Below are 113017 nucleotides of genomic sequence, written 5' to 3' on the forward strand. Positions count from 1 at the left end.
CTCCCAAAAAGTTTGCTGGCGCATTGCGATCTGCTGATCGTCAACGAAGGCGAACTCACTGCGCTTACTGGTATCGAGGGCGATATCGCCGCCGCGCTCGATGCGCTCGATGTCCCCCGTGTGGTGGTGACGCTTGGCGCGCGCGGCTGTTGCGCCCGTATGGATGGCCAGCAGCTGTTGCAACCCGCCTTCACTATCGCGGCGCTGGATACCACCGGTGCCGGCGATACCTTCTGCGGCACCCTGGTGGCTGCGCTGAGTCGCGGCCTGCCGTTCGCCGCAGCCTTGCGCCGCGCCAGCGCCGCATCTGCGCTAGCCTGCACCCAGCTGGGTGCGCAGACCGGCGTGCCCACGTATGACGAGGTGGAGCGTTTGCTCGCCGAGCAGGCGGACGCTTCCATCTTTGAGCTCGCCGCATATAGCGGCTTCGCCTGATTTCGATGTTCCAAGAGTCCAACGCATGACCCAGCGCAACGATCCGCCCGATGACGAGCAGGCCAGCGACCTCCGGCCGCCGGTGAAGACCGAATACAAGTTCTCCCACGTCACCACCGGCCGCTACCTGCCCACGCCGGGCAAGGCGCCAGGCTGGCCGTTCGCCGAGATCGGTCACTGGAAGATGGACGTCGACGGCACTCTCGACGACTGGATCGCCGAGCTGACCGACTGGCGTCGCGAACACCTCACCCGCATCGGCTACAACGACGCCAACTATCGGCGGCCCGAGCTGCAATGGGCGCAGCGCAACTTCGTGCATGCACAGATGATGGTGGAGGACCGCTACTTCTACGATCCGCAGGCGGGCCGCTACACGGTGGACCGCTATCTGGACGATCTGGAACAGCGCTTTGGCGGTATCGACAGCGTGCTTCTGTGGTACGTGTACCCGAACATCGGCATCGATGACCGCAATCAATTCGATCTCGCCCGCGACCTGCCCGGCGGCATTGAGGGCCTGCGCGGCGCAGTGGCAGATTTTCATCGCCGCGGCGTGCGTGTATTCCTGCCCACCATGCCGTGGGACAACGGCACGCGCGAGCAGGGCCAGAGCGATTGGCAGGCCATCGCCGAGCTGGTCAAGGCGGTGGGTGCGGACGGTATCAATGGCGATACCTACAACGGCGTGCCGCGTGCCTTCTTCGATGCCTGCGACGCGCTGGGGCACCCCGTGGTGCTGCAACCCGAATCCACCATCAGCGCGGAGGAAGCGCTGATCTGGAACGTGCAGAGCTGGGGCAAGAAGGCACCGAACGAGCCGGTGCCGCCGGTGGCGAAGTTCAAGTGGCTGGAACCGCGCCACATGATCAACTACGAGAACCGCTGGGGCCGCGACCGCAACCACGACCTGCAATACATCTTCTTCAACGGCATCGGTTACAACGCCTGGGAAAACGTGTGGGGCATCTGGAACCAGCTCACCCCGCGCGATGCCGAAAGCCTGCGCCGCATCGCGGCGATCGAGCGCATGTTTGCACCGTGCATGGTCAGTCGCGATTGGCGCCCCTACCTGCACACCTTGCAGGCCGGCGTGTTCGCCAGCCATTTCCCGCACGAGGGTATCGCCCTGGTGACGATGGTGAACCGCAACGAGCACGAGGTGAGCGGTGAGCAGATCGCCTTGCCGCATGTTGAGGGCGCGCGCTATTTCGATGTGTGGAACGGCACGGTGATCGAGCCGCGTCTGGCGCAGGGGAAGGCGTGCTTTGAGTTGACACTGGAAGGCAGCGGCTTCGGCGCCTTGCTCGCGCTGGACTCCGGCGCTTCGTGCGACGGGCTGGACGCGTTTCTCACCCGCATGCGCGCTCTGGCGGCCACGCCGCTGCACAGCCTGTCGCGGCAGTGGAAGGCGATTCCACAGCAACTGGTGGAGATTGAAGCAACCAAGCCAGCCGTTGCGGCGCCGGAAGGCATGGTGACGATCCCCGCCGGCGATTTCGATTTCGTGGTCGGCGGTGTCGCGATCGAGGGCCAGACCTGGGAAGGCGTGGACGTGCAGTATCCATGGGAGAACAGCGCGCGGCGCAACCATCGCCATCGCATGCACATGGCAGCCTTCCATATCGACCGCACGCCGGTGACCAACGCGCAGTATCGGCAATTCGTCGAGGCCAGCGGTTATCGCCCGCACGATACGCACAACTATCTGCGCCACTGGCAGAACGGCGCGCCACCACAGGGATGGGACAACAAGCCGGTGACCTGGGTCTCGCTGGAGGACGCACGTGCCTACGCGCAATGGGCCGGCAAGCGCCTGCCGCGCGAGTGGGAATGGCAGTACGTCGCGCAGGGCGCCGATGGCCGGCGCTATCCCTGGGGCAATGCGTGGCGCGATGACGCGGTGCCTGTGCCAAACCGTGGCCGCCGTCTGCGCGCGCCGGACGATGTGGATGCGCATCCTGCAGGCGCCAGCCCGTTCGGTGTGCTCGATCTGGTCGGCAATGTGTGGCAATGGACCGATGAGTATCTCGACGAACACACGCGCGCAGCCATTCTTCGTGGCGGCAGCGCGTATCAGCCGCAGACATCGCACTGGTATTTCCCGCAGGCCTATCGCCTGGATCAGCACGGCAAGCTGTTGCTGATGGCGCCGTGCAAGGACCGCTCCGGCAGCGTCGGCTTCCGTTGCGTGGTCGATGCGGGTTGATTGCATGAGCATCGCAAACGACACATGGACCTCGCTCAAGGTGCGACTCGGCGGCCTGCTGGGCGAAGCGCTGGACGCGAACGCGCGCGGCCGTCTCTCGCACTTCATCGTTGATGAGCACAGCCCTGCCATTGAGATCTTCGCTCCGGAACGCCGCGCCAAAAATGTGGAAGGCGACTGGTACGGCGAGCACGGGGGCAAATGGCTGTACGCCGCCGCCAAGGCCACCGCGCGCACGGGAGATGCCGATCTGCTTGGGTGCTTGCGTCGTGTTGCCGATTTCCTGGTCGGCGTGCAGGAGGCCGACGGCTATCTCGGCACTTATGCGCCCGAGCGCCGCTTCATGCGCAGGCAGCCGCCGAAGCCGTTGAGCTGGAATGGCGAGCCAAGCGTGCGCACCTGGGATATCTGGACGCATGCCTATCTGGTGCTCGGCTTGCTCGAGGTGCATCGACACTTTCCCGAGCCGCGCTATCTCGACACGGCTCGTCGCATCGGCGATCTGTGCTGGCACACGTTGATCGATGACGGCATCGACATCACCGAACTCGGCAATCATCACGGCATGTCCGCCACGGTGTTGATGGACCCGATGACGGAGCTGTATCTCGCCACCGGCGAGCAGCGCTATCTGGATCTCGCCCTGCATGTGCTCGGACAGGCTGATCGCAATCCAGCGCTTGCGCTGCTGCAACGTGCGGAAGCCGGTGCCGACGCATCGGAGATCGCGACTGGCAAGGCGTATCAGCTCGCCTGGAATCTGGTCGGCCTCGCCAAGCTGTATCGCGTAACCGGCGACGCCACCTACCGGCGCGTGCTGGACCGGATGTGGCACAGCATCCGCGATCATCATCTGACGCTGGGTGGTGGCCCGTGGGGCGGCGTGGCGCATCGCTCACGCGAAGTATTCAACCCGGCCGGCGTGTTCAGTCCCCACGGTTATGTGGAAACCTGCTCCAGCCTTGCATGGATACAGCTCAACCGCGAATTGCTGGCGATCAGTGGCGAAGCAAAGTACGCCGAAGAAATCGAACGCACCGCCTACAACGATCTGCTCGGCGCGCAGGCGCCGAACGGCGAGGACTGGTGCTACTACGTGTTTCCCAACGGGCGCCGTGTGTACACGACGTACTGGCGTTGCTGCAAGTCGAGTGGCGCGATGGCGCTTGAGGAGTTGCCCGGCGTCGCCTACTCACGCACCGAGGACGGCATTGCGGTGCATCTGTACGGCGCGGGCGCGGCGGAGTTCGTGTTGCCGGTGGCGGGCAAGGTGGTGCTTGAGCAGCGCACGGCGTATCCGTTCGAGGGTGAGGTGCGCCTGAAGCTCACCGTCGAACACGAGGCACGCTTTGCTTTGCGATTGCGCGTGCCCTCATGGGCCGTCGATGCTTCCATCGAGGTGGATGGCGAAGGTGTCGAGGCGACGCCCGGGGCTTACGCGGTAATCGAGCGGGTATGGCGCGATGGCGACGAGATCGTGCTGCGCTTTCCGATGGTAGCCCGCACGCATCGCGCGATGAATCGCAATGTGCAGGAGTCGCGGGCGCCCGATGGCGAGCCGGTACGGCAGCAAGTGTTGCGCTTTGACTATCTGGCGGTGACGCGGGGGCCGTTGGTGTATGCCACCGGGTTGATCGATGGGTTCAAGGTGGAGGAGACCTTGTTGGTACCGGATGGGCCGGAGTCGGGATGGCTGGAGGTTCTGTCGGGGGATGTGCCTCGGATTGTGTTGAAGCTGGGGTATCGGCAGCCGTTGGTGTTTGAGCCTTACTACTGTGCTGGTGGGCGAAAGGATGGGGTTTGGCGGTTGACGTGGATGTCGTTGGCGCCTGATGACGCCGTTGCTTCCTCTCCCTTTGGCGACCCCTAGGTAGTCCCTGTGGGATGGAGGGCTGGGGTAAGGGCCCGGGTGCTTCGATGACGCAAGGGTTTGTGTCGGGTGAATATATGAAGTCCGGCTGTTTCTTTACGGGGCCTCGGCGCAAAGTTGTGCAGGCTTTGGGTTTTGGAGTTCTGCGGAAGCACGGCGTATGGAAAGCATTCCACCTGATGCGGCGGTGACGCCGGTTTCGCGGGGGCCGCTGGATGGCATCCGCGTGCTTGATCTGAGTGCCTATATCGCAGGGCCTTATGGGTGCACGTTGCTGGCGGATCAGGGCGCGGATGTGGTCAAGATCGAGCCGCCGGGCGGGGATAATCTGCGGCAGTATCCGTCGACGCTGCCTAGCGAGAGTCGTGCGTTTCTCGGGGTGAATCGCAGCAAGCGCGGGATGGTGCTGGATCTGAAGAACGCCAGCGATCACGCGACGCTGCTCAGGCTGGTACGTGAGGCGGATGTGCTGGTGCATAACTTCCGGCCAAGCGTGCCCAAGCGGCTGGGAATCGATTTCGATTCGCTGAGTGTGATCAATCCGCGTCTGATCTATTGCGCGGTGACGGGTTATGGCGAGACCGGACCGATGAAGGACAAGGCCGGCTATGACCAGGTGCTGCAGACCATGACCGGCATGTGCGCGCTGCAAGGCAAGCGCGGTGGTCCGCCGGAAATCATCTATGGCTCGGTCGTGGATTACTACACCGCGGCTTTGCTCGCGGCCGGCGTGTCGTCCGCGCTGTTCGAGCGCGAGCGCAGCGGGCTGGGGCAGTTCGTAGGCGTGTCGCTGCTGCGCAGTGCGTTGACCATGCAGTCGGCGCGGTTGATCTGGGCCGATGGCGAGTCGCTGGATATCGGGCGCGATATGCGCTCAGGCGGCGTCACCGGCATCCATCCCACCCTGGACGGCTATATCTATATCTCCGCCAACACGCCCCATTTTTGGCGCGCGTTGTGCGAGAAGACCGGCTTGCAGGCGTTGGCCGCCGATGAGCGCTACGACAGCGTGCGCAAGCGCGCAGAACACGCGGCAGAGATCCTGCCGAAGCTGCATGATGCACTCGCTGCGCGCAGCGCGATGGATTGGGAAAGCCTGTTCGGCGACGAAGTGCCCTGCGCCGCCGCCCGCCGTATCGAGGACATGTTCGAGCATCCGCAGGTGCTGGCCGAAGGCATCGTCGACACCCTGGAACACCCCACCGTGGGCCAGTATCACGGCGTCGCGCAGTCGATCAAGTTCGGACGGACGCCAGGGCCGAAGCCGTTTGCAGCGCCGATGCTGGGGCAGCATACGGATGCGGTGAAGGCTGAAGTGGCTGGGGCTGGAGAAGAGCACAACAAGAAGCGCAGCTAAGTGGCGTATCCCGTTCGTCGGGAACGTTAGTCGTTCTTCACGGGCTGGTATTCGCTCTTGCCGCCATAGTGCCTCGATACTTCGTCGGCTTATTTCTTCTCGTAGTGAAAGCGAGCCTGAGCGATCTGGATCACGGTGATCTTCCCTGGCTTCGCCTGTCCCTTGCTTGGCTTATCCATGTCGAACAGCCGGTAGACCAGGCGATGTTCGATGGTGATGCGGCGTGACCACCATCCTGCCCAATTGGCCTTGAGCGGTTCGGGTTTGCCCAGGCCTGCCCAAGGATTTCGTCGTATGTCTGCAATCAGGTGATTGATGGTTTCGATTTTCTTGGGGTCGTTGGCTTGCCAGTAGAGGTAGTCCTCCCAGCTTTGGCCCATCCACCAAAGGTCATCCCTTTCCTTTTGAATCGCCATTTACGCGCCTTTCCTCCCGCGCGGCTTGGTTGTTGCCGTCTTGGGTGGGCGAGGGACTTTGTAGCTATCCGCGCGACTCTTGCTCTCCTGCACCATCATCGCTTTCCGCGGGCCGCTTTTCTTGGCGATCTTTACGGTGGGCATGCTTGCGTTGCCCGCTGGCCCCAGGATTCGCGCACCGGTCGGCAGTGACGCCTCGGCCTCAGCCATCGCGGTGTGCAGGCGCTCTGCGTTGGCCGGGTTACCAAACAGATACAGGGTTTCCTGGATGGAGTTGTAGTCGCTCACCGACATCACCACGGCATCTTCGGCGTCACGACGCTTGATGAGGGTGATGGCATGATCCGATGCCACGTTGTCGAGCACCTCTTTGAGGTTGCTCCGGGCATCGCTGAAATTGATGGTGCGCATGGCCAGCTTTCCTACTTGTACATGTTTAAGTACAAGTAAAGTGTAGCCCATGCCTCGAGCCCCCAACAAGCAAGCGCCATTCAGTCCAGCAACGGGTTTGTGTGCCGCGGGAGGCTCTTAAAAGAACCGTCTTACGAATCCCAGAAGCCTGTGAACAGGCTCCTGGAACCGTTTCCTGTTCGCTCAGCGACCGATTTCGCGCAACCGCTTGCCCGCCATCAGCTTGCTCTCGATCTGCTCCAGCGTCACACCCTTGGTCTCCGGCACCAGCCAGTACGTCAGCACAATGAACACCAGGTTGAGGCCGGCGTAGAGCCAGAAGGTGGCGGCGTTGCCGATGCCGTGCAGCAGGCTGAGGAAGGTGGCGCCGACGATCATGTTGGCGATCCAGTTGGTGAAGGTGGAGCAGCCGATGCCGAAGTCGCGGCCTTTCAGCGGCTGCACTTCCGAGCACAGGGTCCACACCAGCGGACCGGCGGACATGGCGAAGCCGACAATGAAGACCAGAAGCATGGCGACGGTGAACAACTGCTCGACGTGCGAGGTGATGCCCAGGTGCATCATCGCGCCGACGACGCCCAGGCCCAGCGCCATCACTACGAAGCCGATGTACAGAATCGGCTTGCGGCCCAGGCGGTCGACCAGGCCGATGGCGATGAAGGTGGCGAGCACATTGGTGAGACCCACGATGGCGGTAAACCACAGCTGCGCGTGGGTGTCGTAACCCATGTTCTCGAAGATGCGCGGCGCGTAGTACATCACTACGTTCATGCCGGTGAACTGCTGCATGAGTTGCAGCAGTACGCCCAGGCCTACCGAACGGCGGAAGTTGGAATTCTCGAGAAACAGGTGCCAGCCGCGCTGGGGCGTCTTCAGTTGCTCAGCGATGTCGGTCATTTCGCGATGCGCCACGCTCTCATCGCCGCGCAGGCGGATCAGCACGTCATGCGCGTCACGTTCGCGGCCGCGCATCATCAGCCAGCGCGGGCTGTCGGGCAGGAAGAACACACCGAGCAGGAACAGCGCGCCGGGAATCGCGATGACGCCGAGCATCCAGCGCCAGCTACCGGTGTAGCTGAAGGCAGTGTCGGAGAGGAACGCGACCAGGATGCCGATGGTGATCATCAGCTGGTACAGCGAGATCATCGCGCCGCGGATATGTTCCGGCGCTACTTCGGCCAGATACAGCGGCGCGGTGAAGGTGGCGATGCCGATGGCCAGGCCCAGGATCAGGCGTGCGGCGATCAGGGCTTCCGGCGACCAGGCCCAGCCGCACAGCAGCGAGCCGAGCACGAACAGTACTGCGCCGAGAATCAGCGAGCGCTTACGGCCCAGCGCGGCGGACATCCAACTGGCACCGAGCGCGCCGATTGCCGCGCCGAGCATCATGCTGCTCACGATCCACTCGATCATGTGATCGGTGATCTGGAATTCCTTCTGGATGAACTGGCTGGCGCCGGAGATCACGCCGATATCCAGGCCAAACATCAGGCCGGCGAGCGCGGCGAGGATGCAGGTGAATACGGCGGTGGCGCGCGAGGCCGCCGCCGGTATCGGCACGGCGGAGGATGGGGCGGCGGTCGTCGGAGTAACAGTATTCATGGATGGATTCCTGCGTTCGCTGAGGACGGATCGGCCGCGTGGCCTCCCGTGTCCGGCTATCCGTGGTGAGGCGGTGAACCGGCAAAGCGTGGTTCGCGCAGGCCCGCCACAGGGGCGGCCAGGGCGAACAGCGCACCGGCATGAGGGTCGTCGGCAAGTTGGGTCGCGGTAAGGCCGTCACGCGCGCTGGTGACGTAAAGCGTTTTCAAGTCGGGGCCACCAAAGGCCGGACGCGTCGGCTGGCGGGCCGGCAGGTCGAGCACCAGATCTTCCGTACCGTCGGGCAGGTAGCGCACCACGCGGTGCATGCCCCATTGCGCATTCCATAGCGCACCCTCCGCGTCGACCGCCGAGCCATCGGGCTCACCGGCGATCCCATCGAGATCGACGAACACGCGCGGCTCACCGAGCCGGTCGCCGTAGTCGCAGCAGAGAATCTTGCGGGCCAGCGAATCGCAGAAATACATGCGATCGCTGGCCGGACTGAAAGCGATGCTGTTGCTGATGGCCACGCCGGGCAGCGGCAGCTTCTCCAGCCGCAGGTCGGCATGCAGTCGGTAGAAGCCGCCAACGGGCTGTTTCGCGCCCACCGCGGGTTCGTGCAACGTGCCGAACACGAAGCGGCCCTGGCGATCGCAGGCGCCATCGTTGGCGCGCGTGGATAGGCCGGGCTCGATCGCGTGCAGCGGTATCAGCCGTTGTTGATCAAGCTGGAAGAACGCCAGTTGCGACGCGAGTGCCAGCAGCAGCCATCCCTCGGCTTTGCACAACGCGAACGAGGCCAGCCGTTCGGGCATGCGCCAGTGCGTGACGCTTCCATCCGCCGGGTGCAGCCGCCACAGCGTGCTGCCGGCGATATCGGTCCAGTACACCGCCTGTTCGCGCTCGTCCCACAGCACACCCTCGCCGAGGAGGTGCGGATGCGCATGGGCAACGCGAACCGCCAGACTCATACCCAGCCACCATCGACGATGAAGTCCTGCCCGGTGCACATGCGGCTGTCGTCGGCGGCAAGGAACAGCGCGGCGCGCGCCAGATCCGAAGCGTCGAGATAGCCCGGCAGGCACTGCATGCGCTTGATCGAGGCTTCGCCTTCGGCATCCAGCCATAGCTGGCGCTGTTTCTCGGTAATCACCCAGCCCGGCACCAGACAGTTGATGCGGATGCGATGCGCACCAAGCTCGCGCGCCATGCCGTTGACGAAACCATGGATGCCCGCCTTGGCCATCGCGTAAAGCGGATAGCCGGCGTTCTTCTGCATCCAGCCGGTGGAACCCATGCAGATGATCGAGCCGCCGCCCAATGAGCGCATGTCAGGGATCACCGCCTGGGTGGCGAAAACCTGATGACGCAAGTTCACCGCGATGTTGCGCTCGAACAGCGCCTCATCCGCATCGGCAAGCGAGTGGCGCACATCGTTGGCCGCGTTGTTGACCAGCACCGAGAACGGTCCGGTCGCCTCGCGCAGCGTATTGATCGCAGCCTGCAAGGCATCGAGGTCCGTGATATCGCAGTGTTCGTACACCGGTGCATGCGCCACGCCGCCAAGCTGCGCCATCAAGGCATGCGCGGAAGCATCGTCGCGATCCAGAAAGCCAACCCTCGCACCCTGCTTCGCAAAGTGCTCAACAAGCGACGCGCCGATGCCGCTGGCGCCGCCGGTGATCAGCACGTTGCGGTCGGCAAGGCTCGGATAGCTGGCAAAGACGGTCATCGCCTCACCACTCCGCCACGCTGCCGTCGGCGTGGCGCCACAGCGGGTTGCGCCAGCGATGGCCGACGGCGGCGCGTTCGGCGACATACGCCTCGTTGACTTCGACGCCAAGACCCGGGCCACCAGGAATGGTCACGTAGCCATCCTGGTAAGCGAACACGCTGCGGTCGGTGACGTAATCGAGCAGGTCGTTGGCAGCGTTGTAGTGAATGCCCAGGCTCTGTTCCTGGATGAAGGCGTTGTGGCAGACCGCATCGATCTGCAGGTTGGCGGCCAGCGCGATGGGGCCCAGCGGACAGTGCAGCGCCAGCGCCACATCGTAGGCTTCGGCCATCGCCGCGATCTTGCGCGTCTCGGTAATGCCGCCGGAGTGCGAAGGGTCGGGCTGGATGATGTCGACACCGCCGGTCTGCAACAGGCGCTTGAAGTCGTAGCGCGAATACATGCGTTCGCCGAGCGCGATGGGCGCGGGCGAGATCGCCGCCAGCTCGGGAATCGCCTCGAGGTGTTCGGACAGCACCGGCTCCTCGATAAACATCAGCTTGTACGGCGCCAGCTCGCGCATCAGCACCTTGGCCATCGGCTTGTGCACGCGGCCGTGGAAATCCACGCCAAGGCCGATATGCGGGCCGACCGCATCGCGCACGGCCTGCACGTTTTCGAGTACGCGCTCGACCTTGTCGTAGGAGTCGACGAAGTGCATCTCCTCCGTGCCATTCATCTTGACCGCGGTGAAGCCGCGCGCCACCGCCTCGCGTGCGGCCTTCGCGGTGTCCGCCGGTCGGTCGCCGCCGATCCACGAGTACACGCGGATGCGATCGCGCACCGGGCCGCCGAGCAACACATGCGTCGGCACGCCGAGGTGTTTGCCCTTGATGTCCCATAGCGCCTGGTCGATGCCGGCGATGGCACTCATCAGGATCGGGCCGCCGCGATAGAAACCGCCGCGGTACATCACGCTCCACAGATCCTCGATCGGACTCGGGTCCTTGCCGATCAGGTAGTCGGAGAGTTCATCGACCGCCGCCGCTACCGTTTGCGCGCGGCCCTCCACGACGGGTTCGCCCCAGCCGACGATGCCGCTGTCGGTCTCGATGCGCACAAAACACCAGCGCGGCGGTACCAGAAAGGTTTTGATGCTCGTGATCTTCATGCACTCGTTCCTGGATGTGCGAGTTCTTGCCAGCTGGTAGCGAAAGCACGTGCGCGTTCCGCTGTATCGGCGACGCTACGGCCCGGTGCGAAAAGTGCAGAGCCGATGCCGAAACCGCGCGCACCGGCGGCGACATAAGGGCCCATGTTGTCCGGCGTGATACCGCCGACCGGGAGCAAGGCGAGCTCCGGTGGCAGCACGGCGCGCCAGGCTTTGACGACCGCCGGCGGAATCGCCTCGGCGGGGAAAATCTTCAACGCATCCGCACCGGCGTGCAGCGCGGCGAACGCTTCGGTCGGCGTCGACACACCCGGTACGCAATACAGGCCGGCGCGCTTGGCTTCGGCGATCACCGCGGTATCCGCATGCGGCATGACGATCAGGCGGCCACCGGCCTCGGCGACTTCATGCACCTTCGCCGTCGACAACACAGTGCCGGCGCCAACCAGGCAGCGATCGCCAAAGGCGTCGGCAAGCAAGCGAATACTTTCCAGCGGCCGTGGCGAATTCAACGGCACTTCGAGTATGCGAAAACCGGCGTCGACAATCGCCCCGCCGATCTCCACGGCCTGATCGGGATGCAGGCCGCGCAGGATGGCGACGAGAGGAAGGGGTTGCAGCCATTGGTTCATGGCGTAGGAACTCTTGCGGATGCGTGATCGATCAGGCCGGCCGCCGTGGCGACCTGCCACAAGCCCTGCGCGGTAGTGTTCTCCGGTGCCGGGCGCAGACGCAGGCCGAACACGCCAGCGGCATCGGCATAGCGCTGGCACAGTGCCGCCGAGCCCACCATCTGCACCGGCAAAGCCGCGTCGGCCCAGCCGGCGGCGATGGCGGCGCGCAACTCGTCGCCAATCAACAGGCCGGAGAGATAGGAAGGCACAGCGTCGGATGTCAGTGCGCCATCAAGCATCAGTGCGCGCGCGGAAAACAGATTGGAGAGCCCGCCCGCGGCGCCGCTGTCACGCGCGGCATGGACGCCTTGCTGGAAAGCGGTGTCGTCATGCGCGGCTTCCGCCGATGCGCCACCTAGAATGGAGTGGCGACTCAGCAGGCTATACAGCTCGCCGGTCATCATGGTGGCGAAGCCGGTGACCACGCCTTCCGTAATGCGCACCCACTTGCTATGCGTGCCGGGCAGCAGCAGCGTGCCGCTCCACGGCATATCAGCATGCTGAGCCAGCACGCCGACGATCTGGGTTTCCTCGCCGCGCATCACATCCGGCCGCTCCGGATCGCGCAGGCCGGAGATCAGATGCAGCGTGCGTCCATCGGGTAACGACAGCGGCGTCAGCGCGTGCGCGAGCCGGGACACATCGGCGGGCGTATCCAGATAAGGTGTCTCGCGCCAGCCGTTGCGGCTGCCGACCATGCCACAGGTGATGACTGGCGCGTTGGGCCAGCCAGCGGTGGCTTCATCGAACGCCTGGGCGAAACCACCGGAAGGCAGCTGGCGGATGCCGTACGACAAGGCCCGATGCTCAAGCACGGCACCCGCTTCGCCGTAGCGATAAGCGCGCAGATGCGTCGTGCCCCAGTCCAGGCCGATCAAGCGAGTCGTCACGCGTGCGCCTTCTTTCGCACGCGGCTGCGATTGTTCTGCAGGTTCGACTGGGAGTCCGCGATCATGGCCAGCATGGCCTTGCGCGCGACTTCCGGCTGCTTGCGGCGAATGGCCTCCAGTACCTTCTGGTGATGCGGCAGCGAATACTTGAAGTTGCTCGCAGTGCGTGCGGATAGCACGAAGAACGTACCAAGGGCGCTCTCGACCACTGAGAACAGTGACGACATCAGTTCGTTGCCGGTAGCTTGAAGCACGGCATCGTGGAACTGCAGATCCGCTTCCGCCCACGCATCGAGCGTCTGCGCCGCATCCATCGCCTTATAGGCCGTTTCGATATCGGCCAGCTGTTCCGCCGTGCGACGGCGCGCGGCGGAAGCCGCTGCAGCGGGTTCGATGATCTCGCGCATCTCCACCAGTTTGTCGACGAAATCGTCGGTGGGCATCGACGCGCAGCGCCAGGTCAATACATCGGAGTCGAGCTGATTCCAGAAGCGCTCTTCAAGTACGCGCGCGCCTACGCCGGCGCGCGATTCGATCAGTCCTTTGGCGGAAAGCACCTTCATGGCTTCGCGCAAAGCAGTGCGGCTGACTTGCAGATTTTCGGCAAGCGTTTCTTCACGTGGCAGGATCTCGCCTGGGCGCACCTTGCCGCTCACGATGCGTTGACCGATCTCTTGCATCACGTGTCCGTACAGATTGCGAACGGTAGTCGGCTTCCTCATGGAATGAGCTTCCTTGTGATGCTGCATGCTGAGAGCGACACGCCCGGCGTGCGTCTTCGCCAAACCGGGCATTTGTCATACAAAAGGACTATAAGTACTTTACTGGGAACTTGCCAGATCCTGCGGACCGCGTTTCGATGGCTCGCGCCGCTTTCGTTTGGTGGATATCGAAAGCAAGAATTTCCGATCTCATGATCAGGCATCCCATCATGTTTCTTTTTAGCAATGTCCTTTATGAAAATGCCCAGAAATGTTGGATCTTCCCGCGGTAAGAAAGGCGATGCGCCATGACGCGATGCGTCACGGCAGATGCCGCTGCCATCGGGCGTGAGATCTTCGGCACCCTTGCCGATGGCACCCCCGTCGAGGCGGTGACGCTGAGCAACCGTCATGGCCTGTGCGCGCGGATCATTGCGCTCGGCGCCACCTTGCAGTCGCTGACCGCGCCGGACCGCGATGGCACGTTGGCAAACATCACGCTCGGCTATGCCTCGCTCGATGGCTATGTGCGCAACCTGCACTACTTCGGCGCCACGGTGGGCCGCTACGCCAACCGTATCGCCCGGGGGCGTTTTGTCCTGGACGGTGAAGCCTGGCAGTTGCCGATCAACAACCCGCCGAACTCGCTGCACGGCGGTACGCACGGTTTCGACAAAGTGGTGTGGATCATCGATGAAGTGAGGCAGGAGAGCGGCAAGTCCAGCGTCGGCCTGAGTCTCGTGAGTCCCGATGGCGATATGGGTTACCCCGGCACACTGAGGGTGACGGCGACCTATACCCTCGACGATAGCAACCGCCTCAGCATCGAGTACGGCGCAACTACCGACAAGTCGACTGTGGTCAACCTGACCCACCATGCTTACTGGAATCTCGCTGGCGAAGGTTCGGGTAGCGCGATGCGTCAGCTCCTCACGATTCCCGCCGATGCCTACTTGCCGGTGAACGACACGCAGATTCCGACGGGCGAGATTCGCGACGTGACCGGCACCGCCTTCGATTTCCGGCAGGGCAAGCCGATCGGCCGTGACATCCGGCGCGGCGATGACCTGCAACTGCGATACGGTCGAGGCTATGACCATAGCTGGGTGATCGGTCGGGCGGCGACGCATGAGCCGCGCATGGTCGCAAAAGTTGAGGATCCCCTGTCCGGCCGCGTGATGACGCTCCTGTCGACCAAGCCGGGCCTGCAGTTTTATTCGGGCAATTTTCTGGATGGAACCAGTGTCGGCACCGGTGGATATGCCTATCGCCAGGGCGATGCGTTCGCGCTGGAGCCGCAGTTCCATCCCGATACGCCGAACCAGCCGGCGTTCGGTTCGGCGCGACTTGCACCTGGGCAGACCTATCGTCATGTGATGGTTTACGAGTTCACCACTCAGCCTGACCGTTGAGCTCTATCGCGCGAGGGGCGTCCATGCCCCTCGCATCGCAGCCTGTGTACGGAGTTACTGCGCCGAGATGCGGTACATGACGGTCGCATGCGGCTCCAGGCGCAGCTTGATCGAGCCATCGCCTTGCGCATCGCTGTGCTTCCACAGATCGCGCATGCGGTACTTGGCCGACGCCTGCAGGCCAAGTTCCTTGGCGCTCACCGCAACGTCCTGCGCAGCATCGGCTTCGTTGAACACCGCAACGGCGCGGCTGCCATCCTTGAGTGGTTTGACGATCACATGGACGCCGTTCGTGTCGCGTACGCGCTTGCCCTGCACGCCCAGCGGATCCTGGTCCACCGCGATCACTTCCTTGTTGAGCAGGATCTCCAGCGCATCAGGCTTGATCTTGCGCAGATCGGTGCCGATCAGCAGCGGCGCGGCCATGATCGACCACAGGCTGAAATGCGAGCGGTATTCCACATCCGTCATGCCGCCATTGCCGACTTCGAGCATGTCCGGATCGTTCCAGTGGCCGGGACCGGCGTACGCATCCAGAACCACGTTCTCCTTGAAGATCTTCAGCATCGAGGCGTAGTTGTCGCTGATGTCGCCGGTGGTGCGCCATGACGATGCGCCGACGGCGGGGTCGGTGGCCCACAGCCACGCTTTGTTCTCACCCCATTCGCACAGGCTGTAGAAGATCGGCTTGCCGGTAGCGCGCAGGGCTTCGCCCATGGCCTTGTAGCGTTCCTTGGCGGGTACTTTTTGGTTATTGCAGTTGTCGTACTTCAGATAGTCCGCGCCTACGGAAGCGAAGTACGCCGCGTCCTGTTTCTCGTGACCGAGCCCGCCGGGAAAGCCGCGGTTGGCCTGATGCGGTTCGCAGGTGTTGGTACCCGCGCTGGAATAGAGGCCAAAGGCGAAGCCGCGCTCGTGGACATAGTCGGCCAGCGCCTTGATGCCGTGCGGAAAACGCTTGAGGTTGGGTTGCAGGTTGCCGTTCTTGTCGCGCTTCCAGTCCGCCCAGCAGTCGTCGAGATTGATGTGGCGATAGCCCGCGTCGCGCAGGCCAGAGCTGATGAGCTTGTCGGCCACCCCGCGGATCATGTCTTCGTTGAATTCATCGCGGCAGTGCGTGGAGTTCCAGTTGTTGAAGCCCATCTGCGGCGTGTCCGCGTTGAACTCCACTTTCTTGGCTTCTTCCGCGCCTGCGGCGGTGGCGAATACACAGGCGGACAGCAAAGCCATACGGACCATCGTTGACAGGGTGGCTTTCATCGAGTCTCTCCAAGCGGCTGCAGTTCAAAGGGGAGGTATGCGTGTGGGTCGGCGCACGGCATGGCGGGTGGTCGGCGAACGTCGCTTCAATGTGCCGTTTCGGTCACCGGGGCATCAAGCACGGGCTGCTTCAGGGTACGCAGGGTGGTGTGGTCCGTGCCGAACATGTCGAACACGACGAGCTGATTGCCCTGGTTCTTGAGCCAGGCACCGGGCACGTACAAGGTGCGCTGTGGGCCGATCTTCCAGTTGCGCCCCAGTGGCCGTTTGTTCAACCAGACAAAACCCTTGTTGAGCCCGGCGGTGTCGAGGAACGTATCCGCCGATGCATGACCTGCCGCCGGCGCGTTGAAGCTACCCCGGTAAAAGCATGGACCATGCAGGCACGGCTTGTTGCTGTAAGCGAAGCCATCGACGTGGGTGAGCGGCAGTGAGTAGATCTTCCAGTCGCGCAGGGTTTCGCCGCGCAGCGCGACCTCGCCCAGGATGCCTTTGCGCTCGTTAAGCATTTCCGTACTGAAATTGATACGGCCGGTGTTCTCGACCAGGATGTCCAGGGTGTCGCCCTTGGCGACCTTTATCGCCAGCGTGTCCTGCTTCAGGCGGCGATCCAACGTGCCGGCCAGCACCTGGTTCACGTACACCGCGGCGTAGTCGTGCAGCCCATGAATCACCAGGTCGCCGGGCCGATCGGCGGGGATGACTTTCCGATACAGGATGTAGCCGTAGGCTTGATCGAGATCTTCCATGGCGCGTGGCTCGGGCGCGTTGACCGGCGCAGGCAGGTTGTCCCAGAGCGAGGCCGATTCGCCGAGCTTGATGCCATCGATCGCCTGCGTCGCGGGCGTCGCCGGCATGGCCGGTGGCTTGACCCCGGTGGCGTCGGCGATGGCTTTGCGCATGGCCAAATATTTCGGCGTCGGCCGGCCGCTTTCATTCAACGGCGCGTCGTAGTCGTAGCTGGTGACGTCGGGCTGATAGCTCTCCTTGTCCCAGTTGGCGCCGTTCATCCAGCCGAACGAAGTGCCGCCATGGAACATGTACAGATTGACGGAGTAGCCCTGCTTGAGCATCCACGACAGCTCGTCGGCCTCGCGTTTTGCATCGAGGGCTTGGTGGGGCGCGCCCCAGTGATCGAACCAGCCGGCCCAATACTCGCCCGCCATGTACGGCCCTTCCGGCCGGCGCTTCACAAACTCGGCGAATTTCTTCTCGGCGTTGCCCGTGCCGAAGTTGATCACCTGGAGCTGATCAGTCAGTCCGTTCTTGCCGGGATCGGTATTGTCCGAGGTAAACAGCAGCGACTTGTCGAAGCCGCTCCGCACGAGTAGCTGCCGAATCCCGTCGAGATAGGCGTGATCATCGCCGAAGCTCGCGTACTCGTTCTCTACCTGCACCGCGATGATGTTGCCGCCGTTGGCAAGCTGCAGCGGCGCGAGTTCCTGCCCGAGGCGATGCAGCCAGCGCTCCGCTGGCTGCATGAACGCCGGATCGAGCGAACGGAGCTTGGCGGGTTTGTCCTTCAGCAACCAGGCGGGCAAACCACCGAGCTCCCATTCCGAGCACACGTAGGGACCCGGGCGGAGGATGACGTACAAGCCCTCCTTCTGTGCCTCGCGGATGAACTCGGCAACGTCGTTCTGGCCTGAAAAGTCATACGTGCCCGGCGTGGTTTCGTGCGCGTTCCAGAACACATACGTGGTGATGGTGTTGAGCCCCATCGCCTTCGCCATCTTAAGGCGCGCCGGCCAGTACTCGCGGGGGATGCGCGGGTAATGCATTTCTCCGGAAATGATCCGGAACGGTTTGCCGTCAAGCATGAAGCTGCCGTGGTCTATGCGCATGGCGTGCCCGCCGGTGCCGATGGGGGGCGTTTCGGCAAAGCCGGCGGTGCACGCGAATGCGAGGGAAAGGCTGGCTGCTGCATGCAGCAGCCGTCGCTTCAGGGGGAGGGATATCACGGAGATGGCAACACTCATGAAGGGATTACCAGGAAGCCCGGATGCCGGCGGACAGCGTCCTGCCGTTGATTTCCGCATACGACGGCCGGTTCAGATAGACCTGGTACTTGGAGACTTTCTCGCGCGTCAGGTTGGTGGCATCGAAGAACAGCGACACGTTGTCCATCAGCTTGTAGCTGGCGCTCATGTCCAACTGGCCGTAGGCCTTGACCGTGGTGGGCTGGCTTTCGTCGCCGGAGATGGTTTCCAGATAAGCGTCGCGCCAGTTGTAGGCGAGGCGCACCTGGAACGGACCCTTCTCGTAGTAGCCGCTGACGTTGGCGGAGTCGCCAATGCCAGGTACTGCGAACTTGCCGCCGACACCGACGTCGTTCGACTTGGCGGAGGCGCTGCTGGTGACGTGGGTGTAGTTGGCGGAAGCACCCAGGCCGTCAAACGGCGCAGGCAACCAAGTGAACTGATAGGTGGCGGCGGCTTCCACACCCTTGATGGTCGCCGAGTTCAAATTGATCGGCCGGGTCAGGTCGAAGGGAAAGCCGAGAATCGTGGTCTTGGTGGTGACCAGGGTGGTGAAATTGCTCACCTTCTTCTCGAAACCGCCGATCGCGAGATAGCTGGTGTCCGACAGATACCACTCCAGCCCGAGGTCGTAGTTCTTCGACGTATACGGCTTCAGCTCCGTATTGCCCTCGGTCACGCCCTGCGTCGCCGGACGGAAGTTGTAGCTGGTGGCGGCGGAGAGATTGCTGAGATCCGGGCGCGTGACGGTCTTCGACACCGCGGCGCGGAAGATGATGTCGTCGCGCAGGCTCCACTTGAAGTTGGCCGAAGGCAGCCAGTTGGAATAACTGCCGGTCGCCGATACGGGTGCCAGCGAGCCATAGGTCGGAATGGCATTGCTGGTGTCGTTCGGGTTGATCGTGATGGCTTCCAGCGGCACCGAGTAGGCACGCGAGGTGGTATCGGTCTTGCTGTAGCGCAGGCCGACTTCCAGTGTCCACGGCTTGGCCATCAGGTTGCCCTGGAAGTTGGCCTTGCCGTACGCGGACTTGGTGCGTTCCTCGACCTGGCTGTAGCTGCTCGCATCCGGCCGGGCCGTGAAGCCGCCGCCGTTCGCGGCCAGCTTGGCAGCGAAGGCGGCGGCGTTGGGTAGCTGGTTATAGGCGGCGGGGCTCGCCAGATAAGCCAGCAGTTTGGGGACGTCGTAGGTGAGCCATTGGGTGGGGTAGCCAGGGGAGATGCCATCGACCATCGTGCCCGCGTTATAGATGCGCGCGTTGATGGCGCTGCCGGGAATCGCAGCGACGTAACCGCAGTACTCACCGCACAGCAGGCTGTTCGGCGAACGCCAGGTCACCTCGGTCTTGGTGCGCTTCAGGCCTTCCACGCCGAAATCGAGCTGGGCCAGCACGCCATCGGTGAAGCTTTTGCCGAGATGCAGCTTGCTCTGCAGGATGCGGTCGCTGACATTCGGCGACTCACCGCCGAGCGAGCAGCAATGCGCGCGCAGGTTCGACGTATCGGTGGTCGAGATGAGGTTGCTGTAGCTCGGCAACTGCGACGAGCCGTTGTTGGTCCACACCGGATTGACGCCGACGTTGCGGGTACCGACCACGAAGAAATAGCCATTGGCCGATTCTTTGTTCCAGGCCCGCGACACCGCCGTATCCCAATCGATCACGGTGGAGTTGTTGATCTGGTAGGCAATGTTGAGGCCGGTCTGCTCGTTGTAGGCGTTGCGCGGGTTGCTTTCCTCGATGTAGTCGTTCGCCAGCACGCCAGTGTTGCCGCGCGTGTAGCTCAGCGCGGTGCCATTGCCGTCGGCGGTGAGCGCCTGCACGTCGCTGGTGTTCATGTACGAACCGAACGCGTGGTACTTCGAGTCGATCTTGTAGTTCGAGATCATCGTGTCGAGCTTGACCGTCAGATTCTCGATCGGCTTCCAGTCGATAGCGCCGCTGATGCCGCGCCGGGTGCGGGTCTGCATGTAATCCGAGCCGGACAGCGTTTGCGGCAAGGCGATGTTCGTATAGGCGGGATTGATCTGGCTGTAGTTGAGGCCCGTGATCCAGCCCGAGGTGTTCATGGACTGCTCGCGGTGATCACGCCGGTCATACATGCCCGCGATCAGCCAGCCGAAGGTGCCGTCCGCGTTGGTATTGCTCAACAGCACCGAGGCACGCGGCGTGATGCCGCCGGTGGGCGATGCTTTCAGGCTATCGTTGACGCCGGCCACGCTGGCCGAGACATGGAAGCCTTTCAGGTCCAGCGGACGCGCGGTGATGATGTTGACGGTGCCGCCGATGCCGCCTTCAGCCACGTCCGCCGATGCGGTTTTCCGCACCTCGGCGGTGCTGATCAGCTGCGAAGGCAGGATGTCGAAGTTGAACGCGCGGTCCGTCGCGTCCGTGGCCATGGTGCGGCCGTTGAGCAGCACGTTGACGAAATCGGGGCCGAAGCCGCGCACGGTGATGCGGCTGGATTCGCCACCGCCGCGATCCACGGCGACACCCGGCACGCGCTGCAAGGCGTCGGCCACGTTGGGATCGGGAAACTTGCCGGCCTCTTCCGCCGAGACCGCATCCACCACACCGGTCGCGTCCTGCTTGATCGCTTGCGCGCGACGAATGGAGGCGAGCTGGCCGGTGACGCTGACGCCGTTCAACTGCACCACTTCCTTGCCGTCTTTCTTTTCCTTGGCCGGGTCGGCGGCCGTCCCTTGGCTGGCCGCCGGTGCGGTGGCCGATGCGTTTGCATCTTGGGCGTATGCGTTGTTGCCCGTCGCTACGCAGGCGATGACCGTAGCCACAAACAGCGCCTGATGGATCGAACCCGCCAGAATATGTCGTTGCATTCCAAGCCTCTTTAGATTTGTCGGCTGCACGAATAAGTCGTTTGAACGATCACTTGCATCGCGGCACGGCCAAACGGCACGCGGTACCGTTCGGGTGCGGCGAGTTGAAGCAGCGCCGGAGGCGCCATCGGTTCATCGATTGCCCTGCTAGCCGGCTCCAGACTGGAAGCGGCCGACTGTTCCCCTCAACAGTCAGTTAATCATACAAATATGATGTACGGACGAATGATTGGATTGTCCGGATCGATAGATCAAGCTGCGCCGCAACATCGGCGTAACGCGTGCGTGGGGGTGTGACGGCAGCTTTGCTCGTCACCGCGCAGATGGCTGAGCGCTCGTGCGATGGTTTTTCATCGCTTCGTTCGAGACGCTTGATGGCTGGCGTGTGGCGCAATCACGCTGGATCACTGGTAGTCGCGGATCGCGCACGTTTCGAATTTCTCGCGCTTACATCGTCGCGTCTGAAGCGCTCAGATCAAGCACATTTGTGAGAGTGCAAAGGATCGAATGAAGCAGCGCGTCTACGCATGGCGCTTCGGGATGCAGCGATGTGCATCGCGCCCAGCTATTAGGCCTTCATCGCATCGATCAGCGCGCGCAATCCGGCCGATACATGGCGGCGATTGGGAAAGTAGAGGAACAGGTTGTCGTCGGCCTCGCACCAGTCTTCCAGGCAGCGTTGCAGGCGGCCGTCGCGCAGATAAGGCGCGGCACGTTCTTCCCATACATAGGCGAGGCCGAGACCGCGCGCCGCGGTGCTGGCCATCAGCTCCTGACTGTCGACGGTGAGCGGGCCATCGACATCCACCTGCAATGACTCGCCATCGCGGGCGAACTCCCACGGCAGCAAGGCGCCGCTGGGAAACGCGTAACGGATGCAGGTGTGCTGATGCAGTTCGTGCGGTGTGCGCGGCATGGGGTGCCCGCGAAAATAATCGGGCGAACCGACGACCGTGAAACGGAATGTCGCGCGGATGCGCACCGCCACCATGTCCTGCGCCAGACGCTCACCGAAGCGGATGCCGGCGTCGAAGCCTTCGGCGACGATATCCACCAGCCGGTCGGTGGCGACCACATCGAGGCGCAGGCCGGGATTGCGCTGCAGTAGCGGCGCAAGCACATCGTCCAGCACGAAGGGCGCGATCGAGTTCGGTACGTTGAGGCGCACCGTGCCGAACGGCGTGTCGCGATAAGCATTGAGCGCATCCATGGCGGAGCGCATGTTGGCGAGCGCAGGCGCCATGCGCTCCGCCAGCATCGCGCCGGCTTCGGTCAGCGAGACACTGCGCGTGGTGCGATGGAACAACCGCACACCGACACGGGCTTCCAGATGACGGATGGCATGGCTCACCGCCGAGGCGGTCGTGCCCCGCTCCGCCGCGGCCTGGCGAAAACTGAGGTGCCTGGCGACGGCGGCGAAGGCCGCCAGTTCGGCGAGTTCGGTGGCATCCATTACTGAATATGACTCAGCAGAGTGTTGTCGATTACTGATCTTATCACCGCAGTGGTGGAGCCCCAGATTGGGTGGCAAGCAGGGCGCTGGCCCTTCTCCCAACCCACTTTCGGAGCTCTCAAGCATGACTACGTCTACTTCTACCAATCACCCCGCCACCCTGACGGGCAAGGTCGCCCTGGTCACCGGTGCCAGTTCTGGCATCGGCCGCGCCGCCGCCCTGGAACTGGCGCGTCGCGGCGCCAAAGTGGTCGCCAGCGCGCGCCGGCAGGCCGAGATCGAGGCGCTGGTCGCCGAGATCCGCCAGGAAGGTTTCGAAGCCACCGCGGTGGTGGCCGATGTCAATGACGAATCCAGCGTGGTCGATCTGGTGGCCCGCGCGGTGGCGACCTATGGCCGTCTCGACATCGCCTTCAACAATGCCGGCACGGAGGGCGGCTTCACCCCGTTCGTGGAACAGAGCAACGAGGTGTACGACGCGATCTTCAACGCCAATGTGCGCGGCGTGTTCTGGTCGATGAAGCATCAGGCGCAGCAGATGCTGGCGCAGGGCGGCGGCGTGATCATCAACAACGCCTCGATGGGCGGCGTGATTGGGTTCGGCAACGCAGCGCTGTATATCGCCAGCAAACATGCCGTGCTCGGACTCACCAAGACCGCATCGATCGAGTGGTTCAAGCAAGGCGTGCGTGTCAACGCGATCTGCCCCGGCATCATCGATACCCCGTTCCAGGATCGCGTATGGCCCAGCGCCGAAGCCAAGCAGGCCTTCGCCAGCACCACGGTGCCCGGCCGCTCCGGCACACCGGAAGAAATGGCAAAAGTTGTGGCGTTTCTTGCCTCCGATGACGCGTCGTTCGTCTCCGGCCACGGCTTGCTTGCCGATGGTGGCTACTCGATCGCCTGAGTAGTGAATGCGCGGCGGGGGCGTGCATCGCTCCCGCCGCGCATCAGCGCTCTTTGATCGGCAGATACTCGCCCATGTTGCCGTAATGCTTGCCCTTGGCATCGACGCTGGCGCATAACCGGCCGTCGCAAAGCATTACGTCGGCGCCGTTATAGGCACGCATCATGTCGGCCGACAGCCGGTTGTCGCGGATCACGCTGGCGTAATGCGCCGACAGCCAGATGGCGCCGGCAAGCAGCAGCGCAAGACAACCCGCCGTGACGCCCAGCACCTTCCAGATCAACAGTTGGTGCGTGCGTTGCAAGTCCTGCAGCTGTTGCGTCAGCGCGTGCGTGCCCTGCTTGATCTCGACGCTGGCGGTGCGCAGACGCTGCTGATAATCGTCGACGGGATGCTGCAAGCCTTCTCTCACCCGGTCCAGCACCTGCAACGGCAAGGTTTGCAGCGAGCCATCGGCGGATTGCTTGATCACCGCGGGTAGTTGCTGGGCAAGCGTGTGCAGCGATTGGGTCAGCGAATGAAGTTCCTGCTCGATGGCGCCGCAGCGTTCTTCGAACTGCTCCACCAGTGTGGTGGTCTTGCTGATCAATGGGGCCAGGGCCTCCGGGTGCATCGCGTTTCTCCTTGGTAACCCGCCGCAGGTACATGTCCGTTCGACCGTAACAAGCGCAACCGGCATCGTCTGTAGGGGTTTACCCAAGGTTTGAGCCGCTACGGCGTCGTTCCCTCGTACGACACATTCCCGATCCAGTTGCGCTTTTGCCGCGCCAGGCGTTCCTGCTCGGTTTCGCCGTCGAAGGTCGCGGAGGTGTGGCGCAGAAGTGCTGGATCGACATTCTCGAACGTATTCACGTTGACGACGGCGTAGCGCTTGCCGTCGATCTCGCTGGTGACGACGGGCACCACGCCACAGGTAGCGCAGACATGAAAGCGCGCCACCTGGGTGCCGAAGGCGTACATCGATACGCGTGCGGGATCCTTGATGGCGATGCGCAGGGAGCCTGCGGGATTGGCAGTCCACACGTTGCCGTGGCGTGTGCAGAAGGAGCAGGTGCAGGCGCGCGCGGGAATCTCGGTGGGCTCCGGGTTCCAGTCGAGCGCGAAGGTGATGTTGCGGCAGTGGCAGCTTCCTGTGATGTGCATACGGCTCCCGGAAACGTGGGTGATGTGGGTGACGCGTTGGCATCAGACGGACTGATCGCAGGGCTCGCTGGTCAGCAATCGCTCGCTCATGAAATCGATAAAGGCGCGCAGTTTTGGCAGCATATGCCGGCCGGAGGGCCACAGCAGGTAGAAGGTGCCGCAGGCATTCACGTAGTCGTCGAGCACGGTTTGCAGCGCGCCGCTGGCGAGCGCGTCGCGCACGGCGTGCTCGGGCACGTAGGCGATGCCGCGTCCGCGCATGGCGAAACACACGCGTGTCGCGACGTCGTTGCACACCATCGACACCGGCAGGTTGGCGATGCCTTCCGCGCCGTCGCTGGGCAGCGGCCATAGTTCCAGCCGGCCGCTGCTGGGGTAGCGGTAGTGCATGCATTGATGCGTGGCGAGATCGGCGGGCGTGCGCGGCGTGCCGGCGCGTGCGAGGTAATCCGGTGAGGCGACGATGCAGCGGCGGAAGGTGCCGACGCGGCGCGCGCTGAGTCGCGAGTCCGTGGGCTCGGCCACGCGCAGCACGGCGTCGAAGCCTTCGGCGATCACGTCCACCATGCGGTCGTCGAAATCCAGGTCGAGCTGCACGCCCGGATAGGTCCGCATGAAATCCGACAGCACCGGCAGCACCAGGCTGCTCACCAGCGGCAGGCTCACGCGCAGTGTGCCGCGCGCTTCGCCGGCCTGCTGCGAAAGCTCGGTTTGCGCCAGCTCCACTTCCGTGAGGATGCGCCGGGCGCGCAGCAGGAATAGTTGGCCTTCTGCTGTCAGCGTGACGCTGCGCGTGCTGCGATGAAACAGCCGCACACCGAGCGTTTGCTCCAGCCGCGCGATGCTCTTGCCCACCGCCGAGGCCGAGATGCCGAGCAACCGGCCCGCGTCCACGAAGCTGCGGGTTTCGACTACCTGCACAAAGGTCTGGAGGCTGCTGAGGTTGTCCATGGGGATCTGGCCGGTGTCGAAGTTTCAGGTGCGCGCGTCTTTCCCCTCCCCCTGTTTACAGGGGGAGGTTGGGAGGGGGGGACTCTTGAGAAAACCTCGCCCGGGCGCTTTCTCAAGTACTCACCCCTCCCCAACCCTCCCCTGCGAGCAGGGGAGGGAGTTCTCATATTGCGGACATCAAAGTCCGTAAAGTAACGAACTCTACCCATCTTTTTCCTCTTTCCGCGACTGCCTAAGGTGGCGTATCCCCTCCTGAGGAACGCCGATGACTAGCCTCGAAGCCGCCGTTGCCCTGCCGCAACCTGTTGAATCCCCGCTGCAAACCGCCGTGGATGCGGCGCTGGACCAGGCTCTGCGCGAGCAGCGTCTGGTGGGGGCCGTGGTGCTTGTCCAGCACCGTGGCCGCTCTGTCTATCGCCACGCGGCCGGCTGGGCCGATCGCGAGGCGCAGCGCCCGATGCGCACGGATACATTGTTCCGGCTGGCCTCTGTCACCAAGCCCATCGTGACCGCGGCAGCCATGGCGCTGGTCAGTCAGGGCCGGCTGGATCTGGATGAGCCGGTGACGCGCTGGCTGCCCGCATTCCGGCCGGCGCTGCCCGATGGCTCGGTACCGACCATCACGCTGCGCCATCTGCTGAGTCATAGCGCGGGTCTGGGTTATCGCTTTCTCGACACCGAGATCGATGGTCCGCATGCGCGCGCGGGTGTATCGGATGGCATGGATGCCAGCGGCATAACGCTTGCCGATAACGTGCGCCGCATTGCCACGGTGCCGCTGCAATTTCCGCCGGGCGAAGGCTGGGCTTATTCGATCGGCATCGATGTGGTGGGCGCGGTGCTGGAAGCGGCATGCGGACAACCGCTCGATGCGATCGTGCGCGATCTGGTGTGCGCGCCGCTAGGCATGAGCGACACTGCGTTCCATGCGGTCGATCCCGCGCGCCTCGCCGTGCCGTATGTTTCCGACACGCCAGCGCCGCATGTGTTGCGCGAAGGCGAAGTGGTCGCGCCATTTCCCGACACGGCGGGCATTATCTACAGCCCTGCGCGTGCGCTGGATCGGAGCGCGTTTCCGTCGGGCGGCGCCGGCATGGTCGGTGTGGCCGACGATGTCATGACGCTGCTGGAAACGCTGCGCCGCGGCGGCGAGCCGTTGTTTGACGCGACGTGGGTGAGCGAGATGGGCCGCATCCAGACCGGCGACTACGGCCCGCCCGATGCGCCGGGCTGGGGCTTCGGCCTTGGTTTTTCGGTGCTGCACGATCCCGCGTTGACGGCCACGCCCGAAGCGCCAGGCACCTGGCGCTGGGGCGGCGCGTATGGCCATAGCTGGTTTGTGGATGGTGCGCGCGAGTTGAGCGTGGTGGCTTTCACCAACACCTTGTACGAAGGCATGTCGGGCAACTTCGTGGGGGAGCTGCGCGACGCGGTGTACGCCGGCCTTGCCAAGGAGATCGCGGCATGAGCGCGAACGAATGCGTGCTGGCGGACACCCGCTATGCCGAAACATCCGCGCCGCTGCCGTTGTGGGGTCTGCTGGCGCTGGCCTGCGCCGGTTTCATCACCGTGCTTACCGAGGCGGTGCCTGCGGGTCTGTTGCCTGCGATCAGCGCGGATCTCGGCATCAGTCAGTCGCTCGCCGGTCAATTGGTGACGGTGTATGCGCTCGGCTCCATCGGTGCGGCGATACCACTGGTGAAGCTCACGCGCACGTGGGCGCGGCGTCCCTTGCTGCTTGTGGCGATCGCCGGTTTTGCGCTGGTCAACGGACTCACTGCGTGGACGCATTCGTACCCGCTGATGTTGCTGACCCGCGCGCTGGCGGGCATCAGCGCGGGTCTGTTGTGGGCGCTGCTGGCGGGTTACGCGGGCCGTATCGTGGCGCCGCATCAGCAAGGCCGCGCAATGGCGGTGGCGATGGTGGGTATACCGGTGGCGTTGTCGCTGGGTATTCCGGCCGGCACATGGCTGGGACAGTTGCTGGGCTGGCGCTGGGTGTTCGGTTCGATGTCGCTGCTGAGTCTTGGCGTGGTGGCCTGGGCGCGTGCGGCGTTGCCGCCCTTGCCGGCGCGGACGGAACAGGCGCATGCGCGGTTGCGCGATGTGTTCGCCTTGCCGGGTTTGTCGTCGGTGCTGCTGGTGATGGTGTTGTTCGTACTGGCGCATAACCTGCTCTACACCTACATCGCACCGCTCGCCTCCCGCGCGGGTGCGGCGGATGTGTTGGATCGCGTGCTGCTGGTGTTTGGCGTGGCATCGCTGGCAGGCATCTCATTGGTGGGTAGCCTGATCGACCGCTGGATGCGTCCGCTGGCATGGCTCACGGTGGTGTTGTTCGGCGTAGCCGCGCTGGTGCTGGTGGCGTGGCCGGGTTCGATCACGGCGCTGTGCGTCGCTGCCGGCATCTGGGGCCTGGCTTTCGGCGGTTCGCCGACCTTGTTCCAGACCGCCGTGGCACGCCGCTCCGGACCGCAGGCGGATCTGGCGCAATCGCTGGTGGTGACGGGCTGGAACCTTTCCATTGCGGCGGGCGGGTTCTTTGGCGGGTGGATGTTGAAAACCTCGGGTGAGATCGCCTTGCCATGGGCTGCCGTGGCCCTGCTGGTGGCGGGTTTGTTGGTGGCTGTGCCAGCCAAGCGGGCGTGGGCGACCTGAGCAGTCGGCTTGGCTCCTCCCCCTGCCTGCAGGGGGAGGTTGGGAGGGGGTGAACCCTTGCGACAACCTCTCCCGATGCGCTTTCTCAAGTACTCACCCCTCCCCAGCCCTCCCCTGTCCCACAGGGACTAGCTTCGCGTCGCAAGTAGGGGAGGTAGCAAAGAGTGGATGTCGATTTGCCCGGACCCCGTTCGTCACCTAAGGGAGACAACCTATTCCAGCCAAAGCGACCCACCATGACCCTCAAGCTCTACGCCCACCCCTTCTCCTCCTACAGCCAGAAAGCATTGATCGCGCTGTACGAGAACGGCACTCCCTTCGAATGGCGCCTGCTGTCGGGCGAACACCCTGACGTACTGCAGGAGTTTGCGGCGATGTGGCCGATCCAGCGCTTCCCCGTGCTGGTGGATGGCGACCGCACCGTAACCGAAGCCACCACCATCATCGAATACCTCAGCCTGTATTACCCCGGCTCCGTCGCGTTGATGCCCGCGAAGGCGAGCGCCGCGCTCGAAGTGCGCAACATGGACCGCTTCTTCGACAACTACATCGCCACGCCGCAGCAGAAGGTCGTACACGACCGTATTCGCCCGGAAGGTACGAGCGACGACTACGGCGTCAGCGAAGCGCGACGCATGCTGGAAACTGCTTATGGCTGGCTGAACAAGGTGATGGCCAACCGCGAATGGGCGACCGGCGACCGCTTTACCCTGGCCGACTGTGGTGCGGCGCCGTTCCTGTTCTATGCGGACTGGACGCATCGCATCGATGCGGCATCGTTCCCGCATGTCGTGGCCTACCGGAAACGCTTGCTGGCGCGCCCCTCCGTCGCCCGCGCCGTAGACGAAGCGCGGCCGTACCGGTCATTTTTCCCATTGGGCGCGCCCGATCGCGATTGACCCTTCCACGTTTGTTCCTTTCAACCAAGGGAGACCGACGATGACTAAAGCCCCATCCCTCGTGCCAGCCACCGAACTGGCCCAGCGCAACCGCATGCGCATCCCCAACGAAAGCGCCGAATACCGCCGCGCGCGCACCGCGCTGCTCGCCGAAGAGATCGAACTGCGGCGCCATATCGAACGCGTCGCCGAACTGCGCCGCGCCCTGCCGCCCGGCGCCGAAGTCGCCAACACCTACCGTTTCCACGGCGAGAACGGCACGTTCGACCTCGCCGGCCTGTTCGGCGACAAACAGACACTGGTGGTTTACAGCTATATGTTCGGTCCGCAGCGCGAACGGCCCTGCCCCATGTGCAGCTCCATGATCGCCGCGTGGAATGGCGAGGCGCAGGATGTCGAGCAACGCGTGGCGCTCGCTATCGTCGCGCGCTCGCCTCTCGAAAAACTTGTGGCGTTCAAGAACGAGCGCGGCTGGCGCGACATCAAGCTCTATTCCGATGTCGACGGCAGCTACAGCCGCGACTATCAGGCCATCGCCGACGACGGTAGCGAGATTCCGCAGCTGCATGTCTTTACGCGTCGCGATGGAACCATCCGCCACTTCTGGAGCGGTGAGATGGGCGAGGAGACCGCCGATCCTGGCCAGGATCCGCGCGGTGCGCCCGATCCGATGCCGCTATGGGGCATTCTGGACATGACGCCCGAAGGGCGTGGAACGAATTGGTATCCGCGGTTGAATTACGACTGAGACGGGTGATGCGCGTTGCGCGCATGGGGCACGCAACGCGCATCGGCAACGGGTGCGCCGTCAGTGCAGCTCGGTGTAGCTCACCGGCAGCCAGCGATAGCCGGTGCCGTTCTTCTGGATATGGCCCAGGCCAGGGAAGGACATATGCTCGCCCGCGATGAGGTAGCCGTTCTTGGCCGCATCCGCCAGCAACTTCTCGCGCACGCCTTCCGCCGTATGGCTATCGACGTCGAAGTGGATGGTGACGGACGGCTGAGCGAGCTGCACCGCCTGCACGTGCATCACATCGCCCCACACCACCATCTTCTGGCCTTTGCTCTCCACCACGTAGCCGGTGTGGCCCGGCGTATGACCGTTTAACGCCATCGCACGCACGCCCGGAATCAGGTCGGTGTCGCCGTTGAACGGCTTGAAGTGATCGGCCTGGATATACGGCGTGAGCGACGCCACCGCGGCCTCGAAATGCTCCTTCTCATCCGCCGCAGCCTTGTCGAGGTTGGCCTTGCTCAGCCAGAAATCGGCGTCGCGCTTGTCGGCGCGCACCACGGCGTTGGGAAACACTCGCTTGCCGTTGTCCGACAGGCCGCCGACGTGGTCCGGGTGCATGTGAGTGATGTAGATCTCGTCCACCTGCTCCGGCCGGTAGCCACTAGCCTCCAGGCGCTCGACCAGCTTGCCGAGGTTGGCGCCAAAGAGATGGCCCGCGCCGGTATCGATCAGCACCAGCTTGTCACCGGTGTTGACGAGGAAGGCGTTGAAGCTCAGTTCGTAAGGCGGCAGCTGGAAAGCCGCGGCCAACGTCTGGCGTGTTTTCTCGGGCGTCGTGTTGGTCAGCAGTTTTTCGAAGGGTAGTGGCGTAGTGCCGTCGGACAGCGCCGTCACCTCGAAATCGCCCAGCATCATGCGGTAGTAACCCGGCGCGTTCGTCTTTGCCATGGGTGCCGACGCGTGGGCGGTATCGAAGGGGGCAGCGCCCGCCGTGATACCGAGCGCTATGGCCATGGCCAACGCCGCGCGCGCAAAAGTCATTCTCGTGCTCATCGTTTTGTTCCTTGGAGTGCGGGGTTCAACGGACGATCCATGGTTTGCGCGATTTGCAAAGCCGGCCACGGTCGCCGCGATAAGGGACAGCCAATACGATCTTGCGAATTCCCAACGAGCGGGATGCGACAGCTTGTGGGGGCGAGCGCGGCAAACCCAATACAGGTGGGCGAAGATGTGGCCGCGAATGTGATCCACGCCCATGAAGCGGGTTGGGCATCGACGGACATTGAGGTCGATGCCGGCTCACCACTAAAGTCGCGCTGCGCAGGGGATCTGCATCGCGCAGCCGCATGGATTTCTATCAGGGGATACCGCGCAGCGACGGTGAGTACTCGGCTTGATAGGTCGGATAATTTTGGGGTGTCCGCTTTCGACTTCGGCGGAAGCCGCAACCCAAAGCGGACGTTGCAACATGCGGCGGTGTGTCGCGTAACTCTATGATTTCGATGGTCACTGGTCTCGATCAAGAGATAGCACATTGTTTGCCCGGTCACCCGGGAGTCATGTCTATGATTCTGGAGAACGATGAGGATGAATAAATGAAATGGAGTCTCGCCTTTTGCCTGTTGGCTGTATCGACCGCTGCCGGCGCCGTTATCACCAGGGCAGATGTTGATGATGCCAAGTATCGAGCCTCGGCTTCGGCATTCCCTGCGCTGGTAGACATGCCTGGAGAGGGGCATGGCGTCTTAATTGCGCCTCAGTGGGTCGTAACCGCAGCACACGCAGCGCCAATGCAAGGCATGGAAGACGAAGTAGCGATCGGCGGTGTGGCGCGCAAGATCAAACGTGTCATCACGTATCCCGGCTACAAGAAACTGCCCAACCAGCTAGTCACGGAGGCATTGGCGTCCGGCGACCTATCGAAGATATCTGCATTTCTCGCATCGTCTAACGATATCGCGCTGATCGAACTTGCGTCGCCAGTGACGGATGTAACTCCTATTTCTCTCTATCGCGGGAACAAAGAACTGGGGATGGCGGTAGAGCTTGTGGGCAAGGGCGCCACAGGGAATGGCACCAAAGGCCAGGATGCCCACAGCGCGCATCGCACCGTTCTGCGCCGCGCTTTCAATGTGATCGTGGGAGACGACGCACGCTATGTTTGGTATCGATTTGACCCGCCGCCGTCCGCCCTGCCGCTCGAAGGCATCACGGGGAGCGGTGACAGCGGCGGCCCCTTGCTCGTCGGGGACGGGAGTTCAAGGCAACTCGTCGGGCTGGCCTCTTGGAGCAAATATCCACCGGACCATCCCTTTTGGAAAACATGGGCGCCGGATCGCCCGTTCGTGGAGGGCCTGTACGGCGAAGTGGTGTACGCCGTTCGCGTCTCAAGCTACATCCCATGGATACAAGGCGTGATGTCTGCAAGCGCTGAACGGTAATGTCCGCTTTCGACCCGAAGCGGACCTTAGCTACCACCATTCAATCACGCATGACGAGAAGTTCGGTTACTACAACGTATCCGAGCCGACGTTAGACGATGCTAGCTGACGGCTGCGGCACGAAATCTTGGGTCCACTTCAGATGAGAGGGGGCGTCAATGAAACAGGTCTTGGCATTCATGTTGGTGGTTGTTTTGATGCTGGTAAGCATCGCCGCCACCGCGCATCAAGTTGCGGGTGCCATACCTGTGGCCGCGTCGAACACTTTGCCGCCCTCGGTTGCGCACTTTGATGCCGACGTGGCAACTAATGCCTATCTTGCGCAGCTGTCGCCCGAAGCAAAAGCCAAGTCTGATGCGTACTTCGAAGGCGGCTACTGGTTGATGCTATGGGACTTGTTGTGGGCGTTAGGTGTCGCGTGGCTATTGCTTGGCACGCGGTTGTCGGTGCGCGTGCGTGACCGCGTTGAGCGCCTGACGCGTTTTCGCTGGCTGCAAACCATGATCTACGCGGTGCCATATCTTGTGCTGACGACGGTGCTTACGTTGCCGCTGACCTTCTATGAAGGCTATGTGCGCGAACATCAGTACGGTCTTTCCAACCAGGATGTCGGCCAATGGCTCGGCGATCAGGCCAAGTCATTGATGGTCACGCTGATCTTCGGCACGGTGTTGCTGGCGATGATCTACGCGGTCATTCGAAAGGCCGGGCGTACGTGGTGGATATGGGCTGCGGGCATAGGTGTGGCGTTCGTCATTTTTTCCACCACCATCCAGCCGGTATATATCGACCCCCTTTTCAATACCTACAAATCGTTGCCCGACACGCCACTTAAGGCGGAGATTCTTTCCATGGCCCGCGCTAATGGCATTCCTGCCGCGAATGTCTATGAGTACGACGCATCTCGGCGAAGCAGCGTCGTTAGCGCCAACGTCAGTGGGCTGTTTGGTACCACTCGCATCAATCTCAATGACAACCTCATCAATCGCAGTACGATCGCTCAGATAGAGGGCGTACTTGGCCACGAGATGGGCCACTACGTTCTCAATCACTACTACAAGTTCATCCTGGCGCTTGGCGTGATCATCGTGATCGTCTTTGCCCTGGTGAACTGGAGTCTTGGCTGGATGCTGCGGTCGTGGGGAGCACGATGGGGCATTCGTGATGCCGGGGATGTCGCTGGTATGCCGTTACTTGTCGCATTGCTCACGTTGTTCTTTTTTATTTCCACGCCGGCGAGAAACACGGTGACGCGCACCATCGAAACAGAGGCCGATATCTTTGGCCTGAACGCAGCGCGTGAACCCGATGGTGTCGCGCAAGTGTACGTAGCGCTATCCAAATCCCGAAAAATGTGCCCGAGTCCGGCCGAGGAGTTCATCTTCTTTGATCACCCCAGTGGCTGGAATCGAATCCATCGCGCCATGGTCTGGAAAGGTGAGCACTTGGGCGATCCGGATATCCGTGCGCAGGATGCAACGGCACCCTTGGGGGCGCGTTGATTCAATAGCGAAGCTGTAGACATGTGCCGCCTGACTTCGAGGGCGACGAAGTTACCAATCATGCGCAGTATTCCGGCGCGGCACTTGCATCGAGAGCGGCCTAGCTGCTGATCACAGACCGCGCGCCGATCGTCAGGCGGCTGCGGCTACGCCATCCTCGCTCAGCTGCCGCAGGGCGATACCCAGCGCGATCTGGTAGCTGGTGCCAAGGTCGCCGTTGATGATGATGGTGGCTAGCGGCGCGCTGTGTGAGCCATCGCGGGTTTCCAGTGTGGCGACGGTGTCGTCGTGTACTTCGATATAGGGCGTGTCGAGTTCATCGAGTGCATCGCCGAGGCCGGCTTCCGGATGTCCTTGTACTTCCTGCGTGAGTTCACCGGGATCGAGCAGCATGAACTCCGTACTCTGCGGCTTCACCGCGCGCACGCGGGCAACGAAATCCCGCAGCCCGCCGCAGGGGCACAGTTCCAGGGTGCGGCCCGCCGCGTGCGCCAGTTGCTGCAGATGGTTGAGCAGTTCACCGCTGATGGAACGTGTGGTGGCGTGGGGCCCCTGGATAATCATGATGCTCAAGACGGTGCGGCCATGGCGCTAGGAAGCGGATGCGGCATGGTGTGGCCGGCAGGAGTAAAGGCGCTACGCATGGATGGCGGTTTTGCGTAAATTCTGCGCAATCTCTGGGGCATTGTTTGATATCCGGGGAATGATTGCTCTCAGGGCAATTCGAATCTATTGTCCGCTTGCAACAAAGAAACCAACCTAAGCTCATTAGAAAGGGAGGCGGAATGAGTTTTCGTCATAAAGCACTTGTCCTCGCGTCATCTTTAGCGATGAGTGCGGCTGCTGGCGCAGCGACTTGCCCTGACGGCACACAGTGCAGCGGCGCGCACATCAACAACATTCTTGTGAACTGGAATGACGGTAGTGGTCCTTACTCCGTGAAAGTGAGGTTCGATTTTCTGGCTGGTTTGACCTGCAATACGTTTGGATCAAATTACAATGAGGTGAAACTGCTATCGACTGATCCGGCGTTCGAAAGCAAGTACGCCATGTTGCTATCGGCGCAGGCTACAGGTCGTTTGATCTGGTTCACAATTAGCAATCCGATCGGCTCGGCAGGGAATCCCGATGGCACCGCGGCGTGTCAGTTTCAGATGATCGCGACTTGAGGCCATTGGATGCACATGCTTCCCCGTAGCATCTTGGCCATCGCGTGGCTGGGTACATCAACAGTGGCGCTCGCCCAGCTCGCCCCCATTCACATGGCTAGGGAGGTGAATGTTTTTGTCCCCATCAAGGGGAGGGAGCTGCTTCAAACGATAAACGGAAAGACCGTTGGTGCGGATGGTTTGAACTATGTGGTTGCTCAGCACCAATGGGCGCCCATCCTTATTGAGCCCGGTTCGGTGGCCCAGGATCCGCCGGCAGGTCGCCGGTACATGTTCTATTCCAATCGGCCGGAAGAGGTTGTCGATACGGATCCGCCGGCGGATAGCGCCTTATGCAACAAGAGCACGTGTCTTGCGGACAGTCTTGTTCCCAAAGTATTTCTTCGAGATCAAGTTACAGGGTTGGGGCAGGTTTTTTCTTGGCATGCCAATAGTTCGACGAGCAACTTGTATCACGGCATTGTTCTCAGGAATCCCAATAGCTACGCCATTCACGTCGCATCGAACGCCTGGGCTACGATGGACCGGTCTGTTGGTGACAATGCTGATGACAATAATGCCGCTTGGCAGCGATATCTCCATGCGCCAGCGTTCGATGAAACTCTTCAGCCCGACCAGCAAGTTTTGCTCTTTAGGCACAGCGCGCCGGCAAATGGCGGTGCGTTTGGAATCGTTGCTGAAATCGAGATCACTAAGCAGAGTGATCTGGTGACTCCCGCAACGGCCTGGATGGTCGATCTAGCCTGGCAGAATGATTCTGCGGCCGGTCTTCCGGACATAAGGGATTATTCCGCCGTCAGCATGGCTGATGGTGGCGGCTGGGAAAGAGGTGTCGGCAATCGTTACGAAACCTATCTGACCTTGAATTCGAAGATCGACCCCATTTCACAAAGTCCTCAGGTCTACCAACTCGGGTCCAAGCACTGCAATAAGGGTGGATACCTGGAGGATGATGGAACGGGTATAGCAATGCGTTCCCCGGACAGCGGGACGTATGTGGCTGCGATGTACGGTAGAGCGACAACTGTTCAGTGGCCCTTAGTGAATCGTGGCACGGTTCCGGTGCGCATGAGGGTGGCCATTGGAAACGCTTGTTCTCCGACCGATGGAGCTGTGGGCGTTACGGTTCGCTATTCCAGTGGACGTGTTGTATCCGTTGATAATCTCGTCGGTACATCGAGCGCGGGAAGCTATGTCGATGTGCTGGAGGCGGATGTTCCTCCAGGAGAATCTTGGGACGTGAGGTTCCAGCTCTTTCCTGCGGCACCACGAATTTTTCCAATCACGGTGGGCGCATACATCGTCCAATAGGGCGAAGTGTCAGGTTGATTCACCAGGTGCGGCACACCGTGCTCATAACGCGGTGCGCCGCGGGTGATCACAGGCCCCTATTCGTCAGCCGGTTTTCCTTGCTTCACTAGCTTCGCGTACTGCTTCAGAAAGTGAACCGCGACGAGTAAGCCGCCTCTGCACTCCAGCGTCAGCGGATCGTGCGTGGCTGCCGCCGCCGCGGGGTCAGCCTGCGTGGCAGGGAATGCATCGTCGCGCGCGAGTACGCACGCCACCGCGTCCACCGCGATGGCGATACCGGTGAGCTTGATGGATCGACGTTGTCGCGCCTCTCGACTCGTGCTTGAACGCGTGCGCGCACGGCGCGATGAAGGGCTGGGTGGGTCGCCGGGGGGATCCGACAGGCGAGCGGGTGCCGTATGATCGGGCTTAGCCACAATCAACTCCTCTTCAGTTGGTTTGGTTAGCGGGTCGTGTGAGCTGCTACTCCCACGATCCGCGCTTCTTCACAGCATTGCTGCCATGGTCACCGACGCGGCCCGGTTAAAGACAGCGTCGGTGACTGGCCGAACGTAGCAAATACGCGCACGGATGTCTGTCAGGTTTCGCTGTCCGCGCAATGCGCCAACCTGTGGGCGCACGCGTCGTCGCCACTACCCCAGCATGTCCTTCGTGTAGCCACCGAGCTGGCGGATCTCGCATTCCACCGTCCACTCGTCGCCGTGCGCGGCCAGGAAACGCTTCATCCACGCCGCGGCTTCGTCTTGCGACGGCGCCTCCAGCATGAAGTAGCCGCCTATCACTTCCTTGGTCTCGGTAAACGGCCCGTCCGTCACTTTGAGCTTGCCTTTGGTGGTGCGGATGCGCACCGCCTCTGACGTGGGCAGCAAGCCATCTGTCTCCACCAACACGCCGGCGGCGTGCATCTCTTTCATCAACTTGCCCATCTCATTCATGAGCCGCTCGTCCGGCTGCTGGCCGGAGTTTTCGTCGACTTTGATTAGGACTAGGTAGCGCATGGGGTCTCCTCGGGTAGTTGGGGGCGAGAGCTGAAAGCGGGCTTTCGTGAGGGCGACGAATGAGGCGGGGGCGGATCGACAGCGCCTGGCCGCCACGATGGAACGGGGCCGTCATCTTTCTTTTACAGAAAACAGGGACAACGGATGGGGTCACTGATGCGTTTCTGCCGAACTAGGCGAAGTCTGAGATGTAACGATCCCATCAAGGAGCGGGCATGAGCAGTCGAATCGTAGGGAAGGCCGGCGTTGTCCTGCTGGTCCTGAGTATGGGTTTGGGTGGCAGCCGAGCCGCCCAGGCCTGTGATGTGCCGGCGCCGCAGAAAACCATAGACCCACCGGGTTTCTATGACGACGCGGCCGGTTATGCGGAGGCCGTCAAGCCGATGCGCGGCTTCATCGCCAAGCTCAACAAGGCCGCGGATACGGGGCAGTGGTCCTGCACACTCGACCTGTTGGATAGCTGGGCCAAGGCCGACGCCTTGATGGGGCCCATTGCCGGCTACCAGGGCTACTACGAGCGGTCATGGGCGGGGACGGACTTTGCCCTGGTGCTGCTGCGCCTGCCCGCGGATGTGAGGGACGCCAATGCGAACCGGCTGGCGGACATCAACACATGGCTGACACACATGGCCGTAGCCACGCGCGACGCGGATGCCATCAATCACCTGCACAACAATCTTGTTTATTGGGCGGGCCTGAATCTGGTCGCCATCGGTACCGTTGCCCATCAACCCGAGCTGATCGATGCCGGCCTTGCCCGTGCGCGTGAGGGCATTCATGACATCGGTCCGGATGGTGCGCTGGAGCGGGAGGTCAAACGCGGCGACCGCGCACTTCACTACCACACGTTCGCGCTGATCCCTCTCGTATTCACCGCCGAACTCGCACGGCGCCAACACATCGATCTCTATCAGGAAAACAACCACGCCATTGCGCGGCTGGCCAACCTGGTGACCGATGCCGTCATCGACCCTGCAAGCTTCGCGAAGATCACACCGATCAAGCAGCAGCTGTTCCCGTGGACGTTCCAGGATGAGCTTTCATGGATGGAGCCGTACTACGCGCACACCAAGGATTCGCGGTTACCGGCGCTGATGGCGCCGCGGCGGCCGTTTAGTGAGTGGCGGCTTGGGGGTGACGTAACGGCGGCGTGGGGTGTGGCGTTGCCTGGGGCCGGGAGAAACTGACGCCGATGTTCAGCGCTTCGCCCCTTCCACGTGCGCCCGCAGTGCATCGATAAACACCTTGACCTTGAGTGCCCGCTGCGTCGAAGCGGGGAAGACGGCATAGATGCCGCCTTCGGGGAGCTTCCAGTGCGGTAGCACGCGGATCAGGCGGCCGGCTTCGATGTCCTGGTTGATGGTGAAGTCGGTCATCACTCCAAAGCCGGCGCCGCCCAGCACCACTTGCTTCAGCGCGACGACGGAGTCGGCGGTGAATATCGGGTCGAAGACGACGTCTTCGGTTTCACCCTTGGGGCCGATGAAGGTCCACTGGACGGGTTTGTTGAGCACGGAGAATGCCGCCATGGGTCGCCCGCACAGGTCGTGCGGCGACTTGGGCAGGCCGCCGGTGCGCAACAAGTGAGGGCTGGCGACGAGCTGTAAAGCAAAGCTGCCAAGTTTCACCGCTTGGTGGCTGGAGTCGGCCAGCCAGCCGAGACGGATGCCGACGTCGACGCGTTCGGCGACCAGATCGAGCACACGGTCGGCGGTGATGAGTTCGATGCGTAGTGAGGGGTGCACTTGGGTCAGTGCGGCGGCGACCGGTGCGACGACCGTGGCCGCATAGTCCATGGGCGCGGTGACGCGCAGGGTGCCGGTGACTTCGCCGCTATGGCAGCGGGCGGATTCAATCGCCGCTTCAGCCTGCTCGACAATGGCGCGGCTCGCTTCGTAGAAGGCTCTGCCTGCTTCGGTCAGGCTCAGGCTGCGGGTGGTGCGTACCAGCAAGGTGGCGCGAAGTTCGGTTTCCAGTTTCTGGATATGGGTGGTGACGAGCGCTTTGGCGACGCCGAGCCGTCGCGCGGCACCCGTCAGGGTGCCTGCTTCAACCACGGCGACAAACACGGCCAGCCGGTTGAGGTTGATACCGCTGACTTCGCTCATGGGATCGTTTGCTCGGGGAATGGAGTGGCGGCGCATCTTACGGGGAAAGGGGATGCTTTCCCGCTACCCACTTTGGGCGATGCAGGATTGCGCGTCAGAAAGTCGCTTGGGTCGTTGCTGGATGGTGATCGGCATGGTCAGCGCACGCTGTGCGCGCTGACCATGGGGCAGCGGTGTGCCGCGAACTTAGTAAGGACTGACGGCGGTGCCGACATACGGCCCGTCGGCCCAGGTGTTACCGCTCCACACATTGCCGGTGTTGTCCGACCAGTAACCCACGGTACCGTTGAAACCGCCATCAGGCGACCAGATGGCCGTGGAGAACGTGTTGTTCCGCACGCGGATGTTGGTAGCCGTGTCGCCGCCGCCGTAGAACACCAGTGAGCCGCCGGCCAGCCAGTTGGTATCCACCGTGACGTTGTTCTGCACGCCGCAGTCGGGCGCGATATACAAAGCCGCCGTCGCGTAGTCCTGCCCAGTCTGGTTGATCAGGGTGTTGTGTTGCAGGATGACGCCGTTGCCGTCGCACCAGACGTACACGTTTTGTGTGTGGGCGCCGTCGAATTGCGACAGGTCGTGAATGTAGTTGTCATGCACGTAGCCGGTGGCAACGTCGACGCCGTCCTTGAAACCCGAAATATTGTTGTAGGCCACTTCCATGCTGCCGATGCCGAGCTGGGCGATGCCGTAGTCATAGCCGCCGTTATCCGGCCCTTGGCCAGGCACGCTCTTGATCACGCTGTGCAGCACCTTCAGGCCAGTGAAACCATCGCCGTACTGGATGCCCCACCAGTTGTTGGAGGTGATGACGCTGTTCTGGATGGTGACGTTATTGGCTTGCACGTTGATCCAGCCGCTGAGGTTGATGCCGTCGATCACCGTGTTGTCGGCGGTGATGACGAGACCGGTGTCTGCGGGTGCGGATTGGTTGATGAGCGGCGTGCCCGCGGGCACACCGGTATTGCTGGCGTTGGGCCACGCTACGCCGTTGAGCGGGCGCAGGGCGTGCTGTGGGTCGACGCGATGTTGGGCGTGCGTGACGGCGGCCATCGTCAGCATCACGAAAGGTACGACGCTGCGCAGCGTCGACAGGCTTCTTGCGACAGGGTTTTTTTTCACACTACGGCTCCTTGTACTCGTGTGTTCGGTTGAGTGAATGAGTGCGTACCTATCGCGCCATGCGTGCATGGGTGGGTGCGCCCGGCAAAGGTGAGCGTGATTCGCATCGCATCGTTGGGGATGGAACGTAGGCGCGATGGCGGAGCGAACGTACGCGACATCGATCGCACCATGTGTGACGAGCGCCGATGAAATGCGCGGCGTCCGTCGAGGTGTCCACTAGTCATGGGTCATCGTTCGCTCGCGATGAACTATGTATTCATCGGCGGGTGGTTATGGGGGCCGTGCGTTCTCTCCATCATGCGCACACCCCGATGCGAATGAGCCCACGATGATGAATATCCCGCAGATCACCCATCACCATGTCGACGTTGACGGCATCAGGATTTTCTACCGGGAAGCCGGCCCCAAGGACGCGCCGACGTTGTTGCTGCTGCATGGCTTTCCGTCCTCATCGCATCAATACCGCCGTTTGATGGATGCGCTGGGTGACCGCTATCACCTGATTGCGCCGGACTACCCCGGTTTCGGCCATAGCGATGCGCCGGTGCCGGCCACGCTGGGCGGGCCGTTCGATTACAGCTTCGACAGCCTGGCGGATGTGATGGAGGGTTTCTGTCACGCGCTGGGGCTGGATCGCTTTGTGGCGTACATGTTCGATTTCGGCGCGCCGGTGGGGTTTCGCCTGGCTGCGCGGCATCCGGAGTGGATCGAGGGTTTGGTGATCCAGAACGGCAACGCGTACACGGCGGGTCTCAGTCCGCTGGCGCAAGAATTCACGGCGATGAAGCCGGGTGTGAAAGGGGCCGAAGAAGGTGTGCTTGGGCTGCTGACGCTGGAGATGACGCGGAGCCAGTACCTCACCGGTGCGGCGCATCCGGAGTCGATCGCACCCGATGGCTGGACCATGGATCAGCATTTTCTCGATTTGCCGGGCCGAGCGCAGATCCAGATCGATCTCGCCTTGAACTACCACTCCAACCTTGTGTTGTACCCGCAATGGCAGGCATGGCTGCGCGAGCATCGGCCGCCGACGCTGATCTTCTGGGGGCGCAACGATCCGTTCTTTGTGGAAGCGGGTGCGCATGCGTTCCTGGCTGACCTGCCGGATGCCGAACTGCATGTGCTGGACACCGGGCATTTCGCGCTGGAGGAATGTCTGCCGACCGTCGCGCCGCTGATGGCGGCGTTTGTCGAGCGCCTCGGCAATCGGCGCTGATCGGGTATCCGGCGCAGGGCACCGTCCGTTCTTATCAACTTTTGTAGCTTGCACCATTCCCCATCAAGGACCTCACGCTCCATGAAAGTCGTTCTTACCCTCATTGGCGGCCCGACCGCGTTGATCGAAGTCGCGGGCACGAGACTTCTCACCGATCCGACCTTCGACGATCCGCAGGCCTACGATGCGGGCACGATCACGCTGGTCAAAAAGACGGGGCCGGCAACGGATCCGGCGTCGCTATTGCCGATTGATGCCGTGCTGCTCAGTCATGACCATCACTGGGACAATCTCGACCATTCGGGGCGAGCCTTTCTCGCGCAAGCGCCGCGTGTGCTGACCACGCCGGCGGGTGCATCGCGGCTCGGCGGCAGCGTCGAGGGAATGAAGACCTGGGAGAGCGTGGTGATTGGTGAGCCTGATCAAAGCGGTGTGCGCGTGACGGCGACGCCGGCGCGGCACGGCCCGGTAGGTATCGAACCCATCAGCGGCGATGTGGTGGGATTTGTGGTGACGCCCGAGGGTTCCAGCGGAAGCATCTATGTATCGGGCGATACCGTTTGGTACGAAGGTGTCGCGGCGATCAAGGACAAGTTCGATATCCGGCTGGCGATTCTCTTTACCGGTGCGGCGCAACCGCGCGGTACGTTCCACATGACCATGGGCAGCAACGACGCCATCGAGTTTGCGCATGCGTTTCCGCAAGCCAGCATCGTGGCTATCCACAACGAAGGCTGGCAACACTTTGTGGAGAGTCAGAGCGAACTCGCGCGGTCGTTCACCACGGTGGGTCTTGCCAGTCGGCTGACGAGTCTTGAGCGAGGCGTTCCGGCCGTGTTTGAGATTTGAAATGAAGTCACGGTCCTGGCTCTGCCCAGGACCGTGAGTTGGGGTGGTGGGGTGTTAACCAGGTCGCTCGCTCTGCAATGAAGAGCAGTAGCCCACGCCTGCTTACCTCCGCCCCTCGATGCTTAAAGCTTGAAGTTCATGCTCAAGGTATACGTTCGCCCGTTCTTGTACGCGTTATACGGCTGGTTCGGCGAGCCGTTGTAGACGAAGTAGGTTTCGTCCAGCAGGTTGTTGCCGTCGAGCTGCACGCGCATGTGGTCGTTGATCTGGTAGCCGATGGAGGCGTCTAGCTGACGGAAGCGGCCAGTGATCTGCTGAGACTCCAGCGTGCCGATCTGGGTGAAGTACGGCGAGCGGCGACTGAAAGTGACGCGTGCGCTCCACGGGCCCTGCTCGTAGTACGGCGTAAGGGTGAAGGCGTTCTTGGAGTTGTACGGCAGCGGGAAGTTGTTGCTGGTGCTGTCGTCGGAGTAGGTGTAGTTGGCAGCCAGGCCAAAGCCGTGGCCGAAGCTGGTCTGGTAGGTCAGCGATACGCCCTTGACCTTGGCCACGCCCGCGTTGGTGGGCGTCACCATCTGGTACACGGTGTTCTGCTGCTGGGTAAGGTTGTAGTAGGTGTGGCTGACGGTGGTGTACAGCACGTAGTCGCTGATGCGGCGGAAGAACACTTCGGCGGAGAGCAGGCTGTTCTCGGCGAAGTACCACTCGGCGGACGCGTCGAAGTTGGTGGCCTTGTACGGCTTGAGGTTGACGTTGCCGGAGGAGCCGGTCTGCGTGCGGTCGTCCAGCGCGACATAGGGCGTCATGTCCTGGTAGCGCGGGCGGGCCAGCGTTTTGGCGGCGGCGAAACGCAGGGTGAGGTCGTCGCGCACGTCGTAGGCGATGTTGAACGACGGCAGCCATTTGCTATAGCGGTTCTTCTGGTCGACCGGCTCGTACTGATTGTTGGCGATGGTGTTGTAGCCGGTAATGCCGTTGCGCGTATGCACGTAGCGCGCGCCCAGGTTGCCTCGGTAGTTGTCGCCGCCGAAATCGCCCTGGATGTAGAAGGCGCGGTTCTGCTCGGAGATCGCGTAGGTGGCCTTGGGGTCCATCGGCGCATCGGTGAACAAGGTGCTGACGTACTGCTTCAGGCCGCCCTTGGTGATCTGCACCCAGCGCGACATGTTGCCGGCCGGATCGAGACCATCGAGATAGCCGCTGGGCGTCATGCCGCCCTGCAGGTTGGCCAGCGTCACGCCACTGCCGTCGAGCGTGGGAATGCTGGCGGCGTAATTGGTCTGGCCGTTGAAGTGGTTGCTGCTCTTGATGCCCACTTCCACTGTATTGAGCGGCCCCAATGTCAGGTCGTGGCTGAAGTCGGCCTGGAAGTAGCGCTCGCGATCATAGCTGGGTGCGCGGCTGTAGCCGGCGCCGTGCGCGAACATCTGGGTGGGGTCGTTCGGATCGGTGTTGAAGTTGATCTGCGGGTGTTGGTTGGCCAGGTTCCAGTTGTAGCCGCCGTAGCCGCGGAACTGCAGGCTGTAGATGCCTTGCGAGCCGCCGGAGGAATTGGTGTAGCCGATCTGGCTGGATGCGTTCCAACCTTCGCCGTGCCAGTCGGCGCGCAGTTGCAGCGCGCCAGTGTTGACCTTGGAGAAGCGCTCGTAGCCATCCAGGTACGTGGGCGCGGTGGCGCCGTATGAGCCGCTAGTCGCGACGCCGTTGTTGACGTTGACCGAAGTGGCCGCGGGCGCGCTGCCGGACCAGTCGCCGTAGCGGCTCTGGTTGTAATTGTCGAATTTCTCGGTGACGTACAGGCCAGTGAAGTTGAGCTCGAATGCCTGGTTCGGTTTCCACTGGATGCCGGTGGCGACGCCGTCGCGCTTGCGGTGCTGCTGGAACAGCGCGGTGTTGATCGCCGTGGGATAGGTGAAGGTGGTGCCCGGTGGCACCACGTTCGGCGGGAACTGGTGGTTGGGGTCGGTATCACTCGGGTCGTTGGCACGCTGGTAGCCGAAGATCTCCGTGCCTTCGCGGTAGATCACGCGATCGGAGTGCATCAGCGAGCCGAGCACACCGAAGGTGCCGGCGTCGTTCTTCCAGCTGTAGAGCAGCGAAGCGTTAGGCTTGGCTTTGTCGGCGCGGTCGTTGTAGCTGTAGCTGACGGTGCCAGTAAGCGTGTTGGCTTTCAGATCCAGCGGGCGGCGCGTATTGACGATAACGGTGCCGCCGATGCTGCCTTCGTCGATGCGCGCCTGCGGTGTCTTATAGACCTCGGCGGTGCCGATGATTTCCGAGGTGAGCAGGCTGTAGTTGAAGGAGCGACCGTCGGGGTGATTCGGGTCGCTGGTCCAGTTGGTGGAAGCGACGGTCTGGCCGTTGAGCAGCAAGCGGTTCAACGCGGGATCGGTGCCGAGGATGCTGACCTTGTCGCCCTCGCCGAAATTGCGGTCCACGCTGATGCCGGGCAGATGCGAGAGCGATTCGGCGACGTTGGTGTCGGGGAACTTGCCCACGTCTTCGGCGGAGATCGCATCCACGATGGAGTCGGCGTTGCGCTTGAGGTCGAGCGATTTCTGCAGGCTGGCGCGGATGCCGCTGACGGTGACGGCTTCGAGCTGCTTGGCCTGTGCCGGTTCTGTCGGCTTCGGTTTGGTGGTTGAGGTTTGTGTGGCGTCGGTTGGCGTGGCGCTGGTGCCGGCGTCTTGCGCCATGGCGGCACCGGCGCAGAACAGCGCGGCAACAATGCTTATGGAGAGCGTGCTTTTGCGGTAATCCATGTTGGCTTTCCTCCCACCGTGGTTCGTCGCGTGCGCGGCCGGGCTCCCACCCGATGCGCCGCTGTTTTTTTGAGAATGAGCGACACCGCACGGGCTAATGCCCGTGTGTTGGTCGTTCCGGTTTGTTGTGAATCGTTGTTCTTGGTCGCGCCCCTGATCCCCGGGGCCGCTGTGCTTGCTCGAGGCGTTGCTGTTGCCGATGGCAACGCTACGGGTCTGCGATGGCGGCGCTTTCGCCGGCCTCGCCAACCCGGTGACGCATGGAAAGAGCCCGTCCCGTCCGCTCAGAGTGGGCGCAAGTCTTAGGACAGGGGGATAACGTTGTCAACGAGATTTTGTCTCGATCCAAATTGCCCGGGTGACCTTCTAAGCCATTGAGTGACCTTTGTTTAATGTCGCGTCGCAATATTTTTCAGATTGAGCTTTGAATCGATCCAAGCGGGACGCCAAAGTGGGCTTGTTGCGCTGCACATGTGACTGGTTCTTAAAGCCCGCGCGGCCTTGAGCTGTCCATCGTTGTCTCGGGAGGACAAAAACGCCGGGACGTTGTTCGGCGCTGGTGGCTTGCCGATCGTCTATTGCCAATCGGGTACGACCTGACCGCTGTGGGGCATGGCATCGCCGCTAGTCGGCGTCCGTGGCATGCGGATCAGGTCTTGGTGATGAAATGAGTTGCTGTGCAGGCGCTTACTTCGCTGGCAATGATCTGACGAACTCGAGTGCGGATGTCACGAGCTTGTGGCGCAGCGAGTCGTCGCCGTAGGCCTCCGGTGCGGCTCGTATCCAGCCTTGCATGGGCCGGTCGCGCGAGATCATCGGCGCGATGCCGGGGATCTGCAGGGCCCATGCATCATTGCCTTTGCCCAACCGCACGAGCAGGCCGTCGTCGCGGGCGCCGCAGAGCAGGTTGCCGTGGAGCAGCCAGGCCCAGCCGCCGAACATGGCTTTCTCGGTGAGGCCGGGGATGGCGCTCAATTCGTCTTGCAGTAGTGCTTCGAGACCTTTGTCGCGTGCCATGTCGGTTCTCGTTGCCAGAGAGTGTGGATGTTGGCGCCGGTCACATCGCCGCGGTGCGCGATGTGAATTAGGCCATCGCGATGGGTGGCATGTCATGTCTCGTTGATGGTTGGCGTTGGTCGGACAGCAGGTGTCTCGCAACATCATTGGGATGAACAACCGGGTCAGCCACCAACTTGTCTGGCTTGGTCGCTTATGACATTCTCGCAGCGTATGTTCTTACGCCGCCGCTTCCAGTTCACGCTTCTCGCGCTTATCGCCTGCTTCAGCATGTTGCTGACGACGGTGTATGCGTGGAACGGCGTGCGCATTTCGGCGGATGCGGCGTTGACGCTGTCCTGTGCGGACGATGTGCCGCATGGCGCGGATGCGTCGTCCACGGATTGCCAGGCTGAAGACAATGCGCCCGGCGTCGATGACGTACTCGAAGGCTTGTCGCTGATTGTGCCTGCGCATGCGGGCACTGACGTAGCGCGCACGCCTTTTGTAGCGCAGTGGCGCAATGCCACGATCGCACAGCTATCACCACCGCCTGACGTCTGATCTCGGCGACTGGCTGCTGTTGTAGCCACCGCGCTCCCTTTTTGCCTGTCATTGCGCACTGCGTGCGCCGTGCATGGCTATGCATCGCTCCCCTTGCCGACGAACCGACGCGACAGATGATCGCGCCGTGAGCCCGGCTGCACCCTATGCAGAGCTGGCGCCTTAGATGAACGCCAGGCTCTGCCTGATCCAGCATCAAGGAATCACTATGAAAGAAAACTTCTCCCTGCGGATGACCGCCATGACGCTCGCGCTGTTGGCTCCCCTGGCAATGGCTTATGCGGCGACGGACACCCCGCACCGAGCGGTGGATTACCCCTCGCAGATCGGACCTTCGGGCGTTGCGCCTCACGATGGCACTGATGCGACGACGGCCGAGGCGAACAAGCGCGCGGCGCTGATGCATCAGCCGCTGACGGCGGGCGCGACCGTGGTCGAGCCTGGCTACTACCGGGCTATCGGCGACGATGGCAAGACCGGACGCTCGGTGACGCTGCTATCTGCCGGTGCGAAGGCACCCACGCAGAAGCAGCTTGGCGAGCGAGGCAGATACTTCGCGCCCAAACATTGGCAGTGGGTGGCCGATACGCAGAGCGTGACGCGTGCGCACATGGGTTCGACGTGCCCCAAGAGCGGCCAGTGGTTTGCCGACGTGCCGGTGGATGTGCCTAACTTCAAGCACTATCAGGACGTGGTGGTGACTTGCCAATCGGGCGCGTCGCTGCCGCACTTGAACACTGGTGATCCGTTTGACGACGCGCGTGTGCGCTGGGTGTGGATCGGCCCTGCCGGCGATCACAAGCATGCGCTGCGCTGAGCACGCGCGGGAGCAGACGCTCACGATGAGCTGATGCGAACCGGCTGTTCCACCAACGATAACGGCGGGCTGCAAACCCGCCGTTATCGTTGCCCAGTCTTGCCGAAGCGGCCTTAGTAGTTGACCTGCAACTGCACGCGCAGCAGGTCGCCCTGCACTCGGCGATACGGTGCATCAACCACATTGGTGCGGCGCATGTTGGCGTAGGCCACGGCGATTTCCACCGCGGTGCTGGGCTGCCATTCCACGCCAAGCTCGGTTTCATTGACCAGCATCTGTGGCGCGTTGGTGTCGAACTTGGAGGCGCCGCGGTAGCTCTGCCACTTGATGTAAGGCATCCAGGTGCCGGTGGTGCCGCTGTCGAACTTGTACATGGCCTGCACGTAGCCGCCGCGCAGCGAGCGTGTACGGATGCGGCGCTGGGACAGATCCAGTTGCGGCCCACGGCCCACGGTCCACTCCGCCTGCAGACCGAATGGTTGCGGGTAGTAGATGGCGTGCACGGCCATGCGCTGATCCAGCGTGCCTTCTTTCGATGAGCTATCGACCGGCGTGAAGCTCTTGCCGTTGAACGTGATGGCGCTGGGCGCGGCGATCTTGAAGCGGCCGCTGTAAGCATCGGCGCCCACTTCGAGATATTGGCCGTTGGCGAATTTGAACGGATAAGTGAGGTGCAGCACGGTGTGCAGACTGTTGTTGCGCTCGGCGCGGTTGGCGCCCTGGCCGTTGTAGAAGCCCAGGCCGAGCACGCCGTAATCGCCCGAGCCTTTCAATCCCGACTTGACCAGATACTGGAAGCGCTCCTGCACCGCGGTAGGCGTGTAGTAGAAGAACAGGCCAAGATCGCGCTCGTCGCGCACGCCGGAATTGAGCGCATCGGCGCGGTCCGGTGCGAGACGGTTCTGGCTGGACTGCAGGTTCTCCCAGCCATAAGGCACCTTGGATTGGCCGGCGCGCACGCGGTACTCCCGATCCTTGTCGAAGTAGATGTCCGCATAGGCATCGCGCAGCTGGGCGAAGTTGGATGTGCTCGAACCCGACGGCGTGCTGGCGAAGTCCGGCTGCAGGTAGAAGGACACGCTATCGCTGATATCGCCACTGAGCACAACGCGGGCGCGGCGGATGCCAAAGCCCTGGTTGTCGCCGATAAAGCGGTCGCCGGGCGAACGCAGCATATCGGCATCGCCGCCCACGCCCTGGTTGTAGCGCAGTTGCGTGTAGCCGCGCACGTTGATGCGCTCATACCATTTTTTTGCGGCGGGCTTGGCCTGAGTGGGTGTGCTCAATGCGGCCGTCGCCGTTGCGGCAACCGGCGCCTGCGGGATGGGGGACAGCTTTGCCGTTTGCGGTTCGCCGCTCTGCTCATCGACCTGGACGAAGGTACCGAGTTTGACGCGGCCCGGTCCTGGCTCGGCGAAGATCTGCTGCGTCTTGCGGTCGACATAGAGATCGAGCGCGGCGGCGGGTGAGGTTTCGGAGAACGCTGCGGCGCCCATGGTCCAGAGCATGGAGGCAAGGGTTTTTTTCTTCATGGCTCAATCCGGTGGTGGGTCGGAGTGATGCAAGTCGCAAATAATTACGAATGCATGGCCGGGCGAGCCTAGGTATTGCCGATGTCAGTTTTGTGACGTTACGTCACCGCGATGCCGTGAATCCTGACCGAAATGTTCATTTCGGAGAAAAAATGCAACAGACATGGGTTGCGCTGCAGCATATGAAATGCGTATCTTCTTACGATGCTTCTGCGCCGCTTTCCACGAGGGTTCGTCCTGCTGCTTGCATGCCTCTTCGGCGTGCTGGTGACGCTGGCCGCGACCGCGCAGAGCATCGGCAAACTGAATCAGCTCAGTGCGGCGTCCGCGATCAGCGTGTCGCTGGAGCAAGCGGATCAGGATGCTCCCTCCGACCAGGACGGTTCTTGCACGGTCGACGACCAATGTCTCGATGACATCCTGGTCGAGTCTTCGGCCTTGCTCAATTGGCATGTACGCGCGCCGTCTGTCGCTCCTGCGATGGACCCCGTGGTCGATGACGGCCCGTTCGGGCTGATTTCTCCCCCTCCTAACGCCTGATCTTTCGCGTACCTCGGTGCCGCGCCGCTTCGGCTGCCGGCAGCGGGTTGCCCTGCACGCATCACGGGCAGCGTCGATTGCCTGGGCGCAGGCGCCTGCGCGCGCCCTTTCCTCTCTGTCTCATTGCGCAGCCGCCGTGCTGCGATTCCCCCTTACTGGATCGGGAGATCTCGTCATGGAACGTTTACTTGAAGGTTTCGATCATTTCCGCCGCCATGTCTTTCCGGAACAGCGCGAGCTGTTCAAGAAACTGGCGACCGGACAAAGTCCCCATACCCTGTTCATTACTTGCGCGGATTCGCGCGTCATGCCGGAAATGATCTTCTCGGCGCTGCCGGGTGAGATCTTTGTCTATCGCAACATCGGCAATATCGTGCCGCCCTACGCACAGCACGTAAGTGGCGTGGTCGCCGCCATCGAGTACGCCGTGAAAGTGCTGCAGGTACGCCATGTCGTTATCTGCGGCCACTCCGACTGCGGCGCGATGAAAGCCCTGCAGGCACCGGCGAAGATCTCGCATATGCCGTCCGTCGCGGCATGGCTGAAGCATGCCGACGTGGCCAGATACGTGGTGGCCGAGAACTGCCCGGGCCTGCAGGGCGACGATGCCTTGAAGCGCCTGATTGAAGAAAACGTGGTGGGCCAGCTGGAGCATCTGCGCACGCTTCCGGCGGTGGCGGCGGCGATGGCCAACGGCAGCGTCAGCATTCACGGCTGGGTCTACGACATCGAACATGCCGAGCTGCGTATGTTCGATGCGGTGACAGGACAGTTCGTGCCGTTCGATCCGGCCAGCCGCAAAGTGCCCGAGGCGACACCGCATGCGCGGTTTGCCATGGCCATGACCCCTGCGGCCTGAGGAGATCAACGTGCGTGCATATTTTTCTGGAAATTTCTTCGGGCGCGATCTGCTCGGCTCCATCGTGGTGTTCCTGGTAGCGCTGCCGCTGTGCATGGGCATCGCCATTGCTTCCGGCATGCCGCCGGCCGCTGGCCTGATCACCGGCATCATCGGCGGCATCGTGGTGGGTGCCATTGCGGGTTCGCCACTGCAGGTGAGTGGTCCCGCAGCGGGCTTGGCCGTGCTGGTATTCGAGCTGGTGCGTGAGCATGGCGTGGCTGCGCTGGGCCCGGTGGTGTTGCTGGCGGGTCTGATCCAGATTGCCGCGGGCCTGTGCCGCATGGGCATCTGGTTCCGTATGACATCACCGGCCGTCGTGGCCGGCATGTTGTCGGGCATCGGCATTCTGATCGTCGCCTCGCAGGCGCATGTGATGCTGGATGCGACGCCGTTGGCGCGCGGCCTGGAGAACTTCGCCGCATTGCCGGGCGCGCTTACTGAGGTGTTCACGGGTGAAGGCACCGGCAAGGCCGCGTTGGGTGTCGGCCTGGCGACCATCGCCATCATGCTGGCGTGGGAGAAACTCCGTCCCAAGGCGTTGCGTTTCGTGCCGGGAGCACTGCTGGCAGTGATCGCAGTGACGGCGTTCGTGCAGGTCCAGGGCATCGGTGTGAGCAAGGTTGATGTGCCGAGCAATCTGTTGTCGGCCATTTCGCTGCCCGGCTTCGATGGTCTGGGCAAGTTGCTCGAGCCCTCGTTGGTCGTGGCGGCGCTGACCTTCGCTTTTATCGCGAGCGCAGAGACCTTGCTTTCGGCGGCGGCTGTCGATCGCATGCATGACGGGGCGCGCACCAACTACGACCGCGAGCTGACCGCACAAGGCGTGGGCAATCTGTTGTGCGGTTTCCTCGGTGCCTTGCCGATGACGGGTGTGATTGTGCGCAGCGCGGCGAATGTGCAGGCCGGTTCCGCTACGCGCATGGCGGCGGTGATGCATGGTGGCTGGATCCTGGTGTTCGCCATGCTGCTGCCGTGGCTGATGCGCATGACGCCGGTGTCCTGTCTGGCCGGCATTCTCGTGTACACCGGCGTGAAGATGATCAATTTCCAGCAGGTGAAGCACTTCGCGGCGTACGGCAAGGGCACGGCATTTATCTATGTCGCGACCACCGTAGCGATCGTCGCCACCGATCTGCTGGCCGGTGTGCTGGTGGGTTTTGCGTTGTCGCTGTTCCGGCTCGCATTGCTGTCTTCGCGTCTCAAGGTCGATCTGGCCGAGCACGAAGAACCGGGTGCGGCCAAATTGCACCTGACCGGTATCGCCACCTTCCTCAAGGTGCCGTCCATGGCGCGCACGCTGGAGCAGGTGCCGCCCAATACGCGGCTGCATCTGGTGATGGATGAACTGCACCACGTGGATCAGGCCAGCTTCGAACTGCTGCGCGACTGGAGCCGCAACGCCGGCTCGCGCGGCTGCGAACTGGTGGTCGACTGGATTGAGCTGGAGCGCCGGGTGGAAGGCCAGGCCAAGGCAGCCTAGCGTTGGCGGGCTGTCCCTGCGGATGCCGACCCCGAGGCATTCGCAGGGACAGCATGGGGCAGACGTTCTTGGATAACGACCATGCTTGCGGAAATCGCTTCGGCGCTCGGCGCCATCAGAACCGGCTCGGACATTGCCAGGGATATGGCTTCGGCGGATTCGCTCGATGAGGTGCAAGGCAAGGCAGCCGATCTGTTCGGCGCCATCGCGGAGATTCAGCAGCAATTGGCAGCGATGCAGATCGCCTACACCAGCCTGCTCGGAGAACGCGATGCACTCGACAGGGAAGTGGCCGCGATGAAGCTGGCTACGCTCGATCGCCAGCGCTATTCGTTGCATGCCCTGCCGCTGGGCGGACTCGTCTATCGCTTCAAGGCCACGAATGGCCGTGCCGATGTTGCGCACGACCTATGTGTACATTGCTATGACCTGGGCACCAAATCCGTGTTGCAGCCGAACGGCACTCACTTGGTCTGCCCGACCTGCAAGCTCAGGCTAAGGGCGAAGGGCGAAGCATCGCCGGCGGCAAAGCGGGGTGGCGTATGCCTGTGGTCGGTCTAGTCCTGGCTTGATCCGCCCTCCTCCATCCCGGGCGCTGGCGCAGGCTGAGTCCGGCAGATCGCTTGCGGTAGCTTTGCTGCGCGACCGGACCGAGTTCTTGTAAAGCGCTCGGTACGGCAGGCATAGTCGTCCGGTAGCACGAGAGTGTCGGGAGTATGCATGCGGGTCCGCCTGGAAGATGTAGCGCGCGCAACGGGCGTGTCGCCCAAGACGGTTTCCCGCGTCTTGAACGAGGAGCCGTCGGTCAAGGAATCCACGCGCCAGCGCGTGCTTGCCGCGATGGAATCGATGAACTATCGCCCCAGCCCCGCTGCACGCGGCCTGGCCGGTAGCCGTTCGTTCCTGATCGCGATGCTGTACGACAACAACGACAACCCCGCATCGACCTACCTCGCTGAGATCCAGGACGGCGTACTCGATGCCTGCGATGCGCACCGCTACAGCATGATGGTGTGTCCGCTGCGGTTGCGTGGGCAGGATTTCATCCGCCGCGTCGACGCGCTGGTGGCCGAGCACCATATCGATGGCGTCATCATGACGCCGCCGCTTACCGACAACGCCGCGCTATTGCGTCGGCTCAAGGAACTCGGCGTGCCGTACGCCAGCATCTCGCCGCAGCATCGCGAGGGATCGATTGGTGTATGCATGGATGAGCAACACGCCGCTAAGGTGTTGGTGGAGCATCTGATCGAGCTGGGACATCGCTGCATCGCGCATATCGTGGGCATCGCCAGCCACGGTGCCAGCCGTTGGCGCCTGCAAGGATATAAGGATGCGTTGGCAGCGGCTGGTCTGCCATTCGATCCCCACTATGTGGTGCAAGGTGAATTCACCTTCGGCTCGGGAGTGATGGCGGCGCGCCAGTTGTTTGCATTGCCGCAAGAGCCGACCGCCATCTTTGCCGCCAACGATGACATGGCGGCCGGTGTGATGTGGGCGGCCAACGAGCGCGGCTTGAAGGTGCCGCGCGATCTGTCCGTTTGCGGGTTCGACGATACGCCGTTGGCAACCCAGTTGTGGCCACCGTTGAGCACGGTGCGGCAACCGAGCCGTGATATGGGCAAGCTCGCCACGCTTCAGCTCATGGAAGTGCTGCGTGGACGTGGCACGGGACTGCTGGTGCAGGTTCCGTATTCGCTGCAGTGGCGCGAATCGACGTCGACGCCGCCGCAAAAGAGCTAGGCTGATTTGTCTTTGTTGAGCAGCCTTTGGGCTGTCGGTGCCCGGGAGATGCCGGAGCAACACGTTACTATTTTCTTATTTATCAGTGAGTTGTCTAAACGGCGGTGTGTTGCATTGCCAATTGACAGCGCTGTCATTTCTGTCAGGCTGCCCGCCTGAGCGGTTCCGGGAGAGCCCTTTTGTTTTCATCGTGCTGGGAGAGCAGCGTGCTGGCATCTATTCGTCGTATGCGTTTTTGCCCGGCCGTGCTGGCTGCGGCACTGGTCTGTTCGTTTGGGGCTGGGTCGGTGTTGGCTGCCGAGAACTCGGCCGTGCATCCCGGGCAATGGCCCAGTGCACATTGGCCATTGCCGCCGGATAGCGTGCTGGAAAAACGTGTCGCGTCGCTGATGGCGAAGATGAGTGTGGAAGAAAAAGTCGGCCAGCTGATCCAGGGCGACATTCTCAGTGTGACGCCAGAGGACGTGCGCAAGTATCGGCTTGGCTCGATTCTCGCCGGTGGCAACTCCAAGCCGGCCGGCCTGCGGATCGTCAATGCGGAGCAATGGAAAGCAACAGCCGATGCGTTCTATCGCGCCGCGATGGATACCAGTGACGGCCACTTCGCTATCCCGTTGCTGTTCGGCATCGATGCGGTACATGGCCACAACAACACCGTTGGCGCCACCTTGTTCCCGCAGAACTCGGCGCTGGGCAATGCGCATGATCCTGAGCTGATCCGGGAGATCGGTGCCGCCACGGCCGCTGAAGTGCGTGCCACCGGCATCAACTGGACCTTCGCACCCACGCTGGCGGTGCCACAGAACGAACGCTGGGGACGTGCCTATGAGGGCTATTCGCAGGATCCGAAAATCGTTGCGTCATACGCCACAGCGATGATCGAAGGATTGCAGGGCAAGGTGGGCACGCCGCAGTTTCTCGATAGCTCGCACGTGATCGCATCGGCCAAGCATTTTCTCGGCGACGGTGGCACCAAGGATGGCAAGGATCAAGGCGACACCGAAGTCAGCGAGACCGTGCTGAGCAAACTGCACGCCGCGGGCTATGTGCCGGCGATCGATGCCGGCGTGCAGACCGTGATGGCTTCGTACTCGAGCTGGAACGGCCAGAAGATGCACGGCTACAAGGCCTTGCTGACCGATGTACTCAAGCAGCGCATGGATTTCCAGGGCTTCGTGATCGGCGACTGGAATGGGCACGGGCAGGTGCCTGGCTGCAGCAACGACGATTGCCCGATTTCGATCAATGCCGGCGTGGATATGTTGATGGCGCCAGACAGCTGGCGTGGCCTGTACGAGCACACGCTGGCCGAGGTGAAGTCGGGCGCGATCCCGATGGCGCGCGTGGACGATGCGGTGGCGCGCATTCTGCGCGTGAAGTTCCGCGCAGGACTGTTTGAGGCGGGCATGCCGTCGGCCCAGCCGCTTGCGGTCAAGTCGGCGGAAGTGGTCGGCAGCGCAGCACATCGTGCTGTTGCGCGGCGAGCAGTGCGCGAGTCGATGGTGCTGCTGAAGAACAACGGCGGATTGCTGCCGCTCGATCCGCGCAAACGCATTCTGGTGGCGGGCGACGGCGCGGACAGCATTTCGCGCCAGAGCGGTGGCTGGACACTCACCTGGCAGGGCACGGGCCTGAAGAACGAGGATTTTCCCGGCGCGCAGTCGATCGGCGCCGGCATCGTGGAGCAGGTGAGCGCGGCCGGAGGCCAGGCCGAAATAGCCGCCGATGGCCGCTATGCGCACAAGCCCGACGCAGCGGTGGTGGTGTTTGGCGAAGATCCCTACGCCGAATTCCAGGGCGACCTGCCCAACCTGCTCTACCGGCCGGGCGACAACCACGATCTCGAGCTGATCCAGCGCCTGCATGGCGATGGCATTCCGGTGGTCGCGGTGTTTCTTACCGGCCGTCCGCTGTGGGTCAATCGCGAGATCAATGCAGCCGATGCTTTCGTCGCCGCATGGCTTCCCGGCAGCGAAGGTGGCGGTGTGGCGGACGTGTTGCTGCGCACGCGCGATGGCCATATTGCCCATGATTTTCGCGGCAGGCTCGCTTACACCTGGCCGCGCACCGCCGTGCCTGGGCAGGGCGCGCCGCAGTTCCCGCTGGGCTATGGCCTGAGCTACGCCACCAATCGCGCTGCCTTGCCTACCCTGCCTGAAGTGTCTGGCATCAGCGGCGAGCAGCTTTCAGTGAGCAATTACTTCGACCGCGGTAAGGCTGCGCGCGGTTATGCCTTCAGCCTGACGGGCGCGGACGGTGGTGTGACGGCGGGCGATGTTTCGCCAGCGACGACTGCTGACGGCAGCCTGCGCATGACGGCGCTCGACTACAAGGCACAGGAAGATTCGCGACGCTTCAGCTGGAACAAGGGCGGCGCCGAGGTGGCGATTCGAGCGCAGACACCGGTCGATCTCGATCGCCAGACCAACGGTGACGTGCTGTTGGTAACGACTCTACGCGTTGATGCGCTACCGGGCCGCGACGCCTGGATCGGCATGGGCTGCGGGAAGGCGTGCCAGGGACGCGTGGCGCTGGGTGCGCAACTGGCTGCGCTGCCGCCGGGTCAATGGACGCGCATGGGCGTGCCGCTGAAATGCATTCGCGCTGCCGGCGCGGACATGCATCACATCGACAAGCCCTTGGTGTGGAGTGCGGGCCAGGGGGCGGCGCTGACGATCTCGCGCGTGGTGCTAGGTACGGATGTGGACGTGGTCATCGATTGCGCTAAGTGAGGTGCTGAGACCTCGCTGACAATGCCGGCGGGTTTGCGAAGTAGCCATCGGCATCGGGGACGTTGCGGATGAATCGGATGACTGCCTTGCAGCACGAACACCGCCAAGAAGGGCGAATTCTGTAAGAAAAGCCCCTTCTATCAATATGTTGAATTTTCCGTCAGATGTGCTGCCCCGCGTCAAGCTTCTGCGAGGCGCGGAGTCTATGATCACAAATGACAGCGCTGTCATTTTGGGATCAGGCCATCGCGCTGCTGTCGAGGGGGCGGTGGCGAACGAACTACCGAACTATCTGGAGGGGAGGTTTACATGAAGCTGCGCTACTCGGCGTTGTATGTCGCCATGGCACTGGTATTCGCTCCGGGCGCCTTGCTCGCGGCCGATCAGCAGGATGCGTCACCGCAGAACCCGTCGTCGCAGAACCCGGTTCCGGCGGAAAAGAAAGTCAAACAGCTGGACGCGATTGAAGTGAGCGCGACCAAGCGCGAAACGCCGCTGCAGAAAACGCCCGTTGCGGTCAGCGCCATCACACCAGACACGCTCGACAAGGAGCGTGTGATGACGGTGCAGGATCTGACCAAGCTGGTGCCAGGTTTGCAGGCGACGGCGCAGGGTGACCATGGCGTGGTCACGCTGACCATGCGCGGCATCGGCAACGACAGCGCGAAGACCGAGTATGCCGACCCTGAAGTGGCCACCTTCGTCGACGGCGTCTACTCGCCGCGCGCTGAGGCGGCAGCCGGTCTGTTGCTGGATATGGATGGCGTGGAAGTACTGCGCGGTCCGCAGGGCACGCTGTGGGGCCGCAATTCCACCGCGGGCGCGATCAGCTTTCAGACGGCTAAACCCGATATCAATGCCGGCTTCTATGGCAACGCACAGATCGAGGCCGGCAACTACAATCTGATGGGCGCGCGGGCGGCGGTGAATCTGCCGATCAGCAGCACGTTCGCGATGCGCGTGGCAGTGGTGCATACGCAGCACGATGGTTACGTTGACTACCAGAATCCCGCCAGCCAGTTGCCCAGTGTGGCTCAGCAACAGGCGACATATCTCGCCGCGGGGCTCAATCCGGCGAAGTTCCGGCCGATCGACCCGAGCCTGTTCGTGCAGGGTGGCGACAAATACGGCGCGCAGGATCAGTCGGCTGCCCGTGTCAGTGCCTTGTGGCAGCCCAACGATGCGTTCAAGTGGAATCTCTCGTACGAGTACTTCATCGATCGTGGCACGCTCAACATGAGCTTGATGCAGACGCCTCGTCAGGGGCAGAAGTTCTGGTCGGCGCTGATCGACACGTCGCCGTATCTGCACCGCAACTCCGGCACGGTGCGAAGCCGCATGGACTGGAACATCAGCGATGGCATGCAGCTCAGTTACATCGCGGGCTACAACCGCTTCTCCGGCAAGAGCCAGTTCGACCAGGATTCTGGCGTGCAGGTGCCTACGAGCTTTGCCACTGGCGCTTCGTCGCAGAATGATCGCACCAACTCTTCCAACTACAAGAGCTATAGCCACGAGTTCGACCTGAAGTCGGTCGGCCAGCAGACGGTGGACTGGATCGTCGGCGCGTACTACGGCTACGAAGACAACAACATCCGCTTCGACATCCCGATCATGAATGGCACGATGGTGTCGGAGTCGGTGGCGTGGCAGGGCTCGTTTATCCAGCCCAAGGAAACGGTGAAGTCGACGGCGGTGTTCGGCCAGGCGACCTGGCACATGTCTGACCATTGGCGATTCACCGGCGGCCTGCGCTGGTCGGACGATGTGAAGAAGAACATCGACGGCCGTGGCTGGGGCTGGGCTTACGATCCCACCGTGCCGCAGGTGCCGATCGCGCCGAGCACGTATCCGAGTCCGGCCACTGGCTTCAACATCTCAACGCGCAACGACGCGAGGTACAGCGACAGCCGGCTGACCTGGCTGGCGCGCGTCGATACCGACATCGGCGAGCACGGTTTGCTGTATGGCAGCGTCTCCACGGGGTACAAGTCCGGCGGTACGCAGGATGCGGGCACGCTGTATAAGCCCGAGACGTTGACCAACTACGAGATCGGCACCAAGTTCGTCTTCCTCGACGGCCGCCTGACCTGGAATACGGCGGCGTATTACGAGGACTTCAAGAACTTCCAGTTGTCCGCGCCGATCACCTATCCGGACGGCAACCGTGGCCTGGGCTTCAATAATGTGAAAGGCAGCACCAAGGTGGCGGGCGTCGAGTCGGAGCTGGCTTTCCAGCAGAAAGACGATCGCGCCAACCTGATCCTTTCGGTCATTCCCAAAAAAGAACTCGGCACACTGCTCTACGCCGGCAGCAATGATTACCAGGGCCTGCCGCGATGTGCGCCGCAATCGGGCATCTCCGCATGTATGGACATCTCCGGCAATGACCTGCCGCATGCGCCGACGTTCTCGCTCACGGCGATCTACGAGCACGATTTCCATCTGGGCAACGGTGGCCGCCTGACGCCGCGATTCAGCGGCCAATATCAAAGCGACCAGTGGCTGAGCACCTTCAACCTGGGCGACGGCGACAAGCAGAAGGCGTACTTCCGCGGCGACCTCGCGTTGCGGTACACCGAGCCGCAGGATCGCTGGTGGGCAAGTGCATACGTGCAGAACGTCACCGATGGCCGCGTGCGCACCAGCGCGGGCCGTTTTGCGATGCCTGACGGCAGCTTCCAGTACGTGTCTCAGTACCTGGCGCCGCGCACATTCGGAGTGCAGCTTGGGGTGTGGTTCTAACTAAAGCCTGGAGAGATGGTGGGCCCACCAGGATTCGAACCTGGAACCAAAGGATTATGAGTCCTCTGCTCTAACCGTTGAGCTATAGGCCCTTGCTGGCGCCGGGCGTGTTGCACGCCCGGACGAGGCGAAGCCTGTCATGGTAGCGGCGCTGGGTGGGAGCGTCGAGGGGCGTGGGTTGGTGGGGATGGCACATTTTTTCGTCACATGGCTAGGCGTAGGCTGATTGTTCCTTTCGGCGTGCGGAGCAAAGTCATGAGCGTGGAAACGGTGGCGAAGCGGTTGGTGGCGCTGTGTCGCGAAGGCAAGTACGAAGAGGCGCAGAAGGAGCTGTATGCCAAGAATGCGGAGAGCATCGAACCGGAGGGCGCGCCTCCGGGTTCGATGGGTAACGTGAAAGGGCTGGATGCGATCTTCGAGAAGGGCAAGCAGTTTCAGGCGTCGATCGAGCAGGTGCATGGCGGCTCGATCAGCGATCCGATCGTGGCGGGCAACTGGTTCAGTTGCTCGATGACGCTGGACGTGACGATGAAGCAGTATGGTCGGGTGAATATGACCGAGATCTGCGTATATCACGTCAATAAGGACGGCAAGGTCGACAAGGAGCAGTTCTTCTACGACGTGGGTTGATCGCCCTCGCTGTCGACGCCAACAAAAAGCCCCGCAATGCGGGGCTTTTTGTTGAAGCGTTTGACGATGCGATCAGTCGATGTCGAGGAACGAACGCAGCTGCTCCGAACGGCTCGGGTGACGCAGTTTGCGCAGGGCCTTGGCTTCGATCTGGCGGATGCGCTCGCGGGTGACGTCGAACTGCTTGCCGACTTCTTCCAGCGTGTGATCGGTGTTCATGTCGATGCCGAAGCGCATGCGCAGCACCTTGGCTTCCCGCGGGGTGAGGCCGGCGAGCACGTCGCGCACGGTTTCCATCAGGCCCGTTTCCGTCGCCGATTCGATCGGCGAGCTGGCGTTGGTGTCCTCGATGAAATCGCCCAAGTGCGAATCTTCGTCGTCGCCGATGGGGGTTTCCATCGAGATCGGCTCTTTCGCGATCTTCAGCACCTTGCGGATCTTGTCTTCCGGCATCTCCATTTCCTTGGCCAGTTCTTCCGGCGTCGGCTCGCGGCCGAACTGCTGGAGCATCTGGCGGGAGATGCGGTTGAGCTTGTTGATCGTTTCGATCATGTGCACCGGGATACGGATGGTGCGCGCCTGGTCGGCGATCGAGCGGGTGATGGCCTGGCGGATCCACCACGTGGCGTACGTGGAGAACTTGTAGCCGCGGCGGTATTCGAACTTGTCCACGGCCTTCATCAGGCCGATGTTGCCTTCCTGGATGAGGTCGAGGAACTGCAGGCCGCGGTTGGTGTACTTCTTGGCGATGGAGATGACGAGACGCAGGTTGGCCTCGACCATTTCCTTCTTGGCGCGGCGGGCCTTGGCCTCACCGACCGACATGGTGCGGTTGATTTCCTTGATGTCGGTCAGCGGCAGGAACAGCTGGCGCTCGATGCTGGCGAGCTTTTCCTGCTCGGCATCGATCACTTCCTTGTAGTTCTTGATGTTCGGCGACCACTTTTGGCGCTTGCGACCGAGCTCGGCGGCCCATTCGAGGTTGCCCTCGTTGCTGGGGAACGCCTTGAGGAATTCGGCCTTGGGCATCTTCACCTGCTTGACGAAGATGTCCATCAGCAGGCGCTCGTGGTGACGGATGTCGTTCACCACTTCGCGCAGCTTGCGCACGAAGCTGTCGATCAGCGCGGACGGCAGCTTGAGCTTGAGGAATTCCTCGGCCATCTGGTCGCGCAGCTTGGTCACCTTCTTGTCGGTGATGCCGGCGGCCTTGGGGGCGGCCTTCTGGAACTTGCCGTAGTAGTCGCGCAGCAGTTCCATGCGGCGCTTGACCTCTTCCGGGTCGGGACCGGTCGGGCCGGCCTCCTCGTCCTCGGCGGCGGTGTCGTCGTCTTCCTCTTCGGCCTCGGCGTCGCTGTCGCTGGCGTTCTCTTCCGCGGCGGCCAAAGCGGCGTCGGCGGCCTCCTCAAGGTCGGCGAAGCCGGCCAGGATTTCGCTCAGGCGGCGCTTGCCGTCCAGATGCTGGTCGTACTCTTCGAGCAGCAGCTCGATGGTGAGCGGGAAGCTGGCGAGGGCGGTCTGCACCTGGCCCAAGCCTTCTTCGATGCGCTTGGCGATGGCGATTTCGCCCTCACGGGTCAGCAGCTCGACGGTACCCATCTCGCGCATGTACATGCGCACCGGGTCGGTGGTGCGGCCGACTTCGGCGTCCACGGCCGAGAGCAGGGCGACGGCTTCTTCGGCCGCGGCCTCGTCGTCGGTGCTGCCGCTGGAGGCGGTGTCGGAAAGCGGGTCGGAATCCGGGGCGGCATCGTGTACTTCGATGCCCACGCCCTTCAGCACGGCCATGATGTCTTCGATCTGCTCCGGATCGACGATGTCGTCGGGCAGGTGGTCGTTGATCTCGGCGTAGGTCAGGTAGCCCTGCTCCAGACCTTTGGAGATGAGCGCCTTGATTTCAGACTGTTGCTCAGGAGCTTTGCTATTCATACCTACCGCCGCATATGCAGGAACCGATCAGTATAGCGATGTGATGCTTTTTTGACCAGTTTTCAAGTGAAAAAACTGAGGAACGGGGACACGCAAAAAGCGCGCCAAACAGGCACCTATCCGTGATATTTCGAGGGTTTTGCAGGTGCGTTGCGTGGCGGCGCGGTCATGGCACTTCGAGCCAGAAGGTGACCGGCCCTTCATTGACCAGATGTACCTGCATATGGGCACCGAAGCGCCCGATTTCCACCCTTGGATGCGCGGCGCGGGCCAGTTCCACCAGCCGCTCGAACCAGCGACGGCCGTGTTCGGGCGAAGCGGCGCTGGTAAAGCTGGGGCGCATGCCGGAACGCGTGTCGGCGGCCAGGGTGAACTGACTGACCAGCAGCAGCTCGCCACTGGTGTCGGCCAGGGAGCGGTTCATGCGCCCCTGCTCGTCGCTGAATACGCGGTAGCCGAGCAGGCGTTCCAGCATGCGGCGGGTGCGCGGTTCGTCGTCTTCCGGTTGTACGGCCACCAGGGCAAGCAAGCCAGGGCCGATGGCTCCGACGGTTTCGTTGTCGACATCGACGCGGGCGGACTGGACGCGCTGGATCAGGGCGATCATGAAAGAAGGGTTCGCGACGGCGGCTTAGCTTAAAGCGAGGGCGCGTAGGAGCGCACCCTGTGCGCGAAAGCCCCGCGTAGCAGGGCATCTTCTGGGAAAGCGCGGCCCTATCGGGTCGTTTCGCGCACAGGGTGCGCTCCTACGTGTCGTGATCCGGTGGGTGGCGCGGCTTGTGGCAGTTACACTGCCCTGCTCATGCGATTTGATATCTACCTTCTTTACCTTCTGCTGCGCCTGCTTGGCCGCTTGCCCCTCCGCGTGTTGCATGGCGTCGGCGCGGCGATCGGGCGTTTCTCGTTGTGGCGCGGCGGCAAGATGGTGCGCCATACCGACACCAACCTCGGCATTGTCCGGCCCGGACTGGACGAGGCCGCGCGCGCTGCGCTGCTGCGCGAGGTGATGATCGAAAGCGGCAAGTCGATTACCGAGATCGCCAAGATCTGGGGCAATGATGCCGAGCGGGCGCTTGGCCTGGTGCGCGAAGTGCGCGGCGAGGCGTTGTTTGACGCGGCGCTGGCGGCCGGCAAGGGTGTGATCATCGCCGCACCGCACCTGGGCTGCTGGGAGTTGCTCAACTACTGGCTATGCCGTAAGACGCCGATGGCGATCCTGTATCGGCCCCCGCGCATTGCCGCGGTAGAAGGCTTGCTGCGCAAGGCGCGCGGCGCGCTGGCGCCTGAGCAGGTGCGCGCCGAGGGTGCGGGCGTGCGCACGCTGTTCAAGCGGCTGGGCGCGGGCGGCACGGTGGGCATTCTGCCGGACCAGAAACCGCGCGAGGGCGAGGGGCAGTTCGCGCCGTTCTTCGGCCGCGATGCGATGACGATGGTGCTGCTGCCGCGACTGGCGGCGCGAACCGGGGCGACGGTGTTGTTCGCTTTCGCCGAGCGGCTGCCGCATGGCGAGGGCTATCGCATCCATTTGCTGCCGGCGCCTGAAGGTCTGGCCGATGCCGATCAGCGCGTGGCTTGCACGGCGTTGAATCAGGGCGTGGAGGCCTGCGTGGAGCAGGCGCTTGCGCAGTATCAGTGGCACTACAAGCGGTATACGGCGGGCGATCGGCCGAGTCCGTACGACTGATGATGTAGGAGCGCACCCTGTGCGCGAAACGGCCCATCAGGGCCGTGCTCCGGGCAGCTGTACCAGAGATTTTGTTTGAACCCCTTCAGGCGGCTCGTGCCATGGAAAATCGACGGCCCTGCCGGGCCGTTTCGCGCACAGGGTGCGCTCCTACGGTTTCTCCAGCCGCCGCAGGAAGACAGTCATTTCCTTCTCCGCCTGCTTGTCGCCGCGCTGGCGCGCGGCCTCGATGCCCTGGCGCCACGCTTCGGCGGCGTTGTCGCGGTCATCCATCGCCAGGCAGGCCTTGCCCAGCAGCTTCCACGCGGCGGAATAACCAGGATCGAAAGCTACCGCGCGCCGCAGTTCTTCGGCGGCTGCGGCGGCTTCGCCCGTGCCCAGCAGGGCGTTGCCCAGGGAGAAGCGCAGCAGAGCGCCATCACGCGGCCCGCCGCATTGGGCGCGCAGATTGGCGATCAAAGCCGTGTTCATTGCAGCGAGCGGAAACGCCAGTTATCGACCTGGTACACGCGGGTCGGGTGTGGCGGTTCCGGTGGGATATGGCCGGCACGCAGCTCGGCCAGGGAAGCGGCCGGCCAGATCACCACCCAGCTTGAGCGGAACGGCTGCACCAGCAGCGCATAACGCAGATCGGTAGCCTCGAGCTTCTCGGGGCGGGCGACGATCAGGCCATCGGGATGTATGCGGGCGAAGGCCTGCAGTGCGTCGCCCTCGGAGAGGCGTTCAATTGGACGAGTCAGGCGGCCTTCGAAATGGAACTGGCCTTCGTAGTTGCCCAGATAGCCGATCGCCCTGCCCTCCGTATCCGCGGCGCCCAGCAGGTGCGCGGACGGACGCAGGTCGAAGTTCTGCCACATGGTCAGGGTAAACAGCGTATTGAGGGTAAGCGTGCCGATCAGGCCGGCGATCGCCAGCCGGCGCATTTCGCCGCGGCCGCGCAGCAGCAGGAAGGCGCCGAGCAGGATGAACACCACACTGAAGAAACGGCTGTAATGCGAGCTGTTGTCCACATACTCGCCATGCATCATGTCGTGGCTGACCAGCACGGGTAGCAGGAAGAGCAGCACGCCGAACAAAATGCCGCCTACGCCCAGTGGCCAAGTGCCCAGCCACGGGTTGTCGGCCAGCGCTGGGCGCTTTTCGCGCAGCACGGCGATGGCGCCGGCCAGCAGCAACGTGGCGCCAGCAAACTCCGGCAGCGGGTAGTAGAGCTGCTTGCCACTGATCAGTGAGAACGCCACCAGGATCGGCAACAGCCAGCACAGGCAGAAACGCAGGCCCGGTTCGAGCGGGCGGCGCAGAGTGATGAGTGCGGCCCACGCGCGCGGCCAGCCGCTGAACGGAAACAGCAGTGCCGGGATCATCGGCAGGTACCACCAGAACGGACGGGCATGGTCGAACGCGTCCACCACGCGTCCAGCCGTTTGAGTGAAGAACAGCCGCTGGCGGTAAGCCTCGCCGCCGCTGAAGCCGGCCGGCAGCGCCCAAGCCAGCAACATGGCGCCGCCAAGCAGCATGGCCAGCACACCACGGCCGTACCAGCGGGCGCGGTTGCTGTTCGCCCAGTCGCTCCACAGCGGACCGAGCAGCCAGGGGAAGGCGATGTGCAGGAACATCACCGGACCCTTGGTCATCAGGCCGGCACCGATGCAAAGGCCGAACAGCAGCCAGCGCGGCTCGTCGCGCCCGGCTTTCGGCGTCAGGCACAGCAGTGCCGCCAGCACCCAGACAGCCAGCAGCACCTCGTACATGATCTGGGTGCCGAACAGGAAGGCGTAGCCCAGCGCCAGCAGCATCCACGGTGCGCCCTTGGCTACCCACGGACGGTTTGGGAACAGCCGGTGCGCCAGCGTGGAAAGCAGCACCAGCTGGGTGCCGCCGAAGATCACTTCGAGCACGCGCGGCCAGATGTCGTTGACGCCGAACACGAACCAGCCGGCATGGATCAGCCAGAACAGCAGCGGCACCTTCTCGCTATAGGGCTGCCCGTTGATGTGTGGTACCAGCCAGTGCCCGTGGTTCCACATCTCCCAGGCCACAGCGAGGGTGCGGGTGGAATACAGCGGCATTGGGCCGTGCGAAAAGATCGCCAGCAGAGCGACCACGGTCCAAAGCGGGAGCCATGGCCATAGGGATCGCAGATGTTCGGAACGACTGTAGGCGCTGGAGGGCACTGGCGGGTTTCTTTCTCAAAGATGGGGGAGATTCTAATCCGGGAGGACCTTGCTCAACGCTTACTGGCTTGGCGCCGTGGACGGCTGCCGGTGCCCGATACGTTCAGGCCGGACCCCAATAGCCGATGCGGCGGCGCAACTTGAGCTTGCGCCACAGGTTGAGCGGCTTGCGGCGACGGTTGCGGCCGCCAGTGGCGATAAAGGCTTCTACCGCGTCCAGCACGCGCTCGCTGGAATGGCCGTCGCGATACGGGTGGATCGCATCGGCGTATTCGCGGATGGCCTGCATCAGTTCCGGGGGGCGCGACAAGGCGCGATGGATCGCCGGTTCGAACTGCGCAGCGTCGTCGATATCGATCAGCTGCGGTCCGGGGCGGCGGTTCTTGAAGGTCACCACCGGTTTGCCGGTGAGCAGGAACTCGTTGAGCGCGGACGAGGTATCCGAGCACATCATGTCTACCTGCGGGAACAGCTCCAGGATGTTGTCGTTCTCGGCGAAGCACAGGTGTTCGTTCTGCAGCGCCTTGAACTTGGCCGTCGTCTCCGGGCTCATCTTGGGATGGAAGGTGAGGATCCAGCGCCATCGGCCATCGCGCGACAGACGCTTCACTTCCTCATACAGCGTTTCGGCCGCACTCCACGAGGGCGAAAAGGTGGAGTGGTAGAGGATCACCGGCGTTTCGCGCACAGGCGGCAGCGGGCCGGCGATCTCTTTCATGAAGGGGTCGAGCTTGGGCCAGCCGGTCTCGGCCACCGCGAAGTGACCGAGCTTGTCGGAGATGGCCTGGAACTTGGCGGTGTCGCGCGGCCCCGTGGTGCAGTACAGGTCGAAGAAGCCGCGGATGTAGATGTGCCGTGGTTTGCCGGCATCGAAACCGTGGAAGGTTTCCACCTTCACGCCGGGGAAAAAGTGCGGCACCGCGTTGCTCGAGGTGATCACCGCGCGCGGCTTCCATTTGCGCACTTGGTCGACCGTAAGCAGGCGCTCGCCCTCCACCAGATCTTCGGCGCCTGGGCCGTCGAAGAACCAGGCGGCTTCGTCGCCGCGTGCGCGAATCGCTTCCTGTAATGGGCGCAGGATGGCCAGCGCATAGCGCTCGGAGCCGTAGAGGAGATAATGCTTTTTGCTCATGAGTCAGCGATCGAGTCCGTGACGGTGCAGGGCGTTGGCCGCGCTCTCGCGCGAGGCGGGATTGCGGCGCATCTCGTAGTAGCGCATGCGCTTGTAGACGGCGTATGAGGCGGCGGTCTGCGCTATCGCGTAGCCGCGCCAGCCGTCAAGGAAGCCGAGCCGGAACACGTAGTCCTTGATAAAGGCCAGCGGGAATACGAATGGCGTCTGCCACATGCGCACCGGTTTGTCCTTTTCCAGCCAGTCGCGGCATTTCAGCTCGGCGTAGCGCAGCACCTTCAGCTGCTTCTCCGGCAGGCTGGGGTTGTTTTCGTGGTTGAAGCGGGCGTCCAGCGTGACCGACGGTCCGTCGAAACGCAGTGATTCGTGCACTCGCGCATCGGTCCAGCGCGCACGGTCGCGGTGGTACAGCCGGGCCATCTTCTCGCCCATGGAGGGCAGGTACCAGCGCATGGGCGCACCCATATAAATGGTGGCCCGGCGCAGATAGGCGGCGCAGACGTCGCCGGCCATCAGGGCGGGAAGCTTTTGCTGCAGCTCGGTGGCGAGCGCGGGCGTCAGGTATTCGTCAGCATCCAGGGCAAGAAGCCATGGATGGCTGGCCTGGGTGGTGGCGAAGTTTCGCTGTGGTCCGAAGCCGAGCCAATCCTGGTGTACCACCCGCGCGCCATGGGCCTGTGCGATCGCCACCGTGTCGTCGGTACTGCCGCTGTCGATCACCAGCTTCTCGGCAGCGAACGGCACGCTGTCGAGGCAGCGCGCAATGCTTTTCGCCTCGTTGTAGGTCATCACGACGAGGGTGATCGGTAAGGTTTGCATGGCGGGATTCTAGCCGATGGCCATTGGCTTGCCCGCCCGTAGCGCTGGATTCACCCGGGCCGCGGCATGATCCGGAGCCGCGCTGGACAGGCTGGTTTGAGCGGTGGCGAAATCATCCGCACAAACCACGGTCCGTTTCGCGCACGGACCTACGGGTAAAAGGTATTCTGCCGCGCCAGCTGTACCGATCCCCAAAGGCGAGGCGGTCAGGGTTGTATCACTTTGGCGGTATTGGAACGTTCCCGACCATCTATGCGGATCGAAAGTTTGAATGAGGCAGCGGGCCGGGGCGAGCCGGCACCTGGACGAGTGGCGAACTTCCGCCAGGCTTGGGCGACGCTGCCATCGTGGCTGCGTAACTGGCTGCTGCTGGGCATGTGGTGGCTGCTGGTGGGCTTGGCCGCCAGCCCCACCGGGCACAAGGTCTGGAATCCTGGCAAGCCGTATCACGACAGTCTGTTGATCCTGTTTGCCCTGCCGTCGCTCTACTTGGTGTGGAAGTGTCGGCGCGCGCTGGTGCGCGGGTTTCTGCATACCTGGGAAGGTGTGCTGCTGCTAGCTTTCATGGCCTGGTCGATACTGTCGGTGGCATGGGCAACCAACGGCAAGCTTGGCGATGCGGCCGTCGTCGTGGTCTATGTACTGGTGTTCGTCGGGGTGTGGGCCAGCCTGCTGGTTGCTGAGCCGCGGCGATTCCGGCGCTTGCTGTTCTGGGCGGGGCTCGGATTGGGCGCCGCTGCCCTGGTAAGCATGGCGGTATTCCCGCTGCGCTCGGGGGTCTGGCAGGCACAGGATCGCCTGATGGCCTTCGGTACCTTGAACAACCCGAACCTGGCCGCTTTCGCTTTCGGCGCAGCCGTCGTGTGGATGACCCAGCTCACCGTGAGCATCCGCTGGCAGCGCATCCTGCAGACGCTGGCTGTCGCCGTGCTGTTGCTGTTCGTGGTGCTTACCTTCAGCCGCGCCACCTGGCTGGCGCTGATCGTGACTCAAGCCTTCATGCTGCTCGCGGCGACTCACCGGCATATTCGCCGGCGAGCTGGAGTCATCCTGGCGTTCGCCGTAGTGATCATCGTCCTTGGCGGCTGGCAGTACATGGAGGAGCGCGGGCTTTCGTACCGGCCGCAGATTCTCGAGCAGGCGTTTGCTCTGTTCCGCCAACATCCCTGGATCGGCCTTGGGATGGGCAGCCACTACACCATCCAGGTAGGCGATCAGGTCTGGGACCACAGCCACAACATCTTCAGCCATCTGGCGATCCTGCTGGGCCTGCCCGGCCTGTTGTTGTGGGTGGCGCTATGGCTGGCGGTGGGTTGGCGCGCCTGGCGTTATCGCCATGTGGCGATCGGTCGCGCGCTGCTAGCGTTGTGGGTTTATGCCAGCGTCGCCTGGCAGTTCGATGCGCCGCAGTTGCTGCGACGCCCGGACGTGGAATGGCTGCTCGGCTGGTTTCCGCTGGCGATGAGCATGGGCTTGGCGTGGCGCATCCGTGATCGCCCTGGTTCGGCAGCGCCCGGCGCGGGCTCGCCCCGGATGGTGTCGCTGGTGGTGCTTACCTTCAACTGGCCCGAAGCGCTGGCCAAGGTGCTGGCGAGCATTGCCGCGCAACGCCGCCTGCCGGACGAAATCATCGTGGCCGATGATGGCTCCAAAGAAGATACGCGCGCGCTGATTGAGCGCATGGCAAAAGACCTCCCTGTGCCGCTGCGCCATGTCTGGCAGGAAGATCTCGGCTTTCGCGCCGCGCGCTGCCGCAACCGCGGCATGGCGGCCAGCCGCGGCGATTACATCATCCTGATCGATGGCGACATGGTGTTGCACCCGGAGTTTGTGGCCGATCATTTGGCGTTGGCCGAGCGTGGTTATTTCCTGCAGGGTGGGCGTTTCAAGACGCATCCGCGAGAAACTGAGCGCTTGCTGGCCGGGGGCAAACCGGTGTTTGCGCCTTGGGCCGATGTCGACTTCCATGTGTTCGACGGTATCAAGCGCCTGTATGCGTTCCACTCGCTGATGCTGGCGCGCTGGAAATCACGTGCGCGCAACGGTGGCCGCGTGATGAGCTGCAATATGAGTTTCTGGCGTGACGACTTGTTGCGCGTCAACGGCTTTGACGAGCGGATGGAGGGCTACGGCGCGGAAGACCGCGAGCTGGCCGCCCGACTCGGCAACGCCGGCGTGCGTCGCCGCCAGCTCAAATGGGCGGCGCTGGCGGCGCACCTCGACCATCCTTCGCGTGCCCAGCCCGATGTCGACGATATGAGCCTGCCGAACAATCGCTTGTTCCGGGCCACGGTAGTGGAACGCATTACGCGATGCGAACAGGGTATCGACAGCCATCTGGCGGAACTGTCCCTGCTCAAGCCGTAACCAGGATCCGCCTACGCCAGTTCACGCCGGGCGCGAAGACTCCGTCTCGGCCAGGATGCTCAGGATGTCGCGGGCTACGTCCGACGGAGCCCGCTCATAGGCGTGAATGGTGCGATTGCGCGCGCCATAGGGGCCCCATTCGTTGGCACTCGTTCTGGTAAAGATGCCCATGGTGGGCACGTTCGAAGCGCAGGCCAGATGCATGATGCCGCAGTCAGCACTGGTATAGGCGGTGAGAGCGGAAAGTACGCTGGCGAGCTTGCGCAGATCGGTCGAGAAGTAGGTCGGGTAGCGCGAGCCGAGCATGGATCGGCCGAACATCGGTACGATTTCCACGATGTGATAGTCGTTGCTCGCGGTCTCCAATGTTTCAAGGAACGGAGACCACCAGTCGGTACCGAGCAGTTTGTCGCCGGTAGCGTTGGCAAAGACACCTATGACGCCTTTCTTCTGGTGCTTGGTTTGGTGGGGCGCCAACAGGCGTTCCAGCGCTTCGCGTCCTTGCACCCGTTCGCTGTGACTCAAGCGAATATCGGGGACCGGCCAGGCGTTGTCGCTGGCCTTGCCTATCGCACTGCGCAGCAGGAATACCGGGCGCTTGCCCTTGCTTTCCGGCGCGAGACCGATCGGGACGGCATGGGTCACATTGCCACTTTTCTTCGGACTGTCGAAGCCGAGTTTCCATCGGCCCCTGGCCATCAGCAGATACAGGCGGCCGGTTTGTGACTGCGGATCGGGATCAATGACCAGATCGTAATGGGCTTTGCGCAGGCCGCGCAGCTCACGCAAGAGCTGCAGCGGATGGCCGACGCCGTGAGCGGGCAACCGAAAGATGCGACTGACGCCAAAATAGCTGGCATAGATAGCCTGCGCGACGCCGCTGCGTGTGGCGATATCGATCTCCGCGCCGGGATAAGTGGCTTCCAGCTCCTGGATCAGTGGTGTCAGCAGCAAGGCGTTGCCTAGCGTGTGGCTGACATGGCAGATCAGGATCCGGTGAATGCCGGTGAGTGGCAATGGCTCGCTGCTCAGTTGCGCGGGCTTTCCGAAAAGCAGGCGCATCAGGCGACGCGCGACGCGGCGGCGCAGGCTGTGAATGTCGAAAGAACGGCGCGGCGGATGGGACATGGATCAACCTAGGTGCATGCAAGTTATGGGTGCCACGGTGCGGCCGCCCGTGAGATTCAGTGTCCGATTTCGCTCAGCGCTTTGCCAATGCGGCCGGCGAAGCCGGCCTTGTTCTGGAGGAACCAGTCACGTGCGCGGCGACCCAGATCGGCGCATGCGGCATCGTCCATGCTCAATGCACTGGCGACTGCCCGCTCCATGGCTTCTTCGTCGAAGTGCCAGGTCTTGGTCAGGCCCATATCGCCCGCCACATGAGCGTCCACCAGCAACCCGCGCGACGCATCGATCAGTTCATTCATGGGTGGCGCATTTGTGGCAAACACCACCGCGCCGGTACTGAGGGCTTCAATAGCGTAATGGCCCCATGCATCGATTTCCGAGGTGCAGATATGGAATCGATGCGTATTCTGCAGGCGACGCAATTCCAGTGCGTCGGCGTCGCGGGATTGGGACAGATGCTCCGCGCGAAGTTGAATGTTCGCCGCCGATGGTGCGGATTTCGCGCGCGACGGGTGCTGTAGTACGACAAGCAATGGCCACTCGGGGTGACGACCCCATAGAGCGATCAGGCGATCCGTGCCTTTGATCTGGCTGCCACCAGCAAGATGAAAGAAAGTTCGCTGCTTGGGCAAGCCGTCTTGCCACGCGTCATCGCTGTCGAAGCCCACCAGTGATGTGGTGCAGCCCAGGCCGTCATAGATCTGCTTCGCATGACGGGTCTTGACCCACACGTGGTCGATGCGGTCGAGGTGGCGAAGATCGCGCTTATCGAACCACTCGGGGTTGGGTAAGGCGACATTGGTGCGGGCAAGATGGAAGTGTTCGGGCCAGAGGTGCTCGAACATGATGCTGATATCGAAAGCCGGCTGCCGAAAAGGCCGCGACACCGCCAGTGCGAGCCGGTTGCGCAAGGCGGGCCAGGTCTTGCCGAGCTTCCAGCGCCGCCGCTCATCCTGCTCGCCGAGCGCGGTGACATGCACCTCGCAATTGTTCGCTTCGAGTGCGTTTCGCAACAAAGTGATGTCGCGCGACAAGCCGAAGCCGTTGTCGCGCGCGACCAGATTGACCTTGCGTCTCTTGCGGCGATCAGGGGTTGCCATGATTTTCTATGCCGCTGAGACGGTTGATCGCATCCATCAATCTATTTGGGAAAGCCTGCTGGTTGTCCTCGTACCAGGCGCGCGCCGCCTCCCCGAGCCGGGCTTGTTCGCTGGCGGGCATGGCCAGGCAGCGCTCTACGGCGGCTCGCATGGCGTCGGTGTCGAAGTCATACAGCGTAGCCAATTCCTGCTTTCCCGAAGCATGTGCGGCAACCAGTACGCCGCGCTCAGCGGTAATCAGCTCGTTCATGGGTTCACCGTCCACCGTGACCGTGACTGCGCCGACGCTCAGGCTCTCCACGAGCGAGTGGCCATAGCCTTCTGTTTGCGATGGGCAGAGATGGAATGCGTGCGCGTTCTGCAGGCGGCGCAGTTCCTGTTCTTCCATGTAGTGGCGGATCAATCGCACATTGGGTGGCAGCTCTGGAATCTGCACACGTTTGCGGCGCCATACCACGGTAAGCATGGGCCATTCCGGATGTTTGGACCAAAGCTCGATCAGTGGCAGCGTACCCTTGTTTCCGCTGCGTCCCGGGCCATGAAAGAAGCCTGGCTGGCGCGTTACGCCGGCGACGCGACAGTCCTCGCTGGTAAAGCCGATGTAGGTGGTCTTGCACTGGAGCTCGCCGAAGATCCGTTCGGCGTGCCGGGTTTTGACCAGTACGCGATCGAAATGCGGCAACTCCGGCAACCACTCCGCATGAAACCATTCGGGGTTGGGAATAAGCACGTTGTGGTGGGCATGCCGAAACAGTTCCGGCCGCACGTGCTCGATCATGATGTTGATGTCATAGCGCGCATTGAGTACGCCGCGCATCCATCCGCGCCACAGGCGCCGCACGCGTGCATGCAATCGCCGCATGCGATTGCTGAGCCTGGCGCGATGACCGAGCTGGGTCAGGGTGATGTCGTAGCCGGCGCCGCGCAGGATACCGGCCAGCAGTTCCATGTCGCGGGTGAGGCCGGCGCCATTGCTGCGCACGATCAGATTGACGCTACGTGTATGCATGTCGTTACGCGTGGATGAGAAAAGTATCCGTAGGGTTGGCCCGCTGGTTGGTCTGCTCAGTCGGTCGTGCCGGGAGTGGCGGGTTCCACATCCTCGCTTGGCACGCAGCCCGGCACCACGGCATCCGCCTTGAACAGCCACCATTCGCGACGATTGGCGCTGCCGAGGCTGACCGCCTTGGCACGATCCACGCAGTCGCCGATGGCCGTATCCACAGCGAACAGCCAGCGCGTAGCGGGCAGTTGCGCCTGCCACTTTATCGCTGCTGCGTATTGCTCGTGCGAGGGCACGCTGAAGCCGAAGTCGATGGCGGGGCGCTCCAGCATCAACAGGTTTTGTTCTTTCCAGGCAATCATGCCCAGCTCGTCATGGGCGGGGACGTGTTCGCGCACTTCGCGCATCAGTCCTGCGGACGAACTGGAGTCGTTGAGCAAGGGATAGGCCCATAGGCTCCATGCGAGCCAGATGGCCGCCATGCCACCTGCCACGGCCCACGCGGCATGGCGCAAGCGCAGGACGGCGACCAGGACGAGTTGAGTGCCGCCCATGGCGATGCACATCCACCATAGCGAATGTTCGTCGCCTTTATCGAAGCCGCGAGTGGTCGCGAGATTCGCGACGAAGGCCGGATGGGCGATCAATGCATATGCGCCCAGTGACAGCAGCGCGACGCCCATCACTCCGATAAACAGCAGGCCCAGGCTGCGCAGCCAGCGGGTTTGCAGCAGCTCGCCGAGGAACGGGGCGGCAGCCAGTGCCATCATCGGCAGCATGGGCAGGATGTACACGTCGCGCTTGCCAGGCGATGCGCTGAAGAACAGCAGCACCAGCAACAACCAGCCCAGCAGCAGGAGCTGCCGCGCGTCTTTCGCTTTCAGGTGCTGCCACCAGCGCGGTATCGCGCCTGGGTAGATCAGCGAAAGCGGAAGCCAGCTGAACATCATGATCGGGATGTAGTACAGCGGAGAATGAATGTGGTGCCAGGCATTGCTGTAACGCTGCGCGGTCTGGCGGAACAGGATGTCGTTGAGATAGGCGATGTAAGCCGGATCGCCGCCATGCGCCTTGACGCCAAGCAGCATCGGCAGCAGCCACAGCGCGATGGCGGCGAGTAGCGCCACCAGTCCGAGCAGCCACCGCCACCATGCGCCTGCACCCATGCGTGAGATGCCTTCCCATTGCCAGCGCCACGCCACCAGATAAGGCAGCAGCATCAACAGGCTGATGATGCCGACACCTTTGGTGATCACGCCCAGGCCGGCGCAGAAACAGCCAAACCAGTACGCGCGCCAGTTCGGCCCTTTCAGCAAATGCACCAGCAGGCCCCAGTTGGCCGCGGTGATATAGAACAGCACCAGGGGATCGATCTGCGCCCGCTTCACCTGATAGACGAACTGGAAACTCAGCAGCAGTGCGGTGCTGGCATAAAGGCCAGCTTGCCGACTCCACATACGCCGGCCGAGGTCGTACACCAGCAGCAAGGTGCCCAGTGCGGCAAGCAGCGACGGCAGTAGAAAGGCCACGCGCCAGCTGCCGGTGATGACGTAACTGGCCGCTTCCGTCCACATCAGCATCGGCGGCTTGTCCGAATACAGCTCGCTACCACGGTGCGGGAACAGCCAGTCGCCGCTTTCCACCATCTGCTTGGCAGCCAGGGTGAAGCGGGGCTCATCCGAGGGCCATGGGTCGCGCAGGCCGATGCCGGCGCCGATCACCACGATGGCGAAGATCAGCAGCAGCCAGAAATAACGGCGTTCCTGGGAGGTGGCTGGGGTGGCGACGGACATGCGTATTTTCCGGCGGCGGTGCCGCGTGGCAGGCGGGTCGATGCTCTAAATGGCGATGTTCTAAACCGGTGGGCTTACCCGGTGCTGAGCAGCGCGATCAGCGCTTGCCGAGCACGGCATAGTACATGCCGTCGAGATCGCCATCGCCGGGCAGGATCTGCCAGCCGAGCTTGGCGGGCTGGCCCGCTGGCAAGGTGAAGGCGGTGGTTTCGGCATCCGCGTGCCCGGCCAGGAAAGCCTCGACGACGGCCTCGTTTTCCGCCCTGAGCAACGAGCACGTGATGTAAACCAGCTTGCCGCCCGGTGCGAGCAGGGACCACAGCGCATCGAGAATGCGCCGTTGCTGTGCGGCCATCGCCGGGATGTCGCTGTCGCGGCGGTGCAGGCGCACGTCCGGGCGGCGGCGCAATACGCCAGTGGCCGAGCACGGCGCATCGATCAGGATGCGGTCGAAGACGTGGCCGTCCCACCAGGGCGCGGGTTCGCCAGCATCACCGATCACCACACTCGCCTGGTGGCCCAGACGCTCCAGGTTTTGCCGGATGCGTTTGGCGCGGCCGGCGTCGAACTCCAGCGCGGTGAGCGCGATATCGGCGCGCTCCAGCAAGTGGCAGGCCTTGCCGCCAGGTGCGGCGCAGGCATCCAGCACGCGCTGACCATCACGTACATCGGCCAGATCGGCGGCAACCTGCGCGGCTCCGTCCTGCACAGCGAAGAGACCTTCGGCGAAACCCGGCATGCGGGTGACGTCGGCACTGTGCGGCAGCACGATGCCGTCGGCGAGCCAGGGATGCGCCTCGGCGGTATAGCCATCCGATCGCAGGCGCTCGATCAGCGCATCGCGTGGCGTGCGGCGGGCGTTGGCGCGCAGCATCAGGGGCGGTTCGCGATTGTCGGCGGCCATGATGGCGTCGGCCTGTTCCGGCCAGTCGCGGGCGATCGTCTTGGCCAGCCAGGCGGGGTGTGCGTGGTGTGTCTGCGGCTTGCTGTCGAGCGCTGCGAGCAGTTCGCCACGCTCGCGCTGCCAGCGACGCAGGATCGCATTGACCAGTCCGGCCATGCGCGGTCGCTGTAGGGCCCGTGCGGCCTGCACGGTGGCGGCAACCGCGGCGTAATCGGGTAATTGGAGGATTTCCAGCTGCACCAGGCCCAGCACTAGCAGGGCGTGGATCGCCGGTTCCTTCTGGCGCAGCGGCTTCTCGAGCAGGCGGTCGAGGGCGGCGTCGAAGCGCAGCCACCAGCGGGCGCCGTCGCTGAGCAGAGCCATCAGCAGAGCGCGGTCGCGGGAGTCCTGCAGTTTGGGCGCGTAGCGCTCCATCGCGTCGCGCAGCGAGGTGCCGCGCAAGGCCACCTCGGCCAGCGCCTGCGCGGCGAGTGCGCGGGTGTCGGTCATCGGGCGGCGCGCAGGTCGGGCCGCGCGTTGAGATAGTCGGCGGCACCGATACGCTTGCCGCCGGCGCGTTGCAGCGAGGTCACGCGCAGGCTGCCTTCGCCACAGGCGATCTCGATGCCGTCCCGTCCCGTCGAAAGCACGCTGCCAGGAGTTGCGTGATGCTCGCGCTCTACTGCCTGCGCGGCCCAGATGCGCAGCGACTCACCGGCGATGTCGCCTTCGGCGACCGGCCAGGGATCGAAGGCGCGCACCTGGCGTTCCAGCTCGATCGCGGGGCGATGGAAGTCGAGCTTCGCCTCGGCCTTGTCCAGCTTGTGCGCATAGACGACGCCGGCTTCGGGCTGCGGCGTAGCGATGAGGGTTTCGCCGGCGATGACGCGGCGCAAGCCTTCCGCGAGCGCATCGGCACCGAGCGCGGACAGACGGTCGTGCAGTGAGCCGCCGGTGTCGTCGCGGTTAATAAGCGTGCGCCGCTCGAGCAGTACCGGGCCGGTATCGAGGCCTGCCTCCATCTGCATCAGATCGACGCCGCTTTCGGCATCGCCGGCGAGAATGGCGCGCTGGATCGGGGCCGCGCCACGCCAGCGCGGCAGCAGACTGGCGTGCACGTTCCAGCAGCCCAGGCGTGGCAGCGCCAGCACCTTGCGCGGCAGGATCAGGCCGTAGGCCACCACGACCATCAGGTCAGCGCGATACGCGGCGAGCGCGTCGCGTGCTTCCTGGCTCTTCAGCGATTCGGGTTGTTCGACCGGAATACCTGCCGCCACCGCGGCTTGCTTCACCGGGCTGGGCGTGAGCTTGCGGCCGCGGCCGGCCGGACGATCGGGCTGGGTGTAGACGGCCACCACCTCGGCGCCGCTGGCGCGGCAGGCTTCAAGGCAGGGGACGGAGAATTCAGGCGTGCCGGCGAAGACCACCCGCAGCGGGGCGGCGCTCAAGCGCTCGCCGCCTGCTTGCGCTGCTTCTCCATGCGCTTGAGCAGCAGGGAGCGCTTGAGGGGCGACAGGTGATCGACGAACACCTTGCCGGCGAGATGATCCATCTCATGCTGGATGCACACGGCCAGCGGGCCTTCGGCTTCGACGACGATCTCGTTGCCGTCGACATCGTTCGCCTTGACCTTCACCTTCAGCGCGCGGGTGACATCGGCATAGATGCCGGGGAAGGACAGGCAGCCCTCCTGGTACACCTGGGCGCCGTCCTTCTCGATAATCTCGGCGTTGATCAGCGCAAGGGGCTGATTGCGCTCATCGCTCATGTCCGCCACCAGCACGCGCTGATGCACGTTGACCTGCGTGGCGGCGAGGCCGACGCCGTTGGCGGCGTACATGGTCTCGAACATGTCGGCCACGAACTGCTTCAGCTCGGCATCGAACACGCGCACGGGCTCGGCCTTGGTGCGCAGGCGGGGGTCGGGAAATTCAAGAATGGTCAGGATGGACATCTGCTTTTACCTTGGCGCCGAAATTGCGGGCGAATCGGTGAAAACCAGGCCCGGGCGCGATCTAGAATGAGCCTTATTGTACGTCGGCAAGCCCGTGTCTGGCAGGCGAATTTGCCAACTGGCTCTGGTTGCAGGCGTGAAACCTTCGGTTACACTCGCCCGAGCATCGGGGGATGGGGGAATCCCGTTTATGATCAGAAAGTCCATCGGGCTGCTGGCCGGCATGCTGGTCACCGTGGCCGTGTACGCTGCTGGCGCTCAATTGCGTGCGGATCATCCCGACACGTATACCGTGCGCAAGGGCGATACCTTGTGGGGAATTTCCGCGCGTTTCCTGTCCAAGCCCTGGCTGTGGCCTGAGATCTGGCAGGCCAACCCGCAGGTGCAGAACCCGCATCTGATTTATCCGGGTGACGTGCTCAACCTTTCCTTTATCAACGGTCCGCGCCTCGGCTTGCAGCCGCGGGTGCGTGCCGAGGGCGAGGCGATTCCCGCCATTCCGCTGTCCGAGCTGCGCATGTTCCTCAAGGATATGCGCGTGATGAACTCCAACGAGGTCAACGACTCGCCGTATGTCGTGGGCTTCGAAGAGGCGCGCCTGCGCGGAGCGGTCGGCCAGAACATCTACGTGCGCAACCTCAAGGGCGAGCCGGGGCAGCGTTGGGCCATCGTGCGTCCCAGCCACGTGTTCCGCGGCTTCAAGGAAGACGACCGCAGCGATCCTGGTAATGGGATCGTCGGTCATGATCTCGACAGCGATGTGTCGATGGTCAGGGGCCCGTGGAAGGAAGACTTCCGCAACGACGGCCATTACGGCCGCGGCAACGACCTGGGTGTGGAAGTGGCGGTGATCGGCACGGCCGAGACCCTGCGCACCGGCGATCCCTCGACCCTGCTGCTGCTCGACTCCACGCAGGAGATCCGCAAGGGCGATCGCGTCATGCCGATCGACGACAAGCCGTACGACGCTTACTACTACCCCCATGCGCCGAAGACGGTGACGGATAACGCCCGCGTGATCGCCTTCGCTGACGCCATGGATGCGGTCGGTCCGCGTCAGGTCGTCGCGCTCTCCATCGGTGCGAAGGACGGCGCGGAGAACGGTCAGACCTACTCGATCTTCCAGCCGGGCGAAAACATCCATGATGACGTCGCCAGCAACAGTTGGGACCGCGGTGTCGGCAAGCGGGTGACGTTGCCGGATGAGTTCATCGGACACGTGATGGTGTTCCGCACCTTCGATCGCGTCAGCTATGGCTTGGTGATGGATGGCCTGCGTCCGGTGCACAAGGGCGACCGCCTGGCTTTGCCTGAATAAGTTATCGGCATCGCCTGACAGAACGGCGCGGATCATCCGCGCCGTTCTTGTTTGTGGGCTCCGCTTAGACTGCCCGGATGAGTGAACAGGACGAACTGCGCGCCTGGCTGATCCTGCTGCGTGTGCCAGGACTAGGCCCCGGCCGCCTGCGCGAAGGGCTGGTCGCCCACGGCGGACGGATTGAGGCGGTGCTGAACCATCTGCAGCGCCACCACACCGCCATGGATGACGAGGCCCGTGCCTGGCTGGAACAGCCGGACGAGACATTGCTGCAATCCGATCTGGCCTGGTTGAACGAGCCGGGCCATCGTCTGTTGCGCTGTAACGAACTGGATTTTCCGCCGCTGCTGGAAGCCATTCCGCAGCCACCGGCCGCTCTGTTTGTCGCCGGTGACGCGAGTCTGCTGCTGCATCCTCAGGTGGCGATCGTCGGTGCGCGCAACGCCACCGCCGTCGGGTTGGCCCATGCCCGGGCCTTCGCGCGCGAGCTGGCGCTTGCCGGCTTCACCATCACCAGCGGCATGGCGGACGGGGTTGATGGAGCCGCGCATGAGGCAGCGCTGGATCTTGGGCGGCCGACGGTCGCGGTAATCGGCACCGGTGCCGATCGCGTCTATCCGCGCAAGCACCATGTGCTGGCGCGGCGTATCGCCGAACATGGCGCCCTGGTCAGCGAATTTCCGCTTGGCACGCCGGCGTGTGCCGACCACTTTCCCCGCCGCAATCGCATCCTGGCAGGCCTAGCACTGGGCACCCTGGTGGTAGAGGCGGGTCTGCAATCCGGCTCCCTAATTACCGCCCGATTGGCTGGGGAACAAGGACGAGAGGTTTTCGCCCTGCCCGGCTCCATTCATAATCCGCTCGCCCGTGGCTGCCATCGGCTGATCCGCGATGGCGCGCGACTGGTGGAGAGCGCGAGCGAGATGATCGCACTGCTGGCGCCGCAAGCGCAGGCGCTGGGTGCGGAGTTGGCCAGCCGCCTGAGCGAGGAGACGCCATCGGGCCGGTCACCGGGTCAGGCTCCCGGGTGGAGCGGTGATCCGGAGTATCGGCAACTGCTGGCGGCGCTGGGTCACGATCCGGCTTCGCTGGACGAGTTGGCTGAACGCACCGGCCTGCCAGCCCCAGCTTTGTCATCGATGTTGCTCATGCTTGAACTGGAAGGCGTGGTCGAAGGCCTTCCCGGAGGCCGTTATCAACGGCTGCCCGATCCTCCCTGACCCGCGGGCTGACCCCGGCAAAGTCGCTCTGCACCTCGTTTTCACGAGATCCAGCTTGACGGCGCCAGCGGGGCATGCCTTTAACTAGATATAGGAAGGCCCGTCCCACGTGGCGGGCCATTGGCTTCTGGAAACCCTGTTTCATGGCAAAAAACCTGCTCATCGTTGAATCGCCGGCCAAGGCCAAGACGATCAACAAATACCTCGGCAAGGACTTTCAGGTCCTGGCCTCCTACGGTCATGTGCGCGACCTCAAGCCGAAGGAGGGCGCCGTCGACCCCGAGCATGGTTTCGCCATGGCCTACGAGGTGATCGACCGCAACGAGAAACACGTCGACGCCATTGCCAAGGCGGCCAAACTGGCCGATGACATCTATCTCGCGACCGACTTGGATCGCGAAGGTGAGGCGATCAGCTGGCATATCAGCGAGATCCTCAAGGAGCGCGGGCTGACCGCCGGCAAGCAGCTGCATCGCGTGGTGTTCTCCGAGATCACCCCGAAAGCGATCAAGGCCGCCGTAGCCCAGCCGCGCCAGCTGTCGCACGATCTGGTCGATGCCCAGCAGGCGCGCCGCGCCCTGGATTACCTGGTGGGCTTCAACCTGTCGCCGGTGCTGTGGCGCAAGGTGCAGCGCGGTCTGTCCGCCGGCCGCGTGCAGAGCCCGGCGCTGCGCATGATCGTGGAGCGCGAGGAAGAGATCGAAGCCTTCGTGTCGCGCGAGTACTGGACGGTCGAGGCCGCCCTGCGTCATCCGGAGGGTGATTTCACCGCCCGCCTGACCAAGCTGCACGGCAAGAAGTTCGAGCAGTTCGACCTCACCAACGAGGCCGACGCCATGGCCGCCCGTGCCGCGCTGAAGGAAGCCGCGCATGGCCGCCTCACGGTCAGCGAAGTGGGCAGCAAGGAGCGCAAGCGCCGCCCGGCACCGCCATTCACCACCTCGACCCTGCAGCAGGAGGCCGCGCGCAAGCTCGGCTTCTCCACCAGCCGCACAATGAAGATCGCCCAGGGTCTGTACGAAGGCGTTTCGCTCGGCAGCGAGGGCAATGTCGGTCTGATCACCTACATGCGTACCGACTCGGTCGCGCTGTCCGAAGACGCCTTGGGCGAGCTGCGCGAGCTGATCGCCCGCGACTACGGCAACAAGGCGCTGCCGGATCATCCGCAGGTTTACAAGTCCAAGTCCAAGAACGCGCAGGAAGCGCATGAGGCGGTACGTCCGACCTCGGCCATGCGCACACCGCGCGAAGTCGCGGGCTTCCTCAACGAAGAGCAGCGCAAGCTGTACGAGCTGATCTGGAAGCGCACGGTGGCCTGCCAGATGATCCACGCCACGCTCAACACGGTGTCGGTGGACTTCGATCTCAAGCACGTGGCCGGCGGCGACGCCGCGTTTCGTGCCACGGGTACCACCGTGGTCGACCCCGGCTTCCTGGCCGTGTACGAGGAAGGCCGCGACCAGAAGAGCGCGGAAGACGAAGACGAAGGTCGCCGCCTGCCGCGCCTGACCGTGGGCGAGCAGATCGCGCTGCATGACATCGTCGCCGACCAGCACTTCACCGAGCCGCCGCCGCGTTACTCCGAAGCCAGCCTGGTGAAGACGCTGGAAGAGCATGGCATCGGCCGCCCGTCGACCTACGCCAGCATCATCCAAGTGCTGCTCAACCGTGAGTACGTGTTCCTCGACAGTCGCCGCTTCAAGCCGACCGATGTCGGCCGCGCGGTCAGCAAGTTCCTCACCCAGCATTTCACCCGCTACGTGGATTACGACTTCACCGCCAAGCTCGAGGACGAGCTGGACGCGGTAAGCCGCGGCGAAGAGGCCTGGGTGCCGCTGATGGAACGCTTCTGGGTGCCGTTCAAGCAGCAGGTGGACGAGAAGACCGAGACGGTCGACCGCAGCGAAGCCACCGGTGCGCGCGAGCTGGGCACGGATCCCAAGACCGGCAAGCCGGTGTCGGTGCGTCTGGGCCGCTACGGGCCGTATGCGCAGATCGGCGACAAGGACCAGGACGAGAAGCTCCAGTTCGCGAGCCTCCGTACCGGCCAGAGCATGCACACCATTGCGCTGGAAGATGCGCTGGAGCTGTTCAAGCTGCCGCGCAAACTCGGCCAGGCCGAGAACGGCGACGAGGTGAGTGTGGGCGTGGGCCGCTTCGGTCCGTTCGTGAAGCAGGGCAGTACTTACGCCTCGCTCAAGGCCGAGGACGATCCGTACACCATCGAGTTGCCGCGCGCCCTGCAGATCGTGCAGGAAAAGCTGGAGATGCTCGCCAACCGGGTGATCAAGGACTTCGGCAACGGCGTGCAGGTACTCAATGGCCGCTTTGGCCCGTACATCACCGATGGCGAGAAGAACGCGCGCATCCCGAAGGACCAGGAGCCGAAGGAGCTGACCGAGGCGCAATGCCTTGAGCTGCTCGCGGCGGCACCGGTCAAGAAGGGACGCGGCGCGTTCAAGAAGAATGCTGCGAAGAAGGCGGCTCCCGCAGCCAAGAAAGCAGCGGCCAAGAAGGCACCGGCGAAGAAGGCCGCAGCAAAGAAGGCTGCCACCAAGAAGACGGCAACGAAGAAAACGGCCACCAAGAAAGCCGCTGCGAAGAAGGCCCCCGCCAAGAAAACCACGGCCAAGAAAGCCGACGCCTGAGGTGGCCCGGTCGTTCACCCTCAGCCAGCTCGATGACGCCGCCGCGCTCCTGCGCGGCGGTGGTGTATTGGCTTACCCCACCGAGGCGGTCTATGGCCTGGGTTGCGACCCGCATGACCGGCAGGCCCTCGAGCGGCTGTTTGCGCTGAAGCAGCGGCCATCGACCCAGGGCGTGCTGCTGATCGCCGCCGATTTCGCGCAGGTCGAGCGCTACATCGATCTCGACGCGGTGTCGCCGGACGTGCTGGCGCAAGTCCATGCCAGCTGGCCCGGCCCGAATACCTGGATCTTCCCCCGCTCGGCCGCCGTGCCGGCATGGGTGGCTGGCACGCACGCCGGCATCGCGCTGCGCGTGACGGCGCATCCGCCGGCCGCAGCGCTATGCAAAGCGTTTGGCGGCGCCCTGGTATCCACCAGCGCCAACCCGCACGGGTCGCCGCCGGCGCGTTCCGCCGCCACCGTGGCGACCTACTTCGGCGAAGCCTTGGACGGCTTGCTGGACGCCCCGCTGGGGGGCTTGGAGCGCCCCACGGCGATACGCGACGCCCTGACCGGCGCTATCATCCGCTCCTGACCCGTGCCGATTCGTCGGCCACCATGAACACGCTCTGCATGCCCCTGGCGCCGGTGGGGAGTGATTCAGCGGTCATCGCGAGGATGGGGGAATCCTCGCCTGGGTTGTTCCGTACCCAGCGTTGCCGGTCCGTAGGGGCCGGTTCGACGAGGCATTGCTGCCGCTTCGGACTATAGGGAGACACTGCTTGGCCATCGTCTACGACAGCTACCGCCACGATCTTGCCGCCACCGGCCTGCCGCTGCTTGCCGCCGGCAATCCTGCGCGCACCGTGGCCTGGCACGACGGCAAGTCGGTCAGTGCGGCGCAGTTCCTGGCGCACGTGCAGCAAGTGGCGGCGGTATTGCCCAGTGGCTCGGCGGCGGTGAACCTGTGCGAAGACCGCTATGCCTTTCTGGTTGCGTTCTGCGCCATCGTGCTGCGTGGCCAGGCCAATCTGTTGCCGTCGTCGCGCGCGCCGCAGGCGGTGGTCGACGTGATGGCCGGCTATCCCGGCAGCTACGCCGTAGGCGAGCAGGCGCTGGATCCGGCGCCGCCCGGTTATCACCGCATGCCTGTGCTGGATGCCACGCCGGCGCAAGGTGACTTGTTCGTAGTGCCGCTGATTCCCGCGGATCATGTCGTGGCGATCGGCTATACCTCCGGCTCCACGGGCGTGCCCAAGTCGTATCCGAAGACCTGGCGCAGTTTCCACGCCAGCAATGCCGGCAATCTGCGCGCCTTGCGTGCCGTGGTCGGCGGTCATTTCGATGTCGTGGCCACGGTGCCACCGCAGCATATGTACGGCATGGAAACCTCGGTGCTGCTGCCCTTGCTGAGCGACGTGGGTGTGCATGCAGGGCGTCCGTTCTTCCCCGCCGATATCGCGGCCGCCCTCGCGCAGATGCCTGGTCCGCGTGTCCTGGTGACCACGCCGATCCACCTGCGTGCTCTGGTTGAATCCGGTGTCATGTTGCCGCCGATCGCCGCGATGATGTCGGCCACCGCGCCGATGCCACCCGAGCTGGCGCGCACCGCCGAAGAGCGCTTCGGCGCACCGATGCTGGAAGTGTTTGGCTCTACCGAAACCTGCGTCATCGCCTCACGCCGTGCGGCGGATGACGAGCCGTGGGCACTCTACGAAGGCGTGCACCTGCATCCGCAGCCGGACGGCACCGCCGTCGAGGCGCCGCAGTTGGAGACACCGATCACCCTGGCCGACATTGTCAGCTTGCAGGATGAAGGCCGTCGCTTCCGTCTGTGTGGCCGCCACGCGGACCTGCTGGAAATTGCCGGCAAGCGTGCGTCGGTCGGCGACCTCACTCGTCGCCTGCTGGCCATCCCGGGTGTGCAGGATGGCGTGGTGTTCCAGCTCGACGGCGACATGATCGGCGTGAAGCGCATCGCTGCCCTGGTCGTGGCGCCAGGGCTGGATGAGCACACCATTCTTGAAGCCCTGCGCCACTCCATCGAGCCCGTTTTCCTGCCGCGCCCGCTGCGCCTGGTCGATGCATTGCCCCGCAATGAAACGGGCAAGCTCCCGCGCGCCGCCTTGCTGGAGCTGCTGTAGGAGCCCACCCTGTGGGCGAAACGGCCCGATAGGGCCGCGCGCTGCTCTCCAGGCCCTGCTGGCTTTCGCCCACAGGGTGGGCTCCTACAGTGATCGTCAGCTGGCAGGCGGCAACGCTCCGAGCTGCGTCAGCAATTGCTTCGCCAGCGCCACCCGCTTGGGCGCATCGCTGAACTTGGGCAGGTCGACGTTCAAGGCGAAGAACCAGCGGCGCCCATCGTGCTCGACCCAACCCACATACCAGCCGAGCCCGTCATGCGCGGCATTTTGAGCAGCATCACTGCCGAAGCCGGTCTTGGCATGCAGCTCGTAGCCGGGTTGTGATTCGGTGATGCTGATGCGGCGTACCGTTTCCTGCGCGCGTGCAGAGAACGGCAGCTTGTTGTCGGCGAGCCTGCGAAGAAAATCCACCTGCTGCTCCGCCGAGATGCGCAGCTTGCCGTTCAGCCAGAACTGATCGATGCCGCCGCTGATGTCGCGATTGCCGTAACCGACTTTGTCGATCCACGCTTGCATGTGTTGCTCGCCGGCCCGGCGCGCCACTTCCTGATAGAACCACAGCGTCGAATAGCGCATACCGCTAGCAAGGCTGTTGTCACGATTCCATTCCGTGATGGGCGAGTCCGCGGGACCGCGCGTCTTGCCGTCCCAGCGGATCACCTCGTACTCGTCCTTCACCGCGCCTGTTTCCAGCGCCACCAGCGCGTTGAACAGCTTGAAAGTGGAGGCCGGCAGGTAGCCGTGGCGGGCGCGCTGCGCATCCAGCACATGCCAGGCGTCGGCCTTCTCGTCGTACACCAGCATGGTGCCCGGCGGCACGCCGACCTTGGTGAACGTGGCGCGCCACTCCGGGTGCTCCTGCCACGGCGCCGCCTGCACCGGTCGGCCGAGTCCGATCAGCGCGAACGACAGCAAGTACAGCCAGACAAAGTGTTTCATGGGTCTCTCCTTGGGTATGCCCGGGTTCCGGAGCCGGGAGCATAGGCGGCCATTCGCGCCACGGGCGGGCGCAAATCTGGCCGTGAGCGGGCAAGCAGCCGGTACAATGGCGCGCTACGCCCGGCGGGGCGTCCCTCAGCAGCGGAGCAAGGCATGAAGGTTCTGGTCATCGGCAACGGCGGGCGCGAGCACGCACTGGCGTGGAAGCTCAAGCAGTCGCCGCGGGTCAGCGAAGTGATCGTGGCGCCGGGCAATGCCGGCACCGCGCTCGAGCGCGGTGTACGCAACGCCGACGTGGCCGTGACCGACCTGGAGGGTCTGCTCAAGCTTGCCCGCGACGAAAAGGTCACGCTCACCGTGGTCGGTCCGGAAGTGCCGCTGGTGGCCGGTGTGGTCGACAAGTTCCGCGCCGCCGGCCTGCGCATCTTCGGGCCCCGCGCCATCGCTGCGCAGCTGGAAGGCTCCAAGGCCTTCGCCAAGGATTTCCTGCTCCGCCACAACATTCCCACCGCGCGCTACGCGGTGTTCACCCAACTCAATCCTGCATTGGCCTACGTGCAGAAGCATGGTGCGCCCATCGTGATCAAGGCCGACGGCCTCGCTGCCGGCAAGGGCGTGGTGGTGGCGCTGACCCTGGCCGATGCCGAGCAGGCACTGCACGACATGCTCGGCGCGCACAGCTTTGGTGAAGCCTCCGCCCGCGTGGTGATCGAGGAATTCCTCGATGGCGAGGAAGCGAGCTATATCGTCATGAGCGATGGCAGTCATGCCCTGCCCATGGCCAGCAGCCAGGACCACAAGCGCCGCGACGAGGGTGACCTCGGCCCCAACACTGGTGGCATGGGGGCGTATTCGCCAGCGCCCGTGGTTACGCCGGAAGTGGAAAAGCGCATCCTCAAAGAAGTGATCGAGCCAACGTTGCACGGCATGGCCGCCGAGGGGGCGCCCTTTATCGGGTTCCTCTATGCCGGCCTGATGATCGACAAGAGCGGTGCGCCGAAGGTCATCGAGTTCAACGTGCGCTTTGGTGATCCCGAAACGCAGCCGATCATGTTGCGCCTGAAATCCGACCTGGTCGAACTGATCGAGGCTGCGCTCGACGGTGAGTTGCACCACACGTCGATTCATTGGGACTCGCGTCCATCCATCGGCGTGGTGGTGGCGGCCGGTGGCTATCCGGGCAAGGTGAAGAGCGGCGACGTTATCGGCGGTCTCGATGCCGCTTTCGGCGACGACGTGAAGGTATTCCACGCTGGCACAAAGCTGGACGCGCAGGGGCACGCGGTCACGGCGGGCGGGCGTGTGCTTACCGTCTGTGCGTTGGGCAAGGACATTGCGGCTGCCCGCGAGCATGCCTACGGCGCAGTGTCGAAGATCCGCTTCGACGGTGCTTTCTGCCGCCGCGACATCGCGCACCGGGCATTGCACCGGACATAACGCGGCGCGCCTATCGGACGGATGGCTTTCTTGCTGCCGCTTTCGTCAGGTTCTGCTTCGATATCTTGTGAAGTGGTTATGCCGACTCCCGGGAAGACAGGGCCAGCTCGGCTGCCTTGCGGGCATGGATGCCGGTGGTGTCGAACAGGGGCAGCGCCGCATCCTGCGGCCCGATCAACAGCGAGATTTCGGTGCAGCCGAGAATGATGCCCTCCGCGCCTCGGTCGGCCAGCTGCGCGATGATGCGGCGGAACTCGCCGCGGGACGTATTGAGCACTTTGCCCAGGCAAAGCTCTTCGTAAATCACGCGATGGATGATGTCGCGATCCTGAGCTTCGGGTACCAGGACTTGAAGCTCATGTTGCTCGCGCAAACGGTCCTTGTAGAACCCCTGCTCCATGGTGAAGCGAGTACCCAGCAGGCCGATCATGGTCAGGCCGGCCTGCTTGATGACTTCGGCGGTGGGATCGGCAATGTGGAACAACGGAATGCGCACTGCGGACTCGATGGCGGCGGCGACTTTGTGCATGGTGTTGGTGCACAAGACCAGGAAGTCCGCGCCGGCGGATTCGAGTGACCGGGCAGCCTGGGCGAGCATGCTTCCCGCCGCCTCCCAGTCGCCGCTGTGCTGCAACCGTTCCACTTCGTGGAAATCGACGCTGTAGAGCACGATCTTTGCCGAGTGCAGTCCGCCCAGATGCTCACGAATCGTTTCGTTGATCTGCCGGTAGTACGGCACGGTGGATTCCCAACTCATGCCGCCGATCAGGCCGATGACTTTCACGGCGTATCTCCCTTAGTCAGAGGCAAAGCTCCCACACTGCTTTTCGCGTAATGAGGAAGGGCGTCATTGAGGCATGCCCATGTCAGTTTGTGGTCGACCCAGATTTCCTTGGTCGGCGCGAAATCGTCCGCGCTATCCAGTGTCGCGGTAGTGACATCGATGGTGTCCCCTTTGGTCGCACGCCGATAGGTCAGCGGCGTACCGCATTGGGGACAGAAACCGCGGACTACACCGGGAGATGACGAAAACTCGGCGGGCTCTCCCTGCACAAAGACGAAGTCGTCAGCGCGGAAAACCACCCAGGCGAGCGCGGGCGCGCCGCTGGCGAGCCGGCAACTTCGGCAATGACAGAGGGTCTGCGCGAGCGGCTTGCCGCTGGCGCGATAGCGGACGGCGCCGCACAGGCAGCCGCCTTCGATGGGATGGCCCATGATCTGCTCCAGTGGCAGGAACCCGGTCTTCGTTGTGCCACATTTGATCCGCTACGCGAAGTGGCAATGGCGAAGCAGGGGACGGCCGGGAAGCGTTCACGCTACGCTAGCCGCCACGCTTTTCGCCAAGGACATGCATGAGCCAGTTCGCTTTGCTAGGCAGCCGCCGTTTCGCGCCGTTCTTCTGGACTCAGGCGCTGGGTGCGTTCAATGACAACGCATTCCGCAATGCGATGGTGATGCTGGTGGCGTTCCAGATGGGATTGGACGACAAGACGGTATCGCTCTACACCAGCCTGGCACCTGCACTGTTCATCCTGCCGTTCTTCCTGTTCTCGGCCACTGCCGGGCAGCTGGCGGAGAAGTATGAAAAGACCCGGATCATCCGTTACGTGAAGTTGTTCGAGATCGGTGCGATGGTGCTGGCGGCGGTGGGTTTCTACACGCATCACACAACGTTGCTGCTGGTGGTGTTGTTTCTGATGGGGCTGCACTCGACCACGTTCGGGCCGATCAAGTACGCGATTTTGCCGCAGGCGTTGAAGCCGCAGGAGCTGGTGGGCGGCAATGGCCTGGTGGAGATGGGCACGCAGCTGGCGATGCTGATCGGCATGATTGCCGGCAATGCGCTGATGCTAATCGTCGGCTTCGGGCCGATCGCGGCCTCGGCAGTAACCATCCTGGTGGCTGTCCTGGGGTATCTGGTCAGCCGCCAGATTCCACCGGCACCTGCGACCGCGCCGGATCTGCGTTTCAGTTGGAACCCGTACACCGAAACCGCCAAGGTGCTGAAGCTCACCCGCAGCGACAAGGCGGTATTCAACGCGATTCTGGGCATCTCCTGGTTCTGGTTCTTCGGTACGGTGCTGATCTCGCAGTTGCCGAACTACACGCGCCTGAACCTGGGCGGTGATGGCTCAGTGAACACATGGGTACTGACCCTGTTCTCACTGGGGACTGGCATTGGATCGCTCTTGTGCGAGCGGATGTCAGGGCGCCGCGTCGAGGTGGGTCTGGTGCCGCTGGGCGCGTTCGGTCTGACGATCTTTGGTATCGACTTGTATTTGGCGCGCTCGGGTCTGGCGGCCATGCATGGCATGGATTGGTTGGCCTTTCTGCATGGCGTCGGCAGTTGGCGCATTTCGCTCGACCTCACGTTGATTGGCGTGTTTGCAGGCTTCTATGTGGTGCCGTTGTTCGCCTTCGTGCAGAGCCGCACGCCGCGCGAACAGTTGTCGCGTGTGATCGCGGGCAACAATATTCTCAACGCGCTGTTGATCTGTCTGGCTTCGGGCTTTGGCCTGGGGCTGAGCATGCTGGGCCTGCATCCCTCGCAAATTTTCCTGATCACGGCGCTGCTCAACGTGGCCGTGGCGGTCTACATCTTCACGCTGGTGCCCGAGTTCCTGATGCGTTTCATCACTTGGGTGCTGGTGAATACGTTGTACCGGGTGCGCGTGGATGGCACGCAGAACATCCCGGAAGAAGGGCCAGCGCTGCTGGTGTGCAACCACGTGAGTTTCATGGACCCGCTGTTGCTGATGGCGAATTTGCGCCGGCCGGCGCGGTTCGTCATGTACTACAAGATCTTCAATATTCCGCTGCTCAACTTCGTGTTCCGCACGGCCAAGGCGATTCCAATCGCGGGGCAGAAGGAAGATCCCGACGTGTTGCAGCGCGCCTATGACGCGGTGGACGCCGCGCTGGCCGATGGCGAAGTGGTCTGCATTTTCCCCGAGGGCGGGCTGACGAAGGACGGCGAAATCGCTCCCTTCCGTCCGGGCGTGGCGCGCATTCTCCAACGCCGCCCGGTGCCGGTCGTGCCGATGGCCTTGCGCGGCCTGTGGGGCAGTGTATGGAGTCGGCGCGACACTATGCTGCGCCGTGCGCGACTGCCACGCCGTTTCAGAGCGCGGGTGGAGCTGGTTGTGGATGATCCGATCGCGGCGACCGATGCGCGGGTGGAGACGCTGGAGTCGCGTGTGCGTGAACTGCGCGGCGATTTTGCGTAGTACGGCGGGCCGGCTCAGCCCATCCAGCCGGCCAGCACGATCACCGCGACCACGCTGAGCCAAGCCAGCAAGGCGCGTACCAGTGCGCTGCGCAGACGGTGCAATTCGGCCAGGACGTCGCTGCGTTCTTCGACGTAGCCGTCGCCGGCTTCGATGTCGACCTGGATATCCGCGCGCGCGGCGGCACCCAGGAAACCCGGGCCTTCGCGGAGCCAGCTGCCAGGCACGGCCTGTTGATGCCATTGGCGCCACGCGCCGATCACGGCGTCCCAATGGCCGACCAGGGCCAAGGTAAACACCATCAGTTGAGCTGGCAGCCAATCCAGGCCATGGGCCAGCGAGCGTGCGAACGAGCGCGCGTTGGTATCCAGGCCCAGCGACGCGTCGTGGTTCAGGGTTTGCGCCAGGCGATACATCAGCGCACCGGCCGGACCAAGAATGAAGAACCACAGCAGCACGCCGAAGCGGCGATGCAGCGCGGCGTAGGCCGTGGCTTCACCGACGGCGATGGCATTCCAGGCGACCGGTTCGCCATCGTCCGAAAGGGCTTGCGCGGCCGCTTCGCGGCTGGAGCCATCAGGTGCTTTCAGGATGGCTTCGAGATCAGCTTCATAGGCATGCGGACCGAAGCAGTAGAGCAGGACTACCAGCGAGAAAATCAGCCGCAACAGATCGGTCATCGGCAGCAGACTGATCAACCAGATCACCAGCAGGCACAGCACCACGGGTACCAGCCAGGCGACCAGCACGCGACCCGGACCACTGGTGTCGGCGAGCTGCGCAACCCAGCGCCGGAAGCCGCCATCGCCGCGCCAATGCGCAAGCTGAGGCTGCAGATGCAGCAGACCAAGGGCAATGAGGGCGGTGAGCAAGCTGACGGCCATGTATGCAGACTCCCTAGCGATGAACGCATTGTAGGAGCGCACCTTGTGCACGAACAGCGGCCAGTGCTGTTGGACGAATGATTTAAGGTCTAGTGCTGCGCTGTGGTTTTGCGGGCTCGCCGCGCTTCTTCGCTCAACGTGTCCAGATCCAGGCCAGCACGCAGATGCAGCCAATGCGATAGCAGCCGGTAGGACACCGATAGCGGCGGCGAAGGCAGGAAGCTGCCATCGGCAAGCCCGTCGACGATCTGCTGCGGCGTAAACCAGCGTGCGTCTTCCAGCTCGTCGTCGCGCAGGCGGATCGTCGGCGATATGGCCTTGGCGAAGAAGCCGACCATCAGCGAGGCGGGCAATGGCCAGGGTTGCGAGGAGTGGTAATGCACATCGCCGACCACGACACCGGACTCTTCGGCGACTTCGCGCCGCACGGCATCTTCCAGTGCCTCGCCAGGTTCAACGAAGCCCGCCAGGGTGGAATAGCGGCCTTCCGGCCACCCCGCCTGACGGCCAAGCAGGCAGGCGCCTTCGTGTTCCACCAGCACGATGATGGCGGCGTCGGTGCGCGGGAAATGCAGGCGTCCGCATCCAGTGTTGGTGCATTGGGCGCGATGGCCGGCAGCGACCAGCACCAGTGGTGCCCCGCAGCGGGCGCAAAACTGCGTTTCGCGCTGCCAATGTGCCAGACCCTTCGCGTAAGCGAACAGGCCAGCTTCGTCGGCGGGCAGGCTCAGGCCGGCTTCGCGGAGCCCGACACGGCGGGCTCCGAGCTGGGTCTCCAGCGCAGCGGCGCGGTCGCCATCATCCACGGACAACATGAAATGCGGGCGCTCATCGGCGAAGCCGAGCAGGCTGGCCTTGAGATCGCCGAGCAGATCTTCGCGCTCGCGGGCATCGAGCCAGCGCAGTGCTTCGCGCCCATGCTGCAGGTAGGTTTCGCCCAGTCCGTCCAGCAGGATGTAGCGCGCATCCGCCGAAGCGGACTGCGCATTGACCCAGACGGTCTCGTCGCGGCGCTCGGCCACGCGATCAAGGATCAGGCTCAGGCCGGCGAAGGTGTTGGGGCGCGGCAGAAGGGTGCTGTCCATGCCCATGGCGTACTCAGGTCGAGAAGGAGGAGCCGCAGCCGCAGGTGGTCTTGGCGTTCGGGTTGCGGATGACGAATTGCGAACCGCTGAGGCTTTCCGCGTAATCGATCTCCGCGCCCGTCAGGTATTGCAGCGAGAGCGGATCGACCAGCAGGGTGACGCCTTCGCGCTCCAGCGCGAAATCGTCCTCGGCCTGGGCTTCGTCAAAGGTGAAGCCGTACTGGAAGCCGGAGCAGCCACCGCCTGTGATGTACACCCGCAGCTTCAGCGAGGGATTGCCCTCTTCCAGGATCAGCTCGTGCACCTTGCGCGCGGCAGCGTCGGTGAACACCAGTGGTGCACCGGCGCTGCGGTAATCGGGAACGGTAGGAAAGGGGACGACGGTATCCATGGGTGTTCAGATGGGGCCGTTGAGGCGCGCCGACAAGGATACCGCGTTCAGGCCGGCACGGCCTCCGCCTCGTTCAGCGATGGGGCCGGCAGTTCGCCGCGGACCATCGGTTCGTTGGTCTGGTGCGTCATGCGGCCGTTGACCTGGGCTCCGGCCGACATTTCCAGCGTGCTGTAGCTGACATCGCCGACGATGCGTGCCTGTGGCGCCAGTTCCAGGCGCTCGCTGACCTGCACATTGCCCTGTACCGGGCCATTGATGATGGCGTGCGGTACACGGATCTCACCTTGCACGTGACCATGCTCGCTCAGGGTGAACACCGCATCCGGGCCTTCGCCCAGCACGGCGCCTTCGATGCGGCCGTCGAGATGCAGCGCGCCGCTGAAGCGCAGGTCGCCCTGGATCACCGTGCCGCGGGCGATCAGGCTGGTGTCGTGGCTGGTGCTGGCGCGTTCGTTGCGCTTACGGCTGAGCATCGTGGTCCCCTTGCGTCGTCGTGATATTGCCGGTGAGGGCATCGTTCCAGGCCACCGTGCGGCTCACGGCCTCGTCGCCCACGGGTTGCACAGTGATATGCATGCGGGTCGGTCGCACATCGGCGGGCAGCACGATGGTGGCATTGAGTTGTTCGAAATACTTGAAGCGGAACGGCAGGCCATCCTTCTGTACGGTGGCGCCGAGCGCCGGCCAGTCGAGCTGTACGACCTTGTCGGCGCGCAAGCCTTCCACGCTGACCAGGACCTTGCCGGTGATCTCTTCGCCGCGCTTGGCGTTCTGGGTGATGCTGAGGGTGAGGTTCCAGCCGTGCGTGCCGGCTACCGGCTGCACTTTGACTTCCTGCACCTTGAGCCCTTCGCGCTGGGCGTCGCCGCCGACCAGGCGCGCATAGAAGCCCAGATCCGCGCGCAGGCCGCTGATCTCTTCCTCGCGTTCGGCCAACGTGCCGCGCAGAGCCTTGGTGGCGATCTCGGTGACCTGGGCGGAGCGCTGAAGATTGGAGACTTGCTGCTTGAGATCGTCGTTCTGCTCGGACAGCGCTACGAGCTGGCGATGTTCCGAGGCGGCAGGTGTGGCGCGCCGCACCAGCAGTCCGGTGATCAACCCCGTGAGCAGCAGGCTGCCCAGCCACGCCAGTCCGAGCCAGAGCCACAGGCGGCGCTGGCCGGTTGCGTCGTGTGAGCGCACGACAAAGCGCGGTGGTGGGCGTGAAGCCATGCAAGGCCTCCCGGGAAAACTCACGGTATAGCCGTGCCGCGTCAAGACCGTCAAGGAACCGCCGCACGCTTCGGCAGGGCGTGCGGCAGTTTCGGAGGATTACCTGGATTATTGCGAAGCGGTTACCGCTCAGCTCGACATCTTGCTTTGCAGGTAACGCTCGGCGCCGATGTCCTTGACCAGGCTGAGCTGGGTTTCCAGCCAATCGATGTGTTCTTCCTCGTCATGCAGGATGGTCTTGAACATATCGCGGCTGACGTAGTCGGCAATGCCTTCGCTATAGGCGATGCCTTCGCGCAGGTCTTTCACCGCAGCCATTTCCAGATCCAGGTCGCCCTGCAGGCATTCCAGCACGTTCTCGCCGATGCGCAGCTTGCCCAGGTGCTGCAGGTTAGGCAGGCCTTCGAGGAACAGGATGCGCTCGATCAGGTGATCGGCATGCTTCATTTCCTCGATCGATTCCTTGTACTCGTGCTCGGCGAGTTCGCCGTAACCCCAGTCCTTGAACATGCGGTAATGCAGGAAATACTGGTTGATCGCGGTGAGCTCGTTGTAGAGCACCTTATTAAGGTACTCGATGACCTTGGCGTCGCCCTTCATGGTCTTTTCTCCTGACAGCTAACAGCCGGTGACTATAAGGGCTGAAACACAGGGATGACGGAACGCAAATGGAAATGGTTCGCTCATGCGAACAGGCGCCCTATCGGTGGGCGCAATCAAGAACGATAACGGAAGAAGTGCGCTCAGGCCGTGACGACGGGGAGCTGCAACAACACCTGCTCTACCGCTTTGTCGAGCGTGGCGCGGGCTTCCTGCTCGCAGCAACCACAGCAGTCGGAACAGCCGGTGCGTGCCTGCAGCTCGGCAAAGCTATGCACACCATCGGCCGCGGCGCGGCGGATGTCGTGATCAGTGACGGCGTTGCACATGCAGATATACATGCGGCATATGGGAACGCAAATGCGAATGATTGTCAACAATCAGCCTCAGGCACCACAAAAGGCGTTCAGGCAGCTTCGCGGCCCCCGCGCCGTCCCGGTCCAGGGCCGGCCTCGTCGGGCTGCGGCAGGTTGCCGAGCTGCACGCTCAGCAGGGTTTCCACCAGCGGGGCGAACTGGCGCAGCGCCCGTTCGTAGACCTGGCGCTTGAAGTTGACCACGTGATTGGCCGGGTACCAGAAATCCACCCAGCGCCAGATATCGAACTCGGGCTTCTCACTGGCATCGAGACGCAGCGCGTCCTCCCCGCCGACCAGCTTGAGCAGAAACCACACCTGTTTCTGGCCGATGCAGGTCGGGCGCTGATGGTGACGGATATAGCGGTTGGGCAGCTTGTAGCGCAGCCAGCCGCGGGTGGCGCCGATCACCTCGACGTCGCATGGAGAGAGGCCGGTTTCCTCCTCCAGTTCGCGGTACATGGCTTCCAGCGGCGTCTCGTCGCTACGCATGCCGCCCTGGGGAAATTGCCAGCCATCGCGATTGACGCGGCGCGCCCAGAACAGGCGGCCGTCTGCGTTAAGCAGCACGATGCCCACATTCGGACGGTAGCCATCGACGTCGATCATGTCTTCTCCTCGGGCCTGCCGGTGCGTGCCTGAAGCCAGCAACACCTTGTTCCCGCGAACGATTCAACCACAGCGCGCGAACAGGCGGCAAGCCAAGACTTGAACCGAAGGTGAGACGCAACTAAACTGCCCGGCCCTCGCCCAGGCACATCATGCCTGAGTGCGACGACCTCACCGTGGCTAGGTAGCTCAGATGGTTAGAGCGCGGCACTCATAATGCTGAGGTCGGCGGTTCGATCCCGCCTCTAGCCACCACTCTCTTTACCATCTCGTCTCACGCCATCCCGCGGAATCCGCGCAGCGCATGGTGATGTCGGACGGTGGGCCGCGCGACTCAGTGACCGATCGGCACCAGCCGCAGCTGGTAGCCGAGTGCATTGGCAATCGTCATCACAGTGGCCAGGCTGGGATTTCCGTCGGCTGACAATGCCTTATAGAGCTCTTCGCGCGTAAGGCCGGTGTCGCGGGCCAGCTGACTCATATTTCGTGCGCGTGCGACGGCGCCAAGTGCGGCCGCCATCAGGATCGGATCATTTTCTTCGGAACACGCCTCGAGATAAGCCTCGATATCGTCCTCGGTATTGAGGTAGCCGGCGGTGTCGTAGTGGCTGAATGTCTCTTTCTTCGTGGCCATTTCAACGCTCCAAAGCCTCGGCGATGTGCGCAGCGTTGGCGATATCCGCTTGCTGGGAACGTTGGCCACTGCTGCACAGCAGGATCGCCAGCCATTTGCCACGCATCGTGTAGTACATCCGATAGCCGGGGGCATGGTCGATCTGCATCTCGTTGATGCCGCAGGCCAGGTAGCGATGCTGGCCGGGGTTGCCGAGGCTCAGGCAGTCGATCCGCATCTGGATACGTGCCTTGGCGCGGCGATCCCTGAGGTTGCGCATCCATGTGCCGAACGTTTCGCTTTTGACCAGCTCAAGCACTACTGCAACTCACCTATGAACTCTGACTGCCACAGTGTCAGCCGTGGTTGACAGGCATTTCAGTCAGTCAATAGCCCCGCGTCCGGTCAAAAGGTGCCATCTGGCATGTCGGGATAACCCTAGCCTAGGGATCGACCTAGCTGGCCGGCCGCGGCCGGCTGCGGATACTCCACGCCACGGCCCGAAAGCTACGGCAGCGCGTGGAGACGGATTTCCCACTGCACGGGGCGAGGCCACCAATGCATCCCGGGATGCGGCGGTTGGGCCATCCACCACTCATCCCATCGATTGCAGAGGTATCGCCATGTCGCACGGAATCAACTTCGACTCGATCATGAGCCTGGCCGTCAGTGCGGTCTCCACCTATTTCACCGGCGGCGCGTCGTTGCTCGCTTCGTCCGCGTTCTCGCAGGTCGTCGGCGACGCTTTCTCTTCGGCCGCCACCTCCGTGCTCGGCGATTCCGCTGGCAGCCTCGCTTCGAGTGCTTTCAACGGCGCCATGAACGAGGGTTTTTCGCAGCTGGAAGGTTGGGGCAGCAATGAACTCGGCCAGGCCACCAGCCAGGTGCTGAACATTGCCAACCATCAGGGCCAGAACGGCGCCTATACCGGCGATCTCGATCGCGCCAAGGCCGATCTGCAGGACACCTTCGCCAACCTGATCGTCAACAGCGCCAAGGACAACGCCGTGGATCTGGACGGTCCGGTGCAGGCCAAGGGCGGCAAGAACAGCTGGCTGATGGCGATGGCCATTGCGCTGGGCAAGCAGGCCAACTCGCTGGCCAACCAGATGACCAATGCCGCCAACCATCTGGACGGCAAGGATCCGAAGGCCTCGGCCGAATTCCAGACCCTGTCGCAGCAGTTCGGCATGATGATGAATACCATCTCCACTGCCATCAAGAGCATCGGCGATGGCCTGTCGACGGTCGCGCGCAAGCAGTGATCGTAGTGCAGGAACGGTGCAGCCTTCACGCTGCGCTAGGCATGGATATGCACGATGGGCGGGCCGCACTGCGGCCCGCCCAAAGTCGTTTCCGGAGAAAGGCAATGATCTGGCTCAAGAGAACCCTGCTGCTTTCGCTCGCGCTCAGCGCTCCGCTGGCCGCTCAGGATTTTTCAGGCATGGACATGCCGATCTCGCCGGTGCAGAACGTCGGCCTCACCAATATCGGTACCATTTCCGTGCTCAAGGCGGCGGAAAATCGCTCGCGCGGGCGCGTATCGAGTGGACTGCCGGGCTTCTCCAGCCATGCATCGATGCAGGCACAAGCAGCGGATATTCCGGCACCTACGCCGGGTGCAGTCGCCAAATTGCGCTTCCAGTCGAACCAGGCGGTGAGCGAGAAAGTGCTGCAGGATGTGTCGCGCTCGTTTTCCGGCGGTGACGCGGCGAAAGCCCAGAACTTCCAGCGCTCGCTCGCGGGCGACAACGTGATCGGCAAGTTCCGCAGCCTGCTCGGTAAATACGGCTATTCCAGCGACAACGTGGCCGATGTGTTGACCGCTTATCTCGTGCTCTCGTGGGAAGTGGTGAACAACGGCGATGCCATGCGCTATCCCTCCGGTGTGGAAGCGCTGCATCGGCGCATCCAGGCCGGCCTGGCCGGCAACCCGCGTTTGCTCGCGATGTCGGACGCGCAGAAGCAATCGATGTCCGAAACCTTCGGCTATCTGGCGATGATCGCCGCGGCTACGCGCAACGAGCTGGAGCGCAAGGGAGATCAAATGGCGCTGGCCAAGTTGCAGGATGGCGTCAACAGCACCACGCGCAAATTGGGCATTGATCTGCGCACGGTGAAGATGACCGAACAGGGCTTCGTGTCACTGCAATAAGCACAAAGCTAGGGAAATCCCCAGCTAGCCAATCGCGCAAGCACCGGGCCAGAGTGTCGCAAGCGACACGGGACTGCGGCCATGGGCGAAACCGCGCAACGTCAACACACGGCAGTGCGGCCCGGGGCCGCGGTCGGCACGCATGCCGCAGGCGAAGAAGTCGCGCGCAGCCGGCGCATCCGCCTGCGCCAGCTGTCTTACGCCGACATTCCCTGGCTTAGCCGTCTATACGCTCACGCGGAAGTACAGCAACTGCTGCTGGATGACAGCCCCACTCGCTTTATCGAGGTGGCGGCGCTGGTGGCGTGGGTTAATCAGATCTACGAAAAGCATCGCGGGCTGGGCATCTGGCGCGCCGACTCGATCGATGGCGAATTCCTCGGCACGTTCTCGCTGATGCCGATAGAAGACAACGGTGAAGTGGAAATCGGGGTGCGCCTCACGCCCGAGGCCTGGGGGCGCTGGTATGCCATCGAAGGCGGGCGCCTGCTGTGCCGGCATGCTTTCGCCGTGTTGGGCCTGCCGCGGCTGGTGGGCTATTTCCATCCGGACAACGAAGTGGTGGCACGCATCCTGGCGCGCATCGGTTTTCGCGAAACCGGTCTGCGCGACTACGGTGGCAAGCAGGCGCGTCGTTTCGAGCTGGAGGCATCGAACTGGGGCGCTGCCGAGGCGAGCGCCGAGCACGCTTAGAGCCGGTGCACGATCCAGCCAGGCGGCACCGGGCCACCGGACGGGTCGCCACGCAACGCGGCACGCACCACGTCGTCTGGCGTACTGCCTTCGCGCTGCCAGCGCTGCGCCAGCCGGCTCAGGATGTCGCGGGTATCGCGCGTATACGTGCCTTCCAGTTCGCTCCCGGCATCGGAGCCGAGTTTGCTGGCGTACAGCGCGCGCAACTGCGGATTGAGGTCGAACAGGGCGAGCAGCTTGCGCATGGCATCGGCGTAGAGCGCTTCTTCCAGCATCGGGCGCTGCGTCTGCTGGCAATGCCACACGGTGAGGTATTCGAGCGGGCCGAGCAGGCGCCGGCGATTCATCGGGCTAAACGCTGGCATGTCATCGCTCTCAGTGCGCGCGGAGCTGCCCCACGCGCTCAGCTGCCCGCTTGGCAGATCCATGCGTTGTGCGGCGGCCGCAAGCAGATCGGCAACCAATTGCTTGGCCGGAAGATCCTCGCTCTCGGCGACGATCAGCAGGATCTTCAGGAATACCGGATACGCATCGTCACCCAGTTGGCGCACCAATCGCTTCGCCAGCACCAGGCGCAATTCGGTGGAAGGCTCCTGCTGCAACGCACCGATCAACCGCCGGGTGGCTTCCAGCAGGGGTTCGGCCAGCGGCTGCAGTTGGGCGCTCATGACATGAGCTTAGCGGCAGTGCGCCGGGTCAGCCGAGCGGCGCCAGGATATGGCTGATCACCTGCTCGAGTTGCGCGCCGGCCGGGCCGGTCGCCGCACCGGGGCGGCTGAGCAGGCGTTCGGCCGCGCTGGTGCCGGCCCATACGTCCAACCCCAGCAACTGATTGCCGTGCGCCGCCTGCAGCCGCGCCGAACCGCCCTGGCCAGCGAGCGCATGCGCCGCACCGATCCCTGCAAGGGAGGGTGTCAGCGGTGTCGATGGCAGCTCGGAAAGGTTCATGGCACCTGGCGGGGGATCGATGCGTGGCATCAGTCTAGGTCTCGCGTAAGCATCGGAGCAGCTGGGGAATTCCCTAGGTGGTGGCATGCCCGGCGCTTGATCACACTGGCACGCGGGTCACGGTGAACGGCGAACGCTTGGCCGTAGCATGAGTTGACCGCGTGCACGGGCGAACGAGTCATGGCCGGACAGAACAAGGACAGCGGGGACCGCACCGAAAAACCCACCCCCAAGCGCCTGCGTGACGCCCGCAAGGAAGGTGACGTTCCCAAGAGCCGCGAGCTGACCAGCACGGTACTCGTGCTGGCTTGGCTGCTGATGCTGATGATGGGCATGCCGCTGGTCCGCGCTCGATTGAACGGATTGTTCGACACTGCCCTGCTCGGTCTCAATCAGCCATTTGGCCAGGCGCTGCATACGGTGGGCCTGGCCACGCTGGAAGGCTTTCTGTGGCTCACCCTGCCCTTCCTGCTCGGCGCCGTCGCCATTGGCGTGGTGGTGGAGTTCCTGCAGGTGGGGCCGGTGTTCGCGCCCAAGAAGCTCAAGCCCGACGCCAACCGCATGAATCCGGCCGAAGGCATCAAGCGGCTGTTCTCGCAAGAGAACCTGGTGGAGGTGATCAAGGCGATCGCCAAGAGCGGTCTGTTGATCGGCCTGTTCATCTGGGTGCTGTTCGCGCTGATCGGCCAGTTCACCCAGCTGCCGTATGCCGCGCCCGAAGCGCTGGGCGAGGCGCACTGGGTCGCGGTGAAGCGCCTGGCGGCGGGCGTGATCTTCGTGTTCTTTTTTGTCTCGGTGCTCGACGCGTTCTATCAGCGCTTCGCCTTCAACAAGAAGATGAAGATGAGCCGCCGCGACATCAAGCAAGAGCTGAAGGACAACGAAGGCGATCCGATGATCAAGGGCCGTCGCCGCCAGTTGCATCAAGAGTGGTCGCAGCAAAACACCCTGGCTGGTGTACGCAGCGCCAGCGTCGTGGTGACCAATCCCACTCATCTGGCGATCGCCATCCGCTATCAGCAGGGTGAGGACGATCTGCCGGTGATCGTCGCCAAGGGCGAGGATCACGAAGCCGCCCTGATCCGCCAGGCCGCCGAGGAAGCCGGCGTGCCGATCATGCGCAACGTCACGCTGGCGCGCGGGCTATACGAAAAAGTGGAGGTGGACGACTACCTGCCGTCCGATTTCTTCGAGGCCGTGGCCGAACTGCTGCGCTGGGCCGAATCGATCCGCGAATCGCGCGACGGTCGCTGATTCAAAGAATGTGCTGCAGGGCCCGCAACAAGCCGCGATTCTCGAACAGCTTGCGCATCACCACTTCCACCATCGCGCCGAGCGCCAGCAGCAAGACCCAGCTCGACAGCCACGCCTTGATAGGCATGGCCAGCGCGAACACGTTGAGCTGCTGCGCGTAGCGGTTGACCAGGCCCAGTGCGATGTCCACCAACGACATCACCACCAGAGCCGGCGCCGACAGCACCAGCACCGCTGTCATCAAATAGCTGAACTGGCCGACGAAGAAGTTCATGCCGCCGGCCTTGAGCGGCGGCAGCATGCTCGCCACCGGCCAGATCGCATAGCTCGACATCAGCAGATCCAGAAACACGGTGAAGGCGCCGCTCACCATGAACAGCCAGGTCGCCAGCTGCATCAGGAACACGCTGGTCAGCGTGCTCTGCTGACCCGCGATCGGATCCATGTCCATCGCCATGGAAGCGCCGGCCTTGGTGTCGATCACGCTGCCGGCGGCGCCCAGCGCCCAGAACACCATGCCAAAGCAGAAGCCGATCAGCAGGCCCAGGAAAAACTCCTTACCCAGCACCATGATCCAGGTGCTGCCGGTCATCACGGTCAGGCTGGGGCTGGCCGCGGCGGCCAGCGGATAGACCAGGATCGCCAGGCTTACGTAAAAGCTGTTGCGCACCAGCGAAGGCACCGTGTCCGACGTCATCAACGGCAGCACCAGGAACGCCGCCACGATGCGCGGCAGCGTCAGCGCGACACCCGTCAACTGGTTGCCGAGTTCCTCGACCGAAAAAACCATCATCGGGGCGCCGCGCTCAGTGCAGCATGCCGGGGAACCCGCTGAACAAGCGGTCGGCAAACTTGTATAGCGTGCCGCCGAGCATGGCCGCCGTGCCCAGCAGCGCGATCACCACCACGATGAATTTCACCGCGTAAGGAAAGGTCTGCTCCTGAATCTGGGTGGCCGCCTGCAGAAACGCCACCAGCAGGCCCGCAATGGCCGCCGCGATAATCGGCGGCGCCGAGAGCACCAGTACCAGCCATAGGGCTTCGCGGGCGAGTTGTATCTCCTGGTCATACATATCCCGCCCTCCTTACTGGTAGGTCAGCACGAGGCCGTGGATCAGCTTGGCCCAGCCGCTGAGCAGCACAAACAACAGCAGCTTGAACGGCAGCGACACCATGGTGGGCGACAGCATCATCATGCCCATCGCCAGCAGGATGTTGGACACCACCAAGTCGATCACCAGAAACGGGAGGAACAACAGAAAACCAATCTGGAACGCCTGGGTCAGCTCGCTCACCGTGAAGGCCGGCACGATCACCATGTAGTCCTCGGCGGTGAGGTCTGCCTGGCGGTCGGCCGGCAGCAGGCGCTTGGCGCTCTGCAGAAAGAAACCGCGCTCACCTTCATTGCTGTGCTTGATCAGGAACTGGCGCAAGGGTTCCTTGCCGGATTGCACGATCTGGCCGAGCTTCTCCATGCTCATCGGCCCGGGCGCCTGTGTGCTCATCTGCGTCTGCACGTCCTTGTAGCTGTCCATGATCACCGGGTTCATCACGTACACGGACAGGATGATTGCCAGCCCGTTGATCACCACGTTCGGCGGCACCTGCTGCAGGCCCAGCGCGTTGCGCAGCAGGCTGAGTACCACCACGATCTTGGTGAACGACGTGACCATCACCGCCACGAACGGCGCCATCGCCAGCGCCACCACCATGGTGATGACGAGCGCGGGCGAGAAGCTACTGAAGTCCATGCTCACCTTCCCTTTGTGCGATGCGCACGCCGAGCCAGTCGCCCAGCGCCACCAGTTCGCCTTCGCCAAAGCGTCGCCCGCCGAGCATGATGCCCACCGCACTGCCGACCAGCGGCGCGTCGTGGTGCAGCGTGCTGCCCGGGCGCAAGGCGCCTACGTCATCCAGATTCAATGTGAGCCGAGTCAGCAGAAATAGCGGACGCGCCGTGTCGCTGCCGACCGCGACGAGCGGGCGATTCGAGATCGTCCATTCGCCCTGGCGGCGCTGTACCGCCCAACCTTCGGGCAGGCCGTAGATGTTGCGCGCGGTATCTTCGTCGGGTTGCAGCCGGCCTTCGCAATCGGCTTCGTGGCCCATCAACAGCACATCGCCGGGCTTCAGCGCGGCTACGCTCGCGGCGTCGAGCGTGCGTCCAGCCACGATCAGCCGTAACGACAGCGATGTCGCATCACTTACCAGCGCTGGATAAGTGGCATCGCGTGTCCATTCCTGGCGCGCCGCCAGCGTGCGCAGCTCGGCGACACCGAATGCCAGCCAGCCTTGCAGCGATGCGCCCTGGTGATCGCGGAAAGCCAGCGCCAGCCACAATCGCTCAACGTCATTGCCGGCCGCTAGGAACGCCGCCGGCAGCAGTTCATGGCCGGTCAGCTGTGTCAGTGCGCTCACCAGGGGCTCGTGCGCCAGCGTCCACGCGAGCAGGCGCGCCTCGCCTTCATAGTCCTGCCAGCGCGCATCGCCCAGGCTGCTTTCGCCGCTTTCCTGTTCCAGCGCGACCAATACGGACCCGTAAGGATGATCGAGCCGCACGCAAGGCAGGCTGGCGGCATGGTGTTGCCCGCGTCCGGCATGCAGGATCAACACGCCCTGCCCGGAGGAAAGTTGAAGGGCATTGCCGCGCGCCAGCAGCGCACGCGCCGCGGACAGCAATCCATCGCCAGGTACAGAAGCGGCCACCACGGCCTCGAGGGCGGCCATGGCTTAGCCCTGGCCCAGCACGGCGCGTGTCAGCTCGACCACGTTATGCGCACCCAGTTTCGCCATCAGGTTGGCGCGGTGCAGTTCAACCGTCTTGGGGCTGATCTTCAGGTCGTCGGCGATCACCTTGTTGAGCTTGCCGCTCATGATCCCGTCCAGTACTTGCCGTTCGCGGCGCGTCAAATGGCCCAGTGCGCTGGATGCGGCCTGCGGCGCGTGCGACGACAGCGCGGTCTGGATCGCCTCGATCAGCAGCGGTGCGTCGAACGGTTTCTCGATAAAGTTGGCCGCGCCATGACGCATGGCATCCACCGCAAGCGGCACATCGCCATGGCCAGTGACAAAGATCAGCGGCAGCGCGAGCCCACGGTGCGCCAGCTCGCTCTGCAGTTCGAGCCCGCTCATGCCGGGCATGCGGATATCGCTCACGATGCAGCTGCGTGCAGGCGGCGCATGCCGCAACAACTCCTTGAGCAACGACTCCGCGCTCGAAAACGCCTGCACCTCAAAGCCGGTCTGTTCGAGAATCCAGACACAGGAGTCGCGAAACTCCTGATGGTCGTCGACCAGATAAATGTGCGTTCCGTTGGCTGGGGTCATCAGGCGTTCCCTCGTGGCACGGTGAACACCATCGCGCAGCCGCACCGCCCTTCCGGGTTGGGCTCGGCGAACAGGCGTCCCTCGTGGTATTCGATAATCGAACGGCAGATCGCCAGGCCGATGCCCAGTCCGTCCGGTTTGGTGGTGTATAGCGGCGTGAACAAGCGGCACATGTCGTCGGCGCCGATGCCGCAACCCTGGTCGATCACGCGGATCTCGACCATGTCGTCATAGTCGATACGCGCCGTGACGCGGATGCGCCGGTTCGACGGCGGCGTCTCGCGCATGGCTTCGATCGCGTTCTTGATCAGGTTGAGCAGCACCTGCTCGATCATCACGCGGTCGGCGAAGATCGTCGGCAGTGCTTCGGGCAGTGCATTGGTGATGCTGACCTGGTGCTGTTCGGCCTCCAGCCGCAGCAACTCGATCACGCCGTGAACCAGTGCGCGCGCATCCAGGTTCTGCCGATGCGGCTCGCGGCTGCGCACGAACTCGCGGATGCTGCCGATGATCTGCGCCGCGCGCTCAGTCTGCCGGCGCGCCAGGCGAATGCCGCGCAACAGATCTTCGCCGTGCGGATCGCGATTGGCGAGCTGCTCGCAGCCGCCGAGATAGTTGATCGCCGCCGCGAGCGGTTGATTGAGTTCATGCGCGAGCGTGGTGGCCATCTCGCCGACGCTCATCATGCGCGAGGTCGACAGCAGCTGTTCGTGCTGCTCCTGATGGCGGCGCAAAGCGTCGATGCCCTCGCTCATATTGATGAGGAATACCGCTTCGGCTGCATCGCCCAGCGACAGTTCGCTGCGTTCCAGCCGATACCAGCGGCGCGTGTCGTTCGCGTAATAGATCGAGCAGCGGCCTTGCTCGCCCACGCGTTCGAACGAGGCGTCGAAGCTGTCGCGCGAAGGCATGTCGTCGAACTGAGGAAACTCGCTGCGGAAGGCGGCGTTGTCAGCGAGCGCGAGTCCGTCTTCCTGTGCAAACACGATGCAGGGCCAGGGCAATGCATCGATCCACGCATATCCCTGCGTAACCTCGGCGGAGGCAATCCCTGCATGCGTCGGCTTGCGGTGAATCCGAGTCACAGGCATCGTGACGGTCCCTCTATCAGGCAGGTGTCGCGATTCGTCCCCCAACGAATGACACAGTGGCCAACTACGGATTGTTCGTAAGGAATAATGCCATGAAGAGATTACTGTGCAACGTCATGGCCGGATTATCTGTGCCGGCCTCCGCATTGGCCGCCGAGACTCCCGATGGCGGCAGTCTTTGGTTAGGCCTTTTGTTACCGCTCATTGCAGTATCGGCGGCCCTCCTGGCGTGGTTATGGTGGCTGCGCAAAGGACAGTCCCTGCGGGGCCCAGCAGGGCCTCTGAAGGTGGTGCAGGCGGTAGCCGTCGGTGCCCGGGAACGCGTGGTAGTGCTTGACGCACAAGGAAGAAGGCTGGTGCTGGGGGTCACTCCGAGCCGGGTCGAACTGATCGCTGAATTGCGCAATGATGACATCGCTAAATAATGTGATGAAAATCACGAAGTAAACGTTATTCAAGCAAACGTTTTGAATATGTCTGTCAAATGATCTTCATATTCACAACACTGAACATGAAAACCTAGGGTTTTCCCTAGGTATCGATTTTCTGAGGCGCTGTGTACGTTCCCACTTCACCGAGCGCCGACAGGGGGCGACGGCTGAAGTGGATCGCGTGCGTTCTGTGCGCGGCGGCATCGGCAACGGCAGTGGAACGAGCGTGTTCGCATGCTCTAGGGATGAGTGTGTCCGGCTGCCGGAGTGGTGTGTTTTGCGTAGCGTTGTCGCACCAGCATCGTGTCGCGTCACGGGTCGTCGCCGTCGCATAGGCGGCGTTGCCTATGGAGCATCAAGCCATGGCGCTTGAGGCGATCCTTGCGCGCCTGGCGCCCGGCCCGGGCGGCTCGCGCAGCTACAGCGACCTCGTACTCGTCGCCGGCGTGGTGGCGATCATCGGCCTGATGATCCTGCCGCTGCCGATGGTGGCGATCGATGCACTGGTGGCCCTCAATATGCTGATCGGCGTCGGCCTGCTGCTGATCGCCATCTACATTCCCGCGCCCGTCGCGTTCTCCAGTTTCCCCAGCGTGCTGCTGCTGACCACGCTGTTCCGCCTCGCGCTGTCGATCGCCATCACGCGCTCGATCCTGCTCAACGCCGACGGCGGCCACATCATCGATACCTTCGGCAACATGGTGGTGGGCGGCAACCTGATCGTGGGCCTGGTGGTGTTCCTGATCATCACCGTGGTGCAGTTCATCGTGGTTGCGAAGGGCGCCGAGCGTGTCGCCGAAGTCGCCGCGCGTTTCTCGCTGGATGCGATGCCCGGCAAGCAACTGTCGATCGACTCTGACTTGCGCTCTGGCCTGCTGGAAAAGGATGAGGCCCGCCGCCGCCGGCGCCTGCTGGAGATCGAAAGCCAGCTGCACGGCTCGCTCGACGGCGCCATGAAGTTCGTCAAGGGTGACGCCATCGCCGGCATCGTGATCATCGTGATCAACCTGCTGGGCGGCCTGGGCGTGGGTGTGATGATGCACGGCATGAGCCTGGGCGACGCGGTACATACGTACAGCGTGCTGACCATCGGCGATGGCCTGGTGGCGCAGATCCCGGCGCTGCTGGCGTCGATCTCGGCGGGTCTGATCGTGACGCGCACGGCTGGCGACGAAGAGGAACGCAACCTCGGCGCGATCATCGCCAAGCAGATTTCCAGCGAGCCGCGCGTGACCATGATCGTCGGCTGCATCGCGCTGGGCATGATGCTGGTGCCGGGCTTCCCGATCATCGTGTTCCTGCCGCTCGGCATGGTGCTGGTGGGTATCGCGGCGTGGCGCATGCGCGAACGCGTGGGCTTTCTGCGCCGGCTGTTCAAGGTGCCGGAGAGTCAGGCGGAGCTGCTGCCGCCCGATGTGGCCGATAGCGACGCGCTGCTGCCTTCCGCTCCCTTGATGCTCGAAGTGCATATGTCCGCGTTGCAGTCGCTGGGCAGCACGCAGGTGCGCAACCTGTTCCGCCAGGTGGTCGGCAGCCTGCGCGAGGAATACGGCGTGCCGCTGCCCAAGCCGGCTCTGCGCGCCGGATTGAACCTGCCCGAGCACGGCTATGCGCTGTACGCCTACGGTGTGCGCATCGCCCACGGCGTACTGAGGCCCGGCCAGTTGTTCCTGCCGGGCCGGGCCGCCTTGCCCGCCGCCTCGGCGGGCGAAAGCGGCGCGCTGACGGCCGAAGGTACACACGGTTTTCCAGGGCGCTGGGTCGCACGCGATGGCGCGCGCCATGCGCAGGCGCTGGAAGCGCCGCAGATGCTGCACGAACACATCCGCATGGCGCTGGAGCGCCATCTGGCATTGTTCGTCGGTATCCAGGAAACCTCCAACCTTTCCAACGGCCTCAGCCGCGACTATCCGGACCTGGTGCGCGAAATGCTGCGCGTGGTCTCGCCGCAGCGTGTGGCCGAAGTGCTCAAGCGTCTGGTGGAAGAGCGCGTGCCCATCCGCCAGCTGCGTGATGTGTTCGAAGCGATCACCGATGCGGCAAGCCGCGAGAAGGACATCGTGCTGGTCGCCGAATACGTGCGCATGGCGCTGCGCCGTCATCTCAGTTATCGCTACTCCGACGACGGCCAGGTGTTGCGTGTGCTGGTGGCGCGCCCGGAGCTGGAAGAGCGCCTGCGCCGTTCCGTGCACACCGGCCCGGCTGGCACCCAACTGGCGGTGGAGCCGGATCTCGCTGCGCGCCTGCTGGCGCAGATCGGCGAAGTCGCGCGCGGCGAACACGGCAACTCCATGGTGCTGCTCAGTTCGATGGATGTGCGGCGCCATCTGCGCAAGCTCACCGAGGCGGAATACGCCGATATCCCGGTGCTTTCTTATCAGGAGCTGGTGCCGGACTTGCGTCTGGTGCCGGTGGGGCAACTGGCTGCCTGAGGCGGCCCTCAATCGATGACAGGCAAGGAATCCAGGCAGATGGGCTACATCAGGGGAAGGATGGTCGGCGTGGACACCCGGCGGGCAATGGTCTGCATGGTCGCGCTCGGCCTGATGCTGTTCGCCGCGATGGCGCAGGCGGCAGCCATACCGTTCAAGAAGAGCACGACGGAGATCCAGACCGATAAATCCTTGCGCGAGATCCTTCCGGATTTCTTCCACGACCAAGGGCTGGAGGTCGTACTCAGTCCGCAGGTGGCGGCGCGCAGCGGCACGGTCAACGGCAGCTTCAAGGGCACCTATGCGCAGGTGTGGCGCAAGATCGCCGACACCAACGGCCTGCTTGCCTATTGGGACGGTTCGGCCGTCTATGTCTATCTGGATTCCGAGCGCATCACCGACTACACCAGCGTGCCGCTGCCGCTGGAGCAGCAGTTCATGTCAGCCATGGCCAGCGTCAACTGGGCCGACTCCAGCAGCGGCAACGTGTGGAAGCTGGAACCCAGCACTGGGCTGGTCACCATCACCGGCACCAAGCGCTTTGGCGAACAGGTGAAGCAGATGTCGCAGACGGTGGCCGGTCTCGGCCAGAACGTCAGCACGCGCTTCAAGTTCTATCCGCTGAAGTACGCCTGGGCCTCGGACACCACCATGACGCTGGGCAACCGCCAGGTCACCATTCCTGGCGTGGCGAGTGTGCTGCGCGCGCTGGTGAGCGAGCAGGGCAATGGTCAATTCAGCGGCGCCAGCGAGCGCCTGTCCTCGCCGCGCATGCGCGGCCTGCGCGGCCAGGGTCTGGCCGGCATGGGCCAGCAACCGCCGCCGCCGCTGGGTAACTACACCGTGCCGGCGCAGGACAACAGCGACGACGGCCTGACGCCGCCGAGCGCGCCGCTGGGGCCATCCAGTCAGCGCGGCAGCCTCGAGGCGGTATCCGGAGGCGGCGATACGCGCATCGTCGCCGACAGTTTCCGCAATGCCATCATCGTGCGCGATACACCTGATCGCCTGCCGATGTACGACGAGCTGATCCGTCAGCTCGATGTGGCGCCGCAGATGGTGGAGATCGAAGCCACCATCATCGACGTGGACAAGTCCAAGGCGCGTCAGCTCGGCATCAACTGGTTCTACCGCAACCACCGCACCACAGTCGGTTTCACCAGCGGGAACCAGACCCAGGCCGACTCCATCGCCAACAAGGCGCTGCTACTGGCCGCGCTGGGTCTGGGCGACACCAGTGGCCTGCCCAGCCTGTTCAACAATGGTCTGCAGATCGGCACGATCCTGGGCAATCCGGCCAAGTTCGTGGCCAACATCAATGCGCTGGAAGACGATGGCATCGCGCATGTGGTCACTCGTCCGCAGGTGATCACCATGAACGATGCCGAGGCGGTCATCCAGAGCAACCAGACCGTCTATGTGCCGGTCGCGGGCGCGTACAACTCCGATCTCTACAACGTGATGGCCGGCACCACGCTGCGCGTGACGCCGCACGTGGTGCAGGAGAACGGTGCGCCGCACATCCGCATGATGGTGCAGATCGAGGACGGCAACATCACCTATTCGCCGAAGGATGCGCAGGACATTCAGTACCCCATCGTCAGCCAGAACGCGGTGAACACGCAGGCCTTTATCCAGGATGGTCAGGGTCTGCTGCTCGGTGGCCTGATCCAGGATCAGTCGAAGAACAATGAGCACAAGATTCCGGTGCTCGGCGATCTGCCGTTGCTGGGCTATCTGTTCAAGACCGTGGAGAAACAGCGTGCGCATACCGAGCGTCTGTTCCTGATCACGCCGAGGCTGGTGATGCTCAACCACATCACTGGCCAGCAGACGCCCAGCTCACCGCAGGTGAGCATGGAGAGCCAGGAACAGCTCGACAAGAAACAGGCCAGCGACGAGGCCTGGTGGAACCACAAGAAGAGCGAGGTGCAACAGCCCACGCCCGTACCGGTGATCGTGCAGCCGATACCCACGGCGACCGCACCCGCTCCCGCCGCCAAGAAACGTTTGCCCGAGTGATATCGCCATGAGCGCCCTGCCAACCACCAGACACCGCCCGCCCAGTTCACCGCCCAAGGTGCAACTGGCCTTGCGCGTGTTCAGTGGTCTGCACGCGGGCGCCGAGTTGCGTCTGCCCCAGCGCGGCATCCTGATGATCGGCCAGGCCGACGACTGCGATCTGATTCTTGGCGATGCCAACATCGCCAACCATCACTGCGTACTCACGGTGATGGGCGATCAGGTGTTGCTGCGCGCCATGGATGGCGAGGTGGAAACCCACGACGGCCACGTGGCCGTGGGCGAAAACGTGAGCCTGGAACACTTCGCCATGGTGCGCCTGGGCGACGTGCAATTCGCCGTTGGCCCGCACTGGAGCGAGCGCTGGCAAACGCTGGCCGACGCCGCCGACGCAAAGGTGTCGGCGCTGACCGAGCGTCAGCTCGCCGGCCGCCGCCGTGGCGTACTGGTCATGGCTGGCTTGCTGCTGGCGGTGGCGGGGTTGGTGCTGATCGGCAGCTGGAAAGTCACGCATCCCACGGTGCAGGTGCGCAGTGCGAGCGTCGCCGATCAGCTCGACAAGGTGCGCGGCGTGCTGCGTGGCATGTCGCTGATGCACGTCAGCGCCAACAGCGGCGAAGGCGGACGCTTGATCGTGCGTGGCGTGGTGGGTAACGCGGCGCAACTGCCCGAGCTCAAGCGCAGATTGTCGGACGCCGGCCTGGTCACCGAGCTGACCGTGCGTGACTGGCCCAGCGTGGAGAAGCAGGTCAACGACATCTTCGCCATGCACGGCTACACGGTGGAAACCAAGTTGCTCGACCAGGGTGGCGTGGAAGTCGGCGGCCATTTCGGCGACATCGCCAAGGCCGAGCGCGTGCAGAAAGACGTGCTCGGCTCCAGCGATATGCAGAACCTCAATACCGATGCGTTGGGTCTCACCCTGGCGTTGAAGAATTACGACGAGCGTACGCCGGAGCCGGTCAAGCCCGATCCTGGCAAGCGCATCCGCCACGTGGTCAGCGGCCGCGAGCCGTACCTGATCACCCGCGACGAGTCGCGCTACTACCCGGGGAACCTGCTGCCGCAGGGCGGTGTGTTCCTGAATGTCAGCGCGGAGGGAAGCATCCTCATGCGCATGCCCGACAACCGCTACATGCAGTTGAACAAGCAGGACGACTACCAGGTGCCGCAGCCGCTGGACGACGCGGCCGCATCGGTACTGCTGCCGCCGGCCAATCCGGCCGCGGTGGCATCGGCGGCTGCGCCTGTTGATGCGGCGGAACCCATGGTTGCCGCAAAACATCGTGGCAATGGCAGTCGTTGAAACGAGCAGCAAGCGGGCTTCGCGGCCCGTTGGCGCTGGACGGCATCGCCGTCCGACGCCGGACACGGTGGCTCCGGCCGCCGCACCACCCGGAGCCCACCGTTCGGCGCGGCCCCGTCACTACTTAGGGAGACGAGCATGAGCAGCAACAACACCATCAATGGCAACGGTAGCGTCAGTCAGTTTCCGAGCATCAACACAACCATCGGCGCAGGCAGTGCCGCAGCGGGCCAGTCGGCCAGCGTCGATCAGTCGAAGAGCTGGTTTGAAGCCATGGCCAAGGCCTGGGGCAATGCACTCGATCAGCAGGCGTCGAAAGTCACCGATCTCTCTTCCAAGGTGAGCGACGGCGGCGCGGATCAGCCGTCGGTGATGACCCAGCTCACCGCCGAGAGCCTGAAGATGCAGTTCCTTTCCACCAATGCCGCCACCTCGAACAACGCCGTGGGCCAGGCGCTGGAAACTCTGGGTCGCAAGCAGTAACCCGGCGAGAAGCCAGGAGGGATGACCATGAATGTGCTTCCGACCCAGATGGTGAACGTCGCCCATTTCGCGGCGACCGAACCCAAGACGGTCACGCCTGCGCACGTCGACGACGTGGCCAAGTTCCGTCAGACCTTTGCGGATGCCGCGCCCGCCAACGCGGTGCAGGGCGAGCAGGTGACGCCGGTGTCGCACGAAATGTCGGCGGGCTTCAAAGCTGTGCTCAGCCAGTTCGACTCGCTCAATGGCCGCGCCAACCAGCTTGGCCGTCTGTCCGAGGCGATGAAGGCGAACGGTCGCGACCTGTCGCCCAGCCAGGTGATCGACATGACGCTGAAATGCCACGAGCTGGTGTTCCAGGCCGAGCTGACGAGCAATGTGGCCAATCGCAGCTCGGAAGGCGTGCAGCAATTGTTCCGGC

104 protein-coding genes and 2 tRNA genes (2 of these 106 only partly in view) are annotated in these 113017 nt (G+C 63.3%); 47 read left to right on the plus strand and 59 right to left on the minus strand.

From position 1 onward, the window contains the following. The 4 genes from ISS97_RS02450 to ISS97_RS02465 form a co-directional block, all read left to right on the plus strand. Positions 1–435, plus strand: the final stretch of a protein-coding gene (locus ISS97_RS02450; RefSeq protein WP_379984765.1) for a ribokinase. The gene continues 504 nt to the left of window position 1, outside the view; 435 of the gene's 939 nt are visible here — the last part of the coding sequence; its start codon lies off the left edge, out of view; the stop codon is at positions 433–435. Positions 436–460: 25 nt separating this feature from the next. Continuing rightward, complete coding sequence (locus tag ISS97_RS02455) at positions 461–2644, plus strand: formylglycine-generating enzyme family protein (protein ID WP_379984766.1); 2184 nt, start codon at positions 461–463, stop codon at positions 2642–2644. 4 nt (positions 2645–2648) lie between these two features. Beyond that, positions 2649–4514 carry a glycoside hydrolase family 127 protein gene (locus ISS97_RS02460; protein ID WP_379984767.1) on the plus strand — a complete coding sequence of 622 codons (1866 nt, stop codon included), beginning with the start codon at positions 2649–2651 and terminating at the stop codon, positions 4512–4514. Between the two features lie 160 nt (positions 4515–4674). Continuing rightward, positions 4675–5871 carry a CaiB/BaiF CoA transferase family protein gene (locus ISS97_RS02465; protein ID WP_379984768.1) on the plus strand — a complete coding sequence of 399 codons (1197 nt, stop codon included), beginning with the start codon at positions 4675–4677 and terminating at the stop codon, positions 5869–5871. A gap of 89 nt (positions 5872–5960) precedes the next feature. On the opposite strand, the gene ISS97_RS02470 is transcribed toward ISS97_RS02465, so the two are convergent. The 9 genes from ISS97_RS02470 to ISS97_RS02510 form a co-directional block, all read right to left on the minus strand. Further along, positions 5961–6287 carry a Txe/YoeB family addiction module toxin gene (locus tag ISS97_RS02470; RefSeq protein ID WP_379984769.1) on the minus strand — a complete coding sequence of 109 codons (327 nt, stop codon included), beginning with the start codon at positions 6285–6287 and terminating at the stop codon, positions 5961–5963. Then, entirely contained in the window at positions 6288–6698 is a 411-nt protein-coding gene (locus ISS97_RS02475; RefSeq protein WP_379984770.1) for a type II toxin-antitoxin system Phd/YefM family antitoxin, read from the minus strand. A gap of 183 nt (positions 6699–6881) precedes the next feature. Further along, positions 6882–8300: a sugar porter family MFS transporter gene (locus tag ISS97_RS02480; protein WP_379984771.1), complete on the minus strand. Its 1419-nt coding sequence runs from the start codon at positions 8298–8300 to the stop codon at positions 6882–6884. A 56-nt stretch (positions 8301–8356) separates the two neighbouring features. Then, positions 8357–9199 (minus strand): SMP-30/gluconolactonase/LRE family protein, encoded by an 843-nt coding sequence (locus tag ISS97_RS02485; protein ID WP_379985005.1) that lies wholly within the window; start codon positions 9197–9199, stop codon positions 8357–8359. A gap of 50 nt (positions 9200–9249) precedes the next feature. Beyond that, the gene (locus ISS97_RS02490) at positions 9250–10014 is read right to left on the minus strand and encodes an SDR family NAD(P)-dependent oxidoreductase (RefSeq protein ID WP_379984773.1); all 765 of its coding nucleotides are present in this window, start codon (positions 10012–10014) and stop codon (positions 9250–9252) included. A gap of 4 nt (positions 10015–10018) precedes the next feature. Beyond that, positions 10019–11167, minus strand: coding sequence for a galactonate dehydratase (gene dgoD, locus ISS97_RS02495; RefSeq protein ID WP_379984774.1), 1149 nt, complete (start codon positions 11165–11167; stop codon positions 10019–10021). After that, positions 11164–11799: a 2-dehydro-3-deoxy-6-phosphogalactonate aldolase gene (locus ISS97_RS02500; RefSeq protein ID WP_379984775.1), complete on the minus strand. Its 636-nt coding sequence runs from the start codon at positions 11797–11799 to the stop codon at positions 11164–11166. The genes dgoD and ISS97_RS02500 overlap by 4 nt, the downstream gene beginning before the upstream one ends. Beyond that, complete coding sequence (locus ISS97_RS02505; RefSeq protein ID WP_379984776.1) at positions 11796–12731, minus strand: 2-dehydro-3-deoxygalactonokinase; 936 nt, start codon at positions 12729–12731, stop codon at positions 11796–11798. The genes ISS97_RS02500 and ISS97_RS02505 overlap by 4 nt, the downstream gene beginning before the upstream one ends. Next, positions 12728–13453: a FadR/GntR family transcriptional regulator gene (locus ISS97_RS02510; protein ID WP_379984777.1), complete on the minus strand. Its 726-nt coding sequence runs from the start codon at positions 13451–13453 to the stop codon at positions 12728–12730. Before ISS97_RS02510 ends, ISS97_RS02505 begins: the two co-directional genes overlap by 4 nt. Before the next feature lie 287 nt (positions 13454–13740). Between ISS97_RS02510 and ISS97_RS02515 the strand changes: the two genes are divergently transcribed. After that, positions 13741–14844, plus strand: coding sequence for an aldose epimerase family protein (locus ISS97_RS02515; protein ID WP_379984778.1), 1104 nt, complete (start codon positions 13741–13743; stop codon positions 14842–14844). 54 nt (positions 14845–14898) lie between these two features. Here ISS97_RS02515 and ISS97_RS02520 read toward each other — a convergent pair whose 3' ends face one another. The 4 genes from ISS97_RS02520 to ISS97_RS02535 all read right to left on the minus strand — a co-directional run bounded on the left by ISS97_RS02520 (position 14899) and on the right by ISS97_RS02535 (position 22372). Further along, positions 14899–16104, minus strand: a complete 1206-nt coding sequence (locus ISS97_RS02520) for an alpha-galactosidase (protein ID WP_379984779.1) — start codon at positions 16102–16104, stop codon at positions 14899–14901. 86 nt (positions 16105–16190) lie between these two features. Further along, positions 16191–17948: a glycoside hydrolase family 35 protein gene (locus ISS97_RS02525; RefSeq protein ID WP_379984780.1), complete on the minus strand. Its 1758-nt coding sequence runs from the start codon at positions 17946–17948 to the stop codon at positions 16191–16193. 142 nt (positions 17949–18090) lie between these two features. Beyond that, on the minus strand, positions 18091–20919 hold the full coding sequence (locus ISS97_RS02530; RefSeq protein ID WP_379984781.1) for a TonB-dependent receptor: 2829 nt from the start codon (positions 20917–20919) through the stop codon (positions 18091–18093). A gap of 568 nt (positions 20920–21487) precedes the next feature. Next, positions 21488–22372 (minus strand): LysR family transcriptional regulator, encoded by an 885-nt coding sequence (locus ISS97_RS02535; RefSeq protein WP_379984782.1) that lies wholly within the window; start codon positions 22370–22372, stop codon positions 21488–21490. Between the two features lie 124 nt (positions 22373–22496). Here ISS97_RS02535 and ISS97_RS02540 point away from each other — a divergent pair, with 124 nt between their 5' ends. Then, on the plus strand, positions 22497–23279 hold the full coding sequence (locus ISS97_RS02540; protein ID WP_379984783.1) for an SDR family NAD(P)-dependent oxidoreductase: 783 nt from the start codon (positions 22497–22499) through the stop codon (positions 23277–23279). Between the two features lie 43 nt (positions 23280–23322). On the opposite strand, the gene ISS97_RS02545 is transcribed toward ISS97_RS02540, so the two are convergent. From ISS97_RS02545 to ISS97_RS02555, 3 genes are all read right to left on the minus strand, one after another. Further along, positions 23323–23892 (minus strand): relaxation protein, encoded by a 570-nt coding sequence (locus ISS97_RS02545; protein ID WP_379984784.1) that lies wholly within the window; start codon positions 23890–23892, stop codon positions 23323–23325. Positions 23893–23990: 98 nt separating this feature from the next. After that, entirely contained in the window at positions 23991–24422 is a 432-nt protein-coding gene (locus tag ISS97_RS02550) for a GFA family protein (protein ID WP_379984785.1), read from the minus strand. Positions 24423–24464: 42 nt separating this feature from the next. Continuing rightward, the gene (locus ISS97_RS02555) at positions 24465–25373 is read right to left on the minus strand and encodes a LysR family transcriptional regulator (RefSeq protein WP_379984786.1); all 909 of its coding nucleotides are present in this window, start codon (positions 25371–25373) and stop codon (positions 24465–24467) included. Between the two features lie 265 nt (positions 25374–25638). Here ISS97_RS02555 and ISS97_RS02560 point away from each other — a divergent pair, with 265 nt between their 5' ends. The 4 genes from ISS97_RS02560 (at position 25639) to ISS97_RS02575 (ending at position 29678) form a co-directional block, all read left to right on the plus strand. Further along, entirely contained in the window at positions 25639–26841 is a 1203-nt protein-coding gene (locus ISS97_RS02560; RefSeq protein WP_379984787.1) for a serine hydrolase domain-containing protein, read from the plus strand. Next, positions 26838–28031, plus strand: coding sequence for an MFS transporter (locus ISS97_RS02565; RefSeq protein ID WP_379984788.1), 1194 nt, complete (start codon positions 26838–26840; stop codon positions 28029–28031). Before ISS97_RS02560 ends, ISS97_RS02565 begins: the two co-directional genes overlap by 4 nt. 236 nt (positions 28032–28267) lie before the next feature. Beyond that, positions 28268–28930, plus strand: coding sequence for a glutathione S-transferase family protein (locus tag ISS97_RS02570; protein WP_379984789.1), 663 nt, complete (start codon positions 28268–28270; stop codon positions 28928–28930). Between the two features lie 40 nt (positions 28931–28970). Continuing rightward, positions 28971–29678 carry a DUF899 family protein gene (locus tag ISS97_RS02575; RefSeq protein WP_379984790.1) on the plus strand — a complete coding sequence of 236 codons (708 nt, stop codon included), beginning with the start codon at positions 28971–28973 and terminating at the stop codon, positions 29676–29678. Between the two features lie 60 nt (positions 29679–29738). Here ISS97_RS02575 and ISS97_RS02580 read toward each other — a convergent pair whose 3' ends face one another. Beyond that, positions 29739–30719 (minus strand): MBL fold metallo-hydrolase, encoded by a 981-nt coding sequence (locus ISS97_RS02580; protein WP_379984791.1) that lies wholly within the window; start codon positions 30717–30719, stop codon positions 29739–29741. A gap of 542 nt (positions 30720–31261) precedes the next feature. Here ISS97_RS02580 and ISS97_RS02585 point away from each other — a divergent pair. Further along, complete coding sequence (locus ISS97_RS02585; RefSeq protein WP_379984792.1) at positions 31262–32107, plus strand: S1 family peptidase; 846 nt, start codon at positions 31262–31264, stop codon at positions 32105–32107. A gap of 158 nt (positions 32108–32265) precedes the next feature. After that, the gene (locus tag ISS97_RS02590) at positions 32266–33609 is read left to right on the plus strand and encodes a M48 family metallopeptidase (protein WP_379984793.1); all 1344 of its coding nucleotides are present in this window, start codon (positions 32266–32268) and stop codon (positions 33607–33609) included. Between the two features lie 132 nt (positions 33610–33741). Here the strand turns inward: ISS97_RS02590 and ISS97_RS02595 are convergent, their stop codons facing one another. Beyond that, positions 33742–34173 (minus strand): type II 3-dehydroquinate dehydratase, encoded by a 432-nt coding sequence (locus tag ISS97_RS02595; protein WP_379984794.1) that lies wholly within the window; start codon positions 34171–34173, stop codon positions 33742–33744. A 221-nt stretch (positions 34174–34394) separates the two neighbouring features. On the opposite strand from ISS97_RS02595, the gene ISS97_RS02600 reads away from it, so the two are divergent. Both ISS97_RS02600 and ISS97_RS02605 read left to right on the plus strand, forming a co-directional pair. Beyond that, positions 34395–34778, plus strand: coding sequence for a hypothetical protein (locus ISS97_RS02600; protein WP_379984795.1), 384 nt, complete (start codon positions 34395–34397; stop codon positions 34776–34778). Positions 34779–34793: 15 nt separating this feature from the next. Next, positions 34794–36089: a hypothetical protein gene (locus ISS97_RS02605; protein WP_379984796.1), complete on the plus strand. Its 1296-nt coding sequence runs from the start codon at positions 34794–34796 to the stop codon at positions 36087–36089. A gap of 632 nt (positions 36090–36721) precedes the next feature. On the opposite strand, the gene ISS97_RS02610 is transcribed toward ISS97_RS02605, so the two are convergent. Continuing rightward, entirely contained in the window at positions 36722–37087 is a 366-nt protein-coding gene (locus tag ISS97_RS02610) for a YciI family protein (protein WP_379984797.1), read from the minus strand. A gap of 215 nt (positions 37088–37302) precedes the next feature. On the opposite strand from ISS97_RS02610, the gene ISS97_RS02615 reads away from it, so the two are divergent. Beyond that, positions 37303–38274: an alginate lyase family protein gene (locus ISS97_RS02615; protein ID WP_379984798.1), complete on the plus strand. Its 972-nt coding sequence runs from the start codon at positions 37303–37305 to the stop codon at positions 38272–38274. A gap of 9 nt (positions 38275–38283) precedes the next feature. On the opposite strand, the gene ISS97_RS02620 is transcribed toward ISS97_RS02615, so the two are convergent. Further along, a complete protein-coding gene (locus tag ISS97_RS02620) occupies positions 38284–39195 on the minus strand; it encodes a LysR family transcriptional regulator (protein WP_379984799.1) in 912 nt (303 codons plus the stop codon). A 186-nt stretch (positions 39196–39381) separates the two neighbouring features. Further along, positions 39382–40314 carry a right-handed parallel beta-helix repeat-containing protein gene (locus ISS97_RS02625; protein WP_379984800.1) on the minus strand — a complete coding sequence of 311 codons (933 nt, stop codon included), beginning with the start codon at positions 40312–40314 and terminating at the stop codon, positions 39382–39384. 331 nt (positions 40315–40645) lie between these two features. On the opposite strand from ISS97_RS02625, the gene ISS97_RS02630 reads away from it, so the two are divergent. Then, positions 40646–41533, plus strand: a complete 888-nt coding sequence (locus tag ISS97_RS02630; RefSeq protein WP_379984801.1) for an alpha/beta fold hydrolase — start codon at positions 40646–40648, stop codon at positions 41531–41533. Positions 41534–41614: 81 nt separating this feature from the next. Continuing rightward, positions 41615–42382: an MBL fold metallo-hydrolase gene (locus ISS97_RS02635; protein WP_379984803.1), complete on the plus strand. Its 768-nt coding sequence runs from the start codon at positions 41615–41617 to the stop codon at positions 42380–42382. A gap of 122 nt (positions 42383–42504) precedes the next feature. On the opposite strand, the gene ISS97_RS02640 is transcribed toward ISS97_RS02635, so the two are convergent. Then, on the minus strand, positions 42505–45144 hold the full coding sequence (locus ISS97_RS02640; RefSeq protein WP_379984804.1) for a TonB-dependent receptor: 2640 nt from the start codon (positions 45142–45144) through the stop codon (positions 42505–42507). Positions 45145–45831: 687 nt separating this feature from the next. Next, complete coding sequence (locus ISS97_RS02645; protein ID WP_379984805.1) at positions 45832–46161, minus strand: TfoX/Sxy family protein; 330 nt, start codon at positions 46159–46161, stop codon at positions 45832–45834. A gap of 195 nt (positions 46162–46356) precedes the next feature. Here ISS97_RS02645 and ISS97_RS02650 point away from each other — a divergent pair, with 195 nt between their 5' ends. Both ISS97_RS02650 and ISS97_RS02655 read left to right on the plus strand, forming a co-directional pair. Continuing rightward, positions 46357–46704, plus strand: a complete 348-nt coding sequence (locus ISS97_RS02650) for a hypothetical protein (RefSeq protein ID WP_379984806.1) — start codon at positions 46357–46359, stop codon at positions 46702–46704. A gap of 208 nt (positions 46705–46912) precedes the next feature. Next, a complete protein-coding gene (locus ISS97_RS02655; RefSeq protein WP_379984807.1) occupies positions 46913–47521 on the plus strand; it encodes a hypothetical protein in 609 nt (202 codons plus the stop codon). A gap of 113 nt (positions 47522–47634) precedes the next feature. Here ISS97_RS02655 and ISS97_RS02660 read toward each other — a convergent pair whose 3' ends face one another. Continuing rightward, positions 47635–49053, minus strand: coding sequence for a porin (locus ISS97_RS02660; RefSeq protein WP_379984808.1), 1419 nt, complete (start codon positions 49051–49053; stop codon positions 47635–47637). Positions 49054–49257: 204 nt separating this feature from the next. Between ISS97_RS02660 and ISS97_RS02665 the strand changes: the two genes are divergently transcribed. The 7 genes from ISS97_RS02665 (at position 49258) to ISS97_RS02695 (ending at position 59194) form a co-directional block, all read left to right on the plus strand. Then, positions 49258–49593, plus strand: a complete 336-nt coding sequence (locus tag ISS97_RS02665; RefSeq protein WP_379984809.1) for a hypothetical protein — start codon at positions 49258–49260, stop codon at positions 49591–49593. A 175-nt stretch (positions 49594–49768) separates the two neighbouring features. Next, positions 49769–50452 carry a carbonic anhydrase gene (locus tag ISS97_RS02670; RefSeq protein WP_379984810.1) on the plus strand — a complete coding sequence of 228 codons (684 nt, stop codon included), beginning with the start codon at positions 49769–49771 and terminating at the stop codon, positions 50450–50452. A gap of 4 nt (positions 50453–50456) precedes the next feature. Beyond that, complete coding sequence (locus ISS97_RS02675) at positions 50457–51974, plus strand: SulP family inorganic anion transporter (protein WP_379985006.1); 1518 nt, start codon at positions 50457–50459, stop codon at positions 51972–51974. 81 nt (positions 51975–52055) lie between these two features. Next, positions 52056–52535, plus strand: coding sequence for a hypothetical protein (locus tag ISS97_RS02680; protein WP_379984811.1), 480 nt, complete (start codon positions 52056–52058; stop codon positions 52533–52535). 159 nt (positions 52536–52694) lie between these two features. Beyond that, a complete protein-coding gene (locus ISS97_RS02685) occupies positions 52695–53717 on the plus strand; it encodes a LacI family DNA-binding transcriptional regulator (RefSeq protein WP_379984812.1) in 1023 nt (340 codons plus the stop codon). Positions 53718–53944: 227 nt separating this feature from the next. Then, the gene (locus tag ISS97_RS02690; protein ID WP_379985007.1) at positions 53945–56449 is read left to right on the plus strand and encodes a glycoside hydrolase family 3 protein; all 2505 of its coding nucleotides are present in this window, start codon (positions 53945–53947) and stop codon (positions 56447–56449) included. A gap of 309 nt (positions 56450–56758) precedes the next feature. After that, positions 56759–59194 (plus strand): TonB-dependent receptor, encoded by a 2436-nt coding sequence (locus ISS97_RS02695; protein WP_379984813.1) that lies wholly within the window; start codon positions 56759–56761, stop codon positions 59192–59194. A 16-nt stretch (positions 59195–59210) separates the two neighbouring features. Here the strand turns inward: ISS97_RS02695 and ISS97_RS02700 are convergent. Beyond that, positions 59211–59286, minus strand: a tRNA-Ile gene (locus ISS97_RS02700). Positions 59287–59449: 163 nt separating this feature from the next. Here ISS97_RS02700 and ISS97_RS02705 point away from each other — a divergent pair. Beyond that, a complete protein-coding gene (locus ISS97_RS02705; protein WP_379984814.1) occupies positions 59450–59824 on the plus strand; it encodes a SnoaL-like domain-containing protein in 375 nt (124 codons plus the stop codon). Between the two features lie 72 nt (positions 59825–59896). On the opposite strand, the gene rpoD is transcribed toward ISS97_RS02705, so the two are convergent. Together rpoD and dtd are read right to left on the minus strand one after the other, a co-directional pair. Continuing rightward, on the minus strand, positions 59897–61753 hold the full coding sequence (gene rpoD / locus ISS97_RS02710) for an RNA polymerase sigma factor RpoD (RefSeq protein WP_379984815.1): 1857 nt from the start codon (positions 61751–61753) through the stop codon (positions 59897–59899). 166 nt (positions 61754–61919) lie between these two features. Then, positions 61920–62360 (minus strand): D-aminoacyl-tRNA deacylase, encoded by a 441-nt coding sequence (gene dtd, locus ISS97_RS02715; RefSeq protein ID WP_379984816.1) that lies wholly within the window; start codon positions 62358–62360, stop codon positions 61920–61922. 195 nt (positions 62361–62555) lie between these two features. On the opposite strand from dtd, the gene ISS97_RS02720 reads away from it, so the two are divergent. Then, positions 62556–63437, plus strand: coding sequence for an LpxL/LpxP family acyltransferase (locus ISS97_RS02720; RefSeq protein WP_379984817.1), 882 nt, complete (start codon positions 62556–62558; stop codon positions 63435–63437). A 150-nt stretch (positions 63438–63587) separates the two neighbouring features. On the opposite strand, the gene ISS97_RS02725 is transcribed toward ISS97_RS02720, so the two are convergent. The 4 genes from ISS97_RS02725 to ISS97_RS02740 form a co-directional block, all read right to left on the minus strand. Continuing rightward, positions 63588–63908, minus strand: a complete 321-nt coding sequence (locus ISS97_RS02725) for a tetratricopeptide repeat protein (RefSeq protein WP_379984818.1) — start codon at positions 63906–63908, stop codon at positions 63588–63590. Beyond that, positions 63905–65611: an ArnT family glycosyltransferase gene (locus tag ISS97_RS02730; protein ID WP_379984819.1), complete on the minus strand. Its 1707-nt coding sequence runs from the start codon at positions 65609–65611 to the stop codon at positions 63905–63907. Before ISS97_RS02730 ends, ISS97_RS02725 begins: the two co-directional genes overlap by 4 nt. 103 nt (positions 65612–65714) lie before the next feature. Continuing rightward, positions 65715–66743, minus strand: a complete 1029-nt coding sequence (locus ISS97_RS02735; RefSeq protein ID WP_379984820.1) for a CDP-glycerol glycerophosphotransferase family protein — start codon at positions 66741–66743, stop codon at positions 65715–65717. A gap of 3 nt (positions 66744–66746) precedes the next feature. Continuing rightward, the gene (locus tag ISS97_RS02740; protein WP_379984821.1) at positions 66747–67562 is read right to left on the minus strand and encodes a glycosyltransferase family 2 protein; all 816 of its coding nucleotides are present in this window, start codon (positions 67560–67562) and stop codon (positions 66747–66749) included. A gap of 267 nt (positions 67563–67829) precedes the next feature. Between ISS97_RS02740 and ISS97_RS02745 the strand changes: the two genes are divergently transcribed. Then, a complete protein-coding gene (locus tag ISS97_RS02745; RefSeq protein ID WP_379984822.1) occupies positions 67830–69929 on the plus strand; it encodes a glycosyltransferase in 2100 nt (699 codons plus the stop codon). Positions 69930–69950: 21 nt separating this feature from the next. On the opposite strand, the gene ISS97_RS02750 is transcribed toward ISS97_RS02745, so the two are convergent. From ISS97_RS02750 to def, 7 genes are all read right to left on the minus strand, one after another. Beyond that, positions 69951–71057, minus strand: coding sequence for a glycosyltransferase family 9 protein (locus ISS97_RS02750; RefSeq protein ID WP_379984823.1), 1107 nt, complete (start codon positions 71055–71057; stop codon positions 69951–69953). Between the two features lie 56 nt (positions 71058–71113). Continuing rightward, on the minus strand, positions 71114–72157 hold the full coding sequence (locus ISS97_RS02755) for a glycosyltransferase family protein (protein ID WP_379984824.1): 1044 nt from the start codon (positions 72155–72157) through the stop codon (positions 71114–71116). Next, positions 72144–73166 carry a glycosyltransferase gene (locus ISS97_RS02760; protein WP_379984825.1) on the minus strand — a complete coding sequence of 341 codons (1023 nt, stop codon included), beginning with the start codon at positions 73164–73166 and terminating at the stop codon, positions 72144–72146. Before ISS97_RS02760 ends, ISS97_RS02755 begins: the two co-directional genes overlap by 14 nt. A gap of 56 nt (positions 73167–73222) precedes the next feature. Continuing rightward, positions 73223–74953, minus strand: a complete 1731-nt coding sequence (locus tag ISS97_RS02765) for an ArnT family glycosyltransferase (protein ID WP_379984826.1) — start codon at positions 74951–74953, stop codon at positions 73223–73225. A gap of 97 nt (positions 74954–75050) precedes the next feature. Continuing rightward, positions 75051–76346 (minus strand): 16S rRNA (cytosine(967)-C(5))-methyltransferase RsmB, encoded by a 1296-nt coding sequence (rsmB, locus tag ISS97_RS02770; protein ID WP_379984827.1) that lies wholly within the window; start codon positions 76344–76346, stop codon positions 75051–75053. After that, entirely contained in the window at positions 76343–77284 is a 942-nt protein-coding gene (fmt, locus tag ISS97_RS02775) for a methionyl-tRNA formyltransferase (RefSeq protein WP_379984828.1), read from the minus strand. The genes rsmB and fmt overlap by 4 nt, the downstream gene beginning before the upstream one ends. After that, the gene (def, locus tag ISS97_RS02780; RefSeq protein ID WP_379984829.1) at positions 77281–77790 is read right to left on the minus strand and encodes a peptide deformylase; all 510 of its coding nucleotides are present in this window, start codon (positions 77788–77790) and stop codon (positions 77281–77283) included. Before def ends, fmt begins: the two co-directional genes overlap by 4 nt. A 190-nt stretch (positions 77791–77980) precedes the next feature. Here def and ISS97_RS02785 point away from each other — a divergent pair, with 190 nt between their 5' ends. The 5 genes from ISS97_RS02785 to ISS97_RS02805 all read left to right on the plus strand — a co-directional run bounded on the left by ISS97_RS02785 (position 77981) and on the right by ISS97_RS02805 (position 85099). Further along, a complete protein-coding gene (locus ISS97_RS02785; RefSeq protein ID WP_379984830.1) occupies positions 77981–79108 on the plus strand; it encodes a LysM peptidoglycan-binding domain-containing protein in 1128 nt (375 codons plus the stop codon). Between the two features lie 77 nt (positions 79109–79185). After that, entirely contained in the window at positions 79186–80328 is a 1143-nt protein-coding gene (dprA, locus tag ISS97_RS02790; RefSeq protein ID WP_379984831.1) for a DNA-processing protein DprA, read from the plus strand. A gap of 143 nt (positions 80329–80471) precedes the next feature. After that, positions 80472–82976, plus strand: coding sequence for a DNA topoisomerase I (locus ISS97_RS02795; protein WP_379984832.1), 2505 nt, complete (start codon positions 80472–80474; stop codon positions 82974–82976). 1 nt (position 82977) lies between these two features. Beyond that, the gene (locus tag ISS97_RS02800; RefSeq protein WP_379984833.1) at positions 82978–83550 is read left to right on the plus strand and encodes an L-threonylcarbamoyladenylate synthase; all 573 of its coding nucleotides are present in this window, start codon (positions 82978–82980) and stop codon (positions 83548–83550) included. 187 nt (positions 83551–83737) lie between these two features. Next, the gene (locus tag ISS97_RS02805; protein ID WP_379984834.1) at positions 83738–85099 is read left to right on the plus strand and encodes an AMP-binding protein; all 1362 of its coding nucleotides are present in this window, start codon (positions 83738–83740) and stop codon (positions 85097–85099) included. Positions 85100–85195: 96 nt separating this feature from the next. Here ISS97_RS02805 and blaOXA read toward each other — a convergent pair whose 3' ends face one another. Beyond that, on the minus strand, positions 85196–86038 hold the full coding sequence (blaOXA, locus tag ISS97_RS02810) for a class D beta-lactamase (protein ID WP_379984835.1): 843 nt from the start codon (positions 86036–86038) through the stop codon (positions 85196–85198). A gap of 153 nt (positions 86039–86191) precedes the next feature. On the opposite strand from blaOXA, the gene purD reads away from it, so the two are divergent. Then, entirely contained in the window at positions 86192–87475 is a 1284-nt protein-coding gene (purD, locus tag ISS97_RS02815; protein WP_379984836.1) for a phosphoribosylamine--glycine ligase, read from the plus strand. A gap of 76 nt (positions 87476–87551) precedes the next feature. Here purD and ISS97_RS02820 read toward each other — a convergent pair whose 3' ends face one another. Then, positions 87552–88232 carry an aspartate/glutamate racemase family protein gene (locus ISS97_RS02820; protein WP_379985009.1) on the minus strand — a complete coding sequence of 227 codons (681 nt, stop codon included), beginning with the start codon at positions 88230–88232 and terminating at the stop codon, positions 87552–87554. 23 nt (positions 88233–88255) lie between these two features. Continuing rightward, a complete protein-coding gene (locus ISS97_RS02825; protein ID WP_379984837.1) occupies positions 88256–88690 on the minus strand; it encodes a GFA family protein in 435 nt (144 codons plus the stop codon). A 137-nt stretch (positions 88691–88827) separates the two neighbouring features. On the opposite strand from ISS97_RS02825, the gene ISS97_RS02830 reads away from it, so the two are divergent. Further along, the gene (locus ISS97_RS02830) at positions 88828–90702 is read left to right on the plus strand and encodes an MFS transporter (protein ID WP_379984838.1); all 1875 of its coding nucleotides are present in this window, start codon (positions 88828–88830) and stop codon (positions 90700–90702) included. A gap of 14 nt (positions 90703–90716) precedes the next feature. Here the strand turns inward: ISS97_RS02830 and ampE are convergent, their stop codons facing one another. From ampE to ISS97_RS02870, 8 genes are all read right to left on the minus strand, one after another. Then, positions 90717–91586: a regulatory signaling modulator protein AmpE gene (gene ampE / locus ISS97_RS02835; protein ID WP_379984839.1), complete on the minus strand. Its 870-nt coding sequence runs from the start codon at positions 91584–91586 to the stop codon at positions 90717–90719. 89 nt (positions 91587–91675) lie between these two features. Beyond that, on the minus strand, positions 91676–92671 hold the full coding sequence (nudC, locus tag ISS97_RS02840) for an NAD(+) diphosphatase (protein ID WP_379984840.1): 996 nt from the start codon (positions 92669–92671) through the stop codon (positions 91676–91678). 13 nt (positions 92672–92684) lie between these two features. Beyond that, the gene (gene erpA, locus ISS97_RS02845; RefSeq protein ID WP_379984841.1) at positions 92685–93062 is read right to left on the minus strand and encodes an iron-sulfur cluster insertion protein ErpA; all 378 of its coding nucleotides are present in this window, start codon (positions 93060–93062) and stop codon (positions 92685–92687) included. A gap of 47 nt (positions 93063–93109) precedes the next feature. Beyond that, entirely contained in the window at positions 93110–93538 is a 429-nt protein-coding gene (locus tag ISS97_RS02850) for a bactofilin family protein (RefSeq protein ID WP_379984842.1), read from the minus strand. After that, the gene (locus ISS97_RS02855; protein ID WP_379984843.1) at positions 93525–94277 is read right to left on the minus strand and encodes a DUF6776 family protein; all 753 of its coding nucleotides are present in this window, start codon (positions 94275–94277) and stop codon (positions 93525–93527) included. Before ISS97_RS02855 ends, ISS97_RS02850 begins: the two co-directional genes overlap by 14 nt. Before the next feature lie 129 nt (positions 94278–94406). Beyond that, positions 94407–94877, minus strand: a complete 471-nt coding sequence (bfr, locus tag ISS97_RS02860; RefSeq protein ID WP_379984844.1) for a bacterioferritin — start codon at positions 94875–94877, stop codon at positions 94407–94409. A 143-nt stretch (positions 94878–95020) separates the two neighbouring features. Further along, positions 95021–95218: a (2Fe-2S)-binding protein gene (locus ISS97_RS02865; protein WP_379984845.1), complete on the minus strand. Its 198-nt coding sequence runs from the start codon at positions 95216–95218 to the stop codon at positions 95021–95023. 65 nt (positions 95219–95283) lie between these two features. After that, positions 95284–95841 carry an RNA pyrophosphohydrolase gene (locus ISS97_RS02870; protein ID WP_379984846.1) on the minus strand — a complete coding sequence of 186 codons (558 nt, stop codon included), beginning with the start codon at positions 95839–95841 and terminating at the stop codon, positions 95284–95286. A gap of 178 nt (positions 95842–96019) precedes the next feature. On the opposite strand from ISS97_RS02870, the gene ISS97_RS02875 reads away from it, so the two are divergent. Further along, positions 96020–96096, plus strand: a tRNA-Met gene (locus tag ISS97_RS02875). A gap of 79 nt (positions 96097–96175) precedes the next feature. On the opposite strand, the gene ISS97_RS02880 is transcribed toward ISS97_RS02875, so the two are convergent. Beyond that, positions 96176–96475 carry an addiction module antidote protein gene (locus ISS97_RS02880; RefSeq protein ID WP_379984847.1) on the minus strand — a complete coding sequence of 100 codons (300 nt, stop codon included), beginning with the start codon at positions 96473–96475 and terminating at the stop codon, positions 96176–96178. Position 96476: 1 nt separating this feature from the next. Next, positions 96477–96773 carry a type II toxin-antitoxin system RelE/ParE family toxin gene (locus ISS97_RS02885; protein ID WP_379984848.1) on the minus strand — a complete coding sequence of 99 codons (297 nt, stop codon included), beginning with the start codon at positions 96771–96773 and terminating at the stop codon, positions 96477–96479. A gap of 304 nt (positions 96774–97077) precedes the next feature. Here ISS97_RS02885 and ISS97_RS02890 point away from each other — a divergent pair, with 304 nt between their 5' ends. The 3 genes from ISS97_RS02890 (at position 97078) to ISS97_RS02900 (ending at position 99302) form a co-directional block, all read left to right on the plus strand. Then, positions 97078–97719 (plus strand): EscF/YscF/HrpA family type III secretion system needle major subunit, encoded by a 642-nt coding sequence (locus tag ISS97_RS02890; RefSeq protein ID WP_379984849.1) that lies wholly within the window; start codon positions 97078–97080, stop codon positions 97717–97719. A 104-nt stretch (positions 97720–97823) separates the two neighbouring features. Next, entirely contained in the window at positions 97824–98609 is a 786-nt protein-coding gene (locus tag ISS97_RS02895) for a DUF6683 family protein (protein WP_379984850.1), read from the plus strand. Between the two features lie 81 nt (positions 98610–98690). Next, complete coding sequence (locus ISS97_RS02900) at positions 98691–99302, plus strand: GNAT family N-acetyltransferase (protein WP_379984851.1); 612 nt, start codon at positions 98691–98693, stop codon at positions 99300–99302. On the opposite strand, the gene ISS97_RS02905 is transcribed toward ISS97_RS02900, so the two are convergent. Both ISS97_RS02905 and ISS97_RS02910 read right to left on the minus strand, forming a co-directional pair. Next, the gene (locus tag ISS97_RS02905; RefSeq protein ID WP_379984852.1) at positions 99299–99970 is read right to left on the minus strand and encodes a hypothetical protein; all 672 of its coding nucleotides are present in this window, start codon (positions 99968–99970) and stop codon (positions 99299–99301) included. The genes ISS97_RS02900 and ISS97_RS02905 overlap by 4 nt on opposite strands. A 28-nt stretch (positions 99971–99998) precedes the next feature. Beyond that, complete coding sequence (locus tag ISS97_RS02910; RefSeq protein WP_379984853.1) at positions 99999–100250, minus strand: hypothetical protein; 252 nt, start codon at positions 100248–100250, stop codon at positions 99999–100001. Positions 100251–100430: 180 nt separating this feature from the next. Here ISS97_RS02910 and sctU point away from each other — a divergent pair, with 180 nt between their 5' ends. Further along, on the plus strand, positions 100431–101504 hold the full coding sequence (sctU, locus tag ISS97_RS02915) for a type III secretion system export apparatus subunit SctU (protein WP_379984854.1): 1074 nt from the start codon (positions 100431–100433) through the stop codon (positions 101502–101504). 1 nt (position 101505) lies between these two features. On the opposite strand, the gene sctT is transcribed toward sctU, so the two are convergent. The 6 genes from sctT to ISS97_RS02945 are packed head-to-tail and all read right to left on the minus strand — an operon-like array spanning position 101506 to position 105922. After that, positions 101506–102297, minus strand: a complete 792-nt coding sequence (gene sctT, locus ISS97_RS02920) for a type III secretion system export apparatus subunit SctT (protein WP_379984855.1) — start codon at positions 102295–102297, stop codon at positions 101506–101508. A 13-nt stretch (positions 102298–102310) separates the two neighbouring features. Further along, positions 102311–102577, minus strand: coding sequence for a type III secretion system export apparatus subunit SctS (gene sctS / locus ISS97_RS02925; RefSeq protein WP_090449644.1), 267 nt, complete (start codon positions 102575–102577; stop codon positions 102311–102313). Between the two features lie 12 nt (positions 102578–102589). Continuing rightward, positions 102590–103255 carry a type III secretion system export apparatus subunit SctR gene (gene sctR, locus ISS97_RS02930; protein WP_379984856.1) on the minus strand — a complete coding sequence of 222 codons (666 nt, stop codon included), beginning with the start codon at positions 103253–103255 and terminating at the stop codon, positions 102590–102592. After that, a complete protein-coding gene (locus tag ISS97_RS02935; RefSeq protein ID WP_379984857.1) occupies positions 103242–104231 on the minus strand; it encodes a FliM/FliN family flagellar motor switch protein in 990 nt (329 codons plus the stop codon). The genes sctR and ISS97_RS02935 overlap by 14 nt, the downstream gene beginning before the upstream one ends. A 3-nt stretch (positions 104232–104234) precedes the next feature. Beyond that, the gene (locus ISS97_RS02940) at positions 104235–104831 is read right to left on the minus strand and encodes a response regulator transcription factor (RefSeq protein WP_379984858.1); all 597 of its coding nucleotides are present in this window, start codon (positions 104829–104831) and stop codon (positions 104235–104237) included. After that, a complete protein-coding gene (locus tag ISS97_RS02945) occupies positions 104831–105922 on the minus strand; it encodes a sensor histidine kinase (protein WP_379984859.1) in 1092 nt (363 codons plus the stop codon). The genes ISS97_RS02940 and ISS97_RS02945 overlap by 1 nt, the downstream gene beginning before the upstream one ends. Positions 105923–106014: 92 nt before the next feature. On the opposite strand from ISS97_RS02945, the gene ISS97_RS02950 reads away from it, so the two are divergent. From ISS97_RS02950 to ISS97_RS02975, 6 genes are all read left to right on the plus strand, one after another. Next, positions 106015–106347, plus strand: coding sequence for a FliO/MopB family protein (locus ISS97_RS02950; protein ID WP_379984860.1), 333 nt, complete (start codon positions 106015–106017; stop codon positions 106345–106347). Between the two features lie 368 nt (positions 106348–106715). Then, positions 106716–108785: a type III secretion system export apparatus subunit SctV gene (gene sctV / locus ISS97_RS02955; RefSeq protein ID WP_379984861.1), complete on the plus strand. Its 2070-nt coding sequence runs from the start codon at positions 106716–106718 to the stop codon at positions 108783–108785. 69 nt (positions 108786–108854) lie between these two features. After that, positions 108855–110807, plus strand: a complete 1953-nt coding sequence (sctC, locus tag ISS97_RS02960) for a type III secretion system outer membrane ring subunit SctC (protein WP_379984862.1) — start codon at positions 108855–108857, stop codon at positions 110805–110807. Between the two features lie 7 nt (positions 110808–110814). Further along, positions 110815–112113 carry an FHA domain-containing protein gene (locus ISS97_RS02965; protein WP_379984863.1) on the plus strand — a complete coding sequence of 433 codons (1299 nt, stop codon included), beginning with the start codon at positions 110815–110817 and terminating at the stop codon, positions 112111–112113. 138 nt (positions 112114–112251) lie between these two features. Further along, on the plus strand, positions 112252–112596 hold the full coding sequence (locus ISS97_RS02970) for a hypothetical protein (RefSeq protein ID WP_379984864.1): 345 nt from the start codon (positions 112252–112254) through the stop codon (positions 112594–112596). Positions 112597–112623: 27 nt separating this feature from the next. After that, positions 112624–113017, plus strand: partial view of a hypothetical protein gene (locus tag ISS97_RS02975; RefSeq protein WP_379984865.1) — the 5' portion only. Its footprint extends 11 nt past the window's final position; 394 of the gene's 405 nt are visible here — the first part of the coding sequence; it begins with the start codon at positions 112624–112626; its stop codon lies beyond the right edge, outside the window.

It is taken from the genome of Dyella koreensis (genome assembly GCF_044904565.1).
Lineage (GTDB): Bacteria > Pseudomonadota > Gammaproteobacteria > Xanthomonadales > Rhodanobacteraceae > Dyella_D > Dyella_D koreensis.

Excerpts from the sequence above, each read along its gene's own strand:
- ISS97_RS02650 (WP_379984806.1), top strand. The coding sequence starts at position 46,357 with ATGACATTCTCGCAGCGTATGTTCTTACGCCGCCGCTTCCAGTTCACG.
- ISS97_RS02705 (WP_379984814.1), top strand. The coding sequence starts at position 59,450 with ATGAGCGTGGAAACGGTGGCGAAGCGGTTGGTGGCGCTGTGTCGCGAA.
- ISS97_RS02545 (WP_379984784.1), bottom strand. The coding sequence starts at position 23,892 with ATGCACCCGGAGGCCCTGGCCCCATTGATCAGCAAGACCACCACACTG.
- ISS97_RS02665 (WP_379984809.1), top strand. The coding sequence starts at position 49,258 with ATGCTTCTGCGCCGCTTTCCACGAGGGTTCGTCCTGCTGCTTGCATGC.
- ISS97_RS02455 (WP_379984766.1), top strand. The coding sequence starts at position 461 with ATGACCCAGCGCAACGATCCGCCCGATGACGAGCAGGCCAGCGACCTC.
- ISS97_RS02540 (WP_379984783.1), top strand. The coding sequence starts at position 22,497 with ATGACTACGTCTACTTCTACCAATCACCCCGCCACCCTGACGGGCAAG.
- ISS97_RS02535 (WP_379984782.1), bottom strand. The coding sequence starts at position 22,372 with ATGGATGCCACCGAACTCGCCGAACTGGCGGCCTTCGCCGCCGTCGCC.
- ISS97_RS02905 (WP_379984852.1), bottom strand. The coding sequence starts at position 99,970 with ATGAGCGCCCAACTGCAGCCGCTGGCCGAACCCCTGCTGGAAGCCACC.
- ISS97_RS02525 (WP_379984780.1), bottom strand. The coding sequence starts at position 17,948 with ATGCGCATAGACCACGGCAGCTTCATGCTTGACGGCAAACCGTTCCGG.
- sctT (WP_379984855.1), bottom strand. The coding sequence starts at position 102,297 with ATGATGGTTTTTTCGGTCGAGGAACTCGGCAACCAGTTGACGGGTGTC.
- ISS97_RS02510 (WP_379984777.1), bottom strand. The coding sequence starts at position 13,453 with ATGAGGAAGCCGACTACCGTTCGCAATCTGTACGGACACGTGATGCAA.
- ISS97_RS02595 (WP_379984794.1), bottom strand. The coding sequence starts at position 34,173 with ATGATTATCCAGGGGCCCCACGCCACCACACGTTCCATCAGCGGTGAA.
- bfr (WP_379984844.1), bottom strand. The coding sequence starts at position 94,877 with ATGAAGGGCGACGCCAAGGTCATCGAGTACCTTAATAAGGTGCTCTAC.
- nudC (WP_379984840.1), bottom strand. The coding sequence starts at position 92,671 with ATGGACAGCACCCTTCTGCCGCGCCCCAACACCTTCGCCGGCCTGAGC.
- ISS97_RS02550 (WP_379984785.1), bottom strand. The coding sequence starts at position 24,422 with ATGCACATCACAGGAAGCTGCCACTGCCGCAACATCACCTTCGCGCTC.
- ISS97_RS02555 (WP_379984786.1), bottom strand. The coding sequence starts at position 25,373 with ATGGACAACCTCAGCAGCCTCCAGACCTTTGTGCAGGTAGTCGAAACC.
- ISS97_RS02615 (WP_379984798.1), top strand. The coding sequence starts at position 37,303 with ATGAGCAGTCGAATCGTAGGGAAGGCCGGCGTTGTCCTGCTGGTCCTG.
- erpA (WP_379984841.1), bottom strand. The coding sequence starts at position 93,062 with ATGGATACCGTCGTCCCCTTTCCTACCGTTCCCGATTACCGCAGCGCC.
- ISS97_RS02565 (WP_379984788.1), top strand. The coding sequence starts at position 26,838 with ATGAGCGCGAACGAATGCGTGCTGGCGGACACCCGCTATGCCGAAACA.
- ISS97_RS02640 (WP_379984804.1), bottom strand. The coding sequence starts at position 45,144 with ATGGATTACCGCAAAAGCACGCTCTCCATAAGCATTGTTGCCGCGCTG.
- ISS97_RS02610 (WP_379984797.1), bottom strand. The coding sequence starts at position 37,087 with ATGCGCTACCTAGTCCTAATCAAAGTCGACGAAAACTCCGGCCAGCAG.
- ISS97_RS02580 (WP_379984791.1), bottom strand. The coding sequence starts at position 30,719 with ATGAGCACGAGAATGACTTTTGCGCGCGCGGCGTTGGCCATGGCCATA.
- ISS97_RS02645 (WP_379984805.1), bottom strand. The coding sequence starts at position 46,161 with ATGGCACGCGACAAAGGTCTCGAAGCACTACTGCAAGACGAATTGAGC.
- ISS97_RS02765 (WP_379984826.1), bottom strand. The coding sequence starts at position 74,953 with ATGTCCGTCGCCACCCCAGCCACCTCCCAGGAACGCCGTTATTTCTGG.
- ISS97_RS02655 (WP_379984807.1), top strand. The coding sequence starts at position 46,913 with ATGAAAGAAAACTTCTCCCTGCGGATGACCGCCATGACGCTCGCGCTG.
- ISS97_RS02600 (WP_379984795.1), top strand. The coding sequence starts at position 34,395 with ATGAGTTTTCGTCATAAAGCACTTGTCCTCGCGTCATCTTTAGCGATG.
- ISS97_RS02880 (WP_379984847.1), bottom strand. The coding sequence starts at position 96,475 with ATGGCCACGAAGAAAGAGACATTCAGCCACTACGACACCGCCGGCTAC.
- sctS (WP_090449644.1), bottom strand. The coding sequence starts at position 102,577 with ATGTATGACCAGGAGATACAACTCGCCCGCGAAGCCCTATGGCTGGTA.
- ISS97_RS02695 (WP_379984813.1), top strand. The coding sequence starts at position 56,759 with ATGAAGCTGCGCTACTCGGCGTTGTATGTCGCCATGGCACTGGTATTC.
- dtd (WP_379984816.1), bottom strand. The coding sequence starts at position 62,360 with ATGATCGCCCTGATCCAGCGCGTCCAGTCCGCCCGCGTCGATGTCGAC.
- ISS97_RS02895 (WP_379984850.1), top strand. The coding sequence starts at position 97,824 with ATGATCTGGCTCAAGAGAACCCTGCTGCTTTCGCTCGCGCTCAGCGCT.
- ISS97_RS02890 (WP_379984849.1), top strand. The coding sequence starts at position 97,078 with ATGTCGCACGGAATCAACTTCGACTCGATCATGAGCCTGGCCGTCAGT.
- ISS97_RS02670 (WP_379984810.1), top strand. The coding sequence starts at position 49,769 with ATGGAACGTTTACTTGAAGGTTTCGATCATTTCCGCCGCCATGTCTTT.
- def (WP_379984829.1), bottom strand. The coding sequence starts at position 77,790 with ATGTCCATCCTGACCATTCTTGAATTTCCCGACCCCCGCCTGCGCACC.
- ISS97_RS02735 (WP_379984820.1), bottom strand. The coding sequence starts at position 66,743 with ATGAGCAAAAAGCATTATCTCCTCTACGGCTCCGAGCGCTATGCGCTG.
- ISS97_RS02855 (WP_379984843.1), bottom strand. The coding sequence starts at position 94,277 with ATGGCTTCACGCCCACCACCGCGCTTTGTCGTGCGCTCACACGACGCA.
- ISS97_RS02720 (WP_379984817.1), top strand. The coding sequence starts at position 62,556 with ATGCGATTTGATATCTACCTTCTTTACCTTCTGCTGCGCCTGCTTGGC.
- purD (WP_379984836.1), top strand. The coding sequence starts at position 86,192 with ATGAAGGTTCTGGTCATCGGCAACGGCGGGCGCGAGCACGCACTGGCG.
- ISS97_RS02785 (WP_379984830.1), top strand. The coding sequence starts at position 77,981 with ATGATCAGAAAGTCCATCGGGCTGCTGGCCGGCATGCTGGTCACCGTG.
- ISS97_RS02725 (WP_379984818.1), bottom strand. The coding sequence starts at position 63,908 with ATGAACACGGCTTTGATCGCCAATCTGCGCGCCCAATGCGGCGGGCCG.
- ISS97_RS02755 (WP_379984824.1), bottom strand. The coding sequence starts at position 72,157 with ATGGCAACCCCTGATCGCCGCAAGAGACGCAAGGTCAATCTGGTCGCG.
- sctV (WP_379984861.1), top strand. The coding sequence starts at position 106,716 with ATGGCGCTTGAGGCGATCCTTGCGCGCCTGGCGCCCGGCCCGGGCGGC.
- ISS97_RS02530 (WP_379984781.1), bottom strand. The coding sequence starts at position 20,919 with ATGCAACGACATATTCTGGCGGGTTCGATCCATCAGGCGCTGTTTGTG.
- ISS97_RS02865 (WP_379984845.1), bottom strand. The coding sequence starts at position 95,218 with ATGTATATCTGCATGTGCAACGCCGTCACTGATCACGACATCCGCCGC.
- ISS97_RS02965 (WP_379984863.1), top strand. The coding sequence starts at position 110,815 with ATGAGCGCCCTGCCAACCACCAGACACCGCCCGCCCAGTTCACCGCCC.
- ISS97_RS02850 (WP_379984842.1), bottom strand. The coding sequence starts at position 93,538 with ATGCTCAGCCGTAAGCGCAACGAACGCGCCAGCACCAGCCACGACACC.
- ISS97_RS02910 (WP_379984853.1), bottom strand. The coding sequence starts at position 100,250 with ATGAACCTTTCCGAGCTGCCATCGACACCGCTGACACCCTCCCTTGCA.
- ISS97_RS02635 (WP_379984803.1), top strand. The coding sequence starts at position 41,615 with ATGAAAGTCGTTCTTACCCTCATTGGCGGCCCGACCGCGTTGATCGAA.
- ISS97_RS02515 (WP_379984778.1), top strand. The coding sequence starts at position 13,741 with ATGACGCGATGCGTCACGGCAGATGCCGCTGCCATCGGGCGTGAGATC.
- ISS97_RS02795 (WP_379984832.1), top strand. The coding sequence starts at position 80,472 with ATGGCAAAAAACCTGCTCATCGTTGAATCGCCGGCCAAGGCCAAGACG.
- ISS97_RS02480 (WP_379984771.1), bottom strand. The coding sequence starts at position 8,300 with ATGAATACTGTTACTCCGACGACCGCCGCCCCATCCTCCGCCGTGCCG.
- ISS97_RS02465 (WP_379984768.1), top strand. The coding sequence starts at position 4,675 with ATGGAAAGCATTCCACCTGATGCGGCGGTGACGCCGGTTTCGCGGGGG.
- ISS97_RS02630 (WP_379984801.1), top strand. The coding sequence starts at position 40,646 with ATGATGAATATCCCGCAGATCACCCATCACCATGTCGACGTTGACGGC.
- ISS97_RS02605 (WP_379984796.1), top strand. The coding sequence starts at position 34,794 with ATGCTTCCCCGTAGCATCTTGGCCATCGCGTGGCTGGGTACATCAACA.
- ISS97_RS02825 (WP_379984837.1), bottom strand. The coding sequence starts at position 88,690 with ATGGGCCATCCCATCGAAGGCGGCTGCCTGTGCGGCGCCGTCCGCTAT.
- ISS97_RS02500 (WP_379984775.1), bottom strand. The coding sequence starts at position 11,799 with ATGAACCAATGGCTGCAACCCCTTCCTCTCGTCGCCATCCTGCGCGGC.
- dprA (WP_379984831.1), top strand. The coding sequence starts at position 79,186 with ATGAGTGAACAGGACGAACTGCGCGCCTGGCTGATCCTGCTGCGTGTG.
- sctU (WP_379984854.1), top strand. The coding sequence starts at position 100,431 with ATGGCCGGACAGAACAAGGACAGCGGGGACCGCACCGAAAAACCCACC.
- rsmB (WP_379984827.1), bottom strand. The coding sequence starts at position 76,346 with ATGACCGACACCCGCGCACTCGCCGCGCAGGCGCTGGCCGAGGTGGCC.
- ISS97_RS02680 (WP_379984811.1), top strand. The coding sequence starts at position 52,056 with ATGCTTGCGGAAATCGCTTCGGCGCTCGGCGCCATCAGAACCGGCTCG.
- ISS97_RS02870 (WP_379984846.1), bottom strand. The coding sequence starts at position 95,841 with ATGATCGACGTCGATGGCTACCGTCCGAATGTGGGCATCGTGCTGCTT.
- ISS97_RS02590 (WP_379984793.1), top strand. The coding sequence starts at position 32,266 with ATGAAACAGGTCTTGGCATTCATGTTGGTGGTTGTTTTGATGCTGGTA.
- ISS97_RS02520 (WP_379984779.1), bottom strand. The coding sequence starts at position 16,104 with ATGAAAGCCACCCTGTCAACGATGGTCCGTATGGCTTTGCTGTCCGCC.
- ISS97_RS02750 (WP_379984823.1), bottom strand. The coding sequence starts at position 71,057 with ATGTCCCATCCGCCGCGCCGTTCTTTCGACATTCACAGCCTGCGCCGC.
- ISS97_RS02900 (WP_379984851.1), top strand. The coding sequence starts at position 98,691 with ATGGGCGAAACCGCGCAACGTCAACACACGGCAGTGCGGCCCGGGGCC.
- ISS97_RS02585 (WP_379984792.1), top strand. The coding sequence starts at position 31,262 with ATGAAATGGAGTCTCGCCTTTTGCCTGTTGGCTGTATCGACCGCTGCC.
- rpoD (WP_379984815.1), bottom strand. The coding sequence starts at position 61,753 with ATGAATAGCAAAGCTCCTGAGCAACAGTCTGAAATCAAGGCGCTCATC.
- ISS97_RS02570 (WP_379984789.1), top strand. The coding sequence starts at position 28,268 with ATGACCCTCAAGCTCTACGCCCACCCCTTCTCCTCCTACAGCCAGAAA.
- ISS97_RS02740 (WP_379984821.1), bottom strand. The coding sequence starts at position 67,562 with ATGCAAACCTTACCGATCACCCTCGTCGTGATGACCTACAACGAGGCG.
- ISS97_RS02690 (WP_379985007.1), top strand. The coding sequence starts at position 53,945 with ATGCGTTTTTGCCCGGCCGTGCTGGCTGCGGCACTGGTCTGTTCGTTT.
- ISS97_RS02935 (WP_379984857.1), bottom strand. The coding sequence starts at position 104,231 with ATGGCCGCCCTCGAGGCCGTGGTGGCCGCTTCTGTACCTGGCGATGGA.
- ISS97_RS02560 (WP_379984787.1), top strand. The coding sequence starts at position 25,639 with ATGACTAGCCTCGAAGCCGCCGTTGCCCTGCCGCAACCTGTTGAATCC.
- ISS97_RS02970 (WP_379984864.1), top strand. The coding sequence starts at position 112,252 with ATGAGCAGCAACAACACCATCAATGGCAACGGTAGCGTCAGTCAGTTT.
- sctR (WP_379984856.1), bottom strand. The coding sequence starts at position 103,255 with ATGGACTTCAGTAGCTTCTCGCCCGCGCTCGTCATCACCATGGTGGTG.
- ISS97_RS02830 (WP_379984838.1), top strand. The coding sequence starts at position 88,828 with ATGAGCCAGTTCGCTTTGCTAGGCAGCCGCCGTTTCGCGCCGTTCTTC.
- blaOXA (WP_379984835.1), bottom strand. The coding sequence starts at position 86,038 with ATGAAACACTTTGTCTGGCTGTACTTGCTGTCGTTCGCGCTGATCGGA.
- ISS97_RS02490 (WP_379984773.1), bottom strand. The coding sequence starts at position 10,014 with ATGACCGTCTTTGCCAGCTATCCGAGCCTTGCCGACCGCAACGTGCTG.
- ISS97_RS02620 (WP_379984799.1), bottom strand. The coding sequence starts at position 39,195 with ATGAGCGAAGTCAGCGGTATCAACCTCAACCGGCTGGCCGTGTTTGTC.
- dgoD (WP_379984774.1), bottom strand. The coding sequence starts at position 11,167 with ATGAAGATCACGAGCATCAAAACCTTTCTGGTACCGCCGCGCTGGTGT.
- ISS97_RS02760 (WP_379984825.1), bottom strand. The coding sequence starts at position 73,166 with ATGCATACACGTAGCGTCAATCTGATCGTGCGCAGCAATGGCGCCGGC.
- ISS97_RS02685 (WP_379984812.1), top strand. The coding sequence starts at position 52,695 with ATGCGGGTCCGCCTGGAAGATGTAGCGCGCGCAACGGGCGTGTCGCCC.
- ISS97_RS02660 (WP_379984808.1), bottom strand. The coding sequence starts at position 49,053 with ATGAAGAAAAAAACCCTTGCCTCCATGCTCTGGACCATGGGCGCCGCA.
- ISS97_RS02820 (WP_379985009.1), bottom strand. The coding sequence starts at position 88,232 with ATGAGTTGGGAATCCACCGTGCCGTACTACCGGCAGATCAACGAAACG.
- ISS97_RS02950 (WP_379984860.1), top strand. The coding sequence starts at position 106,015 with ATGAAGAGATTACTGTGCAACGTCATGGCCGGATTATCTGTGCCGGCC.
- ISS97_RS02460 (WP_379984767.1), top strand. The coding sequence starts at position 2,649 with ATGAGCATCGCAAACGACACATGGACCTCGCTCAAGGTGCGACTCGGC.
- ISS97_RS02470 (WP_379984769.1), bottom strand. The coding sequence starts at position 6,287 with ATGGCGATTCAAAAGGAAAGGGATGACCTTTGGTGGATGGGCCAAAGC.
- ISS97_RS02945 (WP_379984859.1), bottom strand. The coding sequence starts at position 105,922 with ATGCCTGTGACTCGGATTCACCGCAAGCCGACGCATGCAGGGATTGCC.
- ampE (WP_379984839.1), bottom strand. The coding sequence starts at position 91,586 with ATGGCCGTCAGCTTGCTCACCGCCCTCATTGCCCTTGGTCTGCTGCAT.
- ISS97_RS02575 (WP_379984790.1), top strand. The coding sequence starts at position 28,971 with ATGACTAAAGCCCCATCCCTCGTGCCAGCCACCGAACTGGCCCAGCGC.
- ISS97_RS02940 (WP_379984858.1), bottom strand. The coding sequence starts at position 104,831 with ATGACCCCAGCCAACGGAACGCACATTTATCTGGTCGACGACCATCAG.
- ISS97_RS02475 (WP_379984770.1), bottom strand. The coding sequence starts at position 6,698 with ATGCGCACCATCAATTTCAGCGATGCCCGGAGCAACCTCAAAGAGGTG.